Consider the following 84,013-nt stretch of genomic DNA (forward strand, 5'->3'; position numbering starts at 1 on the left):
CGAAGAGCTGGCCTGCAATCGAACAAAGAGCTGACCAACCACCTTGACACACCAACTCCCCATGTGAGCAATCCAGATTGTCACCGCGGAAAGACCCTGGATTGCTTCGCTGCGCTCGCAATGACGGGCTTGGGGCAAGTGCGCTCCACATTCTCGGCGTCATCGCCCGGCTCGACCGGGCGATCCAGTATTCCAGAGACGGTGACGAATACGGAGAGGCCGCGGCGTACTGGATTCCCCGCTTTCGCGGGGAATGACAGCTGAGCGTGCGGAAGCTCCGCCTGCAACTCTAAAACAAACTGCCCTGATCCACCGGCTTCGCCACGCGCTTTGGCGCCGGCTTCGCCTCGCGTGGTGCCGCCTTGGGCTGCGTGCGCGCCTCAGGCGCCGGCCGGTCCGCATCCGCGGTCGCGCCCACGCGTCCATCCGCGAACTCGATCTCGACGCGAGCACCCGGCCCGATCGCATCGGCGGCATGCACGGGATGTCCGGCCTCATCGCGCACCAGCGCAAAGCCGCGCGCGAGCACGCCGCGATAGGACAGCGCGGAGAGCAGTTTCCCGCTGTTCTCCACGCGCGCATCGAGCCGCTGCAACAGCGTCGTCAGTGCACGGCTTGCACGTTCGGACAGGCGGTGGGTGCGCTCGCGCTGCCGGGCGATCGCATTGCGCTGCGCCTGCGCGTTGGAGAGCTTGGAGGCGCGCAAGCGAACCTCGAGCCCGGCAAAGCGGTCGCGCCGCTGCCGGAGCAGCGAGCGCGCGGAGAGGCCGAGCCGTTCGCCGCACACCGTGAGCCGATGATCGGCCTGCGCGATCTGCCCGTGCAGCACCCGCAGCGTCAGGCGCGCACTGCTCGCGGCGAAACGGCGGAAATGCGCATGCGTATTGGCCTTGAGCCCGCGGGGCAGGGCGGCGCCCGCGGAATCCAGCCGCTGCCGCGGGATCGCCAGAAGATCACTCGCCGCCGGTAGGGCGCGTGCTGCGGCACGCAACTCATTGCGGCGGCTCTCCTGGCCGCGTTGCCAGCAGGCGCGGGTGCGGCGCGCGAGATCGGCGACCTCGACGAACAGATCGCTGCGCACCGGCACCGCCATCTCGGCTGCCGCCGTCGGCGTCGGTGCGCGCTTATCGGCGGCGAAATCGATCAGCGTGATGTCGGTCTCGTGGCCGACCGCCGAGATCAGCGGGATCATGCTCTCGGCGGCGGCGCGCACCACGATCTCCTCGTTGAACGACCAGAGATCCTCCAGCGAGCCGCCGCCGCGCGCGACGATCAGCACGTCGGGCCGCGGAATCTTGCCGCCTTCCGGCAGCGCGTTGAAGCCGCGGATCGCAGCCGCGATCTGCTCGGCCGAGCCTTCGCCCTGCACCTTCACCGGCCACACCAGCACGCGGCGGGGAAAGCGGTCCTCCAGGCGATGCAGGATGTCGCGGATGACGGCGCCGGTCGGCGATGTCACGACGCCGATCACCTCGGGCAGCCAGGGCAGCAGCTGCTTGCGCGCCTCGTCGAACAGGCCCTCGGCGGCAAGCTTCTTCTTGCGCTCCTCCATCAGCGCCATCAGCGCGCCGATGCCGGCCGGCTCCAGAGCCTCGATCACGATCTGGTATTTTGAGGAGCCCGGATAGGTGGTGAGCTTGCCGGTCGCAATGACCTCGAGCCCCTCCTGCGGCTTGAAGCGCATCCGGCCATGGACGCCCTTCCAGATCACAGCCTCGATCTTGGCGCTCTCGTCCTTGAGTGCGAAGTAGCAGTGCCCGGAGGAGTGCGCGCCGCGAAAACCGGAGATCTCGCCGCGGACGCGAACATGGCCATAGGTGTCCTCCACAGTCCGCTTCAGGGACAAAGAGAGCTCGGAGACGGTGAATTCGGGCGTGTTGAGCAAGGGTTCCGCTGGCGGCATCGGCAAACGATTCGGCATTTGGGGATCGAAACTCAAACTAGGGATTTTCGCCCGGAAGCGCCAATCGGAGACTTGATCGAAAGAGTACTCTGTAATATAGAGTTCTCTATTGGTGATAGAGCCAACGGGAGTTTGAGCCATGGCGATCCGGTTGCTGCGAGGTGCTTTGAGCCTGTTGAAGTGGGGCCTGTGTGGGGTTGGCGTCGTCGCGCTGCTGCTGACCGCGATGATCGCGAACCCCCTGGAGCGCCCGCCTGAAATGCGCTCAGTGTCGGACTCTGCCAAGGGTATTGACTGGTCCACGATGCCGGCACTTGAACGCTTCCAGGCTCGCGACGGCACCTGGCTGGGCTACCGGCATTACGTCCCGAAGGGGCAGGCGACCGGCCGCGGCGCGGTCTTCATTCACGGCTCCTCGGGCTCATCAGGCACGGTCAATCACGCGCTGACGGCGGCGCTTGCCGCGCGCGGGGTCGAGACCTGGGCGCTCGATATGCGCGGCCACGGTGGCTCGGGCACGCATGGCGATATCGGCCATGTCGGCCAGCTCGAGGACGATCTCGTCGATTTCGTCGCGCATGTCCGCAAGAGCGCGCCGGACTTGCCGCTGACCCTGATCGGCCATTCCGCCGGCGGCGGCTTCTCGCTGCGCGTCGCCGCGACGCCCATCATGCAGGACATGTTCGTGCGCACCGTGCTGCTCGCGCCTTATCTCGGTTACGACGCGCCGACCAACAAGCCGCATTCCGGTGGCTGGGCCAATGCCGACATCCCGCGCCTCTTCGGCCTCGCCGCACTCCGCAAGTTAGGCATCGATTGCTGTTCAGGGCTTCCGGTGCTCGCCTTCGCCGTGCCGCCGAATTACGAGAAGATCCTGGTCTCCACCTATTCTGACCGCCTCATGCGCAACTTCGCCACGCGCGGCTATCGCATCGACCTGCCCAATGTGACGCGCCCAATGACGATCTTCGGCGGCGCCGAGGACGAGATGATGATCTCGGACAATTATGCAGGCACCGTGCAGGCGATCAAGTCGTCCATCGACGTCAAGGTCCTCGAAGGCATCAACCACATGGGCATCGTCACCAATCCGAAGGCGGTCTCGGCGATCGCGGACGACGTGGCGACGCGTGGAGCGGGACAGTCATGATCGACAGCAAGCAGGCCTCCGAAGCGCTGGCCGAGATCGACGACATCGTCCAGCGCCTGCGGCAGTCACGGATCTACGATCTCGCCAGCCTGATGATGGTCCTCTGGGGTGGGCTTGTCTTCGCGGCGAACGTCGCAACCTACCTCTGGCCGCGTCAGGGCTATTACATCTGGTTCGCAGTCTATGTTTTCGGCATCGCCGGATCGTTTGCCGTCAGTGCCTCCAACCGCGCCAGGACAGGCGTCCGCAGCTTCGATGTCAGGACGTTCGTTGCCTTCCTGCTGCTCATCGCGTTCGGCTATTTTTGCGCGCTGGTGCTCGGGCACTTCACGCCACGCCAACAGGGCGCGTTCTGGACTATCTACTTTATGCTGTTCTACGCGCTGGCGGGCCTCTGGTTCGGCAACGCCTTCGTCGCGATCGGACTCGGTATCACCGCGCTGACGCTGATCGGCTATTTCTACATCGGCGAGGCCTTTCCGCTGTGGATGGCCTTCGTCAATGGTGGTGGCCTCATCCTCGGCGGCCTCTGGATGCGGCGGAGCTAGTGCCATGGCCGAGCTCGACGACATCATCCACCAGCCGCTGCGGCTCAAGATCATGGCGGCGCTGAACGCGCTGCCGGGGACGTCGGGTCTCGAATTCTCCCGGCTCAAGAAGCTGACCGGCGCCACCGACGGTAATTTGGGCGCGCATATCGAGACGCTGGCCAAGGCCGGCTACGTCTCGGTGGAGAAGGCGTTTGTCGGCAAAAAGCCGCAGACCACCGTCACCGCCACCGCTGCTGGCCGCGGCGCCTTCGCGCGGCATGTGGCGACGTTGCAGGAGATCATTGCGGGGAAGCAGGGCTAGCTGCGAGCCCTCTTCATCGTCATTTCGGGTTCGTCGCTTCGCGACGCCCCGGAATGACGGCGGTGTTGGAACGACCCCCTTGAGGCCAGCGCGGATTCGTGCGACCGACGCGGCCAGCACACCCCCGTTTTGAGACTTGCATGCACATTCTCCTGCTCGGTTCCGGCGGCCGCGAACATGCCCTCGCATGGAAGATCGCGGCGTCTCCTCTGGTCACCAAATTCTGGTGCGCACCGGGCAATGCCGGTATCGCGCGCGAGGCTGAATGCGTCGCGCTCGATATCGCCGACCATGCCGCCGTGATCAGCTTCTGCAAGACCAACGCTGTCGAGCTCGTCGTGGCTGGTCCGGAGACACCGCTCGCGGCTGGCATCGTCGATGACCTGACGACAGCCGGTATCAAGGCGTTCGGACCGAGCAAGGCGGCCGCCCAGCTCGAAAGCTCCAAGGGTTTCACCAAGGCGCTCTGCTCCGAGTTCGGCATTCCGACCGGCGCCTACAAGCGCTTCACCAATGCCAGGGAGGCGCTCGCCTACATTCATAGCCAGGGCGCGCCGATCGTGGTCAAGGCCGATGGCCTTGCCGCCGGCAAGGGCGTCGTGGTCGCCAAGACCATCCGCGAAGCCGAGGACGCCATCGCCATGATGTTCGACGGTGCCTTTGGCGAGGCCGGCACCGAGGTGGTGATCGAGGAATTCCTCCCGGGCCGCGAGATCAGCTTCTTTGCGCTGTGCGACGGCGAGACCGCCATTCCGCTCGCCTCTGCCCAGGACCACAAGCGCGTGTTCGACCACGACGTCGGCCCGAACACCGGTGGCATGGGCGCCTATTCGCCGACGCCGCTGGTCACGCCGGCGATCCACGACGCCATCATGGCCAAAATCATCCTGCCGACGGTCGCAGGCATGAAGCAGCGCGGCACACCGTTCCGCGGCGTGCTCTATGCAGGGATCATGCTGACGACCCAGGGCCCAAAGCTGTTCGAGTTCAATGTCCGCTTCGGCGATCCCGAGTGTCAGGTGCTGATGCTGCGCATGATGTCGGACCTCGTGCCGGCGCTGCTCGCCTCCTGCGACGGGCAACTCAGGAATTTTGATCTGCGCTGGTATCCGGAATCGGCGCTCACCGTCGTGATGGCGGCGAAGGGCTATCCCGGCGACTATCAGAAAGGCACGCGCATCGAGGGGCTCGACGAGGCCGCCAAGGTCGACACGGTCGAGATCTTCCATGCTGGCACGGTGGCGAAGGACGACGCGATCCTCGCCAATGGCGGCCGTGTGCTCAATGTCTGCGCGCTCGGCAAGACTGTCACCGAGGCGCAGGCGCGCGCCTACCAGGCGGTCGACCGCATCCGCTGGCCGGACGGCTTTTGCCGCCGTGACATCGGCTGGCAGGCAGTAGAGGCGGAGAAGGCCAAGATCTAACTGACGTTTTTCCGGAAAGCGCGCATCGGAAGCGCGCTTGCGGGCGATCGCCGTGCTACTTTGCATGGGGTTGTTTTCGACGTTTTGGGATGGGGGCACCGTGGCCGCTCGCTAAAGGTGGCCGGACAAGGCATTCGAGGGGATGGAACTCATGTCCGATTTCGCCGACCTCTACCCGGGCTTTGCCTCCGAATGGATCAACACCTCTTCGGGCCGCATCTTCGCCCGCGTCGGCGGCAAGGGGCCGCCGCTGCTGCTGCTGCACGGATTCTCCGAGACCCACGTGATGTGGCACCGCGTGGCGCCTGAGCTTGCCGACCGCTTCACGCTGATCATCGCCGACCTGCCGGGCTATGGCTGGTCGGACATGCCGGACAGCGATGCGCAGCATACGCCCTACAGCAAGCGCGCGATGGCGAAGAGCATGGTCGAGGCTATGGAGCAGCTCGGCCACGTGCATTTCGCGCTCGCCGGTCACGACCGCGGCGGGCGCGTGTCCTATCGCCTCGCGCTCGATCATCCCGGCCGGCTGTCGCGGCTCGCCGTGCTCGATATCCTGCCGACCTATGATTACTGGGAGCGGATGAACCGGCAGTATGCGCTGAAGATCTATCACTGGACCTTCCTGGCGCAGCCCGCACCGCTGCCGGAGACGCTGATTGCGAGCAATGGCGAGTTCTTCCTGCGCTTCAAGATGGCGAGCCAGACCAAATCGAAGACGCTGGACGCGATCGACAGGCGCGCGCTCGAGCATTATCTCGCCCCGTTCCGCGACCCCGCCCGCATCCATGCGATGTGCGAGGACTATCGCGCCGGCGCCTATTTCGACTACGAGCTCGACAAGGTGGATGTTGCGGCCGGCAAGAAGATCACGATCCCGATGCTCGCGCTCTGGGGCAACGCCGGTGTCGCCCAGGCCGCCGCCACGCCGCTCGACACCTGGAAGCAATGGGCGACGAATGTTCAGAGCATGCCGGTGGATTCCGGGCACTTTCTCACGGAGGAAAATCCCGACGTGACCGCGAAGGCGCTGCGCGAGTTTTTCTCGGCTTGACCCACACTGTCACCACAAATTCAACTGTCATCGCCCGGCTTGACCGGGCGATCCAGTACGCCGAGACGGCTGTAGTTCAATCGACAGGTCGCGGCGTACTGGATTCCCCGCTTTCGCGGGGAATGACGGCGGTGTGCGTGGCAAGTTACCGCCGCTCGCGAAAGAACTCGCGCAGGAGCCGCGCGGCCTCGCTCTCGCCGACCGCGGAGTAGACTTCGGGCGTGTGATGGCAGGTCGGGGCGGCGAAGAACCGCACCCCCGACTCGACCGCGCCGCCCTTGGGGTCGGCCGCGCCGTAATAGAGCCGCCTGACCCTTGCAAAGGAGATCGCGCCCGCACACATGGTGCAGGGTTCGAGCGTCACGTAGAGGTCGCAATCGACCAGCCGCTCGCTGCCGATCTTCCTGGCAGCTTCGCGCAGCGCGATGATCTCGGCATGGGCCGTGGGGTCATGATCGGTCAGCGTTCTGTTGGCGGCGGTCGCGATGACCTCGTAATTGCGCACCACGACGCATCCTATCGGAACTTCGCCCGATTTTCCGGCATTTTCGGCCGTTTTGAGCGCCAAATCCATGAAAGAAGGGGCTTTCATGCCTCGTATCATCGCCAGAAACCTGCTACTAGCTCCGCCTTCAGCAAGAGTGGATACCGATTTTGCCTGAGCATGCGGCTCCGAACGAGCGCGCATAATGCTCATCGCGCCACCCCCTAAGTGAGATTATTCATGCCTCGCGACAGCGACAAAGACAACGATTCCCGCGGCCGGCGTGAACGAGGCCCGTCCAAGGGCCGCACCGGCAAGCCGCGCGGCCCCGAGAAGAAGTTCGCCAAGCGCGGCTTTGCCGGCAAGGGCGATCGCGATGAGCGCCCGTCTCGCGGCGACCGCGACAGCCGCCCGTTCCGCCGCCGCGAGGATGGTGATGCACCGCGTCGCGACTATGGCGACCGGCCGCGCTTCAAGCGCGACGACCGCGGTCGCGAGGACCGCGGCGAGCGCAGCTTCAAGCCAAAGGGCGAACGCCCGTTCAAGTCAAATGGCGACCGCCCGTTCAAGCCGCGCGGGGACCGTCCGCAGTTCGCTTCTGACGAGCGCGCGCCGCGCGGCGAGCGGTCCGAGCGGCGGTTCGACGACAGGAAGTTTTCGCGCGGCGGCTCCGACCGGCCACGCAAGGACTTTGGCCGCGATCGTGACTTCGAAGGAAAGGAGCGCAAGCGCGACTTCGGCGATCGCAAGCGCAGCTTCGATGACCGGCCGCGGGATCGTGACGACCGCGGCGATTCGAAGCCGTGGCAGAAGCGCGACGGCGGGCCGCGCGGCGATCGTCCACGCAAGTCATTCGGCAAGGATTTTGGCGACCGTGATCGCGGCGACGAAAAGCCGTGGCGTCAGCGCGACGACCGGCGAGAGGGTGGCCGTGGCGAAGATCGTCCGCGTTTCCAGCGCTCGCGCGAGGAACGCTTTGGCGACGACCGTCCGAAGTTCGGCCGGCCGCGCGACAAGCGGCCGGAGGGCCGCATGGACTGGCAAGAGCATCCGCGCAGCGAAGGCCGCTTCCGCGATCGGCCGCGCCGCGACAATGAGGACGACAGTCAGATATTCACCAGGCGTCCCGCCTTCGGGGGCCGCGGCGCCTATCGCGAGCGCGATCGTGATTTCGATCGGCGGCCCCGTCGTGAGGAAGAACCCAAGCCCAAGAAGGCCGGCGAGCGCATCGCCAAGGTGCTGGCCCGCGCTGGCCTGGCCTCGCGGCGCGATGCCGAGGAAATGGTTACGCAGGGCCGCGTCACCGTCAACGGACGCGTCATCAACTCGCCGGCGCTCGACGTTACGCAGAATGACGTCGTTGCCGTCGACGGCAAGCCGTTGCCGCCGCGCGAGCGCACGCGGCTGTTCCTCTATCACAAGCCGCGCGGGCTGATGACGACGCATGACGACCCCGAGGGGCGTCCGACCGTGTTCGACAACCTGCCGGAAGGCCTGCCAAGGCTGATCAGCGTCGGCCGGCTCGACTTCAACACCGAAGGACTGTTGCTGCTCACCAACGATGGCGGCCTCGCGCGCACGCTGGAATTGCCCGACACCGGCTGGCTGCGCCGCTACCGCGTGCGCGCCCATGGCGAGATCACGCAGGCCCAGCTCGACGCCTTGAAGAACGGCATCGAGGTCGAGGGCGTCAAATACGGCCCGATCGACGCGACGCTCGAGCGCGATCAGGGCGCCAATGTCTGGCTGGTGTTCGCAATCCGCGAAGGCAAGAACCGCGAGGTCCGCAACGTCTGCGCCCATCTCGGGCTCGAGGTGAACCGGCTGATCCGCGTGTCCTATGGTCCGTTCCAGCTCGGCGAGATCCCCGAAGGCCAGGTCGACGAGATCAAGTCGCGCGTGCTGCGCGAGCAGCTTGGCGACAAGGTGATCGAGAGGTCGGGTGCGCAGTTCGACGTGCCCTCGAATTCCGCCTCTCGCGACGACGATGCTCCACGCGAGAAGAAGCCGACGAAGCGCGCCGTGATCAACGACCGCAAGGGCCGCCGTGTGCTGGTGCAGCGCACCGGCAGCGAGGAGGCACGCGAGCGCAACGAGATGGAAGCAGGCGGCTATGGCCCGCCGCGCCGTCCCAAGCGCGGCTATCACGGCAAGCGTGATCTCAGGCCGAAAGACGAGTAAATGCGCGTCGTCGGCGGACGATTGAAGGGGCGCAATCTCGCCTCGCCGTCCTCGCGCGACATCCGTCCCACGGCGGATCGTTTGCGCGAGTCCGTATTCAACATCCTCGTGCACGCCTACGACGATCCGATTGAAGGCGCGCGCGTGCTCGATCTTTTCGCCGGCACCGGCGCGCTCGGCATCGAGGCGGCCTCGCGCGGCGCGAAATTTACGCTGTTCGTCGACAACGGCGCTGAGGCGCGCGCGCTGCTGCGCAACAATGTCGAGGCGCTGGGCCTCGGCGGCGTGACGAAGGTCTATCGTCGCGACGCGACGGACCTTGGACCTGCGCATCCGGTCGAGCCGTTCTCGCTGGTGTTTCTCGATCCACCCTATGGCAAGGGGCTGGCTGAGAAGGCGATTGCCTCATTGCGTGATGGCGGCTGGCTGACGGCGGACGCTGTCCTCGTCGTTGAAGAAGCGAAGGCCGCGCAATTCGCCGCGCCTGAAGGCTTCGAGGAGCTCGAGCGGCGCGCTTACGATGACACGGAGTTCGTGTTTTTGAAGCGGCCATAGCTTCGCTGTCGTAGGGTGAACAAAGCGAAGCGTGCCCACCGCTTCTATCGCTATCATGGAAAGATGGTGGGCACGGCGCGCTGCGCCTTTGCCCACCCTACGACATCGGGATCACCTTCGCCCGAACAGCTTCTCGACATCGGCGAGCTTCAGCTCGACATATGTCGGCCGGCCGTGATTGCACTGGCCAGAGTTTGGTGTCTCCTCCATCTCGCGGAGCAATGCGTTCATTTCCTCTGGCTTGAGCCTGCGGCCGGCGCGCACCGAGCCGTGGCAGGCCATGGTGGCGGCGACGTGCATGAGGCGGCGCTCCAGCGGCAGCGCCTCGTCCCACTCGGCCATGTGCTCGGACAGATCACGCAACAGGCCACCTGCATCGGTCTTGCCGAGCAGCGACGGCGTCTCCCGCACCGCGACGGCGCCGGGGCCGAAGGATTCGATTGCGAGACCGAACGAACCCAGTTCGTCGCTGCGCGCAAGCAGCCGTTCCACCGTCGCCTCGTCCATCTCGACGATCTCGGGGATCAAGAGAATCTGCCGCTGCACGCCGTTCCTCGCCAGCGATGCCTTCAACCGTTCATAGACGATGCGCTCATGGGCAGCATGCTGGTCGACGATGATGAGGCCGTCGCGGGTCTGCGACACGATGTAGGTTTCGTGGATCTGCGTGCGCGCAGCGCCGAGCGGGCGATCAATGAGATCGCCGGCGGGCTGCGTCTCGATTCGCACATCGGCGGTCGGCGCGCCGACGTCGAAGGCGGCCTGCAGACGCTCCGCGAAAGCGGGCGCAGCGCTGCCCTCGAAGGACGGCAGCGGTGCCGTCGGAGCGGATGGCGACTGCCGCCAGTCCCAATTGCCGCGGCGCGGCGTGAACGCGGGGCGGAATGACGACAGCGCGCTGCCGCCGCTGTTGGCGGCGGTGCGTCGTCCCTCGCGCGCAAGACCTTCCTTCAATCCATGCACGATCAGCGCGCGCACGAGCCCGGCATTGCGGAAGCGCACTTCGGTCTTGGCCGGATGCACGTTGGCATCGACCTCGCGCGGCTCGAGCGTGACGAACAGCGCCAGCACCGGATGGCGGTCGCGCGGCAGATAGTCGGAATAGGCCGCGCGCACCGCCCCTAAGATCAGCTTGTCGCGCACCGGGCGGCCGTTGACGAAGAGATATTGCCCGAGCGCATTCGCCTTTGTCAGCGCGGGGGCTGCCGCGTAACCTGCGACGACGACGCCGTCGCGTTCGGCATGAACCTCGATCGCGTGGCTGCGGAATTCCGCTCCCAAAATATCGCCAAGCCGCGTCAGCCGGCCGGCAGCGCCGGGCAGGGCAGCGGCCCAGGTGACCGGCGCGCGCTCCTCGCCTGCGAGCGTGAAGGCGACGTCGGGCCGCGCCATCGCCAGCCGCCGCACCACCTCGCGGATCGCCTCCGCCTCGGTGCGGTCGGTCTTCAGAAATTTCAGCCGCGCCGGCGTGGCATAGAAGAGATCGTTGACCTCGACGCGCGTGCCGTGTGCAAGCGCTGCCGGCATGATCTCGGACTTCTCGCCGCCTTCGACTGACAGCGCCCAGGCATGGGGCTCACTGGCGTGGCGCGTGGTGATGGAGAGCCGCGCAACCGAGCCGATCGAGGGCAGCGCCTCGCCGCGGAACCCGAGCGTGCGGATTTGCAGGAGGTCCTCGTCGTCGAGCTTCGAGGTGGCGTGGCGTTCGATTGCGAGCGACAAGTCCCTCGCCGTCATGCCGCTGCCGTCGTCGGTGATGCCGATCCGCCGCCGCCCGCCGCCATCGGTGAAGACGTCGATGCGGCTCGCGCCGGCATCGATCGCGTTCTCGACGAGCTCCTTGACCACGCTAGCCGGACGCTCGACCACCTCGCCGGCGGCGATGCGGTTGACGACTTGCTCTGGAAGCTGACGGACGGGCATGGGCTCGGACTTGGATTCGCTTGGACCGCTATCTTAAGCCGTGTTGCGTCAAAAGCATGTGTTGAGCAACGCCTATGTGGCGGGCTGGGGAAGAGGGCGGTCTATCACATTGAAGACATTGGACGTTCGAAAAAAATCGCGTGCCGGCAATGGGCCCGTCCCCTCCGTCGGTCCTGATTGTGAGCCGTGGAGTGCGGGTGTAGCATCGTGAAAAAACGGCAACAGGACGGGAGGACGCCATGTGCCATTTGTTCGCGCATCAGCCCCAACGCGACTATGAGTCCCAGACCCGCTCGCTCAGGATCGGCGGGCATTGCACCTCGATCCGGCTGGAAATGGCGTTCTGGGACACGCTGGAGGAGATCGCGGCCAAGGAGAGCATGAGCCTCGGCAAGTTCCTGACGACGCTCTACAACGAAGTCCTCGACCATCATGGCGAGGTCAACAATTTCGCCTCGCTGCTGCGCTGTTCCTGCCTGATCTACCGCTCCAAGAACGTCGTCCAGGTGCAGGAGTTCAAGGGTGCCGTCGCGCCTATTCTCGATGCGGCTGAATAGCTGCTCAGCGCGTCTGTCACCGCATTCTCGATGTCGTCGTGGCGCCAGGACCCATACCGCGCAATCCATCAGTGACGGGCGGTATGAGTCCCGAACGACGAGTATTGGACCTCAGATTTCCTTCTTCTGCATCGCGCCGGCGATGTAGTCCGCCTGGCGGATCGCGAGCGCGACGATGGTCAGCGTCGGGTTGCAGGCCGCGCCGCTGGTGAACTGGCTGCCGTCCGAGACGAACAGATTCTTGACGTCGTGGGTCTGACCGAACTTGTTGACCACGCCATCCCGCGGCTTCTCGCTCATCCGGTTGGTGCCGAGATTGTGGGTGCTCGGATAGGGCGGTGTCGGATAGGTCACGGTGGCGCCGACGGCGTCGTAGACCGCCGCACCCTGCTTATAGGCGTGGGCACGCATCGCGACATCGTTGGGATGATCGTCGAAATGCACACTTGCGACCGACATTCCGAACTTGTCCTTCACGGTCGGATCGAGCGTGATGCGGTTGGTCTCCTGCGGCATGTCCTCGCCGACCAGCCACATGCCGGCCATGCGCGGATAGCCGTCGAGCGCAGCGGTGAACGGCCGCCCCCAGGCGCCGGGATTGAGGAACGCCGCCATGAAGGGCAGGCCGATCGACAGCGTCTCCATCTCGTAGCCTCCGACGAAGCCGCGCTTCGGATTGTTGGCCGCCTCGTCGCGGATGATGCCGGCCATGGTCGTGCCGCGATACATGTGCACCGACTTCTCGAACACCGCATAGACGCTGCCCGTCATGTGGCGCATGTAATTGCGACCGACCTGTCCGCTCGAGTTGGCAAGGCCGTCCGTGAATGTGTTCGAGGCACTGTTGAGCAGCAGCCTCGGGCTTTCGATCGAATTGCCGGCGACCGCAACGATGCGGGCCTTCTGGCGCTGCATCGCGCCGGTCTCGTCGGCGTAGACGACGCCGGTCACCTTGCCGCTCGCATCATGCTCGATCTTGATCGCCATGCTGTTGGGCCGGACCTCGAGATTGCCGGTCGCCTCGCCCTTCGGGATCTCGGTGTAGAGCGTCGACCATTTCGCGCCGGACTTGCAGCCCTGGAAGCAGAAGCCGATCTGCTGGCACGATCCGCGGCCATCGCGTGGCTGGCTGTTGATCGCCATATTGCCGGTGTGCACGGTCTTGTAGCCGAGCTTCTTGGCGCCGGCCTCGAGCACCTTGAAATTGTTATTGCCGGGAAGTCCGGGAATGCCGTTGGTGCGGGTTACGCCCATCTTGTCCTCGGCCTTGGCGTACCACGGCTCCATCTCCGCGAGCGTGACCGGCCAGTCGAGCAGGTTCGCACCGGGAATGTTGCCGTAGGTGCTCTTCACCCTGAACTCGTGCTCGTCGAAGCGCAGCGACGCGCCGGCCCAGTGCACCGTGGAGCCGCCGACTGCCTTGACGATCCAGGCGGGAAGATTCGGGAAGTCCTTGGCGACGCGCCAGGTCCCCGACGTGGTGCGCGCGTCCGACCAGGCGAGCTGGGAAAAGCTGTCCCACTCGTCGTTGATGAAGTCCTGATTCTCGATGCGCGGACCGGCTTCGAGAATGACGACCTTGACGCCCTTCTGCGCGAGCTCGTTGCCCAGCGTGCCGCCTCCGGCACCGGAGCCGACGATCACCACAACGCCATTGTCGTTCAGATCGAATTTTGCCATATGCGTTTCTCCTGAACCGTTGGGGTGCGACTTAAGCTTTCGAGAGCCAGTCGATGTCGGCAAAGCCGCGGTTGATGTAGCCGCCGTGTTCGGCGGATGAGCCCTCGTAGCCGAACCGCGGCCAGACCTCTTTCTGGTTGTAGAGCGACACGATGAGATCGCCGCGCACCTTCTGGAAGAAGTCGCTCTGCTCGATCTCCTTCAGCAGCACCACGCGGTCGGCTTCCCAGGGCACCTCGGCATAGGGTGCCTTATGGCGGTCCCGCGCGTTCTGATCGAGCCTGGCGATGCCGTCGCTGATGAGGGCTTTGACCGCGGGATCCTTGGCCGCCTTGCCGTCCCACGGCTTGATTGCTGTGATGTAGTAGCTGTCGCCGAGAACGTCGTGCGGATAGATGTCGCGCGCAACCTTCAACAGCGTCTTCATCGTCGCCGGCTCCAGCGCGCTGGCGTCGTCGGCCCACGCGTTTTCGATGCTCACGCCGACGCTGGTCGCCGCGGCCACGACCGGAACGGCCGTTGCCGCGCCCTGAAGGAAGACGCGGCGACTATGCTTGCTTCGACGATCGACTTCTCTCATGGGATTCCTCCGTGATTTTGTGCTTTAATTAGTTGAAACGCCCGCCCCGTTGGATCACCTCGATCTTGTAGCCATCGGGATCACTGACGAAGAAGAAGCGCGCCAGCGTCTTGCCGTCATGCTTGAAGTCGCGCAGCGGTCCGGGTGCCAGCTTCTCGCGCTCGAAACGAGCGTGTTCGGCGTCGAGATCCTCGACCACCACGGCGAGATGTCCGTAGCCATCGCCGAGCGCGTACGGCTCCTCGCGATCGAAATTGACCGTCAGCTCGACCTCGAAAGGTGAGGATGGATGACGCAGATAGATCAGGGCGAAGTCCGGAAATTTCAGATGGTCGGCGATTTCGAGGCCGAAGGCGCGCTTGTAGAAGTCGAGCGAGCGTGCCTCGTCGATCACGCGGATCATGGAATGAACCGGCTTCGCCATCAGTTCAGCTCCTTCAGATAAGCGATGATGGCGGCGCGCGTCTCGGGCTTGGCCTGCCGATAGGCCATGACGACACCGGGAATGACGGCCTGCGGATTGGCCAGCCAGGCATCGAGCCGGGCCTCGTCCCACACAAAGTCCGCCTTCGCGAGCCCTTGCGAATAGTGAAACCCTTCAGCCTTGCCGGCCAGTCGTCCGACGATCTTGACCAGTGGCGGGCCTTGCCGCATTGGTTCCGACAGGTTCGTCGTGTGGCACACCGCGCATTGCTGCTTGAAGAGCGTTGCGCCATCCGGCGGCTTTGCAGCCGGCAACGGCATTTGCGCATCGGCGACCCGCACCATCAGCACCACTGCGGTGCACAACCCCACCACGACTGCGCGCATCGCCAAGAACCCGCCCATTCACATCAACGTCAGCGTGCGCAAACTCTAGGCGGCGCCAAGCATGCAGTGGTAGTAGCGGGCTGTTTCGTCGCAAGAGGACATGCTCGCGGTTTGCGTGTGTTCCGCGCTGCCGCATATGAGGAACACAATTCCGCGAAACCGCCCAGAAATCCCTAAACGATGACCACACGACGCGGATTGCATGACGGTTCGCGCCGTTCGAACTCTCTAGGCGATGAAATGGTCCGGCACATGCGAGCGGCGCGGGGAGCAGCCGAATCGTTCATCGCGAAAAATCCAGGAGAAATGGATGAAGTTGGTGAAGACCTCTGTGATCGCATGCGCTCTTTCGGCCCTCATTGCCGCGCCGGTTTTCGCGCAAGGTGCGTCATCCGGCGTCAAGACGGGCACCGTGCAAAGCAAACCTATGCAGGGCGCCGCGCCGGCCAGCGAGGACGAAGAACTCGGCGCACAGCAGGGAGCCGCGGGCGAGCAAACGGGCATGAAGTCGACCAAGGGAACGAAGGGCACGGTCGGCACCACGGGCAGCGCAGTGCGCAAGGGAACGGTCAACGATTCCGCTTCGGGCACTGCTGCCAGCGGCAAGCGCTACTAACGCCGGAACGACATGCAGCAAACCTCCGGTCGCTCTGCGCCCGGAGGTTTTTTGTCGCTCAATCGTCGAAGCGTCCGCCGCGGCCGGCCTTGATGTTGCTGCGGCGCTTCTTGCCATCGAGCCGGCGCTGCTTGGAGGCAAAGGTCGGCCGCGTCGCGCGCCGTGGCGTCGGCCGCACCATGGCTTCCTTGAGCATTTCGAGCAGGCGGTCGATCGCATCCTGGCGGTTGCGCTCCTGGGTGCGAAAACGCTGCGCCTGGATCACGATGACGCCGTCCTTGGTCATGCGCTGGCCGGCGAGGCGCGCAAGGCGCAGGGCAGCGTCCTCCGGCAAGGTCAGCTTGCGCGTGTCGAAGCGAAGCTGCGCCGAGGTCGCGACCTTGTTGACGTTCTGCCCGCCCGGGCCGGAGGCGCGCACGAAACCGATCTCGATGTCGTCTTCGTCGATGACGAGATCGCGGGAAATCCGCAGCATGGTGCACCATTCGTGATGCCTCGACCTATCGCGGGCACCCTCATTTGGCAATGCTGCATCATGGAAAATGCGAATGGCCGGGGCAAGCCCGGCCATTCCATGCGAAGATCGCAGGGTCAGTTCGACTTCGGCGCGGTCGCTGCGGCGGGCTGCGCGGCCGCCTGGGGCGCGCGGCCGACGATGACGGTCAGAAGACCCTGGCCCCACAGCCGCTTGGCGGCCCGCTTGGCATCATCCAGTGTCACGGCATCGACGATGGCATTGCGCTTCTCGATGTAGTCGATCGGCAGCTTGTCCTGCTGATATTGCAGCAGCGCCTGGGCGAGCTTGGAGGAGGTGTCGAGCGCCAGCATCTGCGAGCCCTTGAGGTAGGACTTGGCCTCGTCGAGCTCCTTCTGCGTCGGCCCCTCCTCGGCGATGCGGCGCACCTCCTTCTCGATGGCGTCAATGGTGTCGCCGGCGCGGTCGGCGCGCGTGCCGGTGTTGCCGATGAACACGGCCGAGTGCTCCATCCACAACAGCGATTCAAACACCGAATAGGCGAGCCCGCGCTTCTCGCGTACCTCGCGATAGAGCCGGGAGGACAATCCGCCGCCGCCCAGGATGTGGTTGACGACGTAGGCGGCCATGAAGTTCGGATCGCTGCGCTTCACGCCCGGGCCGCCGAAGGTGATCACGGTCTGCGGCACGTCGAGTGGCACGAAGGCGCGCTGCGGCGGCGCGGCTGGCTCGACGTCGGCGACCGGGGTGAGGTTCGCCTTGGCCGGCAGGCTGCCAAAGGTCTTGTCGAGCAGCTTGCCGAGCGTTGCCGGGTCGACGTCGCCGACGACGGCGACCTTCAGCGTGTCCCTGGCGAGGATGCGGCCGACATAGTCCTTCATGTCGGCAACCGTGATGGTCGGCACGCTCTCCAGCGTGCCGCTGGTCTGCCGCCCGTAGGGATGATCGCCGTAGGCGATCTCCAGGAACTTGCGGCTGGCGAGCGCGGTCGGATTGGTGGTGTCGCGGCGCAGGCCCGAGATGACCTGCGAACGGATGCGCTCGACGTCGGCGGTGTCGAAGTGCGGCGAGGTCAGCGCCATCCGCAACAGGTCGAAAGCCTCATCCTTGTTGTCGCGGAGCATGCGCAGGCTGCCGCGGAACGTGTCGCGGCTGGCGTTGAAGGAGAGCTCGATGGCGCGGCGGTCGAGCCGCTCGTGGAAGGTCTTGGAATCGAGATCGCCGGAGCCTTCGTCGAGGAGGTCGCCGACGAGGTTGGCGACGCCCGGCTTGTCCTTGGGGTCCTGCGACGCACCGCCAGCAAAGGAATACTCCATGGCGATCAGCGGCACCGTCGCGTCCTGCACGAACCAGGCTTCGATACCGCCTGGCGAGGTCAAGTGCTGGATCTTGGCCGCGGCCTGCGACGGCGAGATGGACGCCAAAGAGAGCGTCACCGAGGTGACGACGGAGAGCGCGATGCCACGAAGGAAGGGATAGGTCACGAACGCTTCTCCTCGCGCTTGGCGGTGGTGGTGTCCTTGATCAGGTAGCCGGTGACCGAGCGCTTCTTCTCGAGCCACTTTTGCGCGGCGGCGCGCACCTGTTCGGCGGTGACGGCGCGGATGCGATCCGGCCAGCTGCGGATGTCCTCGATGGACAGACCCGTGGTCAGCGCGCCGCCATACCAGCGCGCCAGCACCGCCTGATTGTCCTGGGCGTAGATCGCCTCGGCAATGAGCTGGGTCTTGACCCGCTCGAGATCCTCAGGCCGGATCGGGTTCTGCACGATGTCGGCGATCACGCCGTCGATCACCTGCTCGACCTCAGCGAAGCTGACGCCCTGTCTGGGCGAGGCCGAGATCGCGAACTGGCTCGGGTCGAGCGAGGTGCTCGAATAGCTGGCGCTGGCCGAGACCGCGAGCGGTTTGTCGACGACGAGCGCGCGGTAGAGGTAGGAGTTGCTGCCGCTGCCCATCAGTTGCGCAAGCACGTCGAGCGCAGCGCTCTCGCCGGCCGCCGCCGTGGTTGCCGACGGCACGAGGTAATAGCGGCGCACGCCGGGCTGCTCGACGCGCGGATCGGACAGCGTGACGGTGCGCGGGGCGGCCGGCTCCGGCTCCTGCGGACGGATGCGTTGTGCGGGGATCGCGGGCTGTGCCGGGATCGGGCCGAAATTGCGCTCGACCAGCGGGCGCACGTCGGCGACCTCGACGTCGCCGGCGATCACCAGGATCGCGTTGTTCGGCGCATAGAAGCGGCGGTAGAACGCCAGCGCATCCTCGCGATTGAGCTTCTCGATCTCCTGGTGCCAGCCGATCACTGGCCGGCCGTAGGGATGGTTGAGATAGAGCGCGGCCATGACCTGCTCGTTCAGCCGCGCCTCGGGACTGTTGGCAACACGCATGTTGTATTCCTCGAGCACGACGTCGCGCTCGGGCAGCACGTTCTCGTCCTTGAGCACGAGCCCGGTCATGCGATCGGCTTCGAACTCCATCATGGTCGGTAGCTGCTCGCGCGGAACGCGCTGATAGTAGTTGGTGTAGTCGACGGAGGTGGAGGCGTTCTCGTTGCCGCCGACGCGCAGCACGGTTTGAGAGAATTCGCCGACCGGATGTTTCTCCGTGCCCTTGAACATCAGGTGCTCGAGGAAATGGGCGAGCCCCGATTTGCCGGGCGTCTCGTCGGCCGAGCCGACCTTGTACCAGATCATCTCCGTGACCACGGGCGTGCGGTGGTCGGGAATCACCACGACCTGGAGGCCGTTGCCGAGCGTGAAGCTGCTGGGTGGTGCGGATGTTACCGTTGTCTGGGCAAATGCCCCGCCGGTTGAAAGAGCACAAGTCGAAAGCAACGCGGCGAGGAGGCAGGCAGCCGATCGGTATGAGGACATCACAATCCTTGTGAAAGCCCGGACCCAAATGCCCGGGTGCAAAGCACGGCATGCTACACCGTGCGACCTAGCGCTTTGCGTCACGAAGCAGAGAACGCCGTCATCGTGAAGTTAAAGATAAGTCATGTGCCGCATCCGGCCTACACCGGACGATTGCGGCAGTTCCTCACGAGCACGAAAAGGCGGTAAGAGCGCTATTGCTCTTTTTCCTTGCCGCTTTGCACGTCGTAATACGTCTTCTTGGTTTTGTCCGGTCCCCCGGAACCATAGGCGTAATTCGGCGAGGGCGTCTGGTAACCGGCGGGCGGCTCGGTCAGGGATCCCCGCGGCGGCTCAGACTTGAATTCCGCGGTTTCGTTGCTGCTGCCCTTGAAGAGTTTGAACAGGCCGCCGGTGTAGCCGAGCTGGGCCGGACTCAGGGTCGGATTGTTCTGACTGGGCTGGCCCGGTTCGTTGCTGGTGGTACGGGTGGGGCCGTTCGTCTTGGCCGCATTCATCTCGGCTGGCGTCAGCGGTCGGGCGGCTTCCCACGGCTGCTGGAATTTGGTGCCGGATTTCTTTCTTGCGGCAGCAAGCTCCTTGCGGCGCTTTTCGTCGGGGTCCTTGGGCCAGTTCGGCGCGCTCGCATCGGCCGACGACGCTGGCGGCGGCAGGTCGAGCTTGGGCGGGACCACCAGCGGCGAACGCTCGCGGTATTCGATGCCGGGCTTCTCCAAGCTGCGGCCGCCCTGAGCGCCAAGGCCGGTCATCAGGTTGTCGATGAGCTTTTCCTCGAACGTCCGGTCGTCTTCCTCGTCGTCATCGCCGGCGCGGGCTGCGCCGGCCGTCATCACGAGACCAATGCCGAGTGCGACGGCAGTGAGCTTCAGCGAGCGCAACAGCCCGTGCCTCGGGCTTCGCATCATCCAACCTTTCGGCTCGCTTTCGCGCATCGCTGTACCTGTTCTGTTTCGTAATCGATCGCCGCGCGCAGCGCGGGCCTGCCCTCGCAAGCAAGGTTCCACCGTCCGGGCCCGTATCGGCCGGGATCAGGGCGCTTTTGCGGCGGGTACCCCCAGGAAGGAATCATACAATAGGGCCGCCACCCCAGCAACGATGGCCACGTCCGCGAGGTTAAACACGTACCAATTGTAGGTATTTCCGGCGATTTCGATGTGAAACAGCGCGAAATCGAACACTGCGCCATAGGCCAGACGATCGATGGCATTGCCGATGGCGCCGCCGATAATCAGCCCAAGTGCCACCGTTGCCAGTCGGGTCTGCGCGCGGGTCATCCACACCGCCAGCAGAACCACCGCGACGGCCTTGACTGCCATCAGCGCGATCTGCCCGGCCGCGGCTTCGGTCTGCAGCCAGCCATAGCTGATGCCCTTGTTCCAGGCCGGCATGAGGTCGAAGAACGACGTCAACCTCAGCCCGCCGCGGCGGTCGAGGTCGAACACGTCGAGCAGCCAGAGTTTCGAGGCCTGGTCCAGCACGAGCGAAATCACGGCGGACAGAATGCCGGCGCGGAGAGGGGTCATGGCAAAGCAGCCGCCACGTTCTCCGCCGTCGTCCTGGCGAAAGCCAGGACCCCCGCGCGAGCGCCTTGGGCTCGTCGCGATAACCCCGGGCGGCGGTTGGTGAAAAGACTAGGGGCCATCGACCTTGGTTCGCATCTGACAGCGGTGGTAATGGGTCCTGGCTCCAGTGCGCAATTGCGCACAAGGCCAGGACGACGGTGAGACCTAAACTAGATGCTTATCCCCAACGCCTTCCACTCGCGCAGGGCCTTGGCATCGCGCGGGGTGACGTCGGGATAGTCCGCGTCCTCGCCGACTGTCGGCAGGATCTTCCAGGAGCGGGCGCATTTGGTGCCGACCGCCTTCTCGACCACGACCGCAACGCCGGGAACGGCATCGAGACGGAACGCAGCCGTCGGCGCCTCGCCCTCGCGCACCTCGTAATTCGAGGTGATGCAGACCTCGGCGATATCGACGTCGAACAGCGTCATCTGCGTGTTTCGGTCAGCGATATAGATCACCGGTGATGCTTCGAGCGACGAGCCGATATTCTTGGCCGCGCGCTCGAGCTCCAGCGCGCCGGTGACGACGCGGCGCACGTTGCGGATGGTCTCCCACTTCGCGGCGAGCTCGTCGTCGCGGAAGTTTTCGAGACCTTCGGGGAACAGCGTCAGATGCACCGAGGGCTCGGCGTCCGGCCGGTACATGCGCCATGCCTCCTCGGCGGTGAAGCTCAGGACCGGCGCCAGCCATTTCAGGATCGCGTTGCAGAGCGTATCGATCGTGGTCAGCGCCGCCTTGCGCGTGAGCGATGAGGGTGGATCGCAATAGAGCGTATCCTTGCGGATGTCGAAATAGAACGCCGACAGCTCGCTGTTCAGGAACGCCGACAGCGTCGCGACCACACTCTTGAAGTCGAAGGCTTCATAGGCCTTGCGGATCACATCAGCGCGGACCGCGAGCTCGTGCAGCATCAGCCGCTCGAGCTCGGGCATATCGGCCGGCGCGACCGCGTCGGCTGGCTTGTAGTGATGCAGCGTGCCGAGCATCCAGCGGATGGTATTGCGCAGCTTGCGGTAGGTTTCGACCGTGTTCTTGAGGATCTCCGGACCGATGCGCTGGTCGTCGGTGTAGTCGCAGGACGCTACCCAGAGCCGGAGGATGTCGGCGCCGGACTCCTTGATGACGGCCTGCGGCTCGATCGTGTTGCCGAGTGACTTCGACATCTTGCGGCCGTCCTCGGCCTGGGTGAAGCCGTGAGTCAGCACGATATCGTAGGGCGCGCGTCCGCGGGTGCCGCAGCTCTCGAGCAGCGAGGAGTGGAACCAGCCGCGATGCTGGTCCGAGCCCTCGAGATACATCACCGTGTCCGTGCCGCCGTCGACCTTGCGCGTGATGCCGGCAAGGCCCGGGAAGTGCACGGGATCTTCCAGCACGAAGGCATGCGTCGAGCCTGAATCGAACCAGACATCGAGGATGTCGTCGACCTTCTTCCAGTCCTCATTGGCACGGCTCCCGAGGAAACGCTCGCGGGCGCCGTCCATGTACCACGCATCCGCGCCTTCCTTCTCGAAGGCGTCGCCGATGCGCGTGTTGACGGCCTCGTCCTGAAGAATCTCGGCCGAGCCGTCTCCCTTCTCGCGGACGAACACCGCGATCGGCACGCCCCAGGCGCGCTGGCGCGAGATCACCCAGTCGGGGCGCGCCTCGATCATGCCGTTGATGCGGTTCTCGCCCGACGGCGGCACCCATTGCGTCACCGAGATCGCGTGCAGCGCGCGGGCGCGCAGCGTGTCGCCGGACTTCGCGTTGCCGCCGGTCGCGATGTCCTTATCCATCGCGATGAACCATTGCGGCGTGTTGCGGAAGATCACCGGCTTCTTGGAGCGCCAGGAATGCGGATATTGATGCTTGAGCCGGCCGCGCGCGAGCAGCTTGCCGGCGTCAACCAGCGCCTTGATCACGGCGTCGTTGGCGTCACCCTTCTCGCCCTTGTCGTTGATGACGCGCTTGCCGGTAAAGCCCGGCGCATGGTCGGTGTAGGCGCCGTTCTCGTCGACGGTGTAGGGGATCGCGGTCGGGATGCCGCGCGCATCCAGCTCGCGCGTGTTCGCCGTCCAGACGTCAAAGTCCTCGCGGCCGTGGCTCGGCGCCGTGTGCACGAAGCCGGTGCCGGTGTCGTCGGTGACGTGATCGCCGGGCAAGAGCGGCACGGTGAATTCGTAGCCGCCGCCAAGCCCCTTCAACGGGTGGGCGCACTCGATCGCGTCCATCGTGTCGCCAGGGATGTCGCGGACTTTCTTGAAGGCGGTCACGCGCGCCTGCTTGAACACTTCATCCGCGAGTGCGTCCCCAAGGATCAGGTGGTCGCCAGTCTTGGCCCAATTGCCGGCGGGCGCGTCCGTGACCTCAAAGAGGCCGTAGGCGATCTTCGGCGAGAACGAGATGGCGCGGTTGCCGGGCAACGTCCAGGGCGTGGTGGTCCAGATCACGACGCTTGCGGAGGCGAGCGCGCCATGCGCGGGCGAGGCGACCGGGAATTTCACCCACACCATGTCCGAGGTGTAGTCCTCATACTCGACCTCGGCCTCCGCAAGCGCGGTCTTCTCGACCACACTCCACATCACCGGCTTGGAGCCGCGATAGAGCGTGCCGTTGGCGGCGAACTTCATCAATTCACGCGCGATCTGGGCTTCCGCCGGATAGCTCATGGTGGCGTAGGGGTGGGCCCAGTCGCCGATCACGCCGAGACGCTTGAATTCTTCGCGCTGCACGTTGAGCCAGTGCGTCGCATAGGCGCGGCATTCTTTGCGGAAGTCGACCATCGCCGCCGAGTCGCGAAAATCGGGCTTCTGCTTGCCCTTCTTGCGATAATGCTCCTCCTCGACCTTCCACTCGATCGGCAGGCCGTGGCAGTCCCAGCCGGGCACGTAGTTGGAATCGAACCCGAGCATCTGCTCGCTCTTGGTGACGAGATCCTTGAGGATCTTGTTCAGCGCCGTGCCGATGTGGATGTTGCCGTTGGCATAGGGCGGGCCGTCATGCAGCACGAACTTGTCGCGGCCCTTCGCGGTCTCGCGCAGCTTCTCGTAGAGGCCGATCTCGTACCAGCGCTTGAGGATCTCCGGCTCGCGCTGCGGCAGGCCGGCGCGCATCGGGAATTCCGTCTGCGGCAGGAACAGGGTTTTTGAATAGTCTTTGGCTTCGGACTTTTGCGGCTTTTCGGACATGAATGATCTGGCTCGGAAGGGCGCGGAGGAATGCGATCACGATCGCGGGGTGAAACGACGAAATCCCGGTCTTGCGCCGAGCCAAAGCTCAGACGGAAGCCGGGCCGCTAATCCCTATGATGCGCCGCGCAAACATGGGCTCTCCATAGCAGCCGGGCGGCCAAATCGCAAAGGGCCGGGATGGGCCCCGTTTTGGGGCCTCAGTCGATGCTTCCCAGCTCCGGGAAGGCGTCGGGGGCGGCCGCCAGCAGGGCCCTCGCGCGGGCAGAGTCCTCGTCCATCTGGCGGATCAGTGGCTCGATTCCGTCGAACTTCAGTTCCTCGCGAATGAAGCCGACGAACGCGCAATCGAGCTCTTGCCCGTAGAGGTCGCCCTTGAAGTCGAACAGGAAGATTTCCAGCAGCGGCGCGCCATTATCGAATGTCGGACGCCGGCCGAAGCTTGCGACCCCCTCCAGCCGCTCGGCCCCGCGACCGACCCGGACCGCGTAGATGCCGTGCTTGAGGGCGCAATTGGCGTCGAGGCGGATATTGGCGGTGGGATAGCCGAGGTCGCGGCCGCGCTTCTCGCCGTGGATGACCTTGCCGGTCACGAACCAGGGCGCGCCCAGCATGGTCGTGGCCTCAATGAGCTGGCCTTCGGCGAGCGCGGTGCGGATCGCGCTGGAGGAGACCGGCCGCTCGTCGATATCGACATGCGGCTGGACGTCGACCTCGATACCGAGCCGGGGCGCCTCATTGACCAGCAGGCTCGGCGAGCCGACCCGGCCCTTGCCGAAATGAAAGTCGTAGCCGACCGCGATCCCGCTGACCCCGAGCCGCCCGATCAGGTCATGGTGAATGAAATCCTGTGCTGATGTCCCGGCGCGGGTCTTGTCGAAGGTCATGACCACGGCCCCGGCAAGCCCGGTGCCGGCCAGGAGCCGCAGCTTGGCTCGCTCATCCGTGAGGCGGAATTGCGGGGTATTGGGGCTGAAAAACCGTCGCGGATGCGGCTCGAACGTCAGCGCCAATGCCGGCCGGTTGTGCGTCCGGCCCATCTCCAGCGCAGCCGCAATCACCGCCCGATGGCCGAGATGAACGCCGTCGAAATTGCCCATGGCGACCACGGCCCCCCTTGGAATTGCATGAACCGGCGTGGAATCGCGGATAACAGTAAAATGCGGAGCCATCAGGGGAATTCTCTGGGGCAGGCGGATCGGCCCGGGACCGTGACGTGACGCGCCAGGCGAAGTCAAGCGGGGGATGCGGCCGCATTGCACGACATTTCGGGGCTCTCCGGCGATAGCCGATTAACGCGCTGTTTAACGCCTTGGTGCTAGTCCTTTGACATGGAACTGTGGGGCGTCGGGCCTGGCAGTTCGATCGTTAATATTTTCCTGTTGCGTTTGGGGGAGTCGAGATGGCGGTTGATTTGTCGATGCCGGTTCTGGTGGTGGATGACTACAGCACCATGATCCGCATCATTCGGAATCTGCTGAAGCAGCTTGGCTTCGAGAATATCGACGACGCCAGCGACGGCTCGGCGGCGCTGAACAAGATGCGCGGCAAGAAGTACGGGCTCGTGATTTCCGACTGGAACATGGAGCCGATGACGGGCTACGACCTCCTGCGCGAAGTGCGGGCCGATCCCAACCTCGCCACCACGCCTTTCATCATGATCACGGCGGAATCCAAGACCGAGAACGTGATCGCGGCCAAGAAGGCCGGCGTGAACAACTATATCGTCAAGCCGTTCAACGCGGCGACGCTGAAGACCAAGATCGAAGCGGTCTTCCCGGACATGGCCAGCGCGTAGGGCGCGCTACGAACTATCAGGTGAATTCGCAGGCCCGGGCTCGCCCGGGCCTTTGCTTTGGGCACCGTCATTCCGGGGCGATGCGTAGCATCGAGCCCGGAATCTCGAGATTCCGGGTTCGCCCTTCAGGCGCCCCGGAATGACGGTCATGCATTTACCACTTCAATTCGCGCATCAGCGCCTTCGGCGGATGGCCAAACAGCTCCAGCACCGATGCCGGATCGAGCTGGTCGAGGCCCTCGAACTCCTCGGAATGGATACCGCGGGTGACGAACAGGCAGTCGATGCCGAACTCGCGCGCGCCCGTCAAGTCGGTGCGCACGGAATCGCCGATCGCCAAGACCTTCTTGCGATCGATCTGGTGGCCCTGGCGCTCGCCGGCGAGCGCCATCGCGCGCTCGTAGATCGGCCGGTGCGGCTTGCCGTAGAAGATCACCTCGCCGCCGAGTTCGCGGTAGAGCTCGGCGATGGCGCCGGCGCAATAGATCAGCCGGTCGCCGCGCTCGACGACAATATCGGGGTTGGCGCAGACCAGCACGAGCTTGCGCTCGCGCGCCTTCAGCATCATGCCCCGATAATCCTCCGCCGACTCGGTCTCGTCATCATAGAGGCCGGTGCAGACGATGTAGTCGGCGTCCTCCAGTGGCGCGAGCACCGCGTCGAGCCCGCGATGGATCGAGCTGTCGCGCTCGGGGCCAAGCCAGAACAATTTTCGACCGGGATGATCGGCGACATAGAGCCGCGTCAGATCGCCCGAGGAGACGATGGCGTCATAGGTCTCGTCGGCAACGCCGAGCTTGCGCAACTGTCGCTGCACCGAATCCGCTGGTCGAGGCGCGTTGGTGATCAGGACGACCGTACCGCCCTGCTGCCGGAAATTGTGCAGCGCCTCGCAGGCTTCGGGAAAGGACTCGAGCCCATTATGGACCACGCCCCAGATGTCGCTGAGGACGACGTCAACGCCCACGACGAGCTCGCGAAGGCTCTCGACGAAATGCAGCGTGGTCATGACGCGGACGGCCGGTCAGATGCGGCGCGCGAGCGCGGCATTACCGGTGATGCGCTGTGACGGCGGCACGGAAGCCGGTTCGCCTGAGCTGGACAGGGCGGAGCCATTGGATACCTGTTGCTGCGCCTGGTCCGGCGCGGCTCCGGCGGTAGCAGATGCACCTTCCGGCCGCAATGGCCGGGGCGGCGCGAACAGGAAACCCTGGCCGAACCGCACATCATAGTCGAGCAAGTCAACCACCGCGCGCTCGCCCTCGATCCGCTCGGCGATGAGGTCGATGCCGAAGCGGCCGAGCAGGTCGGAGAGGTCGGACGGATGGATGTCCGAGGTCGAGGCCTGCTTGGGATCGAGCAGCAGCGCGGCCGGCACCTTGATGAAGCGCACGCCGCGGTCGGCGAGCTCGCGCGGCTCGATGCGCAGGTCAGTAACGTGGTCGATCGAGAAGCGGAAGCCGCGCTGGGCGAGCGCTGCCAGGTTCTCGGTCTCGGCGGGGCCGAGGTTGCGGAACGTCGACTGCTTGAACTCGAGCACCAGCGAGGGCGCGAGCGCCCGGTTGGCTTCGAGGAAGTCGAGGCATTGCGCAAAGGTGGTGGAATTGCCGAGCGTGGAGGCGGCGACGTTGCAGAACACGCCGACGTCCTTGTTGCGCACCATCAGCCGGCGCAGCACCTGCACACAGCGCAGCATCACCATGTTGTCGATGCGCCCGATGAGCCCCGAGGCTTCCGCGATGCTGATGAACTCCTCGGCGGCGATGAGCTGGTCGCGCTCGTCGCGCACCCGCGTCACCGCCTCGTAGAAGCGGACCTTGCGCTGCGGCAGCGTCACCATCGGCTGGAGGAAAATGTCGATGCGGTTCTCGTCGATCGCGCTGCGCAGCGTCGCGAGCAGTTGCGTCTGGTTGCGGGCGGTGGCGGGCGCGACGGGCGCGCTCGGCGGTGCCGGTGGAACCGGCCGCGGCGCGGCTGGCCGAGGTTCGGGAGCAGCCAACAACTCATGCGCGGCAGTTTCGGTTTCCGGCTGCGTGGCGGAAGCGGGCAAGGCCGTCGCCAGCAGGTCCTCATGCGTCGCCACGGTGGCGGCAAGCTGCTTGACCAGGCCGCCGAGCTCGCTGATCTCGCCGACCACCGACTGGACGCGGTCCGCGTTGGTGGAATTGGCGGACGCGACGCGTCCCTCGACCGCTGCGAGCCGGCGGCCGAATTCGGCGACCTGACGGGCGAGATCGGCGGTGCCGCGCGACAGATCGGCGATCTGGCCGCCGACGTCGCTGCGGTCGCGCAGCCGCATCGAGACCGCGTTGTACAGGATCAGGAAGGTCAGCGCGGTCAGCGCCACGATCGCGGACTCAGTTCCGCTGATGCCGGCCACCGAATGCAGGACGAGGCCGAGCGAGGCTGCGACCAGCACCATACAGATGGCGATGAAGATCGTCGAAATGCGAATCATGCCGCGCGCTACGCCCTCAAGTGCTGACTGCCCCACCCGGGAAAACACGGGCACGTCCCTGGCACGCTCTTGTTAAACGCCCCCCAAGCGAGAGTGACCTTAGCATCATTGTTGATTCGCGGGGATAGGCCGTGGTCGCGCTCTAGGTGAGACCGGCGCGGCGAAAGCCTTCCAGGTAGCGGTCGCGGTCGGTCGCGAGCTGGATCGGCATGAACTCGGCGATCCAGGCGAGCGAGACGTTCGGCTGGGCCCTGCGCAGCTCCTGCAGTGCGGAGCGGGCAAGGTCGGCGTGCCCGGCCATGCCGGCCGCCGAGGTCAGCACCCTGTGCGCGCCGACGAAGTCGCTGCGCTGTCGCAAGGCCTCATGCGCGAGCCGGATCGCCTCCTCATAATCGCCGCCGAGGAAGCGGGCATAGGCCTCGATGCCGAAATAGACCGGCGCATAGGGATCGCGCGGGCTGAGGCGGATGGCGCGGCGGGCCGCCTCGTCGGCATCCTGCCAGCGACCGCAATAGCTGAGCGCCAGCCCGTAATAGCCCTGCGCCAGCGCGAAGCTCGGATTAAGCCGCAACGCGGTTTCGAATTCGGCGAGCGAATCCTCGAAACGTCGTGCAAACAGATGGACGTGACCGAGCGCGTTGTGCGCCCAGGGATCCTCGTCGTCGGCCCGGATCGCGACGAGTGCGGCGCGCTCGGCGATCGGCATCGCGGCGGCCATGTCCATCCAGCCCATATGGGCCGTGAACATGTAGCTGGTTCCGAGCAGGCCCAGCGCCTTGCCATAGTTCGGGTCGAGCGCGATGGCCTTCTCCAGCAGGGCCTGCGCGAGCACGTGGTCCTGCCGCGTCACGCGCCAGTAGTGCGAGAGTGCGCGCATCAGCAGGTCCCACGCATCCATGCTGTCGGGTGGTTTGTGCTGGGTGCGAAAATTCTCCGCCGCGTAGAGCTGCGGCTCGATCGCGGCGACGATGGCTTCCGTGATCTCGTCCTGCACCGCGAACACGTCGGCGAGCTCGCGATCGTAGCGTTCCGCCCAGAGATGGCTGCCGGTCGCGACGTCGTTGAGCTGCGCAGTGATGCGCACGCGGTCGCCGCCCTTGCGCACGCTCCCTTCGACGACGTAGCGGACGCCAAGCTCGTCCGCGACCTGCCGAAGGTGAACCGTCCGGCCCTTGTAAATGAAGGAGGAGTTACGCGCGATCACGAAGAACCAGCGCAGCTTCGACAGCGCCGTGATGATGTCCTCGCTGATGCCGTCGGAAAAATACTCCTGCTCGGCATCGCCGCTCATATTGGTGAACGGCAGCACGGCGATTGCCGGCCGGTCTGGCAGCGGCTGGGCGGATGGCTGCTTCCGCCCGGCTGGCGCCGCCGAAGCGTCAGCCTTGCTCGTTTCGACGACGTCACCGACGAAGCGCACGCCCTTGCGCGCCACGGTGCGGATCAGCCGTTGCTCCTCGCCGGTGTCGTTGATCGCGCGCCGTGCCGCGTTGATGCGGCTCGCGAGCGTGGAGTCCGAGACAACGCGCCCGTTCCACACCGCATCGAGCAGATTGTCGCGCGTCACCACGCGGTCGCGGTTGCGGATCAGATGGATCAGGAGATCGAACACCTGCGGCTCGAGCGCGACGAGGCTGTCCGCGCGCCGCAACTCCCGGCGCTCGGGATCCAGCGAAAAAACCTCGAACTGGAACGCCACGCCCGGCTCCCGCTCAGAAATCAAGGCGCTCTCAACGTAAAATAACGGCACTCTCAAAGCCAGTCACGGGTCTGCGCTCTATCGTCCCGGCATCTTCAACCGGAGGAAATTGCCATGTCGACAGCCGCAGCACTCAGCAAGCCCGCCGCCGCCCAGCCGGACCTCGCCGCGCTCAAGCAGCGCCAGCACGGCGCCTGGTCGTCCGGCGACTATGCCGTCGTTGGCACCACCTTGCAGATCGTCGGCGAGCAGCTCTGCGAGGCGCTCGACCTGCGCGCCGGCAGCAAGGTGCTCGACGTTGCCGCCGGCAACGGCAACGCGACGCTTGCCGCCGCCCGCCGCTGGTGCGATGTCACCTCGACCGATTACGTGCCGGCGCTGCTCGAGCGCGGCCGCGAGCGCGCGGCGGCCGAGCGGCTGACCGTTACATTCGGTGAGGCGGACGCCGAGGCGCTGCCGTTCGCAGATGCCTCGTTCGACGCGGTGCTTTCGACCTTCGGCGTCATGTTCACGCCCAATCAGGACAAGGCGGCTTCCGAGCTTGCGCGAGTGTGCCGGCCAGGCGGCAAGATCGGGCTCGCCAACTGGACGCCGCAGGGTTTTATCGGGCAGCTCTTCAAGACGCTCGGCAAGCACCTGCCGCCGCCGGCCGGGGTGAAATCGCCGGCGCTGTGGGGCACGAAGGCCCGGCTCGAAGAGATGTTCGGCGGCCAAGCCTCGGAGATCGTCGCCGAGCCGCGAATGTTCGTGTTCCGCTACCGTTCGCCCGAGCACTGGCTCGACGTTTTCAAGTCGTTCTATGGGCCCATGCTGAAGGCATTCGCCGCGCTCGACGACAACGGCCAGGCGGCACTGCGCCGCGATCTCCTGGGCCTCGTCGGTGAGTTCAACCACGCCGCTGACGGCACGGTGGTCGTGCACAGCGAATATCTGGAAGCGGTGATTACGAAGCGCTAAGCGCGGAAAAGATTTGATCGGGCCGGAGCACATCCGGCCTGATCACGCGACTAGGATGGCGCGGCTGCGCCGACCGTATCGGCCGAGACGGCTTCCCGGCTGCCGAGCGGCTTGGGCTTGCCCGTCGTCGTATCCCGCAAGGTCTGCCGCTCGATCTCCGAGTTCAGCTCGGCCCCGAACATGATGACGATGGCGGACATCCACATCCACATCATCAACCCGATCGCGGCTCCCAGCGAGCCGTAGGTGGCGTTGTAATTGGCGAATTCCGAGAGATACCAGGAGAGCAGCGCCGAGCCGGCGATCCACAGGACGGATGCCGTCACCGCGCCGATGCTGAGCCATTCCCAGCGCGCGGCGTCGCGGCTGGGCGCGAAGCGGTAGAGGATGGCAAGCGCCACCAGCAGGATGACGAACAGCAGCGGCCATCGCGCCATCGCGACGATCAGCTTGCTCTCCGGAGCGAGGCCGAGATGGTTCAGCGCGAGCGGGAAGGCGACCACGGCGCCGACCATCAGCAGGAGCGCGGCAATGCTGCCGACCGTGAAAGCCAGCGACACCAGATTGAGCCGGATGAAGCTGCGCTTCTCGCGTTCCTCATAGGCGACGTTGAGCGCGTCGATGATGGATTTGACGCCGGCATTGGCGCTCCAGATCGCGAGCACGAGGCCGAACAGGAAGGTGGCGCCAAGCGCCGTGTTACCCTTCGATACCACCCGTCCGATCTGGTCTTCGATGATCTGGAATGTGCCTTCGGGCAACATCATCGCGAGGGTCTGGAGGTTGGCGCTGATCGTCGAGGGGTTGGCGAACAGCCCATAGAAGGAGACGAATGCGGTAACGGCGGGAAAAATGGCAAGCAGTCCGAAGAAGACCACGCCGCCTGCGGTTGCGAGCAAGCGATCCTCGTCGATGCGTTGGTAGGTGCGCCAGAGGATGTCCTTCCAGCCGGCAACGGGGATCCCAAACGGGCTTTCGGACCGGCGGCCATGGCCGCCCTGCAAAGCGGCGCGAGCGGGATGGGTTTCGGGTGAGTTGCCTTCTGCATTGCGGCGGTCATCGAGATCTGCGGATCGCGGCGAGACGTAGCCCTGAAAGTACCGTTCCGCCGTCAGCACCAATACCGTCGTGGCGGCGACAAGCAGCCAGTCGTCGAGCTGCTGGGAGCGCCGCGGCAGCATCATGCGTCCAATCGATGGCTGCGGCGCCTCCGGCGCGCCGCGGTCACCAACAGCCCGATGGCTGCGAGCATCAGGCCGAGCTGCACCGGGCGGTTGCCGCGGGCTGGCGAACCGCCGTTGCGATGGCCCTTTTCGCCCGGCGCGAGTGGCACCAGTGGGATCGTGGTCGCGACCTCCTTCATGGCCTCCTTGACCGTTCCGCGCGGAATCCGGGGCGTGGCAATCGCAACCCGCAGCCGGCTTGCAAGCGGCACCACCGTTTTGGGCCGGCGCTTGACCTGGGCCATTGCGACGCCGGCACAGACCGCCGCCAGCACCAGGAGCACGACGCCGACGGCGCCGAAGGCCCAGAACATTCCGAATGTAAGCTCGACCCAGCGGAACAGCGCCATCAGCCCGACGAAGAAGGCGGCGATGACGAACAGGCCAGCGACGGCGAAGAGGCCGGCGGCGACCGCATAGGACGTCGCCTTGCCGGTGGCCTGACTGGTTCGGTCGCGTAAATACGACCGGGTGGCGCGCTTGAGGTGGTTGAGCTTGAGCGCCATTCCGGCGCGCAGCAATTCGCCCGATGGCGCAAGCATGCGAAACATCCTCCAGCGGCCGCGGCTGATAGCTTTGTTGGTGGATGAACGTGGAGGCGTTTGACTTGTTCCGGCAACCGCTCGCGTCAGCCGAGATCGGCGGCCGCGATCCAGAACACCTCGCCCTCGGAGTCTTCGGTGTCGAGCCAGAGCAGCGGCAGTTCGGGGAACGCCTCATCGATCCGCTCGCGGCCGCGGCCGATCTCGCATAGCAATCCACCCTCGGGCGTGAGGTAGCGAGGTGCGTCGTGCAGGATGCGGCGCACGACGTCGAGCCCGTCGGCGCCGCCATCGAAGGCGAGCTTCGGCTCGGCGCGGCATTCCGGCGGCAGTGACGCCATCCCTTCTGCGTCGACGTAAGGCGGGTTGGAGATGATCAGGTCGTAGCGCGCGTTGCCGAGCGGCGCGAACAGGTCGCCGCGATGGAGTGTGACGCGGTCTTCGAGACCGTAGTCGGCGACATTGCGCGCGGCAACCTCGATCGCCCCTTTGGAGATGTCGACGGCATCGACTTGCGCATTCGGGAAGTGCTGCGCAGCGAGGATCGCAAGGCAGCCGGAGCCCGTGCAGAGATCGAGCACGCGCTCCACAGCGACCGGGTCGTCGATCAGCGAGCCGACCTCGCCGTCACCGCCGAGATGCGAATCCAGGAGCTCCCCAATGAAGGAGCGCGGCACGATCACGCGCTCGTCGACGTAGAAGGGCAGGCCGCGCATGTAGATCTTGTTGACGAGATAGGCGGCCGGCTTGCGCGTGCTGACGCGCGTGTCGATCAACGCAAGGATGGACTTGCCCTCGGCCGCGGTAACGCGGGCATTGGCGAAGATCTCGAACTGCTCGGGATTGAGGTGCAGTGCCTCGCAAACCAGGAAAGCGGCTTCCGCCACCGGATCCGTCGTGCCATGCGCGAAGGCGAGCTTGGTTTCGACGAAGCGGCTCACCGCATAGCGGACGAAATCGAGCAGCGTCAGGAGCTCGCCGGCGCCGACCTTCGCAAGCTTTGGTGCGGCGCGGCCGCGCGTGGTCTTCTTGGATGCTTTTGCCATCAGGATTTGGTCCAGCGTGCGGCGGCCTGATCGTCGCGGGTATTGGCCTCGACCCAGCCGGTGCCGGTTGCGCTTTCTTCCTTCTTCCAGAACGGCGCGCTGGTTTTCAGGTAATCCATCAAAAACTCGGCCGCCTGGAATGCCGCCTGGCGATGCTGCGAGGCAGTCACCACCAGCACGATGTTTGCGCCGGGCGTGATCCGGCCGACGCGATGGATCACGGTGACGCCGTCGAGCGGCCAGCGCGCAATGGCCTCGTCGACGTGGCGCTTGATCTCCTCTTCCGCCATGCCCGGATAATGTTCCAGCGTCAGCGCCGAAATCTTCGCGCTGTCCTCGTCACCGCGACAGATGCCGGAGAAGCTCACGACCGCACCGATGTCGGTGCGACCGTTCGTCAGCGCGGCGATCTCGCGCGCGACGTCGAAATCGTCTTGCTGGATGCGGATGGTGACGGGGCCGGTCATGCTTGCAGCGTCGAAGGCGTCAAACCTCTCCCATGGGGAGAGGCCGCGAAGGCGCGGGTGATAGGAAGAGGTGAACCGAGTTCGTGCGCGAGCTGTCTCAACGACGCCACCTAGCCGCCGGTCATCGGCGGGAAGAACGCGATCTCGCGGGCGCCGGCGATCACAGCGTTCGGCTTGACGTGGGCGTGGTCGATCGCGGCGCGAATCACTTTCGGCTTCTCGAACGCGTAGGCATAGGCTTCGCTCCGGCCGGAGAGCCAGGCGATCAGCTCCTCGATCGTGCGCACGCTGGGCGGCGGCTCGATCGTCTCCTCCGCCTTGCCGATGCGCTCGCGCACCCAGGCGAAATACTTCACCTTCATCCCTCATCCTCCTTGATGAGGTGATGAATACCGGCACGGAAATAATCGTAACCGGTGTACATGGTGAGCAGCGCCGACGCCCACAGCAGGAGCAGGCCGATCTGGGTCACCACCGGCACCACCTGGTCGCCGGCCTCGCCCGCAAGCAGGAAGCCGATCGCAACGAGCTGAACCGTCGTCTTCCATTTGGCGAGCTTGGTTACGGGCACGCTGACGCGCAGCGCCGCCAGATATTCGCGCAGGCCCGACACCAGGATCTCGCGGCACAGGATCACGATGGCGGCCCACAGCGACCAGCCATGGATGATGCCGTCGGCCGCCAGCATCAGAAGGCACGAGGCGACCAGGAGCTTGTCGGCGATCGGGTCGAGCATCCGGCCGAAGGCTGACTGCTGGTTCCAGATCCGCGCGTAATAGCCGTCGAGGTAATCTGTCACCCCTGCCGCGATGAAGATGGCAACCGCTACCCAGCGCAGCCACAGCGGCCCGTCCATGATCGACTGGGCGTAGATGCAGCCCACCACCACCGGGATCGCGGCGATCCGGGCGTAGGTCAGGATGTTCGGAAGGGACATCGAGCTCTTGGTGGCCCCCCGTGTCGTGGCGATGTTCATTCGTTCTACCAATACCGCTGCCGCATCAAGGTCAATCGTCCCTGCCTCAATGAGGTGCAGAGACGACGACCATATGACTGCTGGTCCCCTTTAGTTCACCCCGGCTGGGGATGGAAATACTCGAAAATCTTGCGGGCGCTTTCCGCGCTCACCCCCGGAACCTTGCCGAGATCGGCGATCGACGCCCGCTCGATCTCCTTCAGGGTTCCGAAATGATGCAGCAAGGCACGTTTGCGTGACGGGCCGATGCCCGGGATCTCCTGCAGACCCGCCTCGCGGATGTCCTTCTTGCGCAGCTTGCGGTGCGAGCCGATCACGAAGCGGTGGGCCTCGTCCCGCAACCTCTGAATGAAATAGAGCACGGGATCGCGCGGCTCGAGCTTGATCGCCTCGCGGTCCGGCATGAACAGAGTCTCGCGGCCGGCATCGCGGTCCGGCCCCTTGGCAACCGACATCAGTGATACCTGGGTGAGCCCGAGGCCCTCGAAGATCTCGCTGACAGCGTTGAGCTGGCCGCGGCCACCGTCGATGATCACGAGGTCGGGCCATTGCGGGAAGTCGTCGTCCTTGACCTTCGCGGTTTCGTCGGGCGGGCTGAGCAGCCGCTTGAAGCGGCGCTGCAGGACTTCCCGCATCATCGCATAGTCGTCGCCGGGGGTGAGCCCTTCCGACTTGATATTGAACTTGCGGTACTGGTTCTTCACGAAGCCGTCGGGCCCCGCGACGATCATGGCGCCGACCGCATTGGTGCCCTGGATATGGCTGTTGTCGTAGACCTCGATGCGTTTGGGCGGATGGGGCAGGGTAAGGGTCGCGGCCATCGCCTCGAGCAGGCGGCCCTGCGTCGCCGTGTCGGCGAGCTTCCGCCCCAGCGCTTCCCGCGCATTGGTCAGCGCGTGGGTGACGAGCTCCTTCTTCTCGCCGCGCTTCGGCATCGAGACTTCGACCTTGTGGCCGGCCTTGATCGATAGCGCGTTGGCAAGCAGCTCGCTTTCCTCGATCTCATGCGAGAGCAGGATGACCTTCGGCGGTGGCTTGTCGTCGTAGAACTGGGCGAGGAACGAGCCCAGCACCTCCTCCGGCGTGAACGTCTTCTCCGCGCGCGGGAAATAGGCCCGGTTGCCCCAGTTCTGCCCGGTGCGGAAGAAGAACACCTCGACGCAGGAGAAACCGCCCTCCTGGTGGATCGCGAACACGTCGGCTTCTTCCACGGTGCGCGGATTGATGCCCTGCTGCGACTGGATCGCCGATAGTGCGGCGAGACGGTCGCGATAGAGTGCGGCACGCTCGAATTCGAGCTCGCCCGAGGCCTTCTCCATCTCGCCCGCAAGCTCCTGCTTCACCGCGTGGCTCTTGCCGGAGAGGAAGTCCGTCGCTTCCCGCACCAGCGTCGCATAGCCCGGGAAGTCGATCTCGCGGGTGCAGGGGCCGGCGCAGCGGCGGATCTGGTGCAACAGGCAGGGCCGGCTGCGGCTTTCGAAAAACGAATCGGTGCAGGAGCGGATCAGGAACGCGCGCTGCAGCGCGGTGATGGTGCGGTTGACGGCGCCGGCCGAGGCGAACGGGCCGAAATAGCGCCCGGGCCGGGTCTGTGCGCCGCGGTGCTTGAGGATCTGCGGCGCCCAATGATCGCCGGTGATCAGGATATAGGGAAACGACTTGTCGTCGCGCAATTGCACGTTGAAGCGCGGCCGGAGCTGCTTGATGAGGTTGGCCTCGAGCAGCAGCGCCTCGGTTTCGGTCGTGGTCGAGACGATCTCGACCGAGACCGTCGCCGCGATCATGCGCAAAATGCGCGCCGGCTGCGGCGCACCGATGCGCGCGTAGTTGGACAGGCGCTTTTTGACGTTCTTGGCCTTGCCGACATAGAGCACGTCGTTGTTCGCATTGAGCATGCGATAGACGCCCGCCGAGGTGGGGGCGAGACGCACCGCGCGCTCGATCGCATCATGTCCGGTCGCAAGCGGTCCTTCGCCGACCGCGCCGGTCTCTTCCAGGATGTCCGGCAGCCGCGCCTCATCCTCGTCGTCGCCGCCGGTCGTCGCGGGATCGACGTCGGGCGCGGCCTGCTCCTGCGGCGGGACGTCGTCCGGCGCTGCGCTGCGCCGCACCTTGCGCGCGCGTGCAGTGTCCGGGGTGTCGGAGGAATCGTGATCCATGATGCGAATTTAGGCGCTGGGAGAGCCGATTTGAAGTTTCACCGGGCCTGGCCGAAGCGGACCGCGAGCGGTGTTCCCGGTAACGCTTCCTTAAGACTGCTAAGCGGGCGGTAACCGCGCTTAACAACCCTTTAACTTAAAACTCTCGATAAATCCTACGCGAAAAGTTCGTGGTTCCGTAACCATGCGGTCTTGCCTTGCGCAGCGGCGCTGGCCGACCGCGATGGCCTTGCGGCAGTTGCGTTGGAGAGTGTGATGAAGAGGCTCGTTATGGGCGCTGCGGCTCTGGTTGCCGCGGGCTGGAGCGCTTCGGCAGAGGCCGCCGATCTCAATTACGGGCAGCGTGCACCCTATACCGTCAACCAGCCGCTCAATGCCTATAGCTGGGCTGGTCCCTATCTCGGCGCCAATCTCGGCTATGAATGGGGCTCGGTGAGCAACAATCCCGCGAAGCCGGCCGGCTTCGTCGGCGGCATCCAGGCCGGCTACAATTTTCAGAACGGCCCGTGGGTGTTCGGCGTGGAAGGTGATATCCAGGCGACCGGTGCCGACGATACGTTCGCGCCATGGAAGTTCTCCAATCCCTGGTTCGGCACCGTACGCGGTCGCGCCGGCTACGCCTTCAACAACATCCTTTTTTACGGCACCGCCGGTCTTGCCTTCGGCGAGTTGCGCGCGGAAACTTTTGGCTGGACGGAATCGCATACCACGGTGGGCTGGACCGCAGGTGTCGGCGCCGAGTTCGGCATCGCGCAGAACTGGAGCGCCAAGATCGAATATCTCTTCCTCGATCTGTCCTCGAGCCAGTTCGCGATCACCGGCGTGTCGAACGGCTATAGCGCCAGCGTGGTGCGCGCGGGCGTGAACTATCACTTCTGATAGCTGAAGAAGAAAATACCGGACCTAAAACTCCCGGCCTCGCGGCTGGGATTTTTTTGCGCCAGGCTTCGCCTAAGAAAGGATCACCAGGTTGACCGCCTTGGGTCCCTTGCCCTTCTTGTCAGGCTCGACTTCGAAAGTGATACGCTGTCCTTCGGTGAGGTCTTTCAGTCCCGCCCGCTCCACCGCCGTGATGTGAACGAAGACGTCGCGACCGCCATCGTCCGGCTTGATGAAGCCGTAACCGCGCTCGCCGTTGAAAAACTTAACTGTGCCCGTCATGGCCATCGGGACTCCTCCCCCGCATTGCTCCTCCGCCGCGATGCAGACACGCATCTCGGCATGACCGGACCTACGCGCCCGGGAGCTGGCCACCCTTGAGCGGGCTTAATGAGTCCGCCTGGATCCTTCTTAGGCCTTCACTCCGCCGCAACCATTCGCGGAAGCGGAACGTAAAGCCAGTCACGGGGCACAGCATAATACGGTTCTTTGCAGATTGACTACCGTTCATGCATAGTTTTCCCAATAGGTGTACTACTTTAGGGCTTCGGCACCTCCAGGCGGAAACGGGCCGCGCCGCCCTGGCCGAGCGGCTTTTCGAGCTCCGGCAGGATGGTCTTGAGCTCGCCCTGCAGCGTAAAGGGTGGGTTGACGATCAAAAGCCCCGTCGTGGCGAGTGGTGCATCGGTACTTTGCGGTGCGACGCTGAATTCGAGCCGCAGGCATTTTCCTTGAGGTTTGGCTGCGACTGCGGCCTGCGCCACCGCTTGTGCGAGCGCGTCGGTGGCGCGCCTGGATTTGGCGGGATACCAGATCACATAGATGCCGGTCGGCCACTTGGCGAACGCTTCCGAGAAGGCCTCTCCGAGCCGCTCGAACTCGTCCTTGGCCTCAAAGGGAGGGTCGATCAGCACCAGACCGCGTCGCTCCTTCGGCGGTACGAAAGCCGGCAGCGCGACCCAGCCGTCGAGATCGACCACGCGCGCCTGCGTGTCGCGGCGCAGCACATCGATCAGCGCCTTGCGCGCCTTCGGCTCGAGCTCGCAGGCGACGAGGCGATCCTGCGGCCGCAAAAGGCCACGCGCGATCAGCGGTGATCCAGGATAGGCCTTCAGTTCGCCGCGCGGATTGAAGGCGCGGACGATGTCGAGATAGGGCTTTGTGAGTGCAGCAACCTCGTTGGACAGGCGTGCCTGCATGACGCGGGCGATGCCGGTCAGCCACTCGCCGCCGCGCTGCGCCTCGTCGCTTTTGAGATCGTAGAGGCCGGCGCCGGCATGGGTGTCGATGACGCGGAACGCGGCCGGCTTGTCCTGAAGGTAAGTCAGGATGCGCGCGAGCACGATGTGCTTGATGACATCGGCAAAGCTGCCGGCGTGGAAGGCGTGGCGATAGTTCATATCGGACAGTTACGACATCGGGCGGTGAAAGTAACTGCCGTCGCTGCGGGAAGGTGCCTCGCCTGATTCCGCAAAACGAGGATGCAGACCTGCGACTTCAGCCGCCGCGGATCGGCGGCATCGTCACCTGGTCGCGGCGGCAGGCGCGGCGGTCGAGCTCTTCGCAGGAGCGAAATTGCAGGTCCTTGTTGAGGCAGATGCGCACCTCTGACAACCGTGTCCGGTTGCACGTCACCGAAACGGACGAGCTGCTCAGCCCGGGATTGGCCTTGATGAAGGCCTCCTCGACGTCGGTGGGCGCCACGGTCTTGGCCTGCGACAGATCGAGATACTCGGCCGGAATCTTGATGACGGCGCGCGCTTTCCGGACGGTCTCGAAGTAGTTGCGGTCCGACAGGCCCGAGCAGGTGCCGTGCTTGTCCCATTCGTTGAAGATCAGCCCTGGCGCCGGCATCAGGTCGAGCATGGAGGAGACGATGCTGCGGTTCAGGCGGGGCGCCGGGCGCTGACAGTATTCCGGAAAGCCATTTTCATATTGCGGCCACAGCCCGTGCACAACGAAGGCGTAGGGCCGCCCGCCGCACTGGATCTGGGAGCGGCCACCGCGCTCGGCCGCTTCCTCGCAGAACGACGGCGACCAGGACAGCGACAGCACGTAGAAATCGAATTCGCCGGGCGCGTTCTGGCGCTTGTCCTGCGCCATTGCGCTGCCTGCGAGCGTAACGAGGCCGGCCGTGAGTACGAGGGAGATCAGGAAACGGGACAGGGAATGCAATCTGGAATAAAACATGGCGACGCCCTTCAACTAGACTGTGCAAGAGAGCCTAGCAGGCAACGAGAACATTTCAAGAACAAAATTGAACGCCGCCCGCTTTGGCGCGACGCTTCACCCGAATCAGGGTTTTGCCGCACGGCAGGAGGGATTGTACGCCCAATTGCGGTCGAGGCCGACCACGCACCATTCGACGCCTTGGCCGAAGCCGGCAAAGCCGCCGTCCTCGAGAATCGAGAAATGCACCTTGCGCACCTTGCCGTCGCTGAGCATGGCATCTCCCGTGCAATAGCGGCGTGGAAGGTTGTCGGACTGCCAAGGCCGGAAGGCGGTCTCGTGGATCCCGGCGAAGCCCGTGATCTTCAACGACGAATTCCAGAACGAGCTTTCTTTTTCCCAGAACTGCGTGGCGATCGTCGGCAGCGCCTTGTCGCAGTCGGCGACCCGGCCGTCATAGCGCGGCCCCTCCAGCCAGAAGTTCAGCTCCAGCGGATTGGCGGCCTTGGCCTCGGTCAGCGACACCGCCCCCAGAATGAGGCCGAATACCGCTGCAAAGCGGAACGATTTCAGAGAGGTGACGAGGTCGCGCATGGGCAATCCAGGAGATATGGCTGCAAGCATCGGACCGTGCCGCGAAGGTGGGGAGAGGTCAAGTGCAGCGCGGCAACACTCGCCAGCGAGTTGCACGCAACGTCGCACCTGGCAGGCCTTCCGTTCTTTTCAGCGCGTCCGCGGCGCCGTAAACTGGCGCAAGCCAAAAGGAGTGACGGGAATGCGAATCATTGCGGCCGCGGGCTTTCTCACCGTTGGAATGCTGGCAAGCGGGTTCGCGCGCGCCGACATCCTGCCGGTACCCCCCTTCAAGGGCAACGACACCGGCGGCATCATCGCCTATTCGATGGCGACCCATGTGGACGCACGTCAGGTCGCGGTCGATCACTGCGCGCGCTATGGCAAGGTGGTGAAATTCCTCGCCGTGCAGGCTTATGAGGGCGGCTACATCTCCTTCTCCTGCCGCTGGGTTCCGTATGGCGCGGCCGAGCAGCCGCTGCGTACGCTGTACTGATCCTTCAGACCGCAAGCTGTGACCGGGAGTTGGGCGCATGACGCGACGGCCTGTTGTTTTCTGCGCTAGCCTCGTCGCGCTCGCGATGTCGGCGACGACGGTTGCGCATGCGGTGGATCTGCCGGTGCGCAAGGCCGGCCTCTGGGAGATGAAGATGCTCCGGTCCGGCGGGCCAATGCCGGAAATGACCATGCAGCATTGCACCGACGAGACTGTCGACAAGGAGATGAGCAACAACGTCTCCCCGATGGCCAAGCAGATCTGCACCAAGCAGGACATCCAGAAGACGGCAACCGGCTATGTCAGCGATTCCGTCTGCAACGTCGCCGGCACCACCACGACCTCCCATGCCGAGATCACCGGCGACTTCAACGCCGCCTACACCGTGAAGAGCACCGCGCACATCCAGGGCGGCGTTGCCGGCGCTGCGGGGCGCGATGCGACCACGACGATCGAGGCCAAATGGCTCGGCCCGTGCAAGGCGGACCAGAAGCCCGGCGACATCGTGATGCCCGGCGGCTTCAAGATGAACGTCAAGGACGCCGCGAAGCTGAAGGATCTGCTGCCGAAGTAGGTTCGAAGCCCGGATGCAGCGAAGCGAAATCCGGGGCCTTCCCATCCGCCGCGCCAGAATCCCGGATTGCGCTTCGCTCCATCCGGGCCGCTTCAGCGCTATACCGGGATCCGCACGCTCGCCCGCAATCCGCCCATCGGGCTGTCGCCGAGCGTGATGTCGCCGCCATGCGAGCGAGCGATGTCGCGTGCGATCGCAAGGCCCAGGCCCGTGCCGCCTTCGTCCTGGTTGCGGGCGTTGTCCAGCCGCAAGAACGGCTTGAACACTTCTTCGCGCAAATGCGTGGGGATGCCGGGCCCGTCGTCGTCGATGGTGACGGTAAGATAGCGGTGATCGCGCTGGCCGGTGATGGCGATCGTCTTGCCGTAGCGTGCCGCGTTGGTGACGAGGTTGGCGAGGCAGCGCTTGAACGAGGCCGGCTTCACCGTCACCACGGGCAGGCCGTTGAACGCGACTGTCGCAGTGTGGCCGTGGCGCTCGGCGTCGCTGCGCAGCTCCTCGAGCGCCTGGGCCATGTCGGTCGGCTGCGACTGCTCGCCGGAATCGCCGCGCGCGAAGGCGAGGTAGTCCTCGAGCATCATCGACATCTCGTCGACGTCCTTGCGCATGCCCTCGATCTCGGGATTGTCGCCGATCAGCGCCAGCTCGAGCTTGAAGCGGGTCAGGATGGTGCGCAGATCGTGGCTGACGCCGGCGAGCATCGCGGTGCGCTGCTCGATCGAGCGCTCGACGCGCGATTTCATTTCTAGAAACGCCATCGCGGCGCGGCGGACTTCGCGCGCGCCACGCGGGCGGAAGTTGGGTGCATCGCGGCCTTTGCCGAAGCTTTCCGCGGCGTCCGCGAGCTTCAGGATCGGCTTGATCTGGTTGCGCAGGAACAAGACTGCGACGATCAGCAGGATCGAGGAAGTGCCGACCATCCAGAACAGGAAGATCTCAGAGTTGGAGGCATAGGCCGCGCTGCGCTGTGCGAACACGCGCATGATGGCGTCATCGAGCTGGATGCGGATCTCAACGACGTTGGAGCGACCGACGGTGTCGATCCAGAATGGGCGTCCGATCTGCCGGCCAAGCTGCACCGAGAGCGTCTGGTCGAGCAGCGAGAAGAACGGCTTCGGTCCGGGCTGCGGCATGTCGCCGGCGGGCAGGAAGTCGACCACCAGGCCAAGGCGCTGCTGCGCGATGCGCTTGATCTGGTCGCGGTCCTTGTCCTGCGGATAGCCCTTGTAGACGTCGATCAGCGCGGCGATGTCCTGCACCACCGCAGCCGACAGGCGCCGCGTCACTGTGTTCCAGTGCCGCTCCATGAACACGAAGGCGACGACCGATTGCAGCACCACCATCGGCACGATCATGATCAGGAGCGCGCGGGCATAGAGGCCGGTCGGCATCCAGCTCTTGAACGCGTTGCCCATCCAGCCATTGGCGGCGGACACGCGGTCTGCGGCGCTCCTCAGCAGCGTCAGGCCGGTATCGATCGTACTCATCGCGTCCGCTTCATCCGCTCTCTACGGCGAGGCCACCAGCCGGTAGCCGATGCCGCGCACCGCCTGGAGAAACAGGGGATTGGCGGGATCGCGCTCGATCTTGCGGCGCAGGCGGTTGATCTGCACGTCGACGGCGCGCTCGTTGACGCTGCCGTTGCCGGTCAGCGCGGCGCGCGGCACCGTCTCGCCCTGGCTGTCGGCGAGGATGCGCAGCATCTCGCGTTCGCGGTCGGTCAGGTGGATGACCTCCTCACCCTGGCGCAATTCGCCGCGATCGAGATGGAAGACGTAAGGACCGAACGCGATCTTCTCGATCGTGGTGACCTGCGGCGGGGCGGTACGCTTGAGAATGTTGTTGATACGCAGCGCAAGCTCGCGCGGCTCGAACGGCTTCGCCACATAGTCGTCGGCGCCGATCTGCAAGCCCTCGATACGGGCTTCCGCCTCGTGACGCGCCGTCAGCATCACGATCGGCACCGAGGAGGACGTCCGAATGAAGCGGGCAAGGTCGAAGCCGGTCTCGCCGGGCATCATGACGTCGAGGATCAACAGATCGAAATGCAGGCCCATGAGCTTGGCGCGGGCATCGCTGGCGCTGGCGGCGGTGGAGACGCGATAGCCTTCGGCGGCGAGAAAGCGCGACAGTAGGTCGCGGATGCGGCGGTCGTCGTCGACGAGGAGGATATGCGGGGCGTCGTCGGCGGGCTCCACCGGCGGACGGGCGAGCGTGGCTGCGAGCGGCACGGTCACTCCTTTGTGGCTTGGTTGACGGTGGCGAAGATCGTCTCGAGCACCTTGTCGGGATCCTCGCGGTCGATCATGGCGCGCAGGAAGCTTTTCACGGTCTCGGCATCCTGCGGGCCGATCTGGGTGAGTGCCCGGTTGATTCGCGTGGTCTGCAGCCCGGCGAGCTTCTGCACCAGCGCCTCGCCCTTTGGTGTCGCATAGAGCAGTCGCTGGCGGCGGTCGTTATCGCCGGTCTTCTGCACGATATAGCCCTCATCGAGCAACTGCTTGAGCACACGCCCGAGCGACTGCTTGGTGATACGCAGGACGTCCAGGAGGTCGGCGACCTTGAGGCCGGGATAGCGGTAGACGAAATGCATGACGCGGTGATGGGCCCGGCCGAAGCCGAACGCCTCCAGCTCCTGGTCGGGATCGCCGACGAAATCACGATAGGCGAAGAACAGCAGCTCGATGATATCCCAGCGCAAATTGCCCACATCGCTTGTCGCCGGCTTGGTCTCGGCGGCATCGGGGGAGGGACTCACGAAATTTATGTCAGGCATATTGACGTATCTTGGGTTCAATGTTACAAAACGATCGACCCGGACGAAATTTTAGATCGGTTCGTTCGGGATGATGGTTGTCCAAAGCGGCCGGGGAAGTGCAGGACAGGCAGCGCCGGCCGGACCAGATCTACCGTGCGATTGTCGAGCATATCGGCAAAACATACTGGACTTCCGCCCTCCGCAAAAGCATGTCCTGTCGCGACATGCTGGCCACGGGAAACCGGCCGTAACAAGGCTGGTCACGGTCGGAGCCAGACCTGGTTAAGTTATCGAGCCCGAAAGAGGCAGGCCGGCGCGCTTCCGCGCGCCGATTGCGACAGCGGGAGGCAAGGGAAAAATGAGTCTGAAATTCGAAATCCAGCCTGCCACCAATCCGACCTCCGAGAAGGAGCGCACGGCAAAGCTTGAAAACCCTGGCTTCGGCCGGGTCTTCACCGACCACATGGCTGTGGTCCGCTACAGCCAGGCCAAGGGCGGTTGGCATGACGCACATGTCGAAGCCCGCACCAATTTCCAGCTCGATCCGGCCGGTGCCGTGCTGCACTACGCCCAGGAGATATTCGAGGGCCTGAAGGCCTACAAGCGCGACGACGGCGGCGTGAACCTGTTCCGTCCCGACGCCAATGCACGGCGCTTCAAGAGTTCCGCCGAGCGCATGGCGATGGCACCGCTGCCTGAGGACGTCTTCATCGAGGCGGTGGAGCAGCTCGTGCGGATCGACCGCGCCTGGATGCCGGGCGGCGAGGGCAGTCTTTACTTGCGGCCCTTCATGATCGCCAACGAGATCTTTCTCGGCGTGAAGCCGTCGGCGGAATACATCTTTGCCGTCATCGCCTCGCCGGTCGGCTCCTATTTCAAGGGCGGCCCTGCGCCCGTCTCGATCTGGGTGTCGGAGAACTACACGCGCGCTGCGGTCGGCGGCACTGGCGCTGTCAAGTGCGGCGGCAATTACGCCGCGAGCCTGCGTGCCCAGGCCGAGGCCATCGAGCATGGCTGCGACCAGGTCGTGTTCCTCGATGCGGTCGAGCGACGCTATGTCGAGGAGCTCGGCGGCATGAACATCTTCTTCGTGTTCGATGACGGGTCGCTGGTCACCCCGCCGCTCGGCACCATCTTGCCGGGCATTACGCGCGACTCCATCATCGCGCTCGCCAGGGACGCCGGAAAGACGGTGCGCGAGGAGCCCTACGCGATCGACCAGTGGCGCAAGGATGCTGCGAGCGGCAAGCTGAAGGAGGCTTTCGCCTGCGGCACGGCGGCCGTCATCTCGCCGATCGGCAAGGTGTGCTCGGCGAGCGGCGACTTCCTCATCAGCGGCGGCGCCGCGGGCCCGGTCGCCATGGGGCTGCGCAAGCAGCTGGTCGACATCCAGTACGGCCGCACCAACGACCCGCACGACTGGATCCGCAAGGTGTTTTGACCTGCGGCGGTCTCAGGCCGCCGCTTCCCTGACGTCTCCCTGATTGAGCACGGCCAGCACGCGTCCTGCCGGGACGCGTGCACGGGCGCGTGTGCGATGAATTCAACACAAGCGGGAGAAAATCATGGGAGTTTCATTCGATGAGATCGACGGCGTCATCTGGTACGACGGCAGGCTGGTGCCGTGGAAGGATGCCAGCGTCCATCTGCTGACACATGGCCTGCATTATGCGAGCTGCGTGTTCGAGGGCGAGCGCGCCTATGGCGGCAGGGTGTTCAGGAGCACCGCTCATTCCGAGCGGCTGAAGGCGTCGGCCAACATCCTCGATTTCGAGATCCCGTTCTCGGTCGCGGAGATCGACGCAGCCAAACAGCTCGTCATCGACACGAACAATCTGCCGGATGCTTATCTCCGTCCGATCGCCTGGCGCGGCTCGGAAATGATGGGCGTCTCCGCACCGAACAACACCATTCACCTCGCAATCGCCGCTTGGCAATGGCCGAGCTATTTTGATCCCGCCGCGAGGCTGAAGGGGATCCGCATCGATCTCGCCGAATACCGAAGGCCCGATCCGCGCACGATTCCGGCACTCGCCAAGGCCAGCGGCCTCTACATGATCTGCACCATCTCCAGGCACAAGGCCGAGCGCAAAGGCTATGCGGACGCGATGATGCTGGATTGGGAAGGCCGCGTCGCCGAATGCACCGGCGCCAACATCTTCTTCGTCCAGGACGGCAAGCTCCACACGCCGATCGCCGATTGCTTCCTCGCCGGCATCACCCGCGCCACCGTCATCGATCTCGCTGGGCGACGCGGCATCGAGGTGATCGAGCGGCGGATCATGCCGGAGGAACTCGACGGTTTTGCCGAATGCTTCATCACCGGCACCGCCGCCGAGGTGACACCGGTCTCCGAGATCGCGGAGTGGAAGTTTACGCCCGGCGCAATCTCCGAGCAGTTGATGCGGGACTATGCGGCCGAGGTGCAGCCCAAGGACAAGCGGGAAGCGGCGTAAGGGTTTCTGCGCCAGCCGCATTCTCCGTCATGCCCGGGCTTGTCCCGGGCATTCACGTCTAAGGTGCAGCATTGCGGCGGCGCGTGGATGGCCGGCACAAGCCCGGCCATGACAAGTTCGGCGGATACGCCAGTTGCCGCATCGCGCGTCGGCTGGTAAACGCCGCGCATGGCCGAAAAATCCAAAAAACCCCAGAAACTGAAGGCGCGCCTGCCGCGCGGGCTGGAGGATCGCGATCCCGCCGCGATCAAGGCCACGCGCCAGATGGTCGAGAAGATCCGCGCGGTCTACGAGCTCTATGGCTTCGAGCCGGTGGAGACGCCGGCGATGGAATATACCGACGCGCTCGGAAAATTCCTGCCCGACCAGGACCGCCCGAACGAGGGCGTGTTCTCGTTCCAGGACGACGACGAGCAGTGGATCTCCCTGCGCTACGACCTGACCGCACCGCTCGCGCGTTACGTCGCCGAGAATTTCGACACGCTGCCAAAACCCTATCGCAGCTACCGCGCCGGCTACGTCTTCCGCAACGAGAAGCCCGGCCCTGGCCGCTTCCGCCAGTTCATGCAGTTCGACGCCGACACGGTCGGCTCGGCGACGCCAGCGGCGGACGCCGAGATCTGCATGATGGCCGCGGACACGATGGAAGCGCTCGGCATTGCGCGCGGCTCCTACGTCGTGAAGGTGAACAACCGGAAAGTTCTCGATGGTGTGCGCGATGCTCTCGGCATCGCCGACGACGTCCAGTGGCTCACGGTCATGCGCGCGATCGACAAGCTCGACAGGCTTGGTCTTGCTGGTGTGCGACAACTCCTCGGCGAGGGGCGCAAGGATGAGTCCGGCGACTTCACCAAGGGCGCAGGACTGAAAGAGGACGACATCGCGCTCGTCATCTCCGCAATCGAGCAGAATAACGCGCCGCTTGATTCGCGACTGGCGGCCAGTGCCATCGGGCAGCAGGGACGCGACGAACTCGACCAGATCGGCAAGCTCGTCGCAGCGGCCGGCTACGGCGAAGATCGCATCAAGATCGATCCCTCCGTCGTGCGCGGCCTCGAATACTACACTGGCCCCGTCTACGAGGTCGAACTCCTGCTCGACACCAAGGACGAGAAGGGCCGCCCGGTTCGCTTCGGCTCGGTCGGTGGCGGCGGACGCTATGACGGTCTCGTCTCGCGCTTTCGTGGCGAGCCGGTGCCGGCGACAGGTTTTTCGATCGGCGTGTCGCGGCTTCAGGCCGCGCTGGCGCTGCTCGGCAAGCTCGACACGCGGCCCGAATTCGGCCCCGTCGTCGTCACCGTGTTCGATCGCGACCGCGTCGCCGACTATCAGAAAATGGTCAGCGCCTTGCGCACCGCGGACATCCGCGCCGAGCTCTATCTCGGCAATCCGAAGAACATGGGCAACCAGCTCAAATATGCCGACCGTCGCAATTCGCCTTGCGTGATCATCCAGGGCTCGGATGAGAAGGCGCGTGGCGAGGTGCAAATCAAGGATCTGATCGAAGGCGCCAAGGCCGCGGCCGCGATCGCCTCCAACCAGGAATGGCGCGAAACGCGCCCGGCGCAGTTCTCGTGCAGCGAGGCTGACCTCGCCGCGAAGGTGCGCGAGGTGCTGGCGCGCCATGACGTGAGCTGGGGTTAGCTATTCGCGATAGCCGTCATGCCCGGGCTTGTCCCGGGCATCTGCGTCCTGTTTGATGCGCACGACCATGAATGACCGGGATGTGCCCGGTCATAGCGAAAGCTGCAGGGAGAAGACGATGCCTGAGATCACCGTCAGCATGGCCGAAGGCCGCACCGACGAACAAAAGGCCGGCATGATGCGCGACATCACGCAGGCGCTGGTGAAGAATCTCGGCGTCGATGCGGAAGCTGTCGTCATCCAGATCAACGAGGCGCCGCTTCGCCACAAGATGAAGGGCGGCAAGACCTTCGTGGAGCGCGCGGCCGCGGCGAAGAAATAGTCGCAGCCGTAGCAGCAATCACAACCGTCGTCCCGGCGAAAGCCAGGACCCATAACCACCGAGAGTGGTTGTGGGCGCAAGCTGTGAATTGCCAGCCTTCGCAAGACTCGATCCTGTGATTATGGGTCCCGGATCTGCGCTTCGCTTGTCCGGGACGACAGCGAAGCAGGTTGATCCATGGACGCACGCGACTTCATCAAGATCGGCATGAGCGCGGAGCGCACGCTGGTGGTGCCCGCGGAGCGCACGGTCGGGCATTTCGTGCCCGGCATGCCGATGGTCTATGCGACGCCAATGATGATCCTGGAGATGGAGATGACCGCGGGCGATGCCATCCGCGACGCGCTTCAGCCGGGCTGGGTCACAGTCGGCACGGAGGTCGACATCCGTCATCTCGCGGCTAGCCTCGTCGGCGCGACGGTGCGGACCACCGCGAAGGTGATCACGGTCGAGCGCCGGGTGATCCGCTTCGAGGTCCAGGCGTTCGAGGGTGCGCGCAAGCTCGGCGAAGGCCGCCACGCCCGCGGCCTCGTCAATGTCGAGACGTTCAACAAGCGGTTGGGCGGGTAGGTGCAGGCTTTTGGATCCGCTTGCTCTGACCTTATCCTGAGGAGCTTGCGGAGCAAGCGTCTCGAAGGATGGCCGCGGGCATGACCGGGGCCTTCATGGTTCGAGACGGCGCTTCGCGCCTCCTCACCATGAGGGACAGGCTATTTCGCCAGTTCCTTCGATCGCTTCGTCGCCGCGGCTATCGCGCGGATCATCAGCTCGCGCAGGCCGGGCGCGCCCATCAGCACTTCGAGTGCCGCGGCGGTGGTGCCGCCGGGCGAGGTGACGTTCTGACGTAGCGTGCTCGAGGCAAGCTCCGAGCGGTGCAACAGCTCGCCCGCGCCTGCGACGGTCTCGCGCGCGAGTTTGGTTGCGAGCGCTTCCGGCAGGCCTGCCTCCACGCCGGCGCGCGCGAGCTCTTCGGCGAGCAGGAAGACGTAAGCAGGGCCGGAGCCGGAGACGGCCGTGACCGCGTCCATCAAGCCTTCGTCCTCGACCCATTCGACCGACCCGGTGGCACGGAGCAGCGCGTCGGCCACCGCACGCTGCTTGTCGCTGACATTGTTCGCGGCCACGGCGACCGTGATGCCGCGGCCGATCGCGGCCGGCGTGTTCGGCATCGCGCGCACGACGGCACCGCCGCAGACCTCTTGCAGCGAGGCGATCGTGGTTCCCGCCATGATCGAGACCACCGAGGTGCGCAAAGAAACATATGGCCTCAGCTTCGCGCCGGCCTCGCGGAAGGATTGCGGCTTCACGGCGACGACGAGCGTCTCGACGCTGCCGGCGGCCTTCGCATCCGGATTGAGCGCGACGCCTTTCGCGGCAAGCGCGCTGATCTCCGGCGACAGGTGCGGCTCGATCACCGCGACGTGGCCAGGATCGAGGCCTTGCGCCAGCCAGCCGGTCAGCATCGCGCCGCCCATCTTGCCCGCGCCGGCGAGGAGAATGGTGCCGGTGATGTCCTTCAAGGTGCTGTCATTCGCCATCGCTGCCCGCTACCCACTCGATGTCGTCCTGGCGAAAGCCAGGACCCCCGCGCGAGCGCCTGCGCTCGTCGCGTAACCACAAGAGGTTCTAGTGGATGGAGGTGTCGGCAACAAGCGGCGTGCCACGAGCGAAATCACGCGGTATGGGTCCCGGATCCGCGCTTCGCTTGTCCGGGACGACGATGAGGAGGGAGCCGCGGCTCCCTCACCGCATCGGAGAGGAAGTTACGCCTCGCCCGCCGTGTCGAACATCGCGGCGTCCATCGCCTCCGTGGTCGATTTGCCCGCCCACACCACGAACTGGAACGCAGGGAAATAACGCTCGCAGCCGTGGATGGCGCCGGCGAGCATGGCCTCGCATTGCGCGGTCGATGCGGTCAGCCCGCCCGGCAACATCAGCGCCTGGCGGTGCATGATCATGCCGGTGTGGGTCCACAGATCGAAGTGTCCGACCCACAATTGCTCGTTGATGGCGGCGACCAGCCGCTGCACCTCGGAGCGGCGCGCAACCGGAATCTTCATGTCGAACGCGCAGGCCAGATGCAGCGCCTCGATCTCGCCCATCCAGGTGAAGGAGAGCTGATAGTCGGTCCACTGTCCCTTCGAGACGATGGTGATCTCGTCGTCGCCGGAACGTTCGAACGCCCAGTTGTTGCTTGCGGCGATGTCCTCCACCACCGAGAGCGGGTGGCTGCGGGAATCGATATTACTTTCGAGCAGGGACATGCCGTCTCGACCTCTTGCCTTATTGTTATCTTGATACGCACGCGGTTGGTCCGGCGCGCGCTCCCTTAACGTCGCTAACGGCGATCCCCTCGGATCGCGCGGGCCTGTCGGGGATCAACTGATGTGATTTGCGGAATCTGCGCAACTCCGTCGCGAGTCCGTCCACAAGGTCCAACAGGCTCGTCCACAGCTCATCTCGGTCACAATTATTAATTTGAGAACAAATCGGAATCGGATGGAGCCACTGGCGCGGCAATCGTTAATGCGGTCCCAAAATTCCGTTTCATGGGATGCCGGACCGCCCCGGCGGCATGGGACTATGCCTTTTCCCCATAGGGAACGCGCTTGCCGCAGCCGCCCGCCGGCGTCATATTTCATTCAGGTCGTTCATTCCGAACGGCCGATGTTCTCAGGGCGGGGTGAAAGTCCCCACCGGCGGTAAGGGCCGAAAGGCCCAAGCCCGCGAGCGCCTTCCTCCGCAAAGGGGAAGGGTCAGCAGATTCGGTGCAACTCCGAAGCCGACGGTTAAAGTCCGGATGAAAGAGAACGGTCGGTGGCGGTCCGCATCGCGAGGATGCGGCCGCTTGTCGTTCCGTATGCCCTGATTCTGGTCCTTAAGAAGGAAAGCCATGAATCAGATGTTGCAAGACCCGCAAGTCGAAGCATCCCAGCTTCAACCCTCCCAAGAAACCCAGCCTCCACCGGTTCCACCCGAGCCGCCGACGCACGAGCATCCCCGCTTCGCAAAGCCGCAGCGGGTCGCCTTCGTCGAGGCCTGCTGGCATCACGATGTCGTGCAGGAGGCGCGCTTTGCTTTCCTGAAGGAGGCCGAGGCGCGGCATCTCACCTATGTCGACGTGTTTCAGGTGCCGGGCTCGTTCGAGATCCCGCTGCACGCGCAGATCCTCGCCAAGACGCGGCGCTACACCGCGATCGTCGCGGCCGGCCTCGTCGTCGATGGCGGCATCTACCGCCACGAGTTCGTCGCCGACACCGTGATCAAGGCGTTGATGGACGTGCAGCTGCGCACGGAGGTGCCGGTGTTCTCCGCGGTGCTGACGCCGCAACAATTCCACGAGACCGAGGTGCACTACGACTTTTTCCGCAAGCACTTTGCGATCAAGGGAGTGGAGGTTGCCGAGGCCTGCGCCAACACGCTGCACGGTCTGGAGCGGCTGCGCGGCCAGGTCGCGGCGGGGATCGTATAACCTTCGTCTCACGGGCCGCCGATTGTCATTCCCGCCGCCGCGTTGATAAACTCGGCGGCGGGAGGAGGCGGTCCGTGGAGACGGACCGGCCGGCAAGATCATGTTCGAAGGACACGATCCCTATCTGGTCGCGCTCTCGGTAGCGATCGCGAGCCTGGGCGGCTATACCGGCTTTGCGCTTGCGGCGCGCATCCGCAACACCCCGGGCGTCAGCAACCGCGTGCTGCTCGCGGGTGCGGCGACATTTCTGGCCGTCGGCATCTGGACCATGCACTTCGTCGGCATGCTGGCAGCGCCGCTGCCGCCGGACACCGTCTATCTCGTGCTGCCCACCATCATCTCGTTCCTGATCTGCGCGCTGGTGGTCGGCATCTCGCTGTTCTTCGTGTCGATCGGCGAGCCATCGCTGAAGCGGGTGGTGTCCTCGGCCGTGCTGCTCGGCGTCGGCATCAGCAGCATGCATTATGTCGGCATCCATGGGCTTTCCGGGCCGTTCACCATCGCGCATGACGAACCAATCGTGCTGCTCTCGGTCGTGGTTGCGATCGGCACCGCCTATGGCGGCTTGCGCGCCTTCCTCGCGCAGCAGGAGGGCTTTCGCCTGATCGTGAGCGCGATCGCCTTCGGCGTCGCGGTGTCCGGGATGCATTACACCGCGATGCACGGCATGCATTTCATGCCGCTCACCGGTGAAGCGCATCAGCATCTCGGCGGCAGCCTTGCGGCATCGCAACAAATTCTCTCCATCGTGGTGGCCGTGCTGTGCTTCGTGATCGCGGCCGGCTTCCTGCTTTCGCTGGTGCCGGATCCGCGCCGGCAGACCCTGGTGCCGGCGATGGCCGGCGATCCCGTTGCGCCGGCAGTCGCGTTCGCGGCCGAGCCGGCTTCTGTTGCCGCGCCACTGCGGCCGGTGTCGGCGCCGCTCGGTGGCCTCGGCCAGCCGCCGCGCGCGGCACCCGTCCCGCGGCTGCCCGTCGAAGGCGCCGACGGCACGCATTTCATCGATACCGCCGATGTCCGCAGTGTCCGCGCCGACGCACACTATACGCGGGTGCATGATGGCACCCGCGAGCGGATGTGCCCGTGGTCGATCTCGGAGGCCGAGGCGCAGCTCGATCCGAGCCTGTTTCTCAGGGTGCACCGCAGCCACATCGTCTGCATCCCCCACGTCGCCCTCGTCCGCAGGGAGGGCGATGGTGCCGTGCTTGAGCTCGACGGCCCGTCCCCGCACCGCGTGCCGGTGAGCCGCGCCAAGATCGCCGAGGTGAAGGCGAGGTTGGGGCTGGCGACGCGGCGAAACGCGTAGCGCTGTCTCACTCCCTCTCCCCGTTGTTGCGTGCAGGGTGAAGAGGGTCGCGCAAGCTGACGCAATTCGTGCGTTCCAGTCCGCATTTCGTGCGAAAATCCACTCTTTGTGCCCCAACCATTGCGGCTCGCTCCGCCCAGGGAGACGGTCCCGCCCAACGTCCGCGCCACCGCGCGCAAGGACGATTGGGAGGAGACGATGATCCCCGGCGCATTCAGCTATCACCGGCCGGCAAGTGTTGCCGACGCCGTCAAACTGTTGTCCGACCTCGGCGAGGACGCGCGGCCGCTGGCCGGCGGGCACAGCCTGGTGCCGATGATGAAGCTTCGGCTGGCGAGCCCCACTCATCTGGTCGACCTCCACGGCATCGCCGGTCTCAAGGGCATCCGCCGCGACGGCAATAACCTCGTCATCGGCGCGATGACCACCCAGCATGATCTGCTCGCCTCCGAGGATGTCGCAAGATCAGTGCCGATCCTCCATGAGGCCGCGCTCTTGATCGCCGATCCGCAGGTGCGCTACCGCGGCACGATCGGCGGCAATGTCGCCAATGGCGATCCCGGCAACGACATGCCGGCGCTGATGCTGACGCTGGGCGCGACCTATCGCCTCGAAGGCGCGCATGGCGCCCGCGAGGTGAAGGCGACCGATTTCTACCAGGGCGCCTATTTCACCGCGCTCGAGCCCGGCGAGATCCTCACCGCGGTATCGGTCCCCGTGCTGGCGGACGGCCATGGCTATGGCTATGAAAAGCTCAAGCGCAAGGTCGGCGATTACGCGACCGCCGCCGCAGCCGCCGTGCTGACCATGGCGGGCGGCAAGGTCGCGACCTGCGCGATCGGCCTCACCAATGTCCACGAGACGCCGTTGCTCGCGGCTGACGCCGCGAAAGCCGTGATCGGCACGAGCCTCGATGCGGCTGCGCTGAGAAACGCTGCCGCTGCGGCGCAAGCGATCATGTCGCCGGCGGCGGACGCCCGCGGACCTGTCGAATATCGCAAGCATGTCGGCGGCATCATGGTGGCGCGGGCGCTGCAACGCGCCGCAAGCCGCGCGCGCTAGGGGAGGGACGAATGGCAAAAACGCATGTGACCATGAAGGTGAATGGCGCTGAGGTCGAAGGCCTCGTCGAGCCGCGAACGCTGCTGGTGCATTTCATCCGCGAGAATCTGGCGATGACCGGCACCCATATCGGTTGCGAGACCACCCATTGCGGCGCCTGCACCGTCGATATCGACGGCATGTCGGTGAAGTCCTGCACCATGTTCGCGGTCCAGGCCGATGGCAGCGACATCACGACCGTCGAGGGCATGGCCAATGCCGATGGCTCGCTGTCGGCCTTGCAGGAAGGTTTCCGCATGATGCACGGCCTGCAATGCGGCTTCTGCACGCCCGGCATGATCATGCGGGCGCACCGCTTGCTGAAGGAGAATCCCTCGCCATCCGAAGAGGAAATCCGGATGGGCATTTCCGGCAACATCTGCCGCTGCACCGGCTACCAGAACATCGTCAGGGCGATCCAATACGCCGCTGCCAAGCTCAACGGCATCGAATTCAAGGAGGCCGCGGAATGAACGACTTAACTCCCACGCGGGAACAACGCACGGCCGCACTCGAAGGCATGGGCTGCAAGCGCAAGCGCGTCGAGGACATCCGCTTCACCCAAGGTAAGGGCAATTACGTCGACGACGTCAAGCTGCCGGGCATGCTGCATGGCGACTTCGTTCGCTCGCCGCATGCGCATGCGCGCGTCAAGAAAATCGACGACAGCGAGGCGCTGAAAGTCCCCGGCGTGCTCGCGGTGATCACCGCCGAAACGCTGAAGACGGTGAACCTCGCCTGGATGCCGACGCTTGCCGGCGACGTGCAGATGGTGCTGGCCGACGGCAAGGTGCTGTTCCAGAACCAGGAGGTCGCCTTCGTGGTTGCGACCGACCGTTATGCCGCCGACGACGGCGTCAACAAGGTCGTCGTCGAATACGAGCCGTTGCCGCCGTTGGTCGATCCCTTCAAGTCGATGGCGCCTGATGCGCCGGTGCTGCGCGAGGATCTCGCCGGCAAGACCACGGGCGCGCACGGCCCGCGCAAGCACCACAACCACATCTTCGAATGGACGGTCGGAGACAAGGATCTGACTGACGCGGCCTTCAGGAAGGCCGAGGTGACGATCAAGGAGATGATCTCCTATCACCGCACCCACCCGTCGCCTCTCGAGACCTGCCAGTGTGTCTGCTCATTTGACAAGATCAAGGGCGAGCTGACGATCTGGGGCACCTTCCAGGCCCCGCACGTGATCCGCACGGTGGTGTCGCTGATCGCGAAATTGCCGGAGCAGAAGATCCATGTGATCTCGCCCGATATCGGCGGTGGCTTCGGCAACAAGGTCGGCGCCTATCCCGGCTACATCTGCGCAGCCGTCGCCTCCATCGTCACCGGCAAGCCGGTGAAATGGGTCGAGGATCGCATCGAAAACCTGACTGCGACCTCGTTCGCACGCGACTATCATATGACCACCGAAATCGCCGCGAACAAGGATGGCAAGGTCACCGGTCTTCGCGTCCACGTGCTCGCCGATCACGGCGCGTTCGACGCCTGCGCCGACCCGTCGAAATGGCCGGCCGGCTTCTTCAACATCGTCACCGGCTCCTACGACTTCCCGACGGCGCATCTCGCCGTCGACGGCGTCTACACCAACAAGGCGCCGGGCGGCGTCGCCTATCGCTGCTCGTTCCGCGTCACGGAGGCGGCTTACTGCATCGAGCGCGCCATGGATATCCTGGCGCAGAAGCTCGGCATGGATCCGGCCGAGCTGCGGCTGAAGAACTTTATCAAGCCGGAGCAGTTTCCCTATCACTCGGCGCTGGGCTGGGAATACGATTCCGGCGACTACCACACCGCCATGCGCAAGATGATGGAGACGACCGACTACGTTGCGCTCCGCAAGGAGCAGGCGGACAAGCGCGCAGCCTTCAAGCGCGGCGAGACCCGCGAGATCATGGGCTTGGGGGTCTCCTTCTTCACCGAGATCGTCGGTGCCGGTCCGTCGAAGAATTGCGACATCCTCGGCATCGCCATGTTCGACTCCTGCGAGATCCGCATGCATCCGACCGGTGCGGGCATCGCGCGCATGGGCACGAAGAGCCAGGGCCAGGGCCACGAGACCACCTGGGCGCAGATTATCGCGACCGAGATCGGCATTCCCGCCGACAACATTCAGGTCGAGGAGGGCAACACCGACACCGCGCCTTACGGGCTCGGCACTTACGGCTCGCGCTCGACGCCGGTCGCGGGCGCCGCGATCGCGATGGCTGCGCGAAAAATCAAGGCCAAGGCGCAGATGATCGCAGCCTATAAGCTCGAGGTCCATGAGGACGACCTCGAATGGGACATCGACGGTTTCCGCGTGAAGGGCCTGCCGGAAAGGTTCATGTCGATGAAAGACATTTGTTGGGCGGCGTACAACTCCGTGCCGCCGGGTATGGAACCGGGGCTCGAGGCGGTCAGCTACTACGACCCGCCCAACATGACCTATCCGTTCGGCGCCTATCTCTGCGTGATGGACATCGACGTCGATACCGGCGTGTACAAGATTCGGCGCTTCTATGCGCTCGACGATTGCGGCACCCGCATCAACCCGATGATCATCGAGGGCCAGGTGCATGGCGGCCTCACCGAGGCCTTCGCGATCGCGATGGGCCAGGAGATCCGCTATGACGACACCGGCAATGTCGTTACCGGCTCGTTCATGGACTTTTTCATGCCGACCGCGGTCGAGACCCCACATTGGGAGACCGACTTCACCGTTACCCCGTCGCCGCATCACCCCATAGGCGCCAAGGGCGTCGGCGAGAGCCCGAATGTCGGCGGCGTGCCGGCCTTCTCCAATGCCGTCAATGATGCGTTCTCGTTTCTGGGGTCAACGCACATCCAGATGCCGCACGACTACTGGCGCAACTGGAAGGCGGCGAAGCAGCTCGGGGCGGTCGCGTAGCGATGAAAGGCCGTGACGAGATCGCGCAAGCGCTGGCCGCGTCGGGCTACATCGCCGACGCGGAGCTCGCGACTGCGATCTCGTTGATGCAATTGTTGCGGCGTCCGCTGCTGCTGGAAGGCGAGGCGGGCGTCGGCAAGACGGAGGTGGCGAAGGCGCTCGCCAAGGTGCATGCGACGGAGCTGATCCGTCTGCAATGCTATGAGGGTCTCGATCAGTCCTCCGCGCTCTACGAATGGAACTACCAGCGCCAATTGCTGGCAATCCAGGCGCATCGCGGCACCGACAGCATCGAGGACCAGATCTTCTCGGAAAAATACCTGCTGGAACGCCCGCTGCTCGGCGCGATCCGCCGCGCGCAGGCGCCGGTGCTGCTGATCGACGAGATCGACCGCGCCGACGACGAGTTCGAGGCATTTTTGCTGGAGCTGTTGTCCGACTTCCAGGTTTCGATCCCCGAGCTTGGCACGATTCCGGCGATCACCATCCCGCAGGTAGTGCTGACCTCGAACGGCACCCGCGAGCTCTCCGATGCGCTGCGCCGGCGCTGCCTCTATCACTATGTCGACTATCCCGACGTAGATCGTGAGACCCGCATCATCCTGGCGCGGATCGCGGGCGCAAGCCCGTCCCTGTCGCTCCAGATCGCGCGCATGGTCGAGGGCGTCCGCAAGGAAGAATTGCGGAAAGTACCTGGTGTTGCCGAGACGCTGGACTGGGCGGCCGCGCTCGTCGGCCTCGACATAAGTGATCTCCACGATGCGCCCGGAACCGTGCACGAAACGTTGATCTGCCTGTTGAAGACACATGAGGACCGCGCGCGTGTCACGCGCGAGGTGACGGAGCGCCTGCTCGGGAGGGTCGCATGAGCTGCTGCGGCGCAAGCCCGGAGTTCGATGATCTCAACGAGGTCTCCCGACTTATCTCCGCAAGGCTGGCGGCTTTCCTGCGCACCTTGCGTGACGCCGGCTTTCGGGTCGGGCTTGCGGAAGGGCAGGATGCCGCGGCGCTGATGTCGGCGGGCTATGCTGCGCGTCCGCGCCTCTTGCGCTCCGCGTTCAAACATCTGTTTTCGGCGCGGAAGTCAGACTGGGACAAGTTTGACGGCCTGTTCGACGCATTCTGGCTTGGCAAGCGCGTGCGTTCGCGCTCGCGGACGGTTGGCTCGGCGCAGGGCGCGAGCAGCCCGTCAATCAAGAACTTGCAGGATAGGGCGATGGAACAGCGCGACGATCGCCCGCTGACCGATCAGATTCCGTCATCCGACGATGCGCCGGATGGGCGCGGCCGCGAGGGGCGGATGGAAGGCGCCTCACGCGCGGAGAGCCTTGCCGAAGTCGACTTCCGCAAACTCAGAGACCCCGACCAGATCGCGCAGGCACATGAGGCCGCGGCGCAGCTCGCAAAAGTGATGCGCACGCGGCTAACGCGGCGCGATCTCGCGCGGCGGCGCGGCTACCGACTCGACCTTCGTCGCACCATCCACCGCAATATCAGCCATGGCGGCGTGCCGATCAGCCTGGTGAGGAGGCAGCGCAAGGACAAGCCGCTGCGGCTTGTTGTTCTACTCGATACGTCTGGCTCGATGAGCGCCTACACATCCGTGTTCCTGCGCTTCATCCACGGCGTGCTCGACGAATTCCACGAGGCCGAGGCGTTTTTGTTCCACACGCGCCTCGCCTACGTCTCCGACGCGCTGAAGGAGAAGGATGCGGGCCGCGCGCTCGACCGCCTCTCGATCATGGCGCAGGGCGCGGGCGGCGGCACGAAGATCGGCGAGAGCCTGCAAAGCTTCAACCGCTGGCACGCGCAGCGCGTGATCCATTCGCGCAGTTGCGTGATGATTGTGTCCGACGGCTACGAGACCGGCGATGCCGTATTGCTCGGACGGGAAATGGCCGCGTTGTCGCGGCGATGCCGGCGCATCGTCTGGCTCAATCCGATGATGGCGTGGGAGGGCTATGCGCCGGAGGCGAGGGGCATCAAGGCCGCGCTGCCCTATGTCGATCTCTACGCGCCCGCCAACACGCTGCAAAGCCTGCGCGCGCTCGAACCCTACCTGGCGAAGCTCTGACGGAGGCGACCAAATGATCAGCAACGCGACAGCGAATGTCGAAGTGCTGGATCTCGTCGCGCAGATGAAAGCCGCCGAGCATGCCTTCGTGCTTGCGACTGTGGTGCGCACCGTGTCTGTCACGGCAGCCAAAGCCGGCGCGAAGGCGATCATTGCGGCCGATGGCCGTATCGTCGCGGGCTGGATCGGCGGTGGCTGCGCCCGGGGCGCGGTGCTGAAAGCAGCGCGCGAGGCACTCGCCGACGGCGTGCCGCGCATGGTCTCGGTGCTGCCGGAGAATCTGCTCGCCGAGCTTGGCGTCAGCTCGGGCGAGAGCCGCGACGGCATCCGCTTTGCCAGCAATATGTGCCCGAGCAAGGGCACCATGGACATATTCGTCGAGCCGGTGCTGCCGCATCCCTCGCTCGTCATTCTCGGCGCGAGCCCGGTGGCGCTGTCGCTCGCGGCGCAAGCGCGCATGCTCGGCTTTCACGTCACGCTGGCGGCGCCATCGGCCGACCTGTCGTCGCAACCCGACGTGGACACGCTCATCGACGGTTACAGCGTGGGCGAATTGACCGAGGCAAAACGCTTCGTCGTGGTCTCGACGCAAGGCAAAGGCGACGAGGTCGCGCTGCGCGCCGCGGTCGCAACGGAGGCCGCCTATCATGCCTTCGTCGGCAGCCGCCGCAAGATGGCGGCGCTGCGCGCAAAACTGATCGCGGAAGGCGTCGACGCCGCCGCGATCGATCGCGTAAAGGCGCCGGCCGGACTCGATCTCGGCGCCATCACGCCGGAGGAGATCGCGATGTCGATCCTCGCCGAGATCACGCAAGCGCGCCGCCGCGGCCAGCGCGCCGCCACCTCGCTCACGGACAAGGAGAGGACCGACCATGCAGATGAACGACAGCCAGCGCATTCCCGCATCCCGTGACAAGGTCTGGGCGGCGCTCAACGATCCCGATCTGCTGAAGCAGTGCATCCCCGGCTGTCAGTCGCTGGAGGTGACCGGTCCAAACGAGATGACAGCGACCGTCGTCTTCAGGGTCGGCCCGGTGAAGGCAACCTTCGGCGGCAAGGTGACGCTCTCCGATCTTCGGCCACCGAACAGTTATCGCATTTCGGGTGAAGGCTCTGGCGGCGTCGCCGGCTTCGCCAAAGGCGGCGCCGTGGTGCGGCTGGAATCAGACGGCGCCGAGAGCACCGTGCTCCACTATGATGTCGACGCCCAGATCGGCGGCAAGCTCGCCCAACTTGGGGCGCGGCTGATCAACTCCACCGCGACCAAGCTCGCCGGCGAATTCTTCGCGTCATTTGCCGAGGTCGTCGGCGCGAAGGCTGGCGCAGACACCTCACTCACGCGATGGGCTGCTCAGGCTTGAGCAGCCGATAATGCAGGCGCGCGTAGCCGCCGAGCCATCTGACGGCGGCATTGAGCCCTAGCGCCAGCAAGGAAGCGAAGCCCACGCCGGTCGTGACCAGCGCGACGCCGGCAAGCCCGCGCAGGATCAGGTTGACGACCTGTCCGTCGCCCAAATGCTTGTAGACGCTAATCAGCAATCCGATGCCGACGATCCCGAGCACGAACATCACGAAAGCGATCACGAGCAGGATCAGCAGCACGGCGAGCAGCAACGGGAGCAACAGCAGGATATCGACCACGGCGAGGCCGCCAAGCGCGAACAGCGCGGCTGTCGAGTTGCGCAAGGAATGATGGTTCTCCCACCGGCGAAGCCCCGTCTCGGCGCGGAGCTCGCGCGCCAGCCGCCGGGGATCGCCGAGCGCGGAGGCGACCTCGTGCTCGACCCGGCCGGAGGCGCGCGCCTCCTCGAAATGGGCGGCGTAGTCGGCGAGGATGTCGTCGATCTCGGCACGGGGGAGCCCTGCGAGCCCGTCGCCGAGGATGTGCAGGAAATCGGCGCGGTTCATTTGGCGTCTCCGAGCAGCCGGTCCACGGCGTCCGAAAAGCTGCGCCATTCCCGCTTCTGCGCGGTGAAGGCGGCGCGGCCGGCGGCCGTCAGGCGGTAGTATTTGCGCGGCGGCCCGCTGCTGGATTCCTCGAGGCGGGTGTCGACCAGCCCGTCATCCTGCATCCGCCGCATCAGCGGATAGATCGTTCCTTCGCCCATGCCTACGCCGGCCGACAGCATGCTCGCGATCTCATAGGCATAGCTCTCGCCGCGCGCGAGTAGAGCGAGCACGCAGAGCTCCAGCGCACCCTTCTTGAGCTGAACCTGATTCGTCGAGTCGGCCATTTCCTCCTTGACTACACCGCTTTCAAAGAAGCTTATATAGCAAGGTACTATGTATTGCAAGGTACCTGTGTATACCCCATTCCGGAGAATGAACCCGTGACCCATCTCAATCGCCGCCATCTGCTGGCTGGTCTTGGCGCGAGCGTGGCTCTGCCACGGGCCATGCCTGCCATTGCCGCATCGTTCGATGCTGCCGAGCGCCTCTCCGGACTGGAGCGGGCCGGAAAGTTGCCCGGTTTGCACGCGTTTCTGGTGAGCCAAGGCGGCAAGCTCGTGTTCGAGCATTACGGTCAGGGCGAGGATGAGGCCTGGGACCGAGCGCTCGGCCATATCACTTTTGCACCGGATGTGCCGCACGATCTGCGCTCGGTCTCGAAGAGCATCGTCGGTCTCGCCTACGGCCTCGCGCTCGCCGAAGGCAAGGTGCCGCCGCCGGAGGCGAAGCTCTACGCGCAGTTTCCGGAATTTGCCGATCTTGCCGCACAGCCCGGCCGCGACAGGATCACGATCCATCATGTGCTGTCGATGACGCTGGGCTTCGAGTGGGATGAACTCACCATTCCCTATGGCGATCCGCGCAACAGCGAGATGGCGATGGAAGCCGCGGCGGATCGCTATCGGTTCGTCCTCGAGCGGCCGATCGTCGGCGAGCCGGGCGTGAAGTGGACCTATTGCGGCGGTGCCACGGCGTTGCTCGGCCGGCTCATCGCCAAGGGGACCGGCGAAGCCTTGCCGGCCTATTGCCGTCGCGTCCTGTTCGATCCGTTGGGCTTTGGCCCGTCCGACTGGAGCGTTGGCCGCGACGGCGAACCGCGTGCTGCGTCAGGGGCGCGTCTGTTGCCACGCGATCTCGTCAAGATCGGTCAACTCATGCTGGCGAACGGCAGCTGGAATGGAAAGTCCGTGGTTGCGGCGGATTGGGTGAAGCGCGTGACCACGCCTGTTGTTCAGACCAGGGTTGGCCGCGACTATGGCTATCAGTGGTACATGGGCGATTTCGCCACCGCGCGACCGTTGCACTGGTTCGGCGGTATCGGCTGGGGCGGCCAGTATCTGTATGTCATCCCGGCATGCGATCTCGCTGTGGTGATCCACTGCGGAAATTACAAGCGATCAGGCCAGGAGCAGGCCGCCGTGCTGGTTGCACTCTTGAGCGACGTCGTGTTGCCGGGCTTCACCTGATCACCCGAGGGACACGCCGGCCTTCGCCCGGCTGATGCCGAGGGTCAGGATGCGCTGCAGGAGGTCCGGATATTTGAGCCCGTCGTGCTGAGCTGCCGTGGCGAACTCCTGGCTCTTCGCGATTTCGGGATTTGGGTTTGCTTCGATGAAATACGGGGTGCCGTCGGCCGAGAGACGAAAATCGATGCGCGCGTATCCATCGAGTCCGAGCGCCCGATAGACGCGTTTCGCAGCTCGTTGAATGCGTGCGGTGACGTCGGGCGCCAGGTCTTTCGCTGGCCCGTCGACGATTCCGACGCGCTCCTGATAATCTGGATCGTGCTTGGCCTTTTCGGTAGCGATGTGCCGCGACCTGTGACCGCCCATGCTGCCGAATTTCAATTCCCAAACCGGTAGAACGCGCAAGCGGTTGTTGCCAAGCACGCCGACGTAGAGCTCCCGTCCCTCGATGAACTGCTCGGCGATGGCGGCGGTCTCGCTCCGATCGTGGATGAACGCTACCCGCTCGGCGAGCTTCTCGTCGGTATCGACGATCGATGCCTGAGAGATGCCGAAGGATCCATCGAGGTTCAGGCTCTTGACGATCAGCGGCAGCGCGAGACGAGCTGGCCGTTTGACCTTGCGGCGCATCGGGAAAACGGCGAAGGCCGGCACCGCGATCCGGCGATGATGCACCAGCGTCTTGGAAAGGTCCTTGCCGCGCGCCAGGATCAGGCCGCGAGGGTTGCAGCCGGTATAGGCGACCTTCATCAGCTCGAGATAGCTTGCGATGTGCTGGTCATATGCGACGTTGGAATGGAATTCTTCCAGCAACGTGAAGACCACGTGCGGCTTGAAGTCCTCGATCGCCACGCGCACTGGCTTGATTTCCTCCTGCGCACCGAGCGGGCGAACATCATGGCCGGCCGCGCGCAGCGTGCTCACGACGTCGTATTCAGTTTTCCACGCATTGATTTCCTGCGCCGTGTATCCGTCTGTGGTTTCCGGCGGCATGAAGTCCGGATGCATGAGCACGAGAATACGGAGGCGTCTCATAGCGCGATCCATTTGCGTCGTGATGGGCCGAACAGGGCGTGCATGGTCTTGGCGGTGACGAGCACGGTGAAGTCGAGAATGAGCTTCTGTTCAGCGCCAACCGCACGCAGATCGAGCTCGCGGCAGCGGGAAATCATGTCGTCAAGCACTGCGTCGAGCGTAAGCTGGTTCTCGCCCGTCCATCGCGCGACCAATTGCCTGATTTTTGCGCGATGCCGCCTGATCAGTACCGAAGCCGGCTTTGACGATTGATGCCGTGGGTCGGCGGAAAAGAGCCTTCGGAGGTCACGGTCGTAGGTCTTCGGCGGCGTGAAGGCGTAGAACGCCTGCTTCTTCTTGTAGTGGTCCTCCAGCGTCTCGCTGAGTCGACTCAGTGGATCGATGCGCTGCCGCGTTGTGATTGCCGGTCGCTGTCCCGCGATCTCGGCCATCAGCTCGTCGACATATTCGAGCTTCTTCAACGCCGGCCAACCGGCATATCGCGTCCGCCAGTTCGAACGCGGCCGCAGCCACACCGCAAAAGTTTCGGCGAAATCCTCGTCCGGATGGCTCTGCGCGTACCAGAGCCTAAGATGCTGGACGTAACGCCGGCTGGCCGGATTGGGTCGGTAGTAGCGCGGGTAGTGTTTCGATGAGGGGCCGAACAGCTGCTGCCAACGCCGGCGCCGCTGCAGCTGGTAGCCGTGCTGCACGGCATGGCCGGCCTCGTGTCGAAGGATGGCCATGCATTCGCGCCAGGTTCCGCCCTCGACGTCGAACATCATTTTCTTCTCGAGCTTCATCAGCCGGGGATGTGCGAGATAGAACGGGACGGCGATGCCTGGCACATCTGCCGGGCTAAACCATTCGCTCGATATCCATGCGTGTGGCCGCAGCCGGATGCCCCGCTCGTCGAGTTCCTCGTGAAGCGTGCCGACACAATCCTCAAGCCAGGTGCCTTCGACCGTCACCCTCAAACTGCTCAGGCGTTGCTGAAGCAACTGCTCATCCGACAGCTTTTCCCAAGCAAATTTCCGGCGTGGCATCAGGCATCCAGAAGGCAGCGATGACTCGGTATCTGGATGATGTCACGGGCCGCTGCGCGCAACAACCAATCTTCCAGGCGTGCGGCAGCTGCGTCAGTCCCAGACTGTAGATCGTAGGGTGGGCAAAAGCGAAGCGTGCCCATCGCTTGCATCGCAAAAGAAAAGGTGGGCACGGCGCTTCGCGCCTTTGCGCACCCTACGACGCCGTGTAGCGAAAATCAGTCGAACAGGCTCGACACCGATTCTTCCGCTGCGGTGCGCGCGATCGCATCCGAAATCAGGCTGGCGATCGGCAGCGTGCGGATGTTCGGAGACTTGATCACCGCATCCGTCGGCAGAATCGAGTCGGTGATCACCAGCTCTTTCAGCTTCGAGGAGGCGATGCGGGCGGCCGCGCCGCCGGAGAGGACGCCGTGGGTGATATAGGCGTAGACGTCCTTGGCGCCCTTGGCGATCAGCGCATCGGCCGCGTTCACCAGCGTGCCGCCGGAATCGACGATGTCGTCGACCAGGATGCAGGTGTAGCCGGCGACGTCGCCGATCACGTTCATGACCTCGGATTCACCGGGACGCTCGCGGCGCTTGTCGACGATCGCGAGCGGAGTGTTGATGCGCTTGGCAAGCCCACGCGCGCGCGCCACGCCGCCGACGTCGGGGGAGATCACCATCACCTTGGAGAGGTCGAACTTCTCCTTGATGTCGCGCACCATTAGCGGCGCCGCATAGAGATTGTCGGTCGGGATGTCGAAGAAGCCCTGGATCTGACCGGCATGCAGATCGAGCGTCATGACGCGGTCGACGCCGGCTTGGGTGATCAGGTTCGCGACCAGCTTGGCCGAGATCGGCGTGCGCGAACCCGATTTACGGTCCTGCCGCGCGTAGCCGAAATAGGGCAGCACCGCGGTGATGCGGCGCGCCGACGACCGGCGCAGCGCGTCGGTGATGATCAGGAGTTCCATCAGATGGTCGTTCGCGGGGAACGAGGTCGATTGGATGATGAAGGCGTCCGAGCCGCGGACGTTCTCCTGGATCTCGACGAAGATCTCCATGTCGGCGAAGCGTCGTACCACCGCTTTCGTCAGCGGCAGGTCCAGACCTTGCGCGATCGCTTGCGCGAGCGCCGGATTGGAGTTGCCGGCAACCAGCTTGATTGAGCCGTTTTTGGCCGACATGATCGCTTCCTCCCGCGCCTTGCTGGACACGACGTTCAACATCTCGGATACCCATGGAGCACGGTTTCGACGGGCGAGCAAATATCAGGCCCAAGGCCGCACTGGCAACCCGGGATGCTACGATATCCCGTCGAAAATCCTGAGTCCGGCCAACGCTTTGGCCGGTAGTTGGGATGAGGGTTTAGCGCTGGTTATCGGTCAGCATAGCCAAGCGCCGCGGCAGGCATCTCGGCGTTCTCTGAGGTCGGCGACATGCTTGCCACCGCGGGGCCCCGCAGGTCCGGGGCGGTCGTCGGCGCATCAGACGGGGTCCCGTTGATCATGTTGGAAAGTCCGCTGAATCCAGCCTGCGCGATCTTCCGCAGGACCATGTCGTCGGCGGCCGACCAGGGGTCGCGGCCGGCCTTGCCGCCAGGTTCCTCACCGGACAGGCGCAGCGCCCGCTGCTGGCTGGCATCATAGACGTCCCAGACCCAGGCGATCATGGTTTTGCCGCGGACGACCTGAGCCGAGAGATAGCTGCGCACACGGTAGGCAGACGTGCCTTCGCGCGAGACCACCGTCAGGCTGCGCAGCTTCGATTCGCTGTCGAGCACGCCGACCATGCGGTCGAACACCTGCGGCGGCGGCCCGTCGATGGATTCGAAGGCCACCGTTGTCCCGCTGCCGCCACTCGGCGGCGCCATCGCATAGGAGTTGCTCGCCGCCCCGCCGCCGGCACAGCCACCAAGCGCACACGATGCCGCCAGCAGCATGGCCGCCAGCGCGCGCGTGCCCGCGCGGCGCAATAATGATGACGCTTCCCACATTATGGAGGGCAGCGATATCGTTAAAATGCATTAACGTCTAGGGCGAGGGAGCCACAGGTCACCGCCATTCCGGGGCTGGTGAAGCACATGTTGCCGTTGTGTTCACGCTTCGAGCGCGATCGCGTGGATGTGGCGGCCGTAGTCCGGCTCCTTGCGATGCACCGAGCGGCGATAGCTGAAGAACCGCTCGTCGGCATAGGTGTCGAGGCCGAGATCGTCGATCATCAGGATGCCGGCGGCCTCCAGCCGCATCCGGATGAAGCCTGCGAGATCGAACATCGCGTGGCCTTCGCGCACCGAGGGAATGAAGAATACCGCGTTGTCCGCGTCTGTCTCGATGAAGCGCGCGACGAACTCGTTGCCGACTTCATAGCTCTCCTGGCGGATCAGGGGCCCGATCGCAGCGATGATGCGGCCGCGCTCGGCACCGAGCTTTTCCATCGCCGAGATCGTGGACTCCAGCACGCCCGTCAGTGCGCCCTTCCAGCCGGCATGTGCGCCGCCGATCACCCGCGCGTTCGGATCGACGAAGAGCACCGGCCCGCAATCCGCTGTGGAGACGCCGAGCGCGAGGCCGGGCGTGCGCGTAACCATCGCATCGCCTTTCGGCCGCGGACCGCTCGGCCAGGCGCCATCGGCGACGAGCACGTCGGGCGAGTGGATCTGGTGCAGGCTGATGAAACGTTCAGGCCGAACGCCGACATGCTCGGCCATGCGGCGGCGGTTCTCCGCAACAAGGGCCGGATCGTCATTGGAGCCGAGGCCGCCGTTGAGCGCGGCATAGATGCCGCTGGAGACGCCGCCCTCGCGGGTGAAGAAGGCATGGCGCAGGCCGGGCACGGCCGAGAGCAGCGAGGAGCCAAGGGTCGTGCCAAGCGTCATGATGCGTCGTCGCCTTCCTCAACAGGGTCGAAGGCCGCGAGCGAGGTGAGCCGCGGCTCGGAGATGGCGAGCACCTTGAACATCGAGCCCATGCCGCCGCGGCCGGTATCGGTCAGTCGCTTCAGCGCTGCGGCGATGTCGGCGGAGACGTCTGGCGTCGCCTTTTGCATCAGTGCCGCCGCACGAGTGTCGACGCCGAGGCGCTTCAAGAACTCGCCCTGCGTCACCGGGCCATGGACACGGGCGCCGACGTCCTCGGCGGCGCGCGACAGCGCCTGGAAGTCGACATGGGCGGTGACGTCGGCCTGGCCCGGCGCCTTCAGGGGATCGGCAAAGGTGTGGCGCGCGATCGCCTGAAAGGTGTCGCCGGCATCGCTGCGCAGGTGGCCGTAGTCGACAATCAGCGCCGCGCCGTCCTGGTCGCGCACGCGGCTCGCGAGCTTCATGATCTCGGCATCCGGCCGCCATTCGAACACCGCGCCGACGGGCGCTGCCCGCACCAACGGCGGTAGCAGCACGTCGAAGCGCGGGGTCGGATCAGCGGCGGCGCCGAACTGAAGCTTGCCGCTCGCATCGACATCGACGACGCGCTCGTGCCAGCCGCTTTCGCGCTTCACCATCTGGTGGATCGGCAGCACGTCGAAATATTCGTTGGCGAGGATGATCGAAGGGCCTTCGGGCACGTCGTCGATCCTGTCGTGCCACGTGATGTTGCGCACGCTCGACAGCGTCGCCTTCTGCCGCTCGCGCAGCACGGGATTGACGTCGACCATGTGGACCTGGAGCGCCTGGTAGAGCGGCGGCAGCACCCGGAGCGCGCGCAGCGCGTCCGCCATCATGGTGCCGCGGCCGGGCCCGAGCTCGATCAGCCGCAACAGTTGCGGCGAGCCCATCTGCTTCCACACCGACGCCGTCCATAACCCCAGAAGCTCGCCGAACATCTGGCTGACTTCCGGCGCGGTGGTGAAGTCGCCTTCACGCCCGAGCGGATCGCGCGAGATGTAGTAGCCGTGAAGCGGGTGCATCAGGCACAGCTCCATGTACCTCCACACCGGCATCGGGCCGGAGGATTTGATCAGCGCCTTGATCTCGTTCAGCAGCGGCGAGTCGGTCACAGCCTGTGTTCTCGAAATGAATTAACGAATGGCTTGAAGCGGTTTGGGCGTACCGCGCCGCACTGCAAATACAATAAGGATGGCGCCGACGATAAGCATGGGGATCGACAACAGCATGCCCATGGTTAACCCGCCCCACAAAAATCCGAGCTGTGCGTCCGGCTCGCGAAAATGCTCGCCGATAATTCGGGTGAGGCCGTAGATCAGGACGAAGCTGCCGAGGATCATCCCCGGCCGTTTCAAGGCGCCGAGACGGATCATCACCGCGAGCACGGTGAACAGCAGAATGCCTTCCATGCCGGCTTCATAGAGCTGGCTCGGATGGCGCGGGATGTTGCCGCCGGTCGGAAAGATCATCGCCCAGGGCAGGCTGGGATCGGCAGCGCGGCCCCACAGCTCGCCATTGATGAAATTGGCGAGCCGCCCCAGGAACAGGCCGATCGGCCCCACGGCGGTCGTGATGTCGCCGAGCGACAGGATCGAGATGCCGTTCCGGCGCGCAAACCACATCACCGCGACGACGCAGCCTAGGAAGCCGCCATGGAAGGACATGCCGCCTTCCCACAATTTGAGGATCGCCGAGGGGTGCTCGATGAAGAAAGGCAGGTTGTAGAACAGCACATAGCCGGTGCGGCCGCCCAGGATGATGCCGAGTGTCACCCAGAGAATGAAATCGTCGAGCTGGACCAGTGAGATCGGAGCGGGTCCAGCCCAGAGTTTCTCCTTTTTCAGGAGTGAGCGTGCGTAGAGCCAGCCGATCACGATCCCGCCGATATAGGCGAGCGCATACCAGCGGATGGCGAACGGCCCGATCGCAATCGCGATCGGATCGAAGGAGGGGAAGTTGATCAGAAGAAGCGGCATCGCGCCTTGGTTCTAGAAGGTGAAGGTCGGTATGTAACGGAGACGGAGGTGCGCTCCCTCCCCCGCTCGCGGGGAGGGTGGGGGAGAGGGTGCTTCCGCCGAAAGATTCCCAGCGAGGATAGAGCTCTCACCCGGCGCGGTGCGCCGACCTCTCCCGCAAGCGGGAGAGGTGAAGAGAGATCGTGGCCGCACCGATCCATTCCGTTCACTCGAGATTGCGGCGATAGAGCGCCAGCAGACGCTCCCAGTGTCGCTCGGCGGCGTCGCGGTGATAGACCGGACGCTTGGGGAAGGCGAAGCCGTGATGGGTGCCCGGATAGATCTCGACCTCTGCCTTCGCGCCTTCCACGGCCGCCTTCACCTTGTCGATGATCTCCTGCGGTGCGTAGATGTCGGTCTCGGCGCAGGCGAAATAGAGCTCGGCCTTGGTCTTGCTCGCCGCGAGATGCGGGCTGTTGGATTCGTCCGTCGCCAGATGCGTGCCATAGATCGAGGCGGCAGCCTTTACACGATCGGCAAAATGCGTGGCGGCGTTGATGGCGTAGCGGCCGCTCATGCAATAGCCGACGGTGCCGACCAGCTTGGTGTTGGCGGCTGCCTGGCCTTCGGCATAGGCGAGCAGCGCGCGCGTGTCGTCCATGATCGCGGGGATGTTGATCGAGTTCATCAGCTCGTACATGCGCTTGCGTTCCGGCGCATTCGGATCCGGCGGCACCGGCCCGATTTCCATCACGCCAGAGCGGTAATAGAGATTCGGCAGCATCACGTAGTAGCCGGACGTACCGAGCCTGCGCGCCATGTCGCGCAGCTCCTCGCGGATCGCCGGCGCATCCATGTAGAAGATGATGACGGGAAACGGGCCGCCGCGCTCGGGATGGGTGATGAAGGTGGTGGTCGAGCCGTCCTTGGTCGGGATCTCGATCTGCTGGTCGATCATGGTCTCGCGCTTTGCTTTCTGAGTCTTGTTATGCCCAGCCAATCAGTACGATTGCAAGGAAACCAGGGCATGACAAGGACGCGTCAGATGTGCCTGCGGGCCCTTGATCGGCCGTGCCCGGATTGCCATTGTCTTTCCGAGTTCAGTTCGCGCAAGGATATCCGGAGATCGCCATGACCCAGACCACCAACCGGTTTTTCGACGAGATCGGACGTCTCATGAATGACGCCGCCGGTGCCGCCCAGGGCGTCAAGCGCGAGTTCGACACGGTCATGCGCACCCAGGCCGAGAAATTCCTGCGCGACATGGACCTCGTGAAGCGCGAGGAGTTCGAGGCGGTCAAGGACATGGCGCGCCTCGCCCGCGAGGAGAATGAGGCCCTGAAAACCCGGATCGCGGCGCTGGAGGCCAAGCTCGGCGGAACGCCGGCGTCTTAACTGGCTTCGTTCCGGGGCAGGACCGAACCCGGAACCTCGAGATTCCGGGTTCGCTCGCTGTCGCGAGCGCCCCGGAATGACAGTGTACTCGGATGCCCATTCTCCTTGTCATTTCCGCAGCTTCCGGCTAAAAGCCCACCACGTCCGCAGCCCCCGCACCCCTGGAGGCTTGCTGCGGCGACAGCCATGGGCCGCGTTGCGGCCCATTAACTTTTGCAAAAACAAGGACTTAACGTTATGGCGACCGTCAAGGAATTGAAGGCGACCGCACGTCCGAAGAGCGGCAAGGGGGCCGCCCGGGCAGAGCGTCGCGCCGGGAGAGTGCCCGGAGTGATCTATGGTAACAACCAGCCCCCGCTCCCGATCTCGGTTGACGATCGCGAACTGCGCCAGCGCATCCTCGCCGGCCGGTTCCTCACCACGCTTGTCGACATTGACCTCGAAGGTAAGAAGCATCGCGTGATTCCGCGCGACTTCCACCTCGACCCGGTCAAGGACTTCCCGATCCATGTCGACTTCATGCGTCTCGGCGAAGGCGCCACCATCCGCATCAGCGTGCCGCTGCATGTCGTGAAGGCCGAAGGCTCGCCCGGCGTGAAGCGCGGCGGTACCGTCAACATCGTCGCGCACGCGATCGAGCTTGAGTGCGGTGTCGAGAACATTCCGCAGTACGTCGAGGCAGACGTCGGCACGCTCGAAATCGGTCACTCGCTCCATCTGTCGGACATCAAGCTGCCGACCGGTGTCAAGGCGCTGACCCGCGAGGACGCGACTCTCGTCACCATCGTGCCGCCGTCCGGCTACGCCGAAGAGCAGAAGGCGGCGGCTGCGGCTGCGGCCGGTGCTGCGGCTCCGGGTGCTGCGCCTGCAGCGGCTCCGGCGGCTGGTGCGGCGGCTCCGGCAGCGGGTGCTGCCCCGGCAGCGGCTGCGAAGGCTCCCGCTGGCGGCGACAAGAAGAAGTAATCTTTTGGAGAGCTGGCGCGCGGCTTCTCACCGCGCGCCAGGCGAGGGGCGCGCCGCGTCATGCGACTCTTTGTTGGGCTCGGCAATCCCGGCGCGAGATACGCACGCAACCGGCACAATATCGGCTTCATGGCCGTCGACGAGATCGCGCGGCGTCATGGTTTTGCACCATGGCGCCGCAGATTTCAGGGCGAGACCTCCGAAGGCACGCTCGGGACTGAGCGTGTCATGCTGCTCAAGCCAACGACCTACATGAACGAGTCGGGCCGCGCCGTGCAGGAAGCCTCGAGCTTCTTCAAGATCGCGCACGGGGACGTCACCGTGTTCCAGGACGAGCTCGAGCTGCCGCCGGGCAAGGTGCGGGTGAAGATCGGCGGCGGCATCGCTGGCCATAATGGTCTGCGCTCGATCTCGGCGCATATCGGCAACGAGTATCGCCGGGTGCGGCTTGGCATCGGTCATCCCGGCGTCAAGGCGATGGTCCACAGTTATGTGCTGGCTGACTTCGCCAAGGCCGACGACGAATGGGTGACGACGCTGTGCGACGCCGTTGCCGAGCACGCCGCCCTGCTCGCCAAAGGCGCGGACGCGACATTCGCCAACAAGGTGCATCTCGCCATGCAGGCGAAGGGATTCTTGACCAAGGACGACAATAGCAAAGAGTAGGGTGGGTTAGCCCGGCCACGTTGGCCCAAGCTTCAACGAGCAACGGCAGAAGGCGTAACCCACCATGCCACGGCTACAAGAGTTGGTGGGTTACGCTTCGCTAACCCACCCTACGCACTGCGTTAGAGGACACGATGGGATTCAAATGCGGGATTGTCGGGTTGCCCAATGTCGGCAAGTCGACCTTGTTCAATGCGCTGACGGAGACGGCGGCGGCGCAGGCGGCGAACTATCCGTTCTGCACCATCGAGCCGAACGTCGGCGAGGTCGCTGTGCCGGATCCGCGGCTCGACAAGCTGTCGGCGATCGCGAAATCCGCGCAAATCATCCCGACGCGTCTGACCTTCGTCGATATTGCCGGCCTGGTGCGCGGCGCTTCCAAGGGCGAAGGCCTCGGCAACCAGTTTTTGGCCAATATCCGCGAGGTCGATGCGATCGCGCATGTCGTGCGCTGCTTTGAAGATTCCGACATCACCCATGTCGAGGGCAAGATCGCCCCGCTTGCCGACATCGAGACCATCGAGACCGAGCTGATGCTCGCCGATCTCGACAGCCTCGAGAAGCGCGTCGACAACCTCACCAAGAAGGCCAAGGGCAACGACAAGGACGCCAAGGAGCAGCTCGACCTCGTCAACCGCACGCTGGTGCTGCTGCGCGACGGCAAGCCGGCGCGCCTTGTCGAGCGCAAGGCCGAGGAAGAGCGCGCCTTTTCGATGCTCGGCCTCTTGTCGTCGAAGCCCGTGCTCTATGTCTGCAACGTCGAGGAAGGCTCGGCCGCCACCGGCAACGCCTTCTCCAAGGCAGTCGAGGAGCAGGCTGCGAAGGAGGGCGCCGTCGCCGTCGTCATCTCCGCCAAGATCGAATCCGAGATCGCGACGCTATCGCGCGAAGAGCGCGTCGACTTCCTGGAGACGCTGGGTCTCGAAGAAGCCGGCCTCGATCGCCTGATCCGTGCCGGCTACACCCTGCTCGACCTCATTACCTATTTCACGGTGGGGCCGAAGGAAGCGCGCGCCTGGACCATCCATCGCGGCACCAAGGCGCCGGCGGCGGCCGGTGTCATCCACACCGATTTCGAGAAGGGTTTCATCCGCGCCGAGACCATCGCCTATGACGACTACGTCGCGCTCAATGGCGAAGCCGGCGCCCGCGATGCCGGCAAGCTGCGCCTCGAAGGCAAGGACTACACCGTCGCCGACGGCGACGTGATGCATTTCAGGTTTAATACGTAGACGAAGATCGCGCTTGCGTAGGCAAAGGCGCGCGGCCTGCGCGCCGTGCCCACCATCTCTCCGGGAATGCGGCAGAAGAGGTGGGCACGCTTGGCTTTGCCCACCCTGCGATTCCGTCCTCACCGCACCCCGCCCTGCTCGCGGATGGCGCCGAGATGCTCGTTGATGCGGAAGACGATCAGGATGAACTCCGCGACGATGCGCGAGAACACGATGCCGACGATGACGCTCGCAATCGACGAGAGCACCACCAGAAATCCGCCGAACGGGCTGATCGCCATTGCTGCGAGCCCTGAGAAGATGCCGGAGATGCCAAACAGGCAGATCAGCGCGATCACCAGCCAGTAAAAGGTCTTGATGATGGTCGGCGTGATGAAGCGGTCCCACTGAAACAGGTCGCTGAACGTGAACATTCTCTCTCCCCCGGCAAATCGGACCTGACCCGCGTCGATCCGACTCAAGGCAGGCAAGCCCTGCCGCATCGAATGTAGCACGAGCCATGCGGGCGGGCGGGTTGAGATTGCCGCAAAGTGCGGCCACAATCTGTCATCCCTGCTGATCTCACCAAGATGACCCTGACCTTCGAAGACTTTCCCACCGGCCGTTTCGGTACGTTCGGCCCGCGCCATGTCAGCCGCGACGAGATCTTGGCCTTTGCCGCCGAGTTCGATCCGCAGCCGATGCACCTCGACGAGGAGGCTGCCAGCAAAAGCATGCTCAAGGGCCTGTCCGGCTCGGGCTGGCATCTGTGCTCGCTGATGATGCGGATGATGGCCGACGGCTTCATCACCCGCGCGGCCTCGCTCGGCTCGCCCGGCGTTGACGAGGTACGCTGGCTCTCGCCGTTGCGCCCGGGCGACGAACTGACCCTCGATGTCGACGTCGTGGAGGCGCGGGCCTCGAAGAGCCGGCCCGAGCTCGGCATCGTCAAGTTCAAATGCACCGCGCGCAACGCAAGAGGCGAAGCATTATGTGAAATGACCTCGCCGATCCTGATCAAGCGGCGCGAAGGGCTTAAGTGATGCGGTTCTTCGAAGACATATCGATCGGCCTGCGCCGCGAGATCGGCTCGTACACCTTCACCGCGGAAGCCATCAAGACATTCGCCGCGAAATTCGATCCGCAGCGTTTCCACCTCGACGAGGAAGAGGGCAAGAACTCGCTGTTCGGCGGGCTTGCTGCGTCCGGCTGGCATGTTGGCTCCGCCTGCATGAGCCTGCTCGTCGCCGACGGCCAGCGCCTTGCGAAGGAAGCTGCCGCACGCGGCGAGAAGATTGCGGTGTGGGGCCCGTCACCAGGCTTTCGTGACCTGCGCTGGATCAAGCCGGTGCTCGCCGGCGATACCGTGAGCTTCGTCAGCGAAGTTACCGACAAGCGCGTCTCCGCCTCGCGCCCCGGCTGGGGCATCCTGCAAGGCATCACGACCGGTACCAACCAGCGCGGCGAACAGGTGTATGCGATCGCCACGACGGCCTTCGTGCCGATGCGCGGGCAGGTCGGTTAGACCAGTTCCATTCTGAACGACCAAAATGCGCTGCAAGTGTTGCCCGCGCGCTATGGACGGGATTGGCGCCCACTGCCATAAGCCTCGCATGCGGTTCGTCGCGAAGCATTTCGCGGAACCATTGATTTGCTAACCAATTGTGAACCTGTCGCTGTCTATTTGAACCAACGGGATAGAGGACAGGGGACGAGGACCATGGCAGACCGCGGCGCACTCAAGCTGGTCGGATTCATCTTCGCCACCGCAACGCTCGCAGTGATGCTGATTGCCGGCATGGTGGTGCGAGGCTATGCCGATGGCGGCTATACGCTCGAAGCTTCGACCGTCGCGGCCGACCGCTAACCGTTCATTAACCCATCACATCGCCGGCGCGAGGCGATGCCGTTCATCGGCTGTAGACCAGCGCCAGGATCACGATCGCGACCACCAGCAGTCCGACGAAGCGCAGCATGATCGTGCCGAACTGCGTCGGCGCGGGGCGCAGCGGAATGGGGTCCGTGTTTTCGGGCCGAATGCTTTCCATTTGAAACTTTGTCCCTGCTAAGCCCCGCTAAGGGGGCCGGCAAATGCGGTCCGCGCTAGGCTTTGGTCGCAGCAAGGCAGTGGAAAGTTCAAATCAAGATTTCGCAGGTGGTGGCTGCAAAGCTTGCCACATTCGTGGTCGTGATGCCCTGCGCAGGCTTTCGCGGGTGATGACGCCTGCAATTGGGATGCATCTTCCAGAAGTAAAACCGCCGCACTCCCGGGGGGACGCGGCGGTCAAACGTTGCGTTACGGCGATCAGCTGTTGCGCAAGCCGTCGGCGGCGCGTTTCCACTGCGCGACGTTATCGGAGATCATGCGAGTCGACTTCATCGCGGCCTGGCTGAGCTGGGCGTAGCCGGAGATCTCGCGCTGGACGCGCTGGCCTTCGGCATGCAGCAGGTCGCGCAGGCTCTCGAGCTCGGAGATCAGGTTCTCGATCTCGGCGAGCGAAGTGCCGGCGACGCGCTGGATCAGCGAGTTGACGTTGGTGACGGTCGCTTCCGCCGACGAATCGAGCGCCGGCTCGCTGCCCGCGGCCGGGCGGCGCAGATAGGCGATGTCGTTGCGCACGAAGTCGCGGATGCCGGCCTCGACCTCAGTGACCGCGGCGAGGTTGCTGTCCGTGACCTCGGTCTCAGTTGATTCAATCTTTTCCGAACGAATGGCGTTCATCGTTGTTTCCCTGTTCGCGTTGGGCGCAGCGCGAGTGTCCCCCGCACGACGACGTCTGTAAGGCGGGACGCATCAGGGCGTCTGATTTTGACCGCATATGGGCCGAGATGCGGCAAGGATCGACCATTCGGCGGCTTTGCCGTGGCGGCGCTTCGTCTTCCGCAGGCGGGGAGACGAAGCCATCACCAGCTCTTCTTGAACCCAGCCGTCAGGCTCTTGTTCGTGGTGCCCTGCGCGGTCTCGCCGACGGAGCCGGAGACGGTGACGTTGTCGAACAACTTCTGTTCGGCGCCAACCTTGCGCAGCCATTTGTCGTCTGATGTCGACATGGTCTGGCCGGCGATGATGCTCGTGCCGGTCTCGCCGAAGGTGACCTTGGCGGACTGGTCGGTCTCGTAATTGCGGGTGGTGCGGCCGGCGATGCCCGGAATCGGCGTCGTGCCCTGCTGGTTGACGCTGTAGCCGTTCTGCAGCGTCAGGGAATGCTCGTCCGATAACGGCACCGATTTGCTGAGAGAGGCGCCGAGCCTGCTGTTTTCGGCGCCGGGATCGACGCGGGCTTCCACGGCGGTCTTGTCCCAGATCGCGCCCGCGCCCGGTGCGGTCGCCGTGGCCCAGGCGCTGCCGGAGGATTGCGGCACGCTGCCGCCATTGGCGGCCTTCTCCGCCAGAAGCTCGGACATCGTGGTGGGCTCGCGCGCCACCGTCATGTCGGCGCCGACCTGGGTATTCCAGAACGGGGTGATCGATTGCTTCACCGTCACCGCCGATGTCCCGTTGGCGCGCCGGTCGTTCGACCAGTTCGGCTCGCCATTGGCCGCCTGCGCGCGCTTCTTCGCCGCCATCAGCTCATTGAGCGTGGCGGCGTCGATGTTGAGCTGGCTCCAGTCGAGCTTGTCGACGTCGATGCCTTTCAGCACGTCGGGATCGTTGACGTCGGCCGTTTCCTCGGCCGCGGCGGCGGCCTGGTCGGGCTGCATCGGGACGATCTGCGCCGGCACCACCGTCATGGATGCCAACATAAACGCGGCCGCCAGCATCGGCAGCCTGGTCCAGCCAAACCCTGTCGAGAATTCCATCGTCCTGCCCGCAAGCCCACCGCATGATCGGGAAAACTGTGCGGGGTTTTCCGACACGATCATGCGATTCATTCCGCATCCACGATGCGGAGATATCGTCGCAAAATTGTGGCGGCAAGGCTTGAAGGACAAGGGGAGGGCGAAACGTCACATCAAAGGGAAGACCAACGGGCCGCGCGCAAAAGCGCACGCCCGGCGACATGGCGACTAGCGGAACGACCCAGCGGGGCTGGTGGCCAGGCGCTCACGCGCGCGTCGTCGGGCCCGGGAGAGACGGGACCCGTTGGTGCCCTCACCCCAACCGGCTCATCTTCGGCAGATGAATGGGACGGCCGAGCGCCTGCTCGACGAGATCGAAGGTGTCGACCAGCACGCGCATGCTGAGCAGCCTGCCGGCCTTGAACTGCGCGAACTGCGCCACCCGCAGCGAGATCGGCTTGTCGGAATCGAGCGCCGTGAGCGAATAGCGCAGCATGGACGAGGCGGAATCCACGCCCAGCATGATGGTCTCGCGGTCGAAACGGCGGACGCGGAAATTGTCCGCGATCTGACGTATGACGTCGAGCACGGCCTCCTTGCCGTGGCGGGCGCCGAGGAAGGGAAACATGTCGATCGGGCCGTAGATCGCCCAGTCGACGTCCTCGTCGATCAGGGTCTCCAGATCCTCAAAGTGCCGGTCGTTGATCGCGCCATGCAACGCGCGCGAGAAACGCCAGAGACTGTGCTCTGTCATTTGGGTCGTTCCTGAAACTGGCTGCAAAAAAACGGAAAACAACCCCATGCACAGTAGGCGCCGCGGGGTTGCCGAATTCATTTGTAGGCAAACAAATAGGCGCGATTTGCGAAAACGCAATTCACGTTTTTGCAATGCGCAATTGAACGCGCTTTGTGAAATTTACAATAGAACCCCGTAATTTACCGGTCGGTCCGGGCGACGGGTTCCCGCTCGACCGCGATCGCGTCATCGCGCATCGCAAGCAGGCCGAACAGCACGGCGCCGGCGATTCCGCCGATCCCGGCCCCCAGGGGCATGAAGGTGAAGAACACCAGCATGCCGCTATAGCCCTCGAAATTCGTGGTCTTGAAGATTTCGACCCAGGCGAGTCCGGCCCCGATGCTGAGCGCGGCTCCGGCCAGCGACCCCAGAAACAACCCCAAAACGGCAAGCAACGCGATTTTCATCGGCCCGCATTCAGTTAGCCGGCGTCCACAACGCCCCGAGATGGGTCTGGGCAAAAAGAAGGGAGGTTCAATGGGAGTTCCGCCCTGCCCGCTGCAGTGTGAGCGAAGCGCCCGCACATGCGATGTCGTCCTGGCGAAAGCCGGCTTTCGCGAGGACGACCTTGAGGAGACAGCGCGCTACCCCTCGATCCGCTCGCCCACGATCAGCGGAGCGATCTCACGCTCGAGCACCTGCTGCACCAGATCATAGGAATCGATGATCTCGCGGATCTCTGATACGAGCCCGTCGCGCAAGCGATAGAATACGGCCATGTCGAACTGCACGATGCGCTCGTTGGTGCGCTTCCTGAAGAAGGCGCGCAAGTATGTCGCGACCTCTTCGCCGTCGGAGACGACATGCGCCGCCTCGTAGCGGATTTCGGAGTAGCGCGACCACACCGTCTGCCAGAGTTTTCGCAGCTCGGCCTTGCCGTGCCGCGGCACCATGTGCGGCAGCACGTCAATCGGCACGTGGGTGAGGAAGTCGACGTCGTCGGTGCAGCACGCCAGTGCGGCATCGAGATCGCCGCGCGCAAAAGTCTCGAGGAGATGCAGCACGCGCTGCCTGTTCAAACTCTCAACCGTCATGCTCCGCCCGCCCTCGTTGGCCCGCGCATAGCAAAACTATCGCGGCGCGCCCAACACCAGCAATCCGCAAAAACACCGGGGATTACAGGGGTTTTGACGCGGCGGCGCAATATCAGGTTCGTGACATGCAATTGCAAATTGTGTGACTATTTTCCTGCAAGGATTTCTGGTGCGGGATGCGCCTCTGCGATGACGTGACAGACGTGGTGGGCGGCGCCTGGTGCCATGCCGATGGTTCAGGGAACTCCGGCGCCGCTGCGTTCGTTGGAAAGGCGACATCGAACCCGGAGGCACAAGTCCATGAAATTCCCGCTTCTCATCCTCGCCGCCACGCTCTCGCTCGTCGTGCCGCCGGCCGCCAACGCCAAGGGCTGCATCAAGGGCGCCGTTGTCGGTGGCGTCGCCGGTCACTATGCGGGCCATCACGGCGTGCTCGGCGCCGCGGCCGGCTGCCTCTACGGCCGGCATCATGCCAAGGAGCAGGAGAAGCAGCAGCAACAGAGCCAGGTGAACGGGCAGGGCAAGCTGTAGCGGAGCTCGTGACCCAGCTCACATCAGGGGACGCCGGCAAGGGCTAGTGTCATACGCGTGTCATCAGGGAGACGCGCCATGGCCGTGACTGCCGCCGCTCGGAAATCCCGCCTGCAAAACCTGCTCGAAGGCCTGGCGTTGACCGCGATCTTGCAGAGCTTTCCGACCTTTGCGACCGCCGCGCTGATGCTCAAGCTCGCCGGCAACAAGGACCTCGTCGGCGACGCCGGCGTCGCAATGTTCGTGATCGGTGCCTCGCTGGTCCAGGCGGTGCTCGCGGTGTCGCTGGGGCCGAAGCTCCCGAGCCTGTTCAAGCTGATCTACGAGCCAAAGTTCTTCGATGGTCAATTGTCGCTGTCCGACAAGATCGCCGAGTGGCGGACGCAGCCGACCGCTTCGCTGCAACTGCTGACGATCGTGCTGATGCTGTCGGTGCTGGCCGTAGTCGTGGCGAGCGTCGGGTAAGCGCGATGAGATCGGATGCAGACCGCGTTGCAGGTGCGCTCCATCTCCCGCTTGCGGGAGAGGGCGGGGGAGAGGGTTTTTCCGCAATCGGGATTTCCTGAGTGGAGAGAGCCCCCACCCGCGTCGCTTTGCGCCGCGACCTCCCCCGCAAGCGGGAGAGGTAGGGCGAGCCCGTGGCTCAATCAGACGACGACGGTGGTCGGCGTCCGCAGCCACGCTTCGTGGGTGATCGCCACCATCGACGGCACGTCGATAATGCCGATGCTGCCCCAGGTGAACATCGCGTAGGCGGGTTGTGAACCGTCGATGCCTGATGGCACCGAGGTATCGAGCTGATGTGCCAGCCAGCTCATGGTGCCGTAGCCGCACAGGCTCACGCAATGATCCTCGTTATTGTCGGCCGTGTAGCCGGTGGCGAACCAGCCAGTCTTGAAGTTGTGCGCGCGGCAGGTGGTCTCGAGCTGGTCGGCGGCGACGCCAATCTTGACCGGACCGTGATACAGCGCGCTCTTCAGCACCGCCGGGTTGGTCCAGTCGACCGTGCTCGCGTGGCCGTCGTCATAGGAGTGGTCGCTCTGGCTGAAGCCTTCCTTCTGCATCGCCTTCAGCACGTTGATGAGCACCGCGCCCTCGTAGACGCCGTGGGCCTTCGCCCATTTCTCCACCTCGGCGTCGCTGATGAAGATCTCCGGCTTGTGGCAGGCCTTGGCGAAGGCCTCTTCCGCGGTCACGCAGTCGCCATGGAGGTCGTTGTGCCAGATCGAAAGCTTCTTGGGGAAGAACAGGTGATGCGCGGGGACGTGAGCCAGCGCCACATGCGGCATCGCCGCTGCCAGTTCGTGTCGCGGGCTCGGAATTGCACCACGTTTCACTGCCGTTGCCATGTCTATCGCTCCTGTAAGATTTCCACCCCAGCAACTCGTAATTGAAACGCGGAAATCCTTTGGTGAAGTAGGTCACACCGGCAGGCCGGCTGCTCACACTCCCGCTTCACAAGCGTGTGTGCAATTGTTGCGCGTAATGCGGACATATGTGCCGTTATCGGCTTGGCACGGTAATGCGTGCGGGGAGGCGGCAATCTCTCGTCGTCATTCCGGGGCGCCGCAAAGCGGCGAGCCCCGAATGCATCGCGGTTCTTGCTCCGTTGGTGAAATGCGAGCGGGTAGCTCTACCGCTTCTTCCACCCGCCCCGTCGTCCCGGCGCGCCGCCGGTCGACTTCGGCGCTGGGCCGAACTCCGGTCCCGACTGCCGCGAGTCGGTTGGCTGGATGATCCGGCTTTCGCCGCCGAACGGCTTTGCCGGCAGCGCGCGGTTCGCGCGGTAGGGCAGCGACTCCGGACCATGCATCTCGTCGAGATGCGGCTTGTGCACCTTTGAGCCGCCACTGGCTCCGCCGCTCGCTTTCAGCGCGGAGCCCACGGTCTTCTTCTTCATCGCGCTGACGGGAAGGTTGGCGGCGTCGCCGTATTTCTTCGTGCCGGCGTACGTACCGGCCTTGCCCTGCACGGTGCGTTGTTTTGCGGTCGGATCATCGACCACCGCGAGCTCGGTGGCGCGCAGGCGTTTGACCTCGTCGCGCAGGCGGGCAGCTTCCTCGAAGTTCAGGTCGGCAGCGGCCTCGCGCATGCGCGTCTCGAGATCGGCGAGCACGGCCTCGAAATTGTGGCCGATGGAAATGACGTCGTCGGTCATGTCATGGCCGCCGACCTCCACCAGCACGTGGTCGCGCTCGTAGACGGAGTTGAGGATGTCGCCGATCTGCTTCTTCACGCTCTCCGGCGTGATGCCGTTGGCGTTGTTGTACTCGACCTGCTTCTCGCGGCGGCGGTTGGTCTCGGCGATCGCGCGCTCCATCGAACCGGTCATCTGGTCGGCATAGAGGATCACCTTGCCGTCGACATTGCGCGCGGCGCGGCCGATGGTCTGGATCAGCGAGGTCTCGCTGCGCAGAAAGCCTTCCTTGTCGGCGTCCAGGATCGCGACCAGCGCGCATTCGGGAATGTCGAGGCCCTCGCGCAAGAGGTTGATGCCGACCAGCGCATCGAACGCGCCGAGCCGCAGATCGCGGATGATCTCGATGCGCTCGATGGTGTCGATATCGGAGTGCATGTAGCGCACGCGAATGCCCTGCTCGTGCAGATATTCGGTGAGGTCCTCGGCCATGCGCTTGGTCAGCACCGTGATCAGCGAGCGATAGCCGGCCTGCGCGGTGGCGCGGACCTCGCCGACGAGATCGTCGACCTGGGTGCGGGCGGGGCGGATGTCGACGGGCGGATCGATCAGGCCGGTGGGGCGGATCACCTGCTCGACGAACACGCCGCCGCTCTCGTTGAGCTCCCAGCCGCTGGGCGTCGCTGACACCGCGACCGTCTGCGGCCGCATCATGTCCCACTCCTCGAACCGCAAGGGGCGGTTGTCCATGCAGGAGGGCAGGCGGAAGCCGTATTCGGCGAGCGTTGCCTTGCGGCGGAAGTCGCCGCGGAACATGGCGCCGATCTGCGGAATGGTGACGTGGCTCTCGTCGGCGAAGATCAGCGCGTTGTCGGGGACGTATTCGAACAGCGTCGGTGGCGGCTCGCCGGGCCGGCGTCCGGTGAGATAGCGCGAATAGTTCTCGATGCCGGCGCAGCTTCCCGTCGCCTCCATCATCTCGAGGTCGAAGGTGGTGCGTTGCTCCAGCCGCTGCGCTTCCAGGAGGCGTCCCTGGTCGTGGAGCTGATCGAGCCGCTGCTTCAATTCGAACTTGATGGACTTGATCGCCTGCACCAGCGTCGGGCGCGGCGTCACATAGTGCGAGTTGGCGTAGATCTTGATGAATTCGAGCTCGTCCTGCTTGTGGCCGGTGAGTGGATCGAACTCCTCGATATTCTCCACCGTGTCACCGAACAGGTTCACGCGCCAGGCGCGGTCCTCATAGTGCGCCGGGAAGATGTCGATGACGTCGCCGCGCACACGGAAGGTGCCGCGGGTGAAATCGGCCTGGGTGC

The 84,013-nt window shown here is 64.7% G+C and carries 89 protein-coding genes, 1 pseudogene and 1 riboswitch; of the genes and pseudogenes, 38 read left to right on the forward strand and 52 right to left on the reverse strand.

Translation table 11 applies throughout. The annotated features are described in order from the left end of the window. Positions 1 to 289: 289 nt before the first annotated feature. A complete protein-coding gene (gene xseA, locus SO139_RS18450; protein ID WP_449382832.1) occupies positions 290 to 1,903 on the reverse strand; it encodes an exodeoxyribonuclease VII large subunit in 1,614 nt (537 codons plus the stop codon). A 139-nt stretch (positions 1,904 to 2,042) separates the two neighbouring features. Between xseA and SO139_RS18455 the strand changes: the two genes are divergently transcribed. From SO139_RS18455 to SO139_RS18475, 5 genes are all read left to right on the forward strand, one after another. Then, positions 2,043 to 3,053: an alpha/beta hydrolase gene (locus tag SO139_RS18455; protein WP_449382794.1), complete on the forward strand. Its 1,011-nt coding sequence runs from the start codon at positions 2,043 to 2,045 to the stop codon at positions 3,051 to 3,053. After that, on the forward strand, positions 3,050 to 3,601 hold the full coding sequence (locus SO139_RS18460; protein WP_449382795.1) for a hypothetical protein: 552 nt from the start codon (positions 3,050 to 3,052) through the stop codon (positions 3,599 to 3,601). Before SO139_RS18455 ends, SO139_RS18460 begins: the two co-directional genes overlap by 4 nt. A gap of 4 nt (positions 3,602 to 3,605) precedes the next feature. Beyond that, positions 3,606 to 3,905, forward strand: a complete 300-nt coding sequence (locus SO139_RS18465; RefSeq protein WP_449382796.1) for a winged helix-turn-helix domain-containing protein — start codon at positions 3,606 to 3,608, stop codon at positions 3,903 to 3,905. A 140-nt stretch (positions 3,906 to 4,045) separates the two neighbouring features. Further along, complete coding sequence (purD, locus tag SO139_RS18470; RefSeq protein WP_449382797.1) at positions 4,046 to 5,329, forward strand: phosphoribosylamine--glycine ligase; 1,284 nt, start codon at positions 4,046 to 4,048, stop codon at positions 5,327 to 5,329. Between the two features lie 151 nt (positions 5,330 to 5,480). Next, the gene (locus SO139_RS18475; RefSeq protein ID WP_449382798.1) at positions 5,481 to 6,383 is read left to right on the forward strand and encodes an alpha/beta fold hydrolase; all 903 of its coding nucleotides are present in this window, start codon (positions 5,481 to 5,483) and stop codon (positions 6,381 to 6,383) included. Positions 6,384 to 6,528: 145 nt separating this feature from the next. Here SO139_RS18475 and SO139_RS18480 read toward each other — a convergent pair whose 3' ends face one another. Next, entirely contained in the window at positions 6,529 to 6,987 is a 459-nt protein-coding gene (locus SO139_RS18480) for a nucleoside deaminase (RefSeq protein ID WP_449382799.1), read from the reverse strand. A gap of 120 nt (positions 6,988 to 7,107) precedes the next feature. Here SO139_RS18480 and SO139_RS18485 point away from each other — a divergent pair, with 120 nt between their 5' ends. Together SO139_RS18485 and rsmD are read left to right on the forward strand one after the other, a co-directional pair. Continuing rightward, on the forward strand, positions 7,108 to 9,048 hold the full coding sequence (locus tag SO139_RS18485) for a pseudouridine synthase (protein WP_449382800.1): 1,941 nt from the start codon (positions 7,108 to 7,110) through the stop codon (positions 9,046 to 9,048). After that, complete coding sequence (gene rsmD, locus SO139_RS18490) at positions 9,049 to 9,603, forward strand: 16S rRNA (guanine(966)-N(2))-methyltransferase RsmD (RefSeq protein ID WP_449382801.1); 555 nt, start codon at positions 9,049 to 9,051, stop codon at positions 9,601 to 9,603. Positions 9,604 to 9,714: 111 nt separating this feature from the next. Here rsmD and mutL read toward each other — a convergent pair whose 3' ends face one another. Then, complete coding sequence (gene mutL, locus SO139_RS18495) at positions 9,715 to 11,526, reverse strand: DNA mismatch repair endonuclease MutL (RefSeq protein ID WP_474798301.1); 1,812 nt, start codon at positions 11,524 to 11,526, stop codon at positions 9,715 to 9,717. Between the two features lie 239 nt (positions 11,527 to 11,765). On the opposite strand from mutL, the gene SO139_RS18500 reads away from it, so the two are divergent. Further along, complete coding sequence (locus SO139_RS18500; RefSeq protein WP_449382803.1) at positions 11,766 to 12,083, forward strand: ribbon-helix-helix domain-containing protein; 318 nt, start codon at positions 11,766 to 11,768, stop codon at positions 12,081 to 12,083. 111 nt (positions 12,084 to 12,194) lie between these two features. Here the strand turns inward: SO139_RS18500 and SO139_RS18505 are convergent, their stop codons facing one another. Genes SO139_RS18505 through SO139_RS18520 form a run of 4 tightly spaced genes read right to left on the reverse strand, consistent with a single transcriptional unit; the run spans position 12,195 to position 15,153 of the window. Beyond that, complete coding sequence (locus SO139_RS18505; protein WP_449382804.1) at positions 12,195 to 13,763, reverse strand: GMC family oxidoreductase; 1,569 nt, start codon at positions 13,761 to 13,763, stop codon at positions 12,195 to 12,197. A 31-nt stretch (positions 13,764 to 13,794) separates the two neighbouring features. Further along, the gene (locus tag SO139_RS18510; protein WP_449382805.1) at positions 13,795 to 14,343 is read right to left on the reverse strand and encodes a gluconate 2-dehydrogenase subunit 3 family protein; all 549 of its coding nucleotides are present in this window, start codon (positions 14,341 to 14,343) and stop codon (positions 13,795 to 13,797) included. A 28-nt stretch (positions 14,344 to 14,371) separates the two neighbouring features. Next, entirely contained in the window at positions 14,372 to 14,767 is a 396-nt protein-coding gene (locus SO139_RS18515; protein WP_449382806.1) for a VOC family protein, read from the reverse strand. Further along, the gene (locus tag SO139_RS18520) at positions 14,767 to 15,153 is read right to left on the reverse strand and encodes a c-type cytochrome (RefSeq protein WP_449382833.1); all 387 of its coding nucleotides are present in this window, start codon (positions 15,151 to 15,153) and stop codon (positions 14,767 to 14,769) included. The genes SO139_RS18515 and SO139_RS18520 overlap by 1 nt, the downstream gene beginning before the upstream one ends. Positions 15,154 to 15,463: 310 nt before the next feature. On the opposite strand from SO139_RS18520, the gene SO139_RS18525 reads away from it, so the two are divergent. Next, a complete protein-coding gene (locus tag SO139_RS18525) occupies positions 15,464 to 15,769 on the forward strand; it encodes a hypothetical protein (RefSeq protein WP_449382807.1) in 306 nt (101 codons plus the stop codon). 58 nt (positions 15,770 to 15,827) lie between these two features. Here the strand turns inward: SO139_RS18525 and arfB are convergent, their stop codons facing one another. The 7 genes from arfB to SO139_RS18560 all read right to left on the reverse strand — a co-directional run bounded on the left by arfB (position 15,828) and on the right by SO139_RS18560 (position 25,020). Continuing rightward, on the reverse strand, positions 15,828 to 16,244 hold the full coding sequence (arfB, locus tag SO139_RS18530; protein ID WP_449382808.1) for an alternative ribosome rescue aminoacyl-tRNA hydrolase ArfB: 417 nt from the start codon (positions 16,242 to 16,244) through the stop codon (positions 15,828 to 15,830). Positions 16,245 to 16,360: 116 nt separating this feature from the next. After that, positions 16,361 to 17,728 (reverse strand): M16 family metallopeptidase, encoded by a 1,368-nt coding sequence (locus SO139_RS18535; RefSeq protein WP_449382809.1) that lies wholly within the window; start codon positions 17,726 to 17,728, stop codon positions 16,361 to 16,363. After that, positions 17,725 to 19,116 (reverse strand): M16 family metallopeptidase, encoded by a 1,392-nt coding sequence (locus SO139_RS18540; RefSeq protein ID WP_449382810.1) that lies wholly within the window; start codon positions 19,114 to 19,116, stop codon positions 17,725 to 17,727. Before SO139_RS18540 ends, SO139_RS18535 begins: the two co-directional genes overlap by 4 nt. Before the next feature lie 194 nt (positions 19,117 to 19,310). Then, positions 19,311 to 20,048, reverse strand: coding sequence for a hypothetical protein (locus tag SO139_RS18545; RefSeq protein ID WP_449382811.1), 738 nt, complete (start codon positions 20,046 to 20,048; stop codon positions 19,311 to 19,313). Positions 20,049 to 20,144: 96 nt separating this feature from the next. After that, complete coding sequence (lspA, locus tag SO139_RS18550) at positions 20,145 to 20,639, reverse strand: signal peptidase II (RefSeq protein WP_449382812.1); 495 nt, start codon at positions 20,637 to 20,639, stop codon at positions 20,145 to 20,147. 209 nt (positions 20,640 to 20,848) lie between these two features. Further along, the gene (ileS, locus tag SO139_RS18555) at positions 20,849 to 23,848 is read right to left on the reverse strand and encodes an isoleucine--tRNA ligase (protein WP_449382813.1); all 3,000 of its coding nucleotides are present in this window, start codon (positions 23,846 to 23,848) and stop codon (positions 20,849 to 20,851) included. A gap of 200 nt (positions 23,849 to 24,048) precedes the next feature. After that, the gene (locus tag SO139_RS18560; RefSeq protein WP_449382814.1) at positions 24,049 to 25,020 is read right to left on the reverse strand and encodes a bifunctional riboflavin kinase/FAD synthetase; all 972 of its coding nucleotides are present in this window, start codon (positions 25,018 to 25,020) and stop codon (positions 24,049 to 24,051) included. A gap of 230 nt (positions 25,021 to 25,250) precedes the next feature. On the opposite strand from SO139_RS18560, the gene SO139_RS18565 reads away from it, so the two are divergent. Then, positions 25,251 to 25,646: a response regulator gene (locus SO139_RS18565; RefSeq protein ID WP_008567674.1), complete on the forward strand. Its 396-nt coding sequence runs from the start codon at positions 25,251 to 25,253 to the stop codon at positions 25,644 to 25,646. A 154-nt stretch (positions 25,647 to 25,800) separates the two neighbouring features. Here the strand turns inward: SO139_RS18565 and SO139_RS18570 are convergent, their stop codons facing one another. The 3 genes from SO139_RS18570 to SO139_RS18580 form a co-directional block, all read right to left on the reverse strand. Beyond that, complete coding sequence (locus SO139_RS18570) at positions 25,801 to 26,655, reverse strand: TIGR01459 family HAD-type hydrolase (protein WP_449382815.1); 855 nt, start codon at positions 26,653 to 26,655, stop codon at positions 25,801 to 25,803. Positions 26,656 to 26,670: 15 nt separating this feature from the next. Next, positions 26,671 to 28,104: an EAL domain-containing protein gene (locus tag SO139_RS18575; RefSeq protein WP_474798315.1), complete on the reverse strand. Its 1,434-nt coding sequence runs from the start codon at positions 28,102 to 28,104 to the stop codon at positions 26,671 to 26,673. 142 nt (positions 28,105 to 28,246) lie between these two features. Beyond that, complete coding sequence (locus SO139_RS18580; protein WP_449382834.1) at positions 28,247 to 29,803, reverse strand: winged helix-turn-helix domain-containing protein; 1,557 nt, start codon at positions 29,801 to 29,803, stop codon at positions 28,247 to 28,249. Between the two features lie 114 nt (positions 29,804 to 29,917). Between SO139_RS18580 and SO139_RS18585 the strand changes: the two genes are divergently transcribed. Then, positions 29,918 to 30,760, forward strand: a complete 843-nt coding sequence (locus SO139_RS18585; protein ID WP_449382817.1) for a class I SAM-dependent methyltransferase — start codon at positions 29,918 to 29,920, stop codon at positions 30,758 to 30,760. A gap of 50 nt (positions 30,761 to 30,810) precedes the next feature. On the opposite strand, the gene SO139_RS18590 is transcribed toward SO139_RS18585, so the two are convergent. The 7 genes from SO139_RS18590 to uvrC form a co-directional block, all read right to left on the reverse strand. After that, a complete protein-coding gene (locus tag SO139_RS18590) occupies positions 30,811 to 31,941 on the reverse strand; it encodes a YihY/virulence factor BrkB family protein (protein WP_449382835.1) in 1,131 nt (376 codons plus the stop codon). Then, positions 31,941 to 32,525, reverse strand: a complete 585-nt coding sequence (locus SO139_RS18595; RefSeq protein WP_449382818.1) for a phage holin family protein — start codon at positions 32,523 to 32,525, stop codon at positions 31,941 to 31,943. The genes SO139_RS18590 and SO139_RS18595 overlap by 1 nt, the downstream gene beginning before the upstream one ends. Positions 32,526 to 32,611: 86 nt before the next feature. Further along, on the reverse strand, positions 32,612 to 33,571 hold the full coding sequence (gene prmB, locus SO139_RS18600; RefSeq protein ID WP_449382819.1) for a 50S ribosomal protein L3 N(5)-glutamine methyltransferase: 960 nt from the start codon (positions 33,569 to 33,571) through the stop codon (positions 32,612 to 32,614). Further along, positions 33,571 to 34,038, reverse strand: a complete 468-nt coding sequence (locus tag SO139_RS18605; RefSeq protein WP_449382820.1) for a molybdenum cofactor biosynthesis protein MoaE — start codon at positions 34,036 to 34,038, stop codon at positions 33,571 to 33,573. The genes prmB and SO139_RS18605 overlap by 1 nt, the downstream gene beginning before the upstream one ends. A gap of 110 nt (positions 34,039 to 34,148) precedes the next feature. Next, a complete protein-coding gene (moaD, locus tag SO139_RS18610; protein WP_449382821.1) occupies positions 34,149 to 34,400 on the reverse strand; it encodes a molybdopterin converting factor subunit 1 in 252 nt (83 codons plus the stop codon). Further along, positions 34,397 to 35,014 (reverse strand): CDP-diacylglycerol--glycerol-3-phosphate 3-phosphatidyltransferase, encoded by a 618-nt coding sequence (gene pgsA, locus SO139_RS18615; protein WP_449382822.1) that lies wholly within the window; start codon positions 35,012 to 35,014, stop codon positions 34,397 to 34,399. The genes moaD and pgsA overlap by 4 nt, the downstream gene beginning before the upstream one ends. Positions 35,015 to 35,109: 95 nt before the next feature. Beyond that, on the reverse strand, positions 35,110 to 37,173 hold the full coding sequence (gene uvrC / locus SO139_RS18620) for an excinuclease ABC subunit UvrC (RefSeq protein WP_449382823.1): 2,064 nt from the start codon (positions 37,171 to 37,173) through the stop codon (positions 35,110 to 35,112). Between the two features lie 255 nt (positions 37,174 to 37,428). Between uvrC and SO139_RS18625 the strand changes: the two genes are divergently transcribed. After that, a complete protein-coding gene (locus SO139_RS18625; protein ID WP_449382824.1) occupies positions 37,429 to 38,052 on the forward strand; it encodes an outer membrane protein in 624 nt (207 codons plus the stop codon). Between the two features lie 72 nt (positions 38,053 to 38,124). On the opposite strand, the gene SO139_RS18630 is transcribed toward SO139_RS18625, so the two are convergent. The 4 genes from SO139_RS18630 to SO139_RS18645 form a co-directional block, all read right to left on the reverse strand. Further along, entirely contained in the window at positions 38,125 to 38,340 is a 216-nt protein-coding gene (locus SO139_RS18630) for a cold-shock protein (RefSeq protein WP_027523068.1), read from the reverse strand. Between the two features lie 251 nt (positions 38,341 to 38,591). Continuing rightward, a complete protein-coding gene (locus SO139_RS18635) occupies positions 38,592 to 39,452 on the reverse strand; it encodes a 23S rRNA (adenine(2030)-N(6))-methyltransferase RlmJ (protein WP_449382825.1) in 861 nt (286 codons plus the stop codon). A gap of 97 nt (positions 39,453 to 39,549) precedes the next feature. Continuing rightward, positions 39,550 to 40,242, reverse strand: coding sequence for a ribonuclease T2 family protein (locus SO139_RS18640; protein ID WP_449382826.1), 693 nt, complete (start codon positions 40,240 to 40,242; stop codon positions 39,550 to 39,552). A gap of 105 nt (positions 40,243 to 40,347) precedes the next feature. Further along, positions 40,348 to 40,815: a hypothetical protein gene (locus SO139_RS18645; RefSeq protein ID WP_449382827.1), complete on the reverse strand. Its 468-nt coding sequence runs from the start codon at positions 40,813 to 40,815 to the stop codon at positions 40,348 to 40,350. A 181-nt stretch (positions 40,816 to 40,996) separates the two neighbouring features. Between SO139_RS18645 and SO139_RS18650 the strand changes: the two genes are divergently transcribed. Both SO139_RS18650 and SO139_RS18655 read left to right on the forward strand, forming a co-directional pair. Continuing rightward, positions 40,997 to 41,290 carry a hypothetical protein gene (locus SO139_RS18650; protein ID WP_449382828.1) on the forward strand — a complete coding sequence of 98 codons (294 nt, stop codon included), beginning with the start codon at positions 40,997 to 40,999 and terminating at the stop codon, positions 41,288 to 41,290. Positions 41,291 to 41,327: 37 nt separating this feature from the next. After that, positions 41,328 to 41,864 carry a DUF3617 domain-containing protein gene (locus SO139_RS18655; RefSeq protein WP_449382829.1) on the forward strand — a complete coding sequence of 179 codons (537 nt, stop codon included), beginning with the start codon at positions 41,328 to 41,330 and terminating at the stop codon, positions 41,862 to 41,864. A gap of 98 nt (positions 41,865 to 41,962) precedes the next feature. On the opposite strand, the gene SO139_RS18660 is transcribed toward SO139_RS18655, so the two are convergent. Genes SO139_RS18660 through SO139_RS18670 form a run of 3 tightly spaced genes read right to left on the reverse strand, consistent with a single transcriptional unit; the run spans position 41,963 to position 44,640 of the window. Beyond that, complete coding sequence (locus tag SO139_RS18660; RefSeq protein ID WP_449382830.1) at positions 41,963 to 43,351, reverse strand: ATP-binding protein; 1,389 nt, start codon at positions 43,349 to 43,351, stop codon at positions 41,963 to 41,965. Between the two features lie 21 nt (positions 43,352 to 43,372). Then, entirely contained in the window at positions 43,373 to 44,101 is a 729-nt protein-coding gene (locus tag SO139_RS18665; RefSeq protein ID WP_254098411.1) for a response regulator, read from the reverse strand. Beyond that, a complete protein-coding gene (locus tag SO139_RS18670; RefSeq protein WP_474798322.1) occupies positions 44,098 to 44,640 on the reverse strand; it encodes a MarR family winged helix-turn-helix transcriptional regulator in 543 nt (180 codons plus the stop codon). Before SO139_RS18670 ends, SO139_RS18665 begins: the two co-directional genes overlap by 4 nt. A gap of 340 nt (positions 44,641 to 44,980) precedes the next feature. On the opposite strand from SO139_RS18670, the gene SO139_RS18675 reads away from it, so the two are divergent. From SO139_RS18675 to SO139_RS18695, 5 genes and pseudogenes are all read left to right on the forward strand, one after another. Continuing rightward, positions 44,981 to 46,063 (forward strand): branched-chain amino acid aminotransferase, encoded by a 1,083-nt coding sequence (locus SO139_RS18675; protein ID WP_449384287.1) that lies wholly within the window; start codon positions 44,981 to 44,983, stop codon positions 46,061 to 46,063. A 124-nt stretch (positions 46,064 to 46,187) separates the two neighbouring features. Beyond that, positions 46,188 to 47,078, forward strand: coding sequence for a branched-chain amino acid aminotransferase (locus SO139_RS18680; protein ID WP_449384288.1), 891 nt, complete (start codon positions 46,188 to 46,190; stop codon positions 47,076 to 47,078). Between the two features lie 168 nt (positions 47,079 to 47,246). Beyond that, a pseudogene (hisS, locus tag SO139_RS18685) lies at positions 47,247 to 48,591 on the forward strand (histidine--tRNA ligase); the annotation flags it as partial. A gap of 249 nt (positions 48,592 to 48,840) precedes the next feature. Then, positions 48,841 to 49,044 (forward strand): tautomerase family protein, encoded by a 204-nt coding sequence (locus SO139_RS18690; RefSeq protein ID WP_057741976.1) that lies wholly within the window; start codon positions 48,841 to 48,843, stop codon positions 49,042 to 49,044. 177 nt (positions 49,045 to 49,221) lie between these two features. Next, the gene (locus tag SO139_RS18695; protein ID WP_449384289.1) at positions 49,222 to 49,614 is read left to right on the forward strand and encodes a thioesterase family protein; all 393 of its coding nucleotides are present in this window, start codon (positions 49,222 to 49,224) and stop codon (positions 49,612 to 49,614) included. Between the two features lie 140 nt (positions 49,615 to 49,754). Here the strand turns inward: SO139_RS18695 and proC are convergent, their stop codons facing one another. Both proC and SO139_RS18705 read right to left on the reverse strand, forming a co-directional pair. After that, on the reverse strand, positions 49,755 to 50,582 hold the full coding sequence (proC, locus tag SO139_RS18700) for a pyrroline-5-carboxylate reductase (protein WP_498540355.1): 828 nt from the start codon (positions 50,580 to 50,582) through the stop codon (positions 49,755 to 49,757). Between the two features lie 225 nt (positions 50,583 to 50,807). Then, positions 50,808 to 51,308 (reverse strand): type III secretion system chaperone family protein, encoded by a 501-nt coding sequence (locus SO139_RS18705; protein WP_449384291.1) that lies wholly within the window; start codon positions 51,306 to 51,308, stop codon positions 50,808 to 50,810. A 401-nt stretch (positions 51,309 to 51,709) separates the two neighbouring features. Beyond that, a riboswitch (FMN riboswitch) is annotated at positions 51,710 to 51,860 on the forward strand. A 77-nt stretch (positions 51,861 to 51,937) separates the two neighbouring features. Between SO139_RS18705 and SO139_RS18710 the strand changes: the two genes are divergently transcribed. The 9 genes from SO139_RS18710 to SO139_RS18750 all read left to right on the forward strand — a co-directional run bounded on the left by SO139_RS18710 (position 51,938) and on the right by SO139_RS18750 (position 61,248). Beyond that, a complete protein-coding gene (locus tag SO139_RS18710; protein WP_498540356.1) occupies positions 51,938 to 52,516 on the forward strand; it encodes a 6,7-dimethyl-8-ribityllumazine synthase in 579 nt (192 codons plus the stop codon). A gap of 100 nt (positions 52,517 to 52,616) precedes the next feature. Next, positions 52,617 to 53,822, forward strand: coding sequence for an MHYT domain-containing protein (locus SO139_RS18715; RefSeq protein ID WP_449384293.1), 1,206 nt, complete (start codon positions 52,617 to 52,619; stop codon positions 53,820 to 53,822). Positions 53,823 to 54,020: 198 nt separating this feature from the next. Then, positions 54,021 to 54,884, forward strand: coding sequence for an FAD binding domain-containing protein (locus tag SO139_RS18720; RefSeq protein WP_449384297.1), 864 nt, complete (start codon positions 54,021 to 54,023; stop codon positions 54,882 to 54,884). An 11-nt stretch (positions 54,885 to 54,895) separates the two neighbouring features. Beyond that, positions 54,896 to 55,396, forward strand: a complete 501-nt coding sequence (locus SO139_RS18725; RefSeq protein WP_449384294.1) for a (2Fe-2S)-binding protein — start codon at positions 54,896 to 54,898, stop codon at positions 55,394 to 55,396. Next, positions 55,393 to 57,813, forward strand: coding sequence for an aerobic carbon-monoxide dehydrogenase large subunit (locus SO139_RS18730; protein ID WP_449384295.1), 2,421 nt, complete (start codon positions 55,393 to 55,395; stop codon positions 57,811 to 57,813). Before SO139_RS18725 ends, SO139_RS18730 begins: the two co-directional genes overlap by 4 nt. 2 nt (positions 57,814 to 57,815) lie before the next feature. Then, positions 57,816 to 58,682 carry an AAA family ATPase gene (locus SO139_RS18735; RefSeq protein ID WP_474798327.1) on the forward strand — a complete coding sequence of 289 codons (867 nt, stop codon included), beginning with the start codon at positions 57,816 to 57,818 and terminating at the stop codon, positions 58,680 to 58,682. Further along, the gene (locus SO139_RS18740) at positions 58,679 to 59,887 is read left to right on the forward strand and encodes a vWA domain-containing protein (RefSeq protein ID WP_449377842.1); all 1,209 of its coding nucleotides are present in this window, start codon (positions 58,679 to 58,681) and stop codon (positions 59,885 to 59,887) included. Before SO139_RS18735 ends, SO139_RS18740 begins: the two co-directional genes overlap by 4 nt. A gap of 13 nt (positions 59,888 to 59,900) precedes the next feature. After that, a complete protein-coding gene (locus tag SO139_RS18745; protein WP_449377843.1) occupies positions 59,901 to 60,800 on the forward strand; it encodes an XdhC family protein in 900 nt (299 codons plus the stop codon). Continuing rightward, entirely contained in the window at positions 60,760 to 61,248 is a 489-nt protein-coding gene (locus tag SO139_RS18750) for an SRPBCC family protein (RefSeq protein ID WP_449377844.1), read from the forward strand. Before SO139_RS18745 ends, SO139_RS18750 begins: the two co-directional genes overlap by 41 nt. Here the strand turns inward: SO139_RS18750 and SO139_RS18755 are convergent. Together SO139_RS18755 and SO139_RS18760 are read right to left on the reverse strand one after the other, a co-directional pair. Then, on the reverse strand, positions 61,223 to 61,795 hold the full coding sequence (locus tag SO139_RS18755; protein ID WP_449377845.1) for a DUF1700 domain-containing protein: 573 nt from the start codon (positions 61,793 to 61,795) through the stop codon (positions 61,223 to 61,225). The two genes, SO139_RS18750 and SO139_RS18755, sit on opposite strands and share 26 nt — an antisense overlap. Further along, on the reverse strand, positions 61,792 to 62,121 hold the full coding sequence (locus tag SO139_RS18760; RefSeq protein WP_449377846.1) for a PadR family transcriptional regulator: 330 nt from the start codon (positions 62,119 to 62,121) through the stop codon (positions 61,792 to 61,794). The genes SO139_RS18755 and SO139_RS18760 overlap by 4 nt, the downstream gene beginning before the upstream one ends. Before the next feature lie 96 nt (positions 62,122 to 62,217). Here SO139_RS18760 and SO139_RS18765 point away from each other — a divergent pair, with 96 nt between their 5' ends. After that, positions 62,218 to 63,303, forward strand: a complete 1,086-nt coding sequence (locus tag SO139_RS18765; RefSeq protein WP_449377847.1) for a serine hydrolase domain-containing protein — start codon at positions 62,218 to 62,220, stop codon at positions 63,301 to 63,303. Here the strand turns inward: SO139_RS18765 and SO139_RS18770 are convergent, their stop codons facing one another. The 8 genes from SO139_RS18770 to SO139_RS18805 all read right to left on the reverse strand — a co-directional run bounded on the left by SO139_RS18770 (position 63,304) and on the right by SO139_RS18805 (position 71,142). Then, positions 63,304 to 64,338, reverse strand: coding sequence for a D-alanine--D-alanine ligase family protein (locus tag SO139_RS18770; RefSeq protein ID WP_449377848.1), 1,035 nt, complete (start codon positions 64,336 to 64,338; stop codon positions 63,304 to 63,306). Beyond that, the gene (locus SO139_RS18775; RefSeq protein WP_449377849.1) at positions 64,335 to 65,363 is read right to left on the reverse strand and encodes a putative zinc-binding metallopeptidase; all 1,029 of its coding nucleotides are present in this window, start codon (positions 65,361 to 65,363) and stop codon (positions 64,335 to 64,337) included. The genes SO139_RS18770 and SO139_RS18775 overlap by 4 nt, the downstream gene beginning before the upstream one ends. 218 nt (positions 65,364 to 65,581) lie before the next feature. Continuing rightward, positions 65,582 to 66,535, reverse strand: a complete 954-nt coding sequence (locus SO139_RS18780) for a ribose-phosphate pyrophosphokinase (protein ID WP_449377850.1) — start codon at positions 66,533 to 66,535, stop codon at positions 65,582 to 65,584. A gap of 191 nt (positions 66,536 to 66,726) precedes the next feature. Next, positions 66,727 to 67,344 (reverse strand): hypothetical protein, encoded by a 618-nt coding sequence (locus SO139_RS18785; protein ID WP_449377851.1) that lies wholly within the window; start codon positions 67,342 to 67,344, stop codon positions 66,727 to 66,729. Between the two features lie 102 nt (positions 67,345 to 67,446). Beyond that, positions 67,447 to 68,226, reverse strand: a complete 780-nt coding sequence (pgeF, locus tag SO139_RS18790; protein WP_449377852.1) for a peptidoglycan editing factor PgeF — start codon at positions 68,224 to 68,226, stop codon at positions 67,447 to 67,449. Continuing rightward, positions 68,223 to 69,341: a class I SAM-dependent methyltransferase gene (locus tag SO139_RS18795; protein ID WP_449377853.1), complete on the reverse strand. Its 1,119-nt coding sequence runs from the start codon at positions 69,339 to 69,341 to the stop codon at positions 68,223 to 68,225. Before SO139_RS18795 ends, pgeF begins: the two co-directional genes overlap by 4 nt. Before the next feature lie 21 nt (positions 69,342 to 69,362). Further along, positions 69,363 to 70,205, reverse strand: coding sequence for a prolipoprotein diacylglyceryl transferase (gene lgt / locus SO139_RS18800; protein WP_449377854.1), 843 nt, complete (start codon positions 70,203 to 70,205; stop codon positions 69,363 to 69,365). Between the two features lie 205 nt (positions 70,206 to 70,410). Then, on the reverse strand, positions 70,411 to 71,142 hold the full coding sequence (locus SO139_RS18805; protein WP_449377855.1) for a dienelactone hydrolase family protein: 732 nt from the start codon (positions 71,140 to 71,142) through the stop codon (positions 70,411 to 70,413). Positions 71,143 to 71,315: 173 nt separating this feature from the next. On the opposite strand from SO139_RS18805, the gene SO139_RS18810 reads away from it, so the two are divergent. The 4 genes from SO139_RS18810 to ychF all read left to right on the forward strand — a co-directional run bounded on the left by SO139_RS18810 (position 71,316) and on the right by ychF (position 74,440). Then, on the forward strand, positions 71,316 to 71,579 hold the full coding sequence (locus SO139_RS18810) for an accessory factor UbiK family protein (RefSeq protein ID WP_449377856.1): 264 nt from the start codon (positions 71,316 to 71,318) through the stop codon (positions 71,577 to 71,579). 237 nt (positions 71,580 to 71,816) lie between these two features. Then, the gene (locus tag SO139_RS18815; protein WP_449377857.1) at positions 71,817 to 72,542 is read left to right on the forward strand and encodes a 50S ribosomal protein L25/general stress protein Ctc; all 726 of its coding nucleotides are present in this window, start codon (positions 71,817 to 71,819) and stop codon (positions 72,540 to 72,542) included. A 60-nt stretch (positions 72,543 to 72,602) separates the two neighbouring features. Continuing rightward, positions 72,603 to 73,208 (forward strand): aminoacyl-tRNA hydrolase, encoded by a 606-nt coding sequence (gene pth / locus SO139_RS18820; RefSeq protein ID WP_449377858.1) that lies wholly within the window; start codon positions 72,603 to 72,605, stop codon positions 73,206 to 73,208. A gap of 134 nt (positions 73,209 to 73,342) precedes the next feature. Continuing rightward, positions 73,343 to 74,440 (forward strand): redox-regulated ATPase YchF, encoded by a 1,098-nt coding sequence (ychF, locus tag SO139_RS18825; protein WP_449377859.1) that lies wholly within the window; start codon positions 73,343 to 73,345, stop codon positions 74,438 to 74,440. Between the two features lie 119 nt (positions 74,441 to 74,559). On the opposite strand, the gene SO139_RS18830 is transcribed toward ychF, so the two are convergent. Beyond that, complete coding sequence (locus SO139_RS18830; protein ID WP_449377860.1) at positions 74,560 to 74,853, reverse strand: DUF4282 domain-containing protein; 294 nt, start codon at positions 74,851 to 74,853, stop codon at positions 74,560 to 74,562. Positions 74,854 to 75,009: 156 nt separating this feature from the next. Here SO139_RS18830 and SO139_RS18835 point away from each other — a divergent pair, with 156 nt between their 5' ends. The 3 genes from SO139_RS18835 (at position 75,010) to SO139_RS18845 (ending at position 76,286) form a co-directional block, all read left to right on the forward strand. After that, entirely contained in the window at positions 75,010 to 75,462 is a 453-nt protein-coding gene (locus SO139_RS18835) for a MaoC family dehydratase (RefSeq protein ID WP_254098346.1), read from the forward strand. Continuing rightward, the gene (locus SO139_RS18840; protein WP_449377861.1) at positions 75,462 to 75,944 is read left to right on the forward strand and encodes a MaoC family dehydratase; all 483 of its coding nucleotides are present in this window, start codon (positions 75,462 to 75,464) and stop codon (positions 75,942 to 75,944) included. Before SO139_RS18835 ends, SO139_RS18840 begins: the two co-directional genes overlap by 1 nt. A gap of 195 nt (positions 75,945 to 76,139) precedes the next feature. After that, on the forward strand, positions 76,140 to 76,286 hold the full coding sequence (locus tag SO139_RS18845; RefSeq protein ID WP_027523110.1) for a hypothetical protein: 147 nt from the start codon (positions 76,140 to 76,142) through the stop codon (positions 76,284 to 76,286). A gap of 43 nt (positions 76,287 to 76,329) precedes the next feature. Here the strand turns inward: SO139_RS18845 and SO139_RS18850 are convergent, their stop codons facing one another. The 6 genes from SO139_RS18850 to SO139_RS18875 form a co-directional block, all read right to left on the reverse strand. Beyond that, positions 76,330 to 76,467: a hypothetical protein gene (locus tag SO139_RS18850; RefSeq protein ID WP_449377862.1), complete on the reverse strand. Its 138-nt coding sequence runs from the start codon at positions 76,465 to 76,467 to the stop codon at positions 76,330 to 76,332. A 257-nt stretch (positions 76,468 to 76,724) separates the two neighbouring features. After that, positions 76,725 to 77,141, reverse strand: coding sequence for a hypothetical protein (locus SO139_RS18855; protein WP_449377863.1), 417 nt, complete (start codon positions 77,139 to 77,141; stop codon positions 76,725 to 76,727). Between the two features lie 182 nt (positions 77,142 to 77,323). Beyond that, the gene (locus SO139_RS18860) at positions 77,324 to 78,220 is read right to left on the reverse strand and encodes a hypothetical protein (protein ID WP_474798399.1); all 897 of its coding nucleotides are present in this window, start codon (positions 78,218 to 78,220) and stop codon (positions 77,324 to 77,326) included. A 292-nt stretch (positions 78,221 to 78,512) separates the two neighbouring features. Beyond that, on the reverse strand, positions 78,513 to 78,953 hold the full coding sequence (locus SO139_RS18865) for a nuclear transport factor 2 family protein (RefSeq protein WP_449377864.1): 441 nt from the start codon (positions 78,951 to 78,953) through the stop codon (positions 78,513 to 78,515). A gap of 182 nt (positions 78,954 to 79,135) precedes the next feature. Then, on the reverse strand, positions 79,136 to 79,402 hold the full coding sequence (locus tag SO139_RS18870) for a hypothetical protein (RefSeq protein WP_498540357.1): 267 nt from the start codon (positions 79,400 to 79,402) through the stop codon (positions 79,136 to 79,138). Between the two features lie 177 nt (positions 79,403 to 79,579). Continuing rightward, positions 79,580 to 80,029 carry a nuclear transport factor 2 family protein gene (locus SO139_RS18875; RefSeq protein WP_449377866.1) on the reverse strand — a complete coding sequence of 150 codons (450 nt, stop codon included), beginning with the start codon at positions 80,027 to 80,029 and terminating at the stop codon, positions 79,580 to 79,582. 300 nt (positions 80,030 to 80,329) lie between these two features. On the opposite strand from SO139_RS18875, the gene SO139_RS18880 reads away from it, so the two are divergent. Together SO139_RS18880 and SO139_RS18885 are read left to right on the forward strand one after the other, a co-directional pair. Further along, positions 80,330 to 80,560, forward strand: a complete 231-nt coding sequence (locus tag SO139_RS18880) for a hypothetical protein (RefSeq protein WP_449377867.1) — start codon at positions 80,330 to 80,332, stop codon at positions 80,558 to 80,560. Between the two features lie 78 nt (positions 80,561 to 80,638). Then, positions 80,639 to 81,025: a hypothetical protein gene (locus SO139_RS18885; RefSeq protein WP_449377868.1), complete on the forward strand. Its 387-nt coding sequence runs from the start codon at positions 80,639 to 80,641 to the stop codon at positions 81,023 to 81,025. Positions 81,026 to 81,207: 182 nt separating this feature from the next. Here the strand turns inward: SO139_RS18885 and SO139_RS18890 are convergent, their stop codons facing one another. After that, the gene (locus SO139_RS18890) at positions 81,208 to 81,909 is read right to left on the reverse strand and encodes a hypothetical protein (protein WP_449377869.1); all 702 of its coding nucleotides are present in this window, start codon (positions 81,907 to 81,909) and stop codon (positions 81,208 to 81,210) included. Between the two features lie 284 nt (positions 81,910 to 82,193). Next, the coding region (locus SO139_RS18895; RefSeq protein ID WP_498540358.1) for a helicase-related protein at positions 82,194 to 84,013 on the reverse strand (1,820 nt) is incomplete at its 5' end.

Source organism: Bradyrhizobium sp. UFLA05-89, assembly GCF_059803475.1.

Bases quoted from the DNA above. Each gene is read 5' to 3' on its own strand.
- SO139_RS18645 (WP_449382827.1), bottom strand. From the start codon at position 40,815: ATGCGCGACCTCGTCACCTCTCTGAAATCGTTCCGCTTTGCAGCGGTA.
- SO139_RS18630 (WP_027523068.1), bottom strand. From the start codon at position 38,340: ATGGCCATGACGGGCACAGTTAAGTTTTTCAACGGCGAGCGCGGTTAC.
- pgeF (WP_449377852.1), bottom strand. From the start codon at position 68,226: ATGACGCTTGGCACGACCCTTGGCTCCTCGCTGCTCTCGGCCGTGCCC.
- uvrC (WP_449382823.1), bottom strand. From the start codon at position 37,173: ATGGATCACGATTCCTCCGACACCCCGGACACTGCACGCGCGCGCAAG.
- SO139_RS18545 (WP_449382811.1), bottom strand. From the start codon at position 20,048: ATGCGCGAAAGCGAGCCGAAAGGTTGGATGATGCGAAGCCCGAGGCAC.
- SO139_RS18840 (WP_449377861.1), top strand. From the start codon at position 75,462: ATGCGGTTCTTCGAAGACATATCGATCGGCCTGCGCCGCGAGATCGGC.
- SO139_RS18590 (WP_449382835.1), bottom strand. From the start codon at position 31,941: ATGCTGCCGCGGCGCTCCCAGCAGCTCGACGACTGGCTGCTTGTCGCC.
- SO139_RS18705 (WP_449384291.1), bottom strand. From the start codon at position 51,308: ATGTCCCTGCTCGAAAGTAATATCGATTCCCGCAGCCACCCGCTCTCG.
- SO139_RS18520 (WP_449382833.1), bottom strand. From the start codon at position 15,153: ATGCGCGCAGTCGTGGTGGGGTTGTGCACCGCAGTGGTGCTGATGGTG.
- ychF (WP_449377859.1), top strand. From the start codon at position 73,343: ATGGGATTCAAATGCGGGATTGTCGGGTTGCCCAATGTCGGCAAGTCG.
- SO139_RS18720 (WP_449384297.1), top strand. From the start codon at position 54,021: ATGATCCCCGGCGCATTCAGCTATCACCGGCCGGCAAGTGTTGCCGAC.
- SO139_RS18850 (WP_449377862.1), bottom strand. From the start codon at position 76,467: ATGGAAAGCATTCGGCCCGAAAACACGGACCCCATTCCGCTGCGCCCC.
- SO139_RS18585 (WP_449382817.1), top strand. From the start codon at position 29,918: ATGTCGACAGCCGCAGCACTCAGCAAGCCCGCCGCCGCCCAGCCGGAC.
- SO139_RS18755 (WP_449377845.1), bottom strand. From the start codon at position 61,795: ATGAACCGCGCCGATTTCCTGCACATCCTCGGCGACGGGCTCGCAGGG.
- SO139_RS18540 (WP_449382810.1), bottom strand. From the start codon at position 19,116: ATGTCCTCATACCGATCGGCTGCCTGCCTCCTCGCCGCGTTGCTTTCG.
- mutL (WP_474798301.1), bottom strand. From the start codon at position 11,526: ATGCCCGTCCGTCAGCTTCCAGAGCAAGTCGTCAACCGCATCGCCGCC.
- SO139_RS18760 (WP_449377846.1), bottom strand. From the start codon at position 62,121: ATGGCCGACTCGACGAATCAGGTTCAGCTCAAGAAGGGTGCGCTGGAG.
- SO139_RS18890 (WP_449377869.1), bottom strand. From the start codon at position 81,909: ATGGCAACGGCAGTGAAACGTGGTGCAATTCCGAGCCCGCGACACGAA.
- SO139_RS18505 (WP_449382804.1), bottom strand. From the start codon at position 13,763: ATGGCAAAATTCGATCTGAACGACAATGGCGTTGTGGTGATCGTCGGC.
- SO139_RS18725 (WP_449384294.1), top strand. From the start codon at position 54,896: ATGGCAAAAACGCATGTGACCATGAAGGTGAATGGCGCTGAGGTCGAA.
- SO139_RS18680 (WP_449384288.1), top strand. From the start codon at position 46,188: ATGGGAGTTTCATTCGATGAGATCGACGGCGTCATCTGGTACGACGGC.
- SO139_RS18510 (WP_449382805.1), bottom strand. From the start codon at position 14,343: ATGAGAGAAGTCGATCGTCGAAGCAAGCATAGTCGCCGCGTCTTCCTT.
- pgsA (WP_449382822.1), bottom strand. From the start codon at position 35,014: ATGAACATCGCCACGACACGGGGGGCCACCAAGAGCTCGATGTCCCTT.
- SO139_RS18695 (WP_449384289.1), top strand. From the start codon at position 49,222: ATGGACGCACGCGACTTCATCAAGATCGGCATGAGCGCGGAGCGCACG.
- SO139_RS18710 (WP_498540356.1), top strand. From the start codon at position 51,938: ATGAATCAGATGTTGCAAGACCCGCAAGTCGAAGCATCCCAGCTTCAA.
- SO139_RS18770 (WP_449377848.1), bottom strand. From the start codon at position 64,338: ATGAGACGCCTCCGTATTCTCGTGCTCATGCATCCGGACTTCATGCCG.
- SO139_RS18815 (WP_449377857.1), top strand. From the start codon at position 71,817: ATGGCGACCGTCAAGGAATTGAAGGCGACCGCACGTCCGAAGAGCGGC.
- SO139_RS18485 (WP_449382800.1), top strand. From the start codon at position 7,108: ATGCCTCGCGACAGCGACAAAGACAACGATTCCCGCGGCCGGCGTGAA.
- pth (WP_449377858.1), top strand. From the start codon at position 72,603: ATGCGACTCTTTGTTGGGCTCGGCAATCCCGGCGCGAGATACGCACGC.
- SO139_RS18810 (WP_449377856.1), top strand. From the start codon at position 71,316: ATGACCCAGACCACCAACCGGTTTTTCGACGAGATCGGACGTCTCATG.
- SO139_RS18515 (WP_449382806.1), bottom strand. From the start codon at position 14,767: ATGGCGAAGCCGGTTCATTCCATGATCCGCGTGATCGACGAGGCACGC.
- SO139_RS18870 (WP_498540357.1), bottom strand. From the start codon at position 79,402: ATGAAAATCGCGTTGCTTGCCGTTTTGGGGTTGTTTCTGGGGTCGCTG.
- SO139_RS18480 (WP_449382799.1), bottom strand. From the start codon at position 6,987: ATGATACGAGGCATGAAAGCCCCTTCTTTCATGGATTTGGCGCTCAAA.
- SO139_RS18640 (WP_449382826.1), bottom strand. From the start codon at position 40,242: ATGTTTTATTCCAGATTGCATTCCCTGTCCCGTTTCCTGATCTCCCTC.
- purD (WP_449382797.1), top strand. From the start codon at position 4,046: ATGCACATTCTCCTGCTCGGTTCCGGCGGCCGCGAACATGCCCTCGCA.
- SO139_RS18855 (WP_449377863.1), bottom strand. From the start codon at position 77,141: ATGAACGCCATTCGTTCGGAAAAGATTGAATCAACTGAGACCGAGGTC.
- SO139_RS18650 (WP_449382828.1), top strand. From the start codon at position 40,997: ATGCGAATCATTGCGGCCGCGGGCTTTCTCACCGTTGGAATGCTGGCA.
- xseA (WP_449382832.1), bottom strand. From the start codon at position 1,903: ATGCCGCCAGCGGAACCCTTGCTCAACACGCCCGAATTCACCGTCTCC.
- SO139_RS18885 (WP_449377868.1), top strand. From the start codon at position 80,639: ATGGCCGTGACTGCCGCCGCTCGGAAATCCCGCCTGCAAAACCTGCTC.
- SO139_RS18690 (WP_057741976.1), top strand. From the start codon at position 48,841: ATGCCTGAGATCACCGTCAGCATGGCCGAAGGCCGCACCGACGAACAA.
- SO139_RS18835 (WP_254098346.1), top strand. From the start codon at position 75,010: ATGACCCTGACCTTCGAAGACTTTCCCACCGGCCGTTTCGGTACGTTC.
- SO139_RS18805 (WP_449377855.1), bottom strand. From the start codon at position 71,142: ATGATCGACCAGCAGATCGAGATCCCGACCAAGGACGGCTCGACCACC.
- SO139_RS18500 (WP_449382803.1), top strand. From the start codon at position 11,766: ATGTGCCATTTGTTCGCGCATCAGCCCCAACGCGACTATGAGTCCCAG.
- SO139_RS18715 (WP_449384293.1), top strand. From the start codon at position 52,617: ATGTTCGAAGGACACGATCCCTATCTGGTCGCGCTCTCGGTAGCGATC.
- ileS (WP_449382813.1), bottom strand. From the start codon at position 23,848: ATGTCCGAAAAGCCGCAAAAGTCCGAAGCCAAAGACTATTCAAAAACC.
- SO139_RS18635 (WP_449382825.1), bottom strand. From the start codon at position 39,452: ATGAACTATCGCCACGCCTTCCACGCCGGCAGCTTTGCCGATGTCATC.
- lspA (WP_449382812.1), bottom strand. From the start codon at position 20,639: ATGACCCCTCTCCGCGCCGGCATTCTGTCCGCCGTGATTTCGCTCGTG.
- SO139_RS18565 (WP_008567674.1), top strand. From the start codon at position 25,251: ATGGCGGTTGATTTGTCGATGCCGGTTCTGGTGGTGGATGACTACAGC.
- SO139_RS18865 (WP_449377864.1), bottom strand. From the start codon at position 78,953: ATGACAGAGCACAGTCTCTGGCGTTTCTCGCGCGCGTTGCATGGCGCG.
- SO139_RS18455 (WP_449382794.1), top strand. From the start codon at position 2,043: ATGGCGATCCGGTTGCTGCGAGGTGCTTTGAGCCTGTTGAAGTGGGGC.
- SO139_RS18570 (WP_449382815.1), bottom strand. From the start codon at position 26,655: ATGACCACGCTGCATTTCGTCGAGAGCCTTCGCGAGCTCGTCGTGGGC.
- arfB (WP_449382808.1), bottom strand. From the start codon at position 16,244: ATGCTGCGGATTTCCCGCGATCTCGTCATCGACGAAGACGACATCGAG.
- moaD (WP_449382821.1), bottom strand. From the start codon at position 34,400: ATGAAGGTGAAGTATTTCGCCTGGGTGCGCGAGCGCATCGGCAAGGCG.
- SO139_RS18575 (WP_474798315.1), bottom strand. From the start codon at position 28,104: ATGATTCGCATTTCGACGATCTTCATCGCCATCTGTATGGTGCTGGTC.
- lgt (WP_449377854.1), bottom strand. From the start codon at position 70,205: ATGCCGCTTCTTCTGATCAACTTCCCCTCCTTCGATCCGATCGCGATT.
- SO139_RS18830 (WP_449377860.1), bottom strand. From the start codon at position 74,853: ATGTTCACGTTCAGCGACCTGTTTCAGTGGGACCGCTTCATCACGCCG.
- SO139_RS18845 (WP_027523110.1), top strand. From the start codon at position 76,140: ATGGCAGACCGCGGCGCACTCAAGCTGGTCGGATTCATCTTCGCCACC.
- SO139_RS18875 (WP_449377866.1), bottom strand. From the start codon at position 80,029: ATGACGGTTGAGAGTTTGAACAGGCAGCGCGTGCTGCATCTCCTCGAG.
- SO139_RS18860 (WP_474798399.1), bottom strand. From the start codon at position 78,220: ATGGAATTCTCGACAGGGTTTGGCTGGACCAGGCTGCCGATGCTGGCG.
- SO139_RS18730 (WP_449384295.1), top strand. From the start codon at position 55,393: ATGAACGACTTAACTCCCACGCGGGAACAACGCACGGCCGCACTCGAA.
- SO139_RS18670 (WP_474798322.1), bottom strand. From the start codon at position 44,640: ATGCCTGACATAAATTTCGTGAGTCCCTCCCCCGATGCCGCCGAGACC.
- proC (WP_498540355.1), bottom strand. From the start codon at position 50,582: ATGGCGAATGACAGCACCTTGAAGGACATCACCGGCACCATTCTCCTC.
- SO139_RS18675 (WP_449384287.1), top strand. From the start codon at position 44,981: ATGAGTCTGAAATTCGAAATCCAGCCTGCCACCAATCCGACCTCCGAG.
- SO139_RS18745 (WP_449377843.1), top strand. From the start codon at position 59,901: ATGATCAGCAACGCGACAGCGAATGTCGAAGTGCTGGATCTCGTCGCG.
- SO139_RS18735 (WP_474798327.1), top strand. From the start codon at position 57,816: ATGAAAGGCCGTGACGAGATCGCGCAAGCGCTGGCCGCGTCGGGCTAC.
- SO139_RS18625 (WP_449382824.1), top strand. From the start codon at position 37,429: ATGAAGAGGCTCGTTATGGGCGCTGCGGCTCTGGTTGCCGCGGGCTGG.
- SO139_RS18595 (WP_449382818.1), bottom strand. From the start codon at position 32,525: ATGCTTGCGCCATCGGGCGAATTGCTGCGCGCCGGAATGGCGCTCAAG.
- prmB (WP_449382819.1), bottom strand. From the start codon at position 33,571: ATGGCAAAAGCATCCAAGAAGACCACGCGCGGCCGCGCCGCACCAAAG.
- SO139_RS18785 (WP_449377851.1), bottom strand. From the start codon at position 67,344: ATGTGGGAAGCGTCATCATTATTGCGCCGCGCGGGCACGCGCGCGCTG.
- SO139_RS18660 (WP_449382830.1), bottom strand. From the start codon at position 43,351: ATGAGTACGATCGATACCGGCCTGACGCTGCTGAGGAGCGCCGCAGAC.
- SO139_RS18525 (WP_449382807.1), top strand. From the start codon at position 15,464: ATGAAGTTGGTGAAGACCTCTGTGATCGCATGCGCTCTTTCGGCCCTC.
- rsmD (WP_449382801.1), top strand. From the start codon at position 9,049: ATGCGCGTCGTCGGCGGACGATTGAAGGGGCGCAATCTCGCCTCGCCG.
- SO139_RS18475 (WP_449382798.1), top strand. From the start codon at position 5,481: ATGTCCGATTTCGCCGACCTCTACCCGGGCTTTGCCTCCGAATGGATC.
- SO139_RS18465 (WP_449382796.1), top strand. From the start codon at position 3,606: ATGGCCGAGCTCGACGACATCATCCACCAGCCGCTGCGGCTCAAGATC.
- SO139_RS18880 (WP_449377867.1), top strand. From the start codon at position 80,330: ATGAAATTCCCGCTTCTCATCCTCGCCGCCACGCTCTCGCTCGTCGTG.
- SO139_RS18750 (WP_449377844.1), top strand. From the start codon at position 60,760: ATGCAGATGAACGACAGCCAGCGCATTCCCGCATCCCGTGACAAGGTC.
- SO139_RS18775 (WP_449377849.1), bottom strand. From the start codon at position 65,363: ATGCCACGCCGGAAATTTGCTTGGGAAAAGCTGTCGGATGAGCAGTTG.
- SO139_RS18655 (WP_449382829.1), top strand. From the start codon at position 41,328: ATGACGCGACGGCCTGTTGTTTTCTGCGCTAGCCTCGTCGCGCTCGCG.
- SO139_RS18560 (WP_449382814.1), bottom strand. From the start codon at position 25,020: ATGGCTCCGCATTTTACTGTTATCCGCGATTCCACGCCGGTTCATGCA.
- SO139_RS18605 (WP_449382820.1), bottom strand. From the start codon at position 34,038: ATGACCGGCCCCGTCACCATCCGCATCCAGCAAGACGATTTCGACGTC.
- SO139_RS18780 (WP_449377850.1), bottom strand. From the start codon at position 66,535: ATGTCGGCCAAAAACGGCTCAATCAAGCTGGTTGCCGGCAACTCCAAT.
- SO139_RS18740 (WP_449377842.1), top strand. From the start codon at position 58,679: ATGAGCTGCTGCGGCGCAAGCCCGGAGTTCGATGATCTCAACGAGGTC.
- SO139_RS18460 (WP_449382795.1), top strand. From the start codon at position 3,050: ATGATCGACAGCAAGCAGGCCTCCGAAGCGCTGGCCGAGATCGACGAC.